Below are 111,858 nucleotides of genomic sequence, written 5' to 3'. Positions count from 1 at the left end.
GCCGATGGCAGCATCGAGACCAAGAAAGCCGTTGCCATCAACGAGCAATTCGAAATTTCCAAGCAATTCTGGGCTTATCAGGTAGCTAATAAGCATCTGGGCGCGCCGCAGACCTTCATCAACAACGTGCCGCACATGGCCTTTGTGTGGGGTGACGACAATATTGCCTTTTTGAAGAAGCGTTATGCTGCGCTGCAAAAGGAAAACTTGTTCAAAGGCATGCTGTTCTCGGAAGACCAGGCGCAGATCGAGCAATGGGCGCCGCTGGTCATGCAAGGCCGCGACAAGGGCCAGAAAGTGGCCGCGACGCGCATGGAAATCGGTACCGACGTCAATTTCGGCAACCTCACGCGCGGCCTCGTGAAATACCTGACGGACAGCCACGGCATGGTCCTGCACCTGCGCCACCAGGTGGAAGACATCCAGCGCGGCGCCGACGGCGTATGGAACGTGACGGTGAAAGACCTGGCTGCCGGCAAGGAAAAAACCATGCGCGCCAAGTTCGTCTTCATCGGCGCCGGCGGCGGTTCGCTGCCGCTGCTGGAAAAATCGGGCATTCCTGAAGCCAAGGGCTACGGCGGCGTGCCGGTGGGCGGTCAATGGCTGGTGACGACCAACCCGGAACTGGTGGCGGCGCATGCGGCCAAGGTCTACGGCAAGGCGTCCGTCGGTTCGCCGCCGATGTCCGTGCCGCATCTGGACACGCGCATCATCGATGGCAAGAAAGCCCTGCTGTTTGGTCCGTTTGCCACCTTCTCGACGAAGTTCCTGAAAAACGGCTCGTGGATCGACTTGCCTGCCTCGATCGGCACGGGCAATGTGAAACCGATGCTGCAAGCCGGTTACGACAATATTCCACTGACGAAATACCTGGTGGAACAGGTCATGAACACGCCGGAAGACCGCTTGAAGACCCTGCGCGAATACTTGCCGAACGCCAAGATGGAAGACTGGACCCTGCAAAACGCCGGCCAGCGCGTGCAGATCGTCAAGGATGACCCCGTCAAAGGCGGCTTGCTGCAGTTCGGCACGGAAGTCGTCGGCGCCGCCGATGGCAGCATCGTTGCCTTGCTGGGTGCCTCGCCAGGCGCCTCGACCGCGCCGCCGATCATGATCAAGGTGCTGCAAACGGCATTCAAGAGCCGTCTGGCCACGCCGGAATGGCAAGCGAAGATGGTGGAAATGGTGCCGTCGTACGGTCAAAAGCTGAACAATGACCCGGCCCTGGCCAACAAGATCCGCCACTACAGCAGCAATATCCTGGGCTTGAAGGCGATTACGCTCGACGTGCCAAGCGCTGCGCCAGCGCCGGCAGCAAACTAAGTCAGCCTGACCGGCAGGGGAGTTTCTTGCCGGCATGAAAAAAGGGGCAGCCTGTTCAGGCTGCCCCTTTTGCGTGGGAGCGTGCGTTCATTGCGGCGGACTACCCCTTGCCCGGCAAGATCAGCTCCGGCGTACACCCTTCGGCGGCAATGCCGTCGCAAGGCTTGGCCAGTGCCGCACCGTCCTGTGCCCGTGGCGCATGGGGCTGGCGCAGGTAGCGCGACGTGTGGCGGTGCGCTTGCTGTGCGTTGCCATGCACGGGCCAGGTCAGGAAGCGGGACAGCTCCTGCAAGGCGCGCTGGTACACATCGCGTTTAAATTCAATGACGACATCGAGCGGGACCCAGTATTCATGCCAGCGCCAGGCGTCGAACTCGGGATGGTCGGTCAGGCGCAGATTGACGTCGTTGTCGCGCGCGCACATTCTCAGCAGAAACCAAATCTGCTTCTGGCCACGGTAATGGCCGCGAATCTCGCGCTTGATGAAGTGGTCTGGCACTTCATAGCGCAGCCAGTCGCGGGTGCGGCCGACAATTTTGACGTGTTCCTGTCTGAGTCCGATTTCCTCTTCAAGTTCGCGAAACATGGCTTGTTCCGGTGTTTCGCCATATTTGATACCGCCTTGCGGAAACTGCCATGAGTGCTCGCGCACCCGCTTGCCCCACCACACCTCGTTCTGGGCGTTTAGCAGGATGATGCCGACGTTGGGCCGAAACCCTTCACGGTCGAGCATAATGCACCTCAAACTTTCTGCGACAGTGCGTCCTTTTTTACATAATTACCCACAACTTCGCAAGCCGGTGACCTTTTCGGGGTGCGAAAAGCGCCGGAATCGCACCAATTGAGCGCATTTGTGTAAAGTATGGACGCATCAGCCAGCTAATCCTTTAAAATTAGGTTGATTATAACCCTCTCTTTTTAAAAAGAATTCACCGTTATGCGCGCCTCCCGTTTTTTTATTTCCACACTTAAAGATGCACCTTCTGACGCGGAAATCGTCAGCCACCAATTGATGATGCGTGCAGGCATGATCAAACGCCTCGGTTCCGGCATCTATACCTACATGCCGATGGGCTTGCGCGTGATCCGCAAGGTGGAAGCCATCATCCGTGACGAGATGAACAAAGCCGCCGCCATCGAACTGCTGATGCCGCTCGTGCAGCCGGCCGAGCTGTGGCAGGAAACGGGCCGCTGGACCAAGATGGGCGACGAACTGATGCGCGTGAAAGACCGCCACGGCCGCGAATACGCGATCCAGCCCACGTCGGAAGAAGTCATCACGGACGTCGTGCGCACGGAAATCAAGTCCTACCGCCAGCTGCCGTTGAACTTTTATCACATCCAGACCAAGTTCCGCGACGAGCGCCGCCCCCGCTTCGGCCTGATGCGCGGCCGCGAATTCACCATGAAGGACGCGTATTCGTTCGACCGCGACCTGGCCGGCATGCAGGCGTCGTACAAGGTCATGTTTGACGCCTACACGCGTATCTTCACGCGTTTCGGCCTGAAATTCCGTTCCGTGGCTGCCGACAACGGCGCCATCGGCGGCTCCGGTTCGCATGAATTCCACGTCATCGCCCACACGGGCGAAGACGCACTCGTGTACTGCCCGACCTCCGACTACGCCGCCAACATGGAAGCGGCCGAAGCGCTGCCGCCAGCGGGCGAGCGCCCGGCCGCCAGCCAGGCGCTGACCAAAACGGCCACGCCGGACACCGTCAAGTGCGAAACCGTGGCCGCCTTGCTGGGCATCGAGCTGTCGCGCACCGTGAAAACCATCGCCCTGACGGTGGAAACGACGGGCAAGGACGACAAAGTCACGAAACAGCACTTCATGCTGCTGCTGCGCGGCGACCATGAATTGAACGAGATCAAGGTGGGCAAGGTTGCCGGCCTGGCCGGTCACCGTTTCTCGACGGAAGCGGAAATCCTGGAAGTCTACGGCACCATTCCTGGCTACCTGGGCCCGATCGGCACCAAAGCGCCCGTCACCGTGGTGGCGGACCGCACGGTCGCCCACATGAGCGACTTCGTCTGCGGCGCGAATGACGCCGGTTTCCACTACACGGGCGCCAACTGGGGCCGTGACGTGGCCGAGCCTGCCATCGTGGCCGACTTGCGCAATGTCGTCGCCGGCGACGCTTCGCCGGACGGCCAGGGCGCGCTGGCCATCGAGCGCGGCATCGAAGTGGGCCACGTGTTCCAGCTGGGTACGGCGTACTCGGAAAGCATGAAAGCCACCTTCCTCGACGAAAACGGCAAGCCTGCGCCACTGCAGATGGGCTGCTACGGTATCGGCGTGACGCGCATCCTGGGCGCCGCCATCGAACAGAACTTCGACGACAAGGGCATCATCTGGCCTGCGTCGATCGCACCGTTCGAAGTCGTGCTGTGCCCGATGGGCATGGACCGCAGCGAACTGGTCAAGGAAGAGACGGAGAAGCTGTACGCGGCCCTGCAAGGCGCTGGCGTGGACGTCATCGTCGACGACCGCGGCCTGCGCCCAGGCGCGATGTTTGCTGACTGGGAACTGATTGGCGTGCCGCACCGCATCGTCATCGGCGAGCGTGGCCTGAAAGAAGGCAAGCTGGAATACCAGGGCCGCCGCGATGCGGAAGCCACTGGCGTTGCGCCGGACGAGATCATCGCCTTCATCCAGGGCCAAATGGCGCAGTGAAGCGCCTATCGGTAAGCAAGGCGGCTGGCGCGCTCGCGCTGGCCGCTGGCCTGGCCTGCGTCTCTCCGGCGCAGGCCGGCAACCAGAAAGAGGAGGCGCTGGCCGACTCCGTCCGCCTGGCCCTGTCGCATGCGATCCGCGACGAGCGTCCGCCGCAGCCCAAATTTGCCACACCCGCCGACTTGCAGCGCTACCAGCAATGGCTGGCGCAGATGTCGCAGCGCCTGCAGCGCAAGCTGCCGGACGCCCAGTTGCGCACGGAATTCCTGGAAACCGTCTGGTACGAAGCGCGCCGCGCGGGCCTGGAACCGGCCCTGGTGCTGGGCCTGATCCAGGTGGAGTCGGCCTACCGCAAATATGCCGTTTCTCTGGCCGGCGCGCGCGGCTACATGCAGGTGATGCCGTTCTGGACGGGCGTCATCGGCGACAGCGACCGCAGCAAGCTGTTCCACATGCAGACGAATCTGCGCTACGGTTGCGCGATTTTGCGCATGTACCTGGATATGGAGAAGGGCGATTTGTACCTGGCGCTGGGGCGCTACAACGGCAGCCGGGGCAAGGCCGAGTATCCGAACGCGGTAAGGGCGGCTTGGAAGCAGTGGGAGTTCAGATGAAGGCTGGGGTCAGACCCGAAGGGGGAGTGCGCCCCAGTGGGGCGAATTCCGATCCCGGCAGGGACTGATCCCAAAAAAATGCCCCGCTCGCAGTCATGCGGCGGGGCACTCACACGGCGTAAAACGCCCTGTGCGTATCTGATTATTTCAAATGATCGGAGATCAGTTTCGTCATTTCAAACATGGAGACTTGGGCTTTGCCGCCGAAAACTGCTTTCAGCTTGTCGTCCGCATTGATCATGCGGCGGTTGGCCGGATCTTGCAGATCGAGTTTTTTGATGTAATCCCATACCTTTTTGGTCACTTCCGTGCGCGGCAGTGGTGCTACGCCAACAACGGCGGCCAGATCTTTCGATGGCGTCATTGCTTTCATGAATGCTGCGTTTGGCTTGCGTGGTGTTGCCGGTGCTGCCGCTTTCTTCGCCGCTGCTGGTTTAGCTGCTGCTTTGGCTGCGGGTGCTGCTTTCTTGGCGGCTGCAGGCTTGGCTGCTGCTGCTTTGGCTGGCGCTGCTACTGGGGTTTTTTTGGCTGTTGCCATCTTCGAGCCTCCTTAACAAACACATGGGAAATTGCGCAATTAATCGCACGGCTAATATTGGTGTGGATTTACCTTGTATGCAAGTGTTTTTCACGTTTTCACGAGGAAAAAGCAGGGAAATGGCAATGCTGTCGCCCGGGCGCACCGCTTGGGAGCGCAGAACGGCGTTTTTGCCCGTAAATGGCATGGTTGCTGGCTATGCGGGGAGGGGCGCTGCGGAGGGAGGGAAGAGTGATGCCGGACACATGAAAATGCAATCCGGCATTATTTTATAACGGTGTTTCTTGACTTGAACTACGCCTCACGCGGCGTAAAAAAGGCCTTCAAAATCACAGCGAGCGGGGATGATTTGTGGCCGAGAAGCGCAAGCGCACTCTGGTGCGCTGAGCATCGCCGGCCGCAAGGCGCCCCGCGCAGCGGATTTTGAAGCCTTCCACTACCTCATCCCAGGCATCATGCCCTTCATGGAACGCATCATCTTCATCATGCCGCCGCCCGACAATTTCTTCATCATCGTCTGCATTTGCTCGAATTGCGTCAGCATGCGGTTCACTTCCTGCACCTGCACGCCGGCGCCGGCGGCGATGCGGCGCTTGCGCGTGGCCTTGATCAGTTCAGGTTTGGCGCGTTCCTGCGGCGTCATCGAGTCGATGATGCCGCACATGCGGCGCACCTGTTTATCGGCTTGATCCATGTTCTTGCCGCCTGCCGCCTGCTGGAACTGGGCTGGCAGCTTGTCCATCAGGTTGGCCATTCCGCCCATTTTCTTCATTTGCCCCAGTTGCGCCTTGAAGTCGTTCATGTCGAACTTGCCGCCCACCTTGATCTTTTGCGCCAGGTCGGCTGCCGCCTTGCTGTCGACGCCCTTGCGCGCCTCTTCCACCAGCGCCAGGATGTCGCCCATGCCCAGGATGCGGTTGGCCATGCGGGTCGGGTCGAACGCTTCCAGGCCGTCGAGTTTTTCCGATACGCCGGCAAACTTGATCGGCTTGCCCGTGATGTGGCGCACGGACAGGGCCGCACCGCCGCGCGCGTCGCCATCGAGCTTGGTCAGCACGATACCGGTCAGCGGCAGCGCATCGTTGAAGGCCTTGGCCGTGTTGATGGCGTCCTGGCCCAGCATGGCGTCGACGACAAACAGGGTTTCGATCGGCTTCACGGCGCCGTGGACGGCGGCAATTTCGCGCATCATCTCTTCGTCGATACCGAGACGGCCCGCCGTATCGATGATCAGCACGTCGTGGTAATGCTTTTTCGCCCAGTCCAGCGCGGCCAGGGCGATATCGACCGGCTTGTCCGTGCTGGTGGACGGGAAGAAGTCGGCGCCTACCTGCGCGGTGACCGATTGCAGCTGGGCGATCGCGGCAGGGCGGTACACGTCGGCCGAGACGGTCAGCACTTTCTTCTTCTTTTCTTCCTTCAGGTACTTCGCCAGCTTGCCGACGGTGGTGGTTTTACCCACACCCTGCAGACCGGCCATCAGGATGATGGCGGGCGGCTGCTGCGCAAAGCTGATCTGCGACGCTTCCGGTCCCAGGTCGGCGCCCATCAGGGCGGCCAGCTCGCGCTGCACCACGCCCACCAGGGCCTGTCCTGGCGTCAGCGAGGAAATGACATCCTCGCCCATGGCTTTTTCTTTGACTTTGGCGATGAATTCGCGCACGGCGGGCAGGGCGACGTCGGCTTCGAGCAGCGCCAGGCGCACTTCGCGCAGCATGTCGGCGGTGTTCGCTTCGGTCAGGCGCGCCTCGCCGCGCATGGTCTTGACGACTTTGGCAAGCCGTTGGGTGAGATTATCTAGCATGATGAACCTGCAATGAAAAGCTTGGGAGTGGGCGGCGAAAGCCGGACGATGGCCGTCATTTTACCTTATCGCGGGTGGCTGGCGGTCCCGCGCTGCAGCGCCTGGCGGTTGGCCGGCTTTTGAATTAGTTGGTATTTCTGCCAACGCCACGATTGCATGAAAGTCAAAAACACGGTTAAAATGAGAATAATTCTTATTTACATTCGTGGGCGCGCCGCGCCAGACCGGAAAGGGATGCCATGTCGGCCGCCGATTTTGCCCAGCAACAGGACCTGCACGCGCTCTACAGCAGCCATCATGGCTGGCTGCAGGGCTGGCTGCGGCATAAGCTGGGCAATGCGGGCGACGCGGCGGATCTGGCGCAAGACACCTTCATCAGCGTGCTGACGGCCGCTTCCGCGCCGCAGATCCGCGAGGTGCGGCCTTTTCTCGCCACCGTCGCGCGCCGCCTGGTGGCGCACCGCTACCGCCGCCAAGTGCTGGAAGACGCCTACCTGGAAGCGCTCGCTTGCCTGCCGCCCGAGACGGCGCCCGCGCCCGAGGAACGGCTGCTGGCGCTGGAAGCCCTGCAGGAAATCGACCAGGCCCTCGACGGCTTGCCGGTTCCCGTGCGCACGGCGTTCTTGCTGGCGCAGCTCGAAGGTCTCAGCTATGCCGAGATCGCCGCGCGCCTGAACGTATCGGCCAGCTCGGTCAAGCAATACCTGACGCGCGCCAACCGCCAGGTGTTTTTCTCCCTGCCGGCATGAGCAAGCTGGCAGAGCCGGCGGCACCGCCAGCCATCCGCGAGGACGTGCAGCAGCAGGCTGCCGAGTGGCTGACCGTGCTGATGTCCAGCGAGGCCAGCGAAGCGGAACGCGCCGCCTGGCAGCGCTGGCGCGGGGCCGACCCGGAACATGAACGGGCCTGGCAGCATATCGACGCGGTGTCGCGGCGCTTCAACGGCTTGCATCGCGGTGCGGCCGCGCAGGCGCTGGCCGGCACGCAGCAACAAGCCGTCAACGGCAAGCGGCGCCAGTTGCTGGCGTGGCTGGGCGTGGCGGCCGGCGGCGGCATGCTGGCCGCGCAGACGGATGCCTGGGATGGCATGCGCGCCCTGCGTGCCGACTACCGCACGGCCACAGGCGAGCGGCGCGACGTGGTGCTGGACGATGGCAGCGTGCTCAGCCTGAATACGGGATCGGCCGTGAACGTGCGTTTCGACGCCAGCCGCCGCCTGATCGAACTGCTGGCCGGCGAGATCCTCGTGGCCAGCGGCCACGGTGCCGGCAGCGCCGTGCCTTTGGTGGTGGCCACGCGCGAAGGCCTGGTGCGCGCGCTGGGCACGCGCTTTGCCGTGCGCCAGCAAGATGACTATAGCACCGTGGACGTGTTGGAAAGCGCCGTTGAAATCCGCCCCCGCGACGGTGCTGGCGCGCCAATGCTGCTGGCGGCCGGGCGCGGCGTAGCCTTTTCCCGCCATGCGGCGGACGCGCCGCACGCCATCGATGCGTATGCGCACGCCTGGTCGCGCGGGCAGCTGATCGTCGACGACGTGACCCTGGGCGATTTCCTGGCCGACCTGGCCCGCTACCGCCCCGGCGTGATCGACTGTGCGCCGGCAGTGGCCCAGCTGCGCCTGTCGGGCGTGTTCCCGCTGGCCGACACGCAGCGCATTTTGAACATGCTGCCCAACTCGCTGCCGGTGCAGGTACGCAGCCGCACGCGGTACTGGGTCAGCGTCGAACCGGCGCCGTAGCGTTCGATAAAAATATTTTTCCATCCGGCTGCCCGTTTTGCAGTCTTGCGGCACCTACAAGGTAGGACGCCTGTTTTTCACCGTCTCATGACACCACCATCAGGAACTTTCATGTCGCACGCTTTGCCTTTTGTCAGTTTGCCATCATCTCACTCTTCACTGCGTCCGCTGGCGCAAGCGGCCGCGGCCCTGTGCCTGGCCGCCAGCCTGCCGGCGCTGGCGCAGCAGGCGCCAGCCAGTCCCGCGGCCGAGCAAACCATGCTTGGCGTGTCCGTCACGGCGGGGCGCGATGCGACGACCGAAGGCAGCGGTTCCTATACGACGGGCGTGAGCAATACGGCAACCAAGCTGAACTTGTCGCTGCGCGAGACGCCGCAGTCGGTCAGCGTGCTGACGCGCCAGCAGATCGACGACCTGGGCATCACCACCCTGGACGACGCCGTGCAGTCGATCACGGGGCTGGTCATGCAAAAAGGCAACTTTACGGGCGATTCGGGCAGTTTCAGCGCGCGGGGCTTTCCAATCGAAAACATCCTGTTCGATGGCTTGCCTACCAGCCTGGGCGCGAACGGCACTTTCAATGGCGACAATGACGACCTGGCCATCTATGACCGCATCGAAGTGGTGCGCGGCGCCACGGGCTTGATGACGGGCAGCGGCACGCCTAGCGCGGCCATCAACATGGTGCGCAAGCGCCCGACGGCCACGCCGCAGGCGTCATTCTCGGCCAGCATCGGCAGCTGGAGCAACTACCGCCTGGAAGCGGATGCGGCCAACGCGCTCAACGAAGCGAAGACCCTGCGCGGGCGCATGGTCGTCACGGTGCAGGACAAGAAGGATTTTGTCGACGTGCTGCATGGCCGTAATCACCAGCTGTACGGCATCATCGAGGCCGACCTGCGCCCTGACACCACGTTGACCGTGGGCGCGCACTACCGCAAGACCGATAACGACGGCGTCGCGACGGGCGTGGTGACGGCCGCCGACGGCACCTTTTTGAACTTGCCTCGCTCCACCTACCTGGGCACCGACTTCGACGGCTGGCGCCAGACGGATAAAACCATTTTCGCCGAACTGGAACACCGCTTCGGCAATGGCTGGAAAGCCAGGCTGGCGGCCACGCGCAAGACGCCCGAGATCGACACGACGTTTTCCGGCATCAACCGCCGCGGCGGCACCCTGCGCTTCAATTCGCAAAGCTACCGCGCCGAACTGGCCAACACCAGCTATGACGCGTATGCCAGCGGCAGCTACAGCCTGTTCGGCCGCGAGCACGAGCTGACGGTCGGCGCCAGCCACCGCCGTTCGTCGAAAAACAGCTATGGGGGCTGGGCATCGTACACCCGGCAAGATAGCGCGCCGGTGATCGACCCGTTCCACTGGGATGCGGGCAGCGTGGCGCGCCCCGTCATCAACTACGCGCAGTGGGGCACGGCCAGCATCACCGAACAAAGCGGCGTGTATGCAGGCACGCGCCTGCGCCTGGCCGACCCGCTGTCGCTGGTGCTGGGCGGGCGCGTGAGCTGGTACAAGGACGATGCCGGCTACTCGCTGGCGCGCGAATTCACGCCGTACGCCGGTGTCGTGTATGACCTCGACAAGCAGCATTCCGTGTACGCCAGCTGGACCGAGATATTCCAGCCGCAAGCGTCCACCGACGCCAAGGGGCAGCCCTTGAAGCCGGTCAGCGGCACCAACTATGAAGCGGGCGTGAAGGGCGAATACTTCGGCGGCGCCCTCAATGCCAGCGCGGCCGTGTTCCAGATCCGCCAGCAAAACCGCGGCGTGGACGACCTGACCGGCCCGGATCCCTGCCCCGGCAGCACGTGGGGCTATTGCCAGCGAGCGTCGGGCGAAGTGCGCAGCGAAGGCGTGGAGCTGGACGTGGCGGGCGCGCTGACGCCCGACTGGCAGCTGTCGGCCGGTTTTACGTATGTGAAGGCGCAATTTACGCGCGACAGCGATCCGGCCAATATCGGCAAGGATTTCAATAGCCGCTATCCGCGCCAGCAGCTCAAGCTGGCCACCAGCTACCGCCTGTCCGGCGCGGCGCAGGGCTGGCGCGTCGGCGCCTCGGTGTACGGGCAGGGCGCGACGGAATCAACGGACGGTGATGCCCACCTGCGCCAGGGCCGCTACGCGATCCTCGGCTTGAACGCGGCGTGGCAAATCGACAGCCGCGCCGAGCTGCGCCTGAACGTCAACAATGCGCTCGACAAACGCTATTACCAGAGCATCTACTCCGATGTCCTCGGCAACCTGGTGGGCCCGCCGCGCAACCTGATGCTGACCTTGAACTACAAGCTATAACTTAATAACTTTGAATGATCTATCTTGATGAAGGATGCATGGCTTATGGATGTGCAGTTGAACCTGGCCCGCGATGGCGTGACCACGCTGGTGCTAAAGGGAGCGCCGCGATGATGAAATCGGCCCACATGATGTTGTTTTCGCGCGTGCTTGCCGCCGTTTTTGGCGGCTATGCGCTGACGTCCGGCGTGGCCGTGCTGCTGGCGGCCGTGCTGCCGCTGTCGCGCCCCGAAGCCGTGCTGACGGCGACCCTGAGCGCCTTCGTCGTCTACACCTGCGCCGTGATCTGGGTCTTTGCCGTGCAGGACCTGCGCCGCGCCTGGCTCGGCATGCTGCTGCCGGCCATCGTCTGCGGCGGCATCGGCCTGCTGCTGTCGCGAGGTGTGGCATGAATGCCGTCAAGGTAGACAAAGTGGTCAAGACGCCGCAGCAGGGCGGCTTGCGCCAGGCCATGGCCTGGCTGCATACGTGGAGCGGCCTGTGGATTTCCTGGCTGCTGTTCGCCATCTTCCTGACCGGCACCCTGGCCGTCTTCGACGATCCGATCGGCCACTGGATGACGCCCGAACACGCCTTGGAAGAGGCGGCGCATGCGAACGATCCGCCGCTGCCGAAGGTCACGGACCGTGGCCAACGCCTGGAACTGGCGCTCGACTTCATGGCGAAGGAACACCCGAAGGCGGACATGTGGGAAATCTGGCCCGTGCAGCGTCCCGGCCACGGCCTGTCCGCCTACTGGTTCCAGCCCAGCGGCGGCTATGGCTCGGCGGATCTCGATCCGCTGACGGGTGCCGTCATCGAGCATGCGCGCGAGGCAACGGAGCGCGAAACCATCGGCGGCCACCATTTCGTCGATTTTCACTACGAGCTGCACGCGGGACGCATCGGCGTATGGATCGTCGCCATCACCACCATGATCATGCTGGTGGCGCTGGTGAGCGGCGTCATCACGCACAAGCGCATCTTCAAGGATTTTTTCACCTTCCGCCCGGCCAAGGGCCAGCGTTCGTGGCTTGACGCGCACAACGCGGTGGCCGTGCTCACCTTGCCGTTCCAGTTCATGATCGCCTACACGGGCCTGGCATTCTTCAGCGATGACTATGTGCCGGCCCCCGTGGCGGCGCAATACGGCATGGATAATCCCAAGAAGGCCTTCCTGGCCGACTGGAACGATGCGGGCAAACCCGTGAAAACGGGCCAGCCGCTGGCCATTCCCGCGCTGGAATCGTTCGCGCTGCGCGCCGAGCAGGCCATCGGCCAGGAAATCCGCGCCGTGGTGCTGGACAATCCGAACGACGCCTCCATGCGTGTCTGCATGTACGGCTGGAATGAAGAGACGGACACGATGGAACGCCTCAGCGCCAATACGGGCAGGGCTTGCTATGCGCTGGCCACGGGCGAGCAGACCGCCTTGCGCCTGCCCGGCGCATCCGATACGGGCGGCGCGGGCCTGACGCGCTCCGTCATGTCGAACCTGCACATGGTGGGTTTCGGCGGCACGCCCATGCGCTGGCTGTACTTCTTCTGCGGCCTGGCCGGCACGGCCATGATGGGCACGGGCGCCATCCTGTTCATGGTCAAGCGCCGCCAGAAGTCCGGCGGCGAGTTCGGCGCCTACACGCAGCGCGTGTACCGCGTCATCGCCTGCCTGAACGTGGCGGCGATTGCCGGCCTGTCCATCGCCTGCGCGGGCTTCCTGTGGGCCAACCGTTTGATCCCCGTCGGCATCGAGCACCGTGCCGGCTGGGAAGTGCGCGCCTTCTTCGGCGTGTGGTTCCTGATGCTGGTGCACGCCTGCCTGCGCGCGGAAAAGCGCGCGTGGATCGAGCAACTGGGCTTGCTGGCGGCCCTGTGCCTGCTGCTGCCCATCCTGAATGTCCTGAGCACGGGCGACAACCTGGCGGCGCAGGTCGCGCGCGGCGACTGGGAAAGCGCGGGCGTGGAACTGGGCAGCATGGCCTTCGGCCTGCTGGCCGCCTGGGGCGCGTGGAAGGTCCACAAGCGCAAGGAAAAGCCGGTGAAAAAGGCTGCTGCCAAGGAAAGCGCTGCGCCCTCGGCCAGCCTGCAAGTCAATGCGGAGGGACAGTCATGATCAATACCATCCTGTGTGCGCTGGGCCTGTCGTATGCGGGCATGGCCAGCCTCTCGCTGGCGATGGACCGCCACCATGGCCAGGTCTGGGGCCGGGATGCGGCGCCGAACGTGCGGCGCGCGCTGCAACTGGCGGGCGCCATCCTGCTGGCGCTGGCCATCTGGCCCTGCGTGGCCGGCTGGAGCGCCACCGTCGGCGTGGTCGCCTGGCTGGGCTTCATCGGGGCGGGAGCGCTGCTGGTGGCCCTGCTGCTGCCGTATGCCCCCCGCTTGCTGTTTCGTAGTTCCCTGCTGGCAGCCGTCGCCGCGCTGGCAGGTCTTGTGACGTTCCTGCGGTGATGTCCACCGCTATTTTCAAGGATAGACCGATGTATTATTCACGTTTGGCGACACCGATTGACGTTTTGACTTCATCCAAGGCGGCTTCCTGATGGCGGCCCGCCTGCCTTCGCGCCGCGCCCGCATCCTCGGCGGCGTGGTCTTGCTGGCGCTGTTTGGCGCCGGTGCCCTGTGGGCCACGCGCGGCCCTGCCACCGTATTCGACACGGCGCCCGTCAAGCGCGGCAATATCGAGGCCAGCGTCACGGCCATCGGCACCCTGCAGCCGCAAACCTATGTCGACGTGGGCGCGCAGGTGTCGGGCCAGATCACGCGCCTGCACGTGCAGCCGGGCAGCGCCGTGGAAAAAGGCCAGCTGCTGGCCGAGATCGACCCCAGCGTGCAGCAGGCCACGGTCGACGCGGGCCGCGCCGCGCTGGCGGGCTTGCGCGCGCAGCTGGCCGACCAGCAGGCGCAGCACCGCCTGGCGGGCCAGCAGCACGTGCGCCAGAAGCAGATGGCCAAGTTTGACTCGACTCCCTTGGCCGACCTGGAAACGGCCGAAGCCACCTTGGCCTCGGCCGGCGCCAAGATCGACCACCTGAAGGCGCAGATCGACCAGACGCAGGCCAGCCTGAAGGCGGACGAGGCGCGCCTCGGCTATACGCGCATCTACGCGCCCATGGCCGGCAAGGTGGTGGGCCTGGATGCCAAGGAAGGGCAAACCCTGAACGCCACGTACCAGACGCCGAACATCCTGCGCATCGCCGACCTGTCGGCCATGACGGTATGGACGGAAGTGTCGGAAGCGGACGTGCGCCGCGTGCGCCCTGACATGCCCGTGTACTTTACCACCCTGGGCGGCGACCAGCGGCGCTGGAGCGGCAAGGTGCGGCAAGTGCTGCCGGCGCCGCCAGTGCCCGGTGGTTCCGCCGCCGGCACGGCCCTGGCGCCGTCGACCAGCAAGGTGATTTTATATACCGTGCTGTTCGACGTGGATAACGCCGATGGCGAACTGATGCCGCAGATGACGGCGCAAGTGGTGTTTGTCACGGCGGCGGCGAACAATGTGCTGGCCGTGCCCTTGCCGGCGTTGAAACCCTCGATGGAAGAAGGCGCCAAGCCGGGGCAGTTCACGGCCCGCGTGATGGATGCGGACGGCAAGGTCGATACGCGCGCCGTCACCGTCGGCGTGCGCAACCGCCTCAGCGCGGAAGTGCTGCAAGGCTTGCGCGAAGGCGAATTGCTGGTCACGGGCGAACAGCCGGCCAGCAGCGGCGCCAGCAGGTTCCAGCTGTGAGCGCGATGAGCGAGGCCGCTTCTCTGGGACAAGCCGGAGAAGGCGGCCAGCCGGCGCCCCTGATCGAGCTTGCCGGCATCCGCAAGCGCTACGGCGGCCATGACGGCGCGCCGGCCGTGGAAGTGCTGCGCGGTTTGACCCTGTCGATCGGCGCCGGCGAATTCGTCGCCATCGTGGGCGCGTCCGGTTCCGGCAAGTCGACCCTGATGCATCTGCTGGGTTGTCTTGACCGGCCCAGCGACGGCAGCTACCGCTTCGCCGGCCAGGACGTGGCCAGCCTGAATCCCGATGAACTGGCGTGGCTGCGGCGCGAAGCGTTCGGCTTCGTCTTCCAGGGCTATCACCTGATCGCCACGGAATCGGCGCGCGAAAACGTGGAAGTGCCGGCCCTGTACGCGGGCATGCCGGCCGCGGCCCGCCACGCCCGCTCGGAAGCGCTGCTCAAGCGCCTGGGCCTGGGCGAGCGGCTCGACCACCGGCCGAACCAGTTGTCCGGCGGGCAGCAGCAGCGCGTGTCGATCGCGCGCGCCCTGATGAATGGCGGGCGCATCATCCTCGCCGATGAACCGACGGGGGCGTTAGATAGCAGCAGCGGCGCCGAAGTCATGGCCCTCTTGGGCGAACTGGCCGACGCGGGCCACACCATCATCCTCATCACGCATGACCGCAAGGTGGCGGCCCAGGCGCGCCGCGTGATCGAGATCAGCGATGGCGCAATCGTCGCAGACTCGGGCGCCATCGCCATTCCCGCCACGTCGGCGGCCCTGCCGCCGCTGGACATGTCGCGCGCCGCCCACGATACCGGCGCGTCGCTGGGCACGGAATTGCTCGACGCGGCGCGCGCCGCCTGGCGCGTGCTGTGGATCAACCGCTTCCGCACGGGCTTGACCCTGCTCGGCATCGTCATCGGCGTTGCTTCCGTGATCGTCATGCTGGCCATCGGCCTGGGCACGCGCCAGCAAGTGATGGCCCAATTAGGCGCGTTCGGCTCGAATCTGCTGTACATGGCGTCGCGCGGCGAAAGCTCGCGCATCCCCGGGCGCAGCATCACCCTGGCCGACCTCGACGCGCTCAAGGACGTGCCGGGCATTTCCCACGTGCTGCCGAATGTCACGGGCAACAAGGTGATACGCCACGGCAACCTCGACGTGCAGACGTATGTGCGCGGCACGGGGCCGGCCCTGCCGCAGATCCAGACCTGGCCCGTGGCCAAGGGCGGTTTCTTTACCGAGGAAGACGAGCGCGAAATGGCCACTGTGGCCGTGCTGGGCGCGCACCTGGCGGAAAAGCTGATGCCCGACGTGGCCAACCCCGTGGGGCAGAGCATCCTGATCGGCAACGTGCCGTTCCAGGTGATCGGCGTGATGAGCGCGAAGGGCGCGCTGACGGGCGAGAAGGATGAAGACGACGTGCTGCTGCTGCCGTTTTCCACGGCCGGCATCCGCGTCTTCGGCCAGCGCGAGCCGACGTACACGGTGATGGCGGTGGACGACGTCAAGCGCGTGACGGAAGTGGAGGCGGCGGTCGACGCCACCATGTTCGAGCGCCACCGCATCCGCGACTATGGCATCAGCAATGCGGCCGCGTCGATCGCCGCCGAAGCCAAGACGCAGGACAATATGACCATGATGCTCAGCCTGATCGCCGCCGTCTCGCTGGTGGTGGGCGGCATCGGCGTCATGAACGTGATGCTGATGACGGTGCGCGAGCGCACGCGCGAAATCGGCATCCGCATGGCGACGGGCGCGCGCCGGCGCGACATCCTGCGCCAGTTCCTCACCGAAGCCGTGCTGGTGTCGGTGGTGGGCGGCGTGGCCGGCATCGTCGTCGGCGTGACGGTGGCCGGCCTGCTGCTGGTATGGGACGTGCCCGTGATCTTTTCGCTGAGCGCCATCGCCGGCGCGTTTGCCTGCGCCGTGGTGACGGGGCTGGTGTTTGGCTTCATGCCGGCGCGCAAGGCGTCGGGACTCGATCCGGTCGTGGCGCTGGCGGGACAGTAGGTATTGTCACGATGCCGGCAGCGTGGCTGCCGGCAAAAAAATGTTGCCTTGGCTTTAAGTAACCCCCAATAAATTATTGTGATTTCTGACTTCCATAACCGGCGCTGTGCGGTGTTGCCCGCAGCTAGCAGTGCTCGCACTGCGTCGCAGCGGGCGCCTTGCACAGCATCCGGTTCTGTTCGTCATAAATTCACAATAATTTCCCGAGGGTTGCTTAACACACGGTACTATCTCCCCATAATAAGAGCAGTGTTTCGTGTTTTATGCCCTTGCGGGCACATACCAACCACCACAGGAGAACCCGATGCAGCAAAAATCAACCTTGAAGACCGGTATCGCCGCCGCCCTCGTGCTGGCCTTCGGCATGGGCGCTGCCCAGGCGCAGGAAGTCGTGCGCCTGGGTAACTTGAAATTCGCCCATTACGGCGCCGTGTCGTACATCAAGGAAATCGCGCCCAAGTGCGGCATCAAGGTCGAGGAGCATGTCTTCGCCAAGGGCCTCGACGTGATGCAGGCTATTATCGCGGGTGAGCTGGACGTGGGCGCGACGGCGTCCGAAGCGGCCATTTCCGGCCGCGCCGGCGGTGCGCCCATCTACGTGGTGGCCGGCTTTGCCAAGGGCGGCGCGCGCCTGGTGGCGGGCGCCGGGCAAAAGATCGCCAGCGTCAAGGAACTCAAGGGGAAGCGCGTGGGCGTGACGCGCGGCGGCATCCAGGAAGTGCTGTTGCTGGCCGAACTGTCGCAGGCGGGCCTGACGTATTCCGAAACCAAGGGCAAGGATGTGCAGTTGGTGTTCCTCGCCTACGCCGACTTGAACCAGGCGCTGATGGGCAAGAATATCGATGCCATGATGCAGTCGGAGCCGCAATCGTCGCAGGCGATCAACAAGGGCTTCGGCACCGAAGTCATCAAACCGTACGACACGCCGATCGGCGAGCCCGTGCGGACCATGGTGATGACGGAAAAGTTCTACAAAGAACGCCGTCCCGTGGCGGAAAAATTCATGCGCTGCTTCGTCGAAGCGACGAAAACCTTTATCGACAACAAGGCGACGGCGGAAAAGTATGTGCGCGAAGTCGTGTTCCGCGGCCAGATCACGAAGGATGACTTCGACGACGCGATCAGCAATTCGCCGTATTCGTTTGACATCTCGCCCGAGCACATCCAGGTGACCACCGATGTGATGGTGAAAACGGGCGTGGGCCGCATGACGAAGCCGCCCGTGGCCAAGGACTGGGTCAAGACGGACTTGCTGGAGCAGGCGAAAAAGAGCTTGAACGTGAAGTAAATCAGGAAACCATTCAAAAAACCTCCGTGCCAGCGATGGTGCGGAGGTTTTTTGATGGGGAGACGGCCTTAGCGGGCGTTAAAACCCATCCAGCCCTTCTCCGTTTGGCGGAAGCTCAGCGTGTAGATGCGGGTCAGCTCATCGCCTTTCTTGAGCTGGCGGCTGATGATGGCGCCGTAATTGTCTTGCACGATCTGGTCCGACCATTGCAGCAGGTTTTCGAAACGCTCGGCCGTCATCGCCGCCTGGCGGGCCAGCAGCGGCGCGGGGATCGCCTTCTTTTTCTGCTGCTGTACCCAGAAATCGCGGAAAACCTTGTTTTCGCCGCCCATGCCGCGCGCCATCAGGCCCAGGCCCATGCTCATGCCCACGGAGCTGTCCGTCTTCGCCTGTGCCTCGAGCTTGTCGGCCACGTCGGCCAGCAATTCCAGGTAGCCGACCTTGGCGCGCAGGACGGCCGAGCCTTTGATTTCGTACTGTTCGTTTTCTTTCCAGCCATTCAGCTTTTCCAGCTTCGCGATGTCGAAGTAGTCCTTGTACAGGTCATAGCTCTGGATGGACGTACGGAAGTATTCCTCGTACGTGGATTGGGAAGGCGCGTTTTTCATGCAGCCGCTTAATATAGTGCAGGCGGCCAGCAGGAGGCAGGTCCAGGAAATTTTTCGAAAAGACATGGTGGAGGGCGGTGGCGTCAGGTTGGATAAATATTGCTTTGTGGACATAATTATAGGACTGGCTAATCAGGATGGCAACGTGCCTGCGGCGCGCCGGCAGTGCATCGGAGGAAAGATTGCCGAAATCTTGAGGGTGCGCCACCCCGTCGCGGCCGAGGCGCGATATCATGGCAGGCTTGCGGTATCGGCTGGCGGCCAATTGCCTCCAGCCCATACTGTCGCTTGAATCGCGCTTGCCGGCTATGGTGTAAACTTAAACTATGCAGACTTATTTCTTTTTCATCGCCGCCCTGTTGTACGCGGCGTGCGCGGTGCTTCCCTCGTCCCGTGCCCGGCTTATTGCCGGCCTGACCGGCGTCGCCTGGCTGGCGCACGCCGCCACCCTGTGGTTCGACCTGATGGCGCCGGGCACCTTGCGCTTCGGCTTTTCCGCCATGTTGTCGGCCGCGCTGTGGGTTTCCGTGGGCGCCTACTGGATAGAGAACCGCAATTTCAGCCTGGACGGACTGCGCCGCATGGTCATGCCCAGCGCCGTCATCGCCATCGGCCTGGCCTGGGCCTTTCCCGGCAGCCAGGTCAGCTTGGAAGGCAAGTCGGCTGTCTTCGGCTGGCATATTGCCGTGGCCGTGCTCGCCTACAGCACCTTGACGATTGCCGCCTTCCACGCCGTGCTCATGGCGCTGCAGGAATCGCGCCTGCATACGCGTAGCGAAAGCCGCGGCTTCATCGGCAGCGCGCTGGACCAGCTGCCCGCCCTGCTGACGATGGAAAAGCTGCTGTTCCGCATGATCGGCCTGGGCTTTATCCTGCTCAGCCTGACCGTGCTGTCTGGCATCGTGTTTTCCGAGCAATTATTTGGCAAGCCGCTCAACTGGGATCACAAATCCGTCTTTACCATGCTGTCGTGGCTATTGTTTGCCTCGCTGCTGGCAGGCCGCCGCTTCCGCGGCTGGCGCGGCAAGACGGCCCTGAGTTTTACGCTGGCCGGTTTCGCCACCTTGCTGCTGGCCTATGTCGGCAGCCGTTTTGTACTGGAAGTGGTTTTACACCGGGGATTCGCATGACACGTGTTTTATTCTGGCTGGCGCTGGTGTTCCTGGTGCTGTTTGCTATCCGCAGCAAGATCCGGGGCATGCAGCAGCGCGCCCGCGCGCAGCAGCAGCCGAATCCGTTTGCGCCGCCGGGCCGGCCGCAGGAATTGCCCGATGCCGAGCTGATGCTGTGCTGTGCCCATTGCGGCGTGTACTATCCGGCCTCGGAAAACGTGCAAGCCAAGGGTCACGATTACTGCAGCCACGCGCACGCCACCTTGTAAGGGCCGGCCTGCGCCCCGTTGCTCATCCGTATCGTAACGGCCTCCGGCATCCGTCCGGCGTAGCATCTGCAGCAGGCGGTTCGCCACCGCCATTGCAGAAAGGCGCGTGCCATGTCCCGTCCCAGCTTCAGCCCGCATACCACCACCACTGGCAAGCCGGGGGCGCCGCAACTGAGCGGCAACTCGCTGCCCATGCAGGCGCTGCGCGCGCAGATAAGCCGCATCGCCCGCTGTGACGCGCCGGTGGCCATCCGCGGCGAATCGGGCACGGGCAAGGAATTGGCGGCGCGCGCCATCCATGCGCAGGGTGGGCGCGCCGGCTTCCCGTTTATTGCCGTCAACTGCGGTGCCATTCCCGAAGCGTTGATGGAAGCCGAATTCTTCGGCTGCCGCCCGGGCGCCTATACGGGCGCGCTGCACGAGCGCCAGGGATTGTTCCAGGCGGCCCATGGCGGCAGTTTGCTGCTCGATGAAGTCGATGACCTGCCGCTGGCTATGCAGGTAAAACTGCTGCGCGTGCTGCAGGAACGCCGCGTGCGCAAGCTGGGCGGCAGTACTGACGAGGCGATCGACGTGCGCATCCTGTGTGCCAGCCAGCAGGGCCTGGCGCGCGGCGTGGCCGCCGGCACGTTCCGCCAGGATCTGTTTTACCGGCTGAATGTGATCGAACTGGCGCTGCCGCCGCTGCGCGAACGGCGCGGCGATCTGCAGGTATTATGTGAGGTGATCCTCGTGCGCCTGTCGCCACGCCGGGCCGTGAGCCTGGCGCCGCCTGTGCTGGCGGCCCTGGCCGCATATGCGTTTCCCGGCAACGTGCGGGAACTGGAAAACGTGCTGGAGCGGGCGCTGGCCTTTGCCGACGGCGGCGTGATCGCGCTCGACGGGCTGGTCTTGCCGTCCGCGCCGGGCAGCATGCCGTTGCGGGCGGCGCCGGCATTGCCGGCATTGCCGGACTTGCCGGAGCAGCAACTGTGCCTGCCCGGCATGGCGGCATATGGCGTGGGCCCGGTCCTGCCGCTGGACGTGTATTTGCGCCAGGCCGAGCGCGACATGATCATGCAGGCGCTGGTGCAGGCGCGCTACCACCGCGCGCGCGCGGCGCGCCAGCTGGGGCTGAGCGTGCGCCAGTTGCGTTACCGCATGCAGAAATTGACGATACAGGAAGCCCTACTTGATGAGCGCATGGACGATAGATGAAGACGGCTGGTGCGATGGCGCGCTGCGCTATGACTCCCCCTACCACGATGCGCGCCCGGATGGTGCGCAAGTCGACTTGCTGGTGATCCATAACATCAGCTTGCCGGGCGGCCACTTTGGCGGGCCGCATGTGTCGGACTTGTTTACGGGCCGGGTAGATTATAATGCCGATCCTTCTTTCGCCGACCTGCGTGGCTTGCAGGTGTCGGCGCACTTTTTTGTGCGGCGCGATGGTGCGCTGTTGCAATATGTTTCTGCTGATCAACGTGCCTGGCATGCCGGCGCGTCCATGTTCGCAGGGCGCCCGCAATGCAACGGCTATTCCATCGGTATTGAAATGGAAGGTTCGGACTCTGTCCCCTTTCAGCCGCAGCAATACCGCGTGCTGGCGGCGCTGACGGCGGCGCTGGTGGCGCGCTACGGGCTGTCCCAGGTGCGTGGCCACGAGCATATCGCACCGGGGAGGAAGACGGATCCGGGGCCGTTTTTTGACTGGCATTTTTACCAAGTATGCTGGCTGGAAACCCTGCGCGGGCAGCCTGCGTTAGCGCTTACTTCGCGGGGATTGGGCTTTCCATCCATGCCCTGAAAAGTCAACCGAAATCGTATATGAAAATACAAAAAATTACGCCGACGGATGCCGGAAAACTATTGCATCGCCCTTCGATGGGCACTACAATTAGTGCAGAAGTTGGATGTAAAGACTATATGTAGTGCCATCACAGACGTTTTCAGAATTATTGTCAAAGCTACCCGGATTGCTGATAAAGCACTGGAACTGGCGGTTTATCACCCTCGATCGTGTTTCGCGCCAGCCGGGCAGTGCGGTGTGGCGATATGGATTCTGACCCTGTTTTATGCATCATTAATTTACTATTTAGCAACAAATACCTGAAGAAACCCTGACCATCGGGCGTTCTATTCAACAACACACGCGGCAGCAAAACTGCAGGCTGACTTTAGCTGACAACGGGAGCTTCAATGCAATCACCACAAGATATTTCCATCCATCCAACGCCAGTATCGCCAGCGCCAGGCGCGGCCAACAGCGTGGCGAGCACGGGCGCGGCATTGGGCGACTATCGCATCATCCGCCGCAACGGCGCGGTGGTGGCATTTGAGCCTTCGAAGATCGCCATCGCCATGACCAAGGCGTTTTTGGCCGTTAACGGCGGCCAGGGCGCAGCCTCGGCACGCATCCGCGAACTGGTGGAACAATTGACGGACGGCGTCGTCGCCGCGCTGGTGCGCCGCCATCCGGGCGGCGGCACCTTCCATATCGAAGACGTGCAAGACCAGGTGGAACTGTCGCTGATGCGTTCGGGCGAACACGACGTGGCGCGTGCCTACGTACTGTACCGTGCCAAGCACATGGAAGAGCGCCGCCTGCAGAAGGAAGCGCTGGGCGCGTCCGCGCAAGTTTCTGCACCACAATTGAACGTGCTGGATAACGGCGTGCGCCGCCTGCTGGACATGCAGGAAGTGCGCGACCTGATCAACGCCGCCTGCGCCGGCCTGGAAAAGCACGTCGATGCCGACGCCATCCTGGCTGAAACCGTAAAAAACCTGTACGACGGCGTGCCCGTTGAAGAGCTGCACAAGTCGGCCATTCTGGCGGCGCGCGCGCTGATGGAAAAAGACCCGGCCTACAGCCAGGTCACGGCCCGCATCCTGCTGCACACGGTGCGCAAGGAAGTGTTCGGCAAGGAAGTGCCGCAAGCGGCCGCTGCCGCCGAATACCTGACGTATTTCCCGCAATACATCGCCAAGGGCATCGCCGCCGAGCTGCTGAACCCGGTACTCGCCAGTTTCGACCTGGAGCGCCTGGCGAAAGCCATTGTGGCCGACCGCGACTTGCAATTCGGCTACATCGGCCTGCAAACCCTGTACGACCGCTACTTCCTGCACATCCAGGACGTACGCATCGAAATGCCGCAGGCGTTCTACATGCGCGTGGCCATGGGCCTGGCGCTGAACGAGGCGGACCGCGAAGCGCGCGCCATCGAGTTCTACAGCCTGCTGTCCTCGTTCGACTTCATGAGCTCGACCCCGACCCTGTTCAATTCGGGCACCCTGCGCTCGCAGCTGTCGTCGTGCTATCTGAGCACCGTCTCCGATGACCTGGAAGGCATCTACGACGCCATCAAGGATAACGCGCTGCTGGCCAAGTTCGCCGGCGGCCTGGGTAACGACTGGACGCCGGTGCGCGCCCTGGGCGCCCACATCAAGGGCACCAACGGCAAGTCGCAAGGCGTGGTGCCGTTCCTGAAAGTGGTCAACGACACGGCCGTGGCAGTCAACCAGGGCGGCAAGCGCAAGGGCGCCGTCTGCGCCTACCTGGAAACCTGGCACATGGACATCGAGGAATTCCTCGACCTGCGCAAAAATACGGGCGACGACCGCCGCCGCACGCACGACATGAACACGGCGAACTGGATTCCCGACATGTTCATGAAGCGCGTCATGGAAAAAGGCGATTGGACCCTGTTCTCGCCATCGGACACGCCAGACCTGCACGACAAGGTCGGCAAGGCTTTTGAGCAGGCTTACCTGGGCTACGAAGCCAAGGCCGCCGCCGGCGAAATCCGCGTCTTCAAGAAGATCGCGGCACTGGATCTGTGGCGCAAGATGCTGTCGATGCTGTTTGAAACGGGCCATCCATGGATCACGTTCAAGGATCCGTGCAACATCCGCAGCCCGCAGTCGCACGTCGGCGTCGTCCACAGCTCGAACCTGTGCACGGAAATCACGCTGAACACGGGCCCTGACGAAATCGCCGTCTGCAACCTCGGTTCCGTCAACATGCCGGCGCACATGAAGGAAGGCAAGCTCGATCACGTCAAGCTGGCCAAGACCATCCGCACCGCCATGCGCATGCTCGACAACGTCATCGACATCAACTACTACGCCGTCGACAAGGCGCGCAATTCGAACATGCGCCACCGTCCGGTCGGCATGGGCATCATGGGCTTCCAGGACTGCCTGCACATGATGCGCGTGCCGTTCGCCTCGGACGCCGCCGTGTCGTTTGCCGACACCTCGATGGAAGCCGTCTGCTACTACGCCTACCTGGCGTCGACGGAACTGGCCGAAGAGCGCGGCCGCTATGAATCGTACGCCGGTTCGCTGTGGGACCGCGGCATCCTGCCGCAGGACTCGGTCAAACTGCTGGCCGAAGAGCGCGGCGGCTACCTGGAAGTCGATTCCTCGTCGGCCATGGACTGGACGCCGGTGCGCGAACGCATCGCCAAGTTCGGCATGCGCAATTCGAACTGCGTGGCGATCGCCCCGACGGCGACGATTTCGAACATCATCGGCGTCTCGGCCTGTATCGAGCCGACATTCCAGAACCTGTACGTGAAATCGAACCTGTCGGGCGAATTCACCGAGATCAACGGCTACCTGGTGCGCGACCTGAAGGCGCGCGACCTGTGGGATGAAGTCATGATCTCCGACCTGAAGTACTTCGACGGCTCGCTGGTGAAGATCGACCGCATCCCGCAAGACCTGCGCGATATCTACGCCACGGCCTTTGAAGTGTCGCCAAGCTGGCTGGTGGAAGCGGCTTCGCGTCGCCAGAAGTGGATCGACCAGGCCCAGTCGCTGAATATCTACATGGCTGGCGCCTCGGGCAAGAAACTGGACGAGACCTACAAGCTGGCATGGCTGCGTGGCCTGAAAACCACCTACTACCTGCGTACCATCGCCGCTACCCACATGGAGAAATCGACCTCCAAGACGGGCGCGCTGAACGCCGTGGCAGTCGACGGCGGCATGTCGGCCAGCGCACAGAGCGCCCAGGCAGCCGTCGTGGCGGCAGCAGTGGCCGTGGCGCCGGTAGTGGCAGCGGCAGCGGATGACGCCGATGGCGAAGCCTGCTACCTGCGTCCCGGTGATGACGGCTTTGAAGAGTGCGAAGCCTGCCAGTAAGATTTTAGTTGTCAGCCCAGAACTTCTGGGCTGATTCAATGTTGTCAATGTCCGCATTGTCCGATTCAACGGGCCTGTTGCGGATCGCCGGCTCGCCGGCATGGAAAGGAAGAAGAATATGTCGTTGTCTTGGGATGATGAAACCACGTCGGCAGCTGTGCCGCGTCCGGCGCAGCAAGCGCCACTGGGAAATACCGAATTGAACCTGCCGGCCGGCGCCGAGCCGTCCGAAGCGAACGCCGAGCAAGTGGCGCGCCGCGTGAATGCTGACGACAAGCGCATCATCAACGGCAAGACGGACGTCAACCAGCTGGTGCCGTTCAAGTACAAGTGGGCGTGGGACAAATACCTGGCCGGCTGCGCCAACCACTGGATGCCGCAGGAAGTGAACATGCAGCGCGATATCGAGCTGTGGAAAAACCCGAACGGCCTGACGGACGACGAGCGCCGCCTGGTCAAGCGCAACCTGGGCTTCTTTGTTACCGCCGACTCGCTGGCCGCCAACAACATCGTGTTGGGCACCTACCGCCACATCACGGCGCCCGAGTGCCGCCAGTACCTGCTGCGCCAGGCGTTCGAGGAAGCGATCCACACGCACGCCTACCAGTACATCGTCGAATCGCTGGGCCTGGACGAAGGCGAGATCTTCAACGCCTACAACGAAGTCAAGTCGATCCGCGACAAGGATGAATTCCTGATCCCGTTCATCAACACCCTGACCGACCCGGCCTTCGTCACCGGCACGGTGGAAAACGACCAGAAGCTGCTGAAGTCCCTGATCGTCTTCGCCTGCCTGATGGAAGGTTTGTTCTTCTACGTCGGCTTCACGCAGATCCTGGCGCTGGGCCGCCAGAACAAGATGATGGGTGCGGCCGAGCAGTACCAGTACATCCTGCGCGACGAATCGATGCACTGCAACTTCGGCATCGACTTGATCAACACGATCAAGATGGAAAATCCGCAGCTGTGGACGGCCGCCTTCCGCGAAGAGATCAAGGATCTGTTCATGAAGGCCGTGGAACTGGAATACGCGTACGCAGAAGACACCATGCCGCGCGGCGTGCTGGGTCTGAACGCGCCGATGTTCAAGGGCTATTTGCGCTTCATCGCCAATCGCCGCGCGCAGCAGATCGGCATCGAGCCGCTGTTCGCGCAGGAAGAAAATCCATTCCCGTGGATGAGCGAAATGATCGACATGAAGAAGGAACGCAACTTCTTCGAAACCCGCGTGACCGAGTACCAAACGGGCGGTGCGCTGAACTGGGAGTAATTCTTTTTCAGGCTACGCCAACAAGCGCCGTCATCGTGACGGCGCTTTTTTTTTGCGTGTGTGGCGGCGGAAAAATGCGCGCATCATCGGTGCATGCGACGAGGCCTGCGCCAGGATTTCCGGATGCCGCGCATGGCCGCATCGCACACCCGAAAAAGCATTTCCGGAGACGCTGGCGGCGGCATTTGCCGCGCGATTGTGCGATAGCACGCGTAACGTGCAAAAAAGCGGGCGAAAACGTGTCGTGCCGGTTGCGCATTGACAAGGTTTTCGTGTACTTTATGAGATTGCAAATGCGAGCGTTAGAATGCGGGGTTTTTTAACCAGCGCGGTAGCGAAAAAACCTCGCAAAACAGGGATACAGATTTACACGGATATGCACAAAACCACACCGTTTTCGTCTGCCGCCGTGCCCGAATTTTTTCAGGCATGGCGGTTTTTTATTTGACGCATGGGTGTTGTGGCGAGCGCGATGCGAGGAGCGAAAAAACGCACGGCATCGAAAACGAATGACCGAATTCAGACTTTGCCACCAGCTGCGAGATAAAGCAGGGTGGCACCGACGATGGCTGAAGTGCTGCAAACGTGAGGAGTTGCAGCAGTTCAGCTGGTGCCGAATTCATTAGCGCAAACGACCGTTTGTGCCGATGAATAATTCGCCTGGCCTATCCCAGTGGTGGGCCGGACGGGTTTAAATCTTGTAGCTTAAATTTCTCATCTCAGATGAAGGAGAGACAAATGGCAACAGCCGCTAAGAAATCAGAAGTAAAGAAACCAGCCGCCAAGGCTGCTCCTGCCGCGAAGAAGCCGGCAGCCGCAGCGAAGACGGTTGCCGCTAAACCAGCTGCCAAAGCCGCAGCGAAACCAGCAGCAAAACCAGCCGCCAAAGCCGCAGCCAAGCCTGCAGCAAAAGTGGCTGCCAAGCCAGTAGCGAAAGCCGCAGCGAAACCAGCGGCCAAGGCAGCAGCAAAACCGGCAGCCAAGCCGGCAGCCAAGGCAGCCGCCAAGCCGGCAGCGAAAGTGGCAGCGAAACCTGTCGCCAAGGCAGCCGCCAAGCCAGCGGCGAAAAAAGCCGTTGCCAAGCCGGCGGCAAAAGCCGCAGCGAAACCTGCCGCCAAGGCAGCCGCCAAGCCAGCAGTGAAAAAAGCCGCAGCGAAACCTGCAGCCAAGGCAGCAGCCAAGCCAGCAGCGAAAAAAGTCGTCGCCAAGGCAGCAGCCAAGCCAGCCGCCAAAGCAGCCGCAAAGCCAGCAGCCAAAGCTGCAGCCAAGCCAGCAGCCAAGGTAGCAGCGAAGCCGGTAGCGAAAAAAGCCGCAGCGAAACCTGCAGCCAAGGCAGCAGCCAAGCCGGCCGCCAAAGCGGCAGCCAAGCCAGCAGCGAAAAAAGTCGTCGCCAAGGCAGCAGCGAAGCCGGCCGCCAAAGCAGCAGCCAAGCCAGCAGCAAAAGCTGCAGCGAAGCCAGCGGCCAAGGTAGCAGCGAAGCCAGCAGCCAAGGTAGCAGCGAAGCCAGCAGCCAAGGTAGCAGCGAAGCCGGCAGCCAAGGCCGCAGCCAAGGCCGCAGCCAAGCCAGCGGCCAAGGCAGCAGCGAAGCCGGCAGCGAAAGCGGCAGCCAAGCCAGCGGCCAAGGTCGCAGCGAAGCCAGCCGCCAAAGCAGCAGCGAACCCGGTAGCCAAGCCAGCGGCCAAGGTAGCAGCGAAGCCGGCAGCAAAAGCTGCAGCCAAGCCAGCGGCCAAGCCGGCAGCGAAAGCAGCAGCGAAACCTGCCGCCAAGCCAGCCGCCGCGCCAGTCATGGCAGCAGCGCCGGCAGCAGCTCCAGCGGCGCCAGCCGCCGTGGCCGCCAAGCCAGCCGCCAAGAAGGCCGCGCCTAAAAAGGCCGCACCGAAGAAGGCAGCGCCTGTCGCCAAGCCATCGGCGCCTATCGCACCTGTAGCAAAAACCGTGTTGGCACCGGCTGCAGCCTGGCCATTCCCAACCAGCACCCGCCCATCGTAATTCCTGCGATACGGGTGCCTGGATGAGGCAACACGCCGCTGTGTGACTCAATCACACAGCGGTTTTTTTTTGGAGAATTAGTCGTGCTGATCGTTATCCTTACATTGATCGTTGATACCATCGCCACCTTGCTGGGCGGCGTGTTGCTGCTGCGCTTCTGGATGCAGGCGGTGCGCGTGCGGCCGCCCTCGTCGGTGGCGCAATTCACGTTTCAATTGTCCGACTGGCTGGTGCGCCCCCTGCGCCGCGTGGTGCCGGGCGTGGGCGGGTATGACTGGGCCAGCCTGATCGGCGCCTTCCTGATCGTGCTGCTGGCCAGCTCGGTGCTGTTTATTTCCGGGGCTCCCGTCGAGGTGGTGCTGCTCAAGTCGCTGCAACGCTTCCTGCAATGGATACTCTACGGTTTCATGGCCTTGCTGATCATCGAAGCCATCTTCAGCTGGGTCAACCCGCATGCGCCGCTGGCGCCGTTCGTACGGGCCCTGAACGAGCCGCTGCTGCGTCCGATCCGCAAGGTGGTGCCGCTGGTGGGCAGTCTGGATTTGTCGCTGCTGGTGGCGTTGATCCTGCTGCAGATCGCGCAGGTGCTGGTGGGGATGATTATTGTGCTGCGATGATGGTGATGTGAGGGGTAGGTCGGCTTAGCGTAGCGTAAGCCGACATCCCCACTTGCCATGCCAGCGATGTTGTCGGATTACGCGCGGTTTTACCGCGCTAACCCGACCTACATATTAATAGCGGTAACCAAACGCCGCTTCGAACTGGTCGGCAATGCTCTCTGGCGTAAACACGTGGTTTTGCGCACCCTGGGTGGCGATCTTGATGGCGCCCAGCAGGCTGGCCAGGCGGCCGCTGGTTTCCCAGCCCAGGTCGTTGGTGATGCCGAACAGCAAGCCGGCACGGTAGGCGTCGCCGCAGCCGGTCGGATCCAGCACTTCCTTGGCGGTCACGACAGGAATGTCGATGCGCTTGCCGTCCGTATAGATTTCCGAACCCTTTTCACCACGCGTGACGATCAGCGCTTCCAGGCGGCTGGCGATGTCCGGCAGGGTCAAGCCCGTGCGTTCCATCAACATTTCCATTTCATAGTCGTTGGCCGATACATACGTGGCTTTGTTGATGAAGTCGATCAACTGTTCTCCATTGAAACGCGGCAACTGCTGGCCCGGGTCGAACATGAAGGGAATGCCCAGCTCGGCCAGGTCGGCGGCGTGCTTGAGCATGCCCTGGTCGCCGTCCGGCGAAATGATGGCGACCTTGGCCGGGCCGGCATTGGCGATGGGGTTTTCATGCGCGAACGACATGGCGCCAGGGTGGAAGGCATTGATCTGGTTATTGTCCGCATCGGCCGTGACGAAGCACTGCGCGTTGTAGCTATCGGCCTTGATCAGGATGTTGGCGGTGGAAATGCCCAGCTTTTGCAGGCGTTCCAGATAGGCGGCGCTATCTTGCCCCATCACGCCGACGATGCGCGGGTCACCGCCCAGCATTTTCAGGCTGTAGGCGATGTTACCCGAGCAGCCGCCAAACTCCGTGCGCATGGTAGGTACGAGGAAGGAGACGTTCACCTTGTGCAACTGGTCGGCCAGCAGGGATTCGCCGAAGCGGCCGGGGAATTGCATGATGGTGTCGGTGGCAAGCGAGCCGCAGATCAGCGATGTTTTGGTCATGATAGTGTCTGTTAGGGGTAAAAGATGGCGATATGATAGCCAGACGCCGTGAGCTGGTCTAATGCAAAGTACAGTTTGATGGTTTGTTCCGAACGCGGCGCAAAACCCTGGCGCACGTCGATAGCGGCTGGCAGGTAGTCGCGCGGCGCGATGACGCGGCGCAAGACCGGCTTGTCGTTGGCGTCGTTGAGGGTCAGTTCGATGCTGGGCCAGGCTTGCACGCTGCGGCTCTGGTTGCGCAGCAGCGACACATATGAAAAGGTCTGTTCCTTCAAGGTTTGCAGCTCGCCCTGCTCGATGGACAGCGCCTCGATCTGCGCCGGCAAGTCGACCTGGCAGCCGCTGAGCTTGCACAGCGCGACCAAGGTCGGCTTCCATTGCGGAAATTGTGCCGCCAGCGGATTGCGGAAGGTGGTCATTACTTGCAGGAATAACAAAAGTAGCAGCGCCACGGAGCCGGCGGCCATGGCCACGCGCAAGGCTTTGCTGCTCTGTTCGCGGCGCCGGCCCTGGGTGACGAAGGCCGGTTCCTCGTCGGCCGGCGGCAGGACGGATTCTTCCTGCTCTTCGGCTGGCGCCGGTGCAACGGGGGCGGCGGGCAGCGCTTCGAACGAGTGGTCTGCCAGCGTGGGTTCCCGGCGCGCGGTCGCAGGCTTGTCCAGGCTGACTTTTTCGGCCGCAGGCAGCACCGGTGCGGCGCCAGCTTCCAGGTTCGGTTCGCGGCGGCTATCGCGCAAATACGTGGCGAAGGCGGGCGCGTCATCCACCTGGCGGCGCTTGAAGGGCGCCATCGGCTGGGGCAACGGTGGTTCTGGCGGTTCTGGCAGTGTTTCTGCCGGTGTTGCTTCAGGTTCAGGTATGTCGAGCGGTGCGGCGGCCGGCGCGTCGGCCAGCGCCTCGTCGGGCAGGACCACGTCGAGGTCCAGCTCGATGTGTTCGCCATCGTCTGCGTCATCCTTGAGTTGCGCCGTTTCCGGCAAGATGCCGAACGGGTCGAACGAGGTGTCGAAGTCGAGGGAATAAATGGGTTCGTCGTCCATGGCGGACGCCAGACTGTTGTCGGCTAGGTAACTGGCCGACGGCGGGGCGGCCGTGCCGGGGGCGGATGTTAAAAACGGCGATGCCGCGGCTGGATCGACCAGCGCGGCATTGCCGTCAAACACTTCCCTGCATGTGCCACAGCGCACGATGCCCCCACGTAACTTCAACTGGTCAGCAGCGACCCGAAATATCGTGTTGCAATGGGGGCATTTGGTGGCGAGGGCCATTGCTGTGCTTATGCACCTTCCGCGCGAGGCGCAGGCGCTTGCGTGGCGCCCAGGCGGCCATGCAGGGCCACCCAGCCGTCTTGCTCTGCCCACACACCCAGCTGGATGAAGGGGGCGTAGGCAGCAGCCACTTCTTCCGCCTGGCGTGCCAGCACGCCGGACAGGATCAGGGCGCCGCCGTCGGCAACGCGGCCCGACAGCATCGGCGCCATCAGTTTCAACGGGCTCGACAGGATATTCGCAACGACGATGTCAAACTTGGCCGTGGCGTGTGCCGAAGTGGCAAACGTGTCTGGCAAGAAATATTCGATGTCGCACTGGTTGCGCTCGGCATTGTCGCGCGCCGATTCGATCGCTTGCGGGTCGATATCGACGCCAGCCACCGTTTGCGCGCCGAGTTTCTTGGCAACCATGGCCAGGATGCCGGAACCGCAACCGTAGTCGAGCACGGTCTTGCCTGGGGCCGGATGGGCTTCCAGCCATTCCATGCATAAACGCGTGGTCGGGTGGCTGCCCGTGCCGAAGGCCAGGCCCGGGTCCAGTTCCAGGATCAGGCCGCTTGGGTCCGGTGCCTCGTGCCAGCTGGGCACGACCCAGATGTTCTTGCCGATGTGAATCGGTGCGAATTGCGACTGGGTCAGGCGCACCCAGTCCTGCTCTTCCACGGGGCGCACGGTAAAGGCGGGCGCTTCCGCCATGCCCACCGCTTGCGCGGCAGCGGCCACGATGGCGGCCTGGTCGGCGTCGACGTCCGTCAGCGCCACCACGCGGCTGCGTTCCCACGCCGCTTCCTTCGGTTCCATGCCCGGCTCGCCAAACAGCGGCTGCTCGGCTTCCGTGCCTTCGTCGGCGTCTTCCACCGACACCGACAGGGCGCCCGCTTCCATCAGCGCGTCGGACATGGCCTCGGCGTTGTCGCGGGCGATTTCAATGACGATTTCCGTCCAGCTCATGCGCCCGCCTTGATTTCGGATTTCTTGGCGATGCTGGGGCTGCCGCTATTGAGGTTCTTGCCCAGGTCCGGCATGTCGGCCAGCTTCTGTTCCAGATAGTGAATGTTGGTGCCGCCTTCGATGAAGCGCGCATCGATCATCAGCTCGCGGTGCAGGGCGATATTCGTGTTGATCCCTTCGACCACCATTTCGGACAGGGCGATCTGCATGCGGCGGATCGCTTGCTCGCGCGTGGCGCCGTAAGCGATCACTTTGCCGATCATCGAGTCGTAGTGCGGCGGTACGTAGTAGCCGGCATAGGCATGCGAGTCGACGCGGATGCCAGGGCCGCCCGGTGCATGCCAGGAGACGATCTTGCCTGGCGATGGCGTGAACTTGAACGGGTCTTCCGCATTGATGCGGCACTCGACGGCGTGGCCCGACAGCAAGACGTCGCGCTGGCGGAAACGCAGTTTTTCGCCGGCGGCGATGCGGATCTGTTCTTGCACGATGTCGATGCCGGTGATCATCTCGGTGACGGGATGCTCCACCTGCACGCGGGTATTCATTTCAATGAAATAAAACTCGCCGTTTTCGTACAGGAATTCAAACGTGCCGGCGCCGCGGTAGCCGATCTTGCGGCACGCTTCAGCGCAACGGTCGCCGATTTTCTCGATAAGTTTGCGCGGGATGCCCGGCGCTGGTGCTTCTTCGATCACTTTCTGGTGGCGGCGCTGCATGGAGCAGTCGCGCTCGCCCAGCCAGACGGCGTTCTTGTGTTCGTCGGCGAGGATCTGGATTTCCACGTGGCGCGGATTTTCCAGATACTTCTCCATGTACACTTCAGGGTTGCCGAATGCGGTGCCCGCTTCCGTCTTGGTCATCGCCACGGCGTTGATCAGGGCCGCTTCCGTGTGCACCACGCGCATGCCGCGTCCGCCACCGCCGCCGGCGGCCTTGATGATGACTGGGTAGCCGATCTTGCGGGCAATTTGCACGATCGCTTTCGGATCGTCCGGCAACGCGCCTTCCGAGCCCGGTACGCACGGTACGCCAGCCTTGATCATGGTTTGCTTGGCCGATACTTTATCGCCCATCAAACGGATCGATTCGGAACGGGGGCCGATGAAGACGAAGCCCGATTTCTCGACGCGTTCGGCAAAGTCGGCATTTTCCGACAAGAAGCCATAGCCTGGGTGAATCGCTTGCGCATCCGTCACTTCAGCGGCGCTGATAATGGCGGGCATGTTCAGGTAGCTCAGGGTCGACTGTGCCGGGCCGATACAAACGGATTCGTCGGCCAGCTTGACGTATTTCGCGTCCTTGTCGGCTTCGGAGTGGACTACAACCGTTTTAATGCCCATTTCGCGGCAGGCGCGCTGAATACGGAGGGCAATTTCACCACGGTTGGCAATCAGGATTTTTTCAAACATGGTAGGTTCGCGTATGTCTGTGAGAGCCGGCGAGCCGGCGAAACAACAAGTGTGAGGGGCTAAAACTGCAAACGGCCGTTGCCGGCCGTGTGGACTGGGTTTTAGCCGATCACAAACAAGGGTTGACCGAATTCGACCGGTTGGCCGTTTTCGACCAGGATCTGGGTCACGACACCGGCTTTATCGGAGTCGATTTCATTCAGGAGCTTCATCGCTTCGATGATGCACAGGGTATCACCTTCCTTGACGGTCGAGCCCACTTCAACATAGGCGGCGCTGCCAGGAGCGGAGGAACGATAGAAGGTGCCGACCATCGGCGACTTGACCACATAGCCCGTTGGCTCGGCGGCGACCACGACGGCAGGTGCCGCAGCGGGAGCGGCGGCTGGCGCGGCTGGCTGGTATTGCGCTTGCATGCCTTGCGGCTGCATCATGACCATCTGGTTTTGCGGCATGGCCGACGATTTGACGATGCGAACCTTGCTTTCGCCTTCGGTAACTTCCAGCTCTGCGATATCCGATTCGGCGACCAGGTCGATCAAGGTCTTGAGTTTTCGTAGATCCATGTAAAACCCCTAGGAATGTAGTTTGTTTTATGAGTGATGCGGTGATGTCCAAGAACCTATCGCCGCGCTAAATGCGTGCAGATCGCGTAGATTAACGTTTTTTAAGCGCAAAGTCGATGGCAAACCGATATCCATCGATACCTAGCCCGCAGATCGTCCCCTGCGCGATCGCGCTGAGAAATGAGTGATGTCGAAACGTTTCGCGTTGATAAATATTCGAGATATGGACTTCCACGAACGGGATGGCGACCCCGGCCAGCGCATCGCGCAAGGCAACGCTGGTATGGGTCAGGCCGCCCGGATTGATGACGATAGCATCGATCCCTTCCGCTCGCGCGGCATGGATACGGTCGATCAGCGCGCCTTCGTGGTTGCTTTGAAAGCAGACCAGGTCGGCACCGGCCGCCATGGCTTGCGCCATTGCTGCCTGCTCGATATCGGCCAAGGTGCTGGCGCCGTAGACCTCAGGCTCGCGCGTTCCCAGCAAATTCAGGTTGGGACCGTTGAGCAGAAGGAGGTTTTTTGCCATGTATGGAAGACCGTTTTAGCGAAAGTTCCGCATTTTGCCGCCAAAGATACGCATTGGCAAGAGAAAAAAGCACGCTCCGAATTTACAATTTATCCAGATCGGCGCGCAACTGATCAAATTTCAAGCGGCCCAGATAGGTCTTTTTGACTTCGCCATCGGCGCCGATCAGCACCGTAAAGGGCAAACCGCCCGTGGCATTGCCAAAATGACGCGACAGGTCGGTACCGCTCATGCCGGACACGTACACGGGATAGGCGATCTTGACCTTGCTGGCAAAAGTGGCAATATTGCTGGCCGAATCGATGCCGATGCCGATCACCTGCAGGTTTTTCGCCCCGTAGTGGCCTTGTACTTCGGATAACTCCGGCATTTCTTCCACGCAAGGAGGGCACCACGGCGCCCAGAAATTGACCAGCAAGTTCTTGCCTTTCCATTGCGACAAGGCTTGCGTGGCGCCTGCCGCGTCCGGCAGGGACAGCGCATACAGTTCATTCACCGGCCCCGTCGCGCCTGGCGCGATGGCGGTCGTCTGCGGTCCCGCTGCTTTCGCTTTTTCCTTGCTCAAACCGACATAGGCGCCCATGCCGCCAAACATCAGCGCGACGATGGCGCAGGCGATCCAATTCTTTTTTGTCATAACTTTATCTATATCAATGTTAGTCGGCCGCCGGCACGCCATCGGCGAGGCTGGCGGCCAGCAGGCTGCGCAGCCCGGCGATGTCGGTGCGCAGCACCTTGCCGTCGGCCTTGGCTTTCAGCGCGCCGCGCATATCGTCGAGCTCATACATGGCTGCGTGCACGCCTTCATTTTTCCACAGGAAACTGGCTGTCTCGACCGCATCATAACGCGCTCCCTTGAAATGCGGGCTTTCCGACATGTCGAGCACGACATTTTTATTCAGCAGGAAGATGTGGATTTCCTTGGCGCTCTCGGCAAACAGTTGCAGATAGATCTCGTCGTGGGGGCCGGCCGTGCCGTTGAGCACGGGGCCGCTGAGCAGGGGATGAAATTGTTGCAACGCTTCCATGACCTGCAGCGCAATCGTGCGCAGCTGGAACAGCCGTGCCGGCTGGCTGTCGGCCAGGAACAGGGCATTGTATTGCCGCACCTGTTCCTCGATCATCTCGTTGTCGGGAAGTATATTCGGCAGGTTCGGCGCGTCGCCCAGGACTTGCCGCGCCGCCTTGCGCTTGGCGCTGCCATAGTCGGCGCCATCCTGCGCCACGAGGCGCGCGGCAGCGGCGGCGATTTCCAGGCGCAACTGCGCGTTATCGTCAAATGCATCGTTCGTCATGAGCGAGATGATACTCCGAAGCGGAAAAAGTCATGGCGTCAGGTAAAATCCTGCACTTGCTGTTTTTTATCTCACCGCCTTACTTACTTAAGCGTGCACCTTTCGCACTGATCACATGCATATTCATATTCTCGGCATTTGCGGTACCTTCATGGGCGGCCTGGCTGTCCTGGCCAAGGAAGCCGGCCATAAAGTCACCGGTTGCGATGCCAATGTCTATCCGCCGATGAGCACCCAGCTGGAATCGCAGGGAATCGAACTGATTCAAGGCTTTGATCCGGAACAAACCAAGTTGAACCCGGATTTGTATGTGATTGGCAATGTGGTCTCGCGCGGCAACCCGCTGGTGGAAGAAATCCTCAACCGCAGCCTGCCGTACGTGTCCGGCCCGCAGTGGATCGGCGAACACATCTTGCGCAATCGATGGGTGCTGGCCGTGGCCGGCACGCATGGCAAGACGACAACATCAGCCATGCTGGCCTGGATACTCGAAGACGCGGGCTACGCGCCGGGCTTCCTGATCGGCGGCGTGCCGATGAACTTTGGCATTTCCGCCCGCCTCAGCGGCAAGATCGATGGCAAGAGCGCCGAGTCCGACTTCTTCGTCATCGAAGCCGATGAATACGATACGGCCTTCTTCGACAAGCGCAGCAAGTTCGTGCATTACCACGCGAAGACGGCCGTCATGAATAACCTGGAATACGATCACGCCGACATCTTCCCCGATCTGCACGCGATTGAGACGCAATTCCACCACCTGGTGCGCACCGTGCCCGGTATCGGCCGCCTCGTGTACAACGGCGACGAGGCGTCGCTGCAGCGCGTGCTGGCGCGTGGTTGCTGGAGTGAACAGGAAAGTTTTGGTCAAGATGCCAACTGGCAACTGCAAGAGCAGGCCGACGGCAGCTTCGACGTGTATTTCAATGGCCAGCAGGAAGGCCACGTGGCGTGGGCGCTCACGGGCAAGCACAACCGCAGTAATGCGCTGGCCGCCATCGCCGCCGCGCGCCACGTGGGCGTGCCCATTGCCCAGGCGTGCGCGTCGCTGGCCACCTTCGAGAGCGTCAAGCGCCGCATGGAAGTGCGCGGCGTGGTCAACGGCATTACCGTGTACGACGATTTCGCGCATCACCCGACGGCCATTGCCACCACCGTGGGCGGCTTGCGCCAGAAGATTGGCAACAGCGGCCGCATCCTGGCCGTGCTGGAACCGCGTTCGAACACCATGAAGCTGGGCGCCATGAAAGATGCGCTGCCCGGCAGCCTGAAGGATGCCGACCTGGTCTTCGGTTTCGGCAGCCATGCCGCGCTGGGCTGGAGCCTGGGCGACGCGCTGGCGCCGCTGGGCAAGATTGCCAGCGCCTACGAAGACATCGATACCCTGGTGGCGGCCGTGGCCGCCAGCGCCCGTCCCGGCGACCAGATCGTGGTCATGAGCAACGGCGGCTTTGGCGGCGTGCACCAGAAATTGCTGGAGGCGCTGGGCCGATGATTCTGTACCTGCATGGATTCCGCTCGTCGCCCCTGTCGATGAAGTCGCGCCTGCTGGCCGCGCAGATGCAGGCGCTGGGCCGCGAGGCAGAGTGGCTATGCCCGCAATTGCCGGCCTCGCCCAAGCTGGCCATCGAACTGGCCTTGTCCTTGGTCAAGGACGTGGCGCCGGCCGACCTGACCATCATCGGCTCCTCGCTGGGCGGCTATTACGCCACCTGGCTGGCCGAGCGGCTCGGCTGCCGCGCCGTGCTGCTCAATCCTGCGATTGTTCCCCTGATTGACCTGGAGCAACATGTGGGCGTGACGACGGAGTTCCATTCTGACAAGCCATTCGAGTTCAAGCGCGAATACATCGATGAGCTGCGCACGTTTGCCGTAGAGAAAATTACTGAGCCGCAACGCTATTTCCTGATTGCCGCCACCGGCGATGAAGTGCTCGACTACCGCGACATGGTGGCGCATTATCAGGGGGCGCAGCAGTGCGTCATCGACGGCAGCGACCATGGCATCAGCGAATTTGCCGCCTACCTGGCGCCCGTGCTGGCATTTTGCGGCATCCCGACGGACGCGGCCCAGTGAGGCCGGGTTCGCTGCGGCAGGCGCAATGGCATGCGCACGTCAACGCCGTCAATGCGCCGCCCGCCTTGCGCCACTGGCTGACGGGCGGCGGTTCGCTGACGGCCAAGCTGAAAGCGCATAGTCAGGCGTTCCGCGTGCAATGTTTGCATCAGGAAACGGCACGCTGCTTGAGCGACGAGGCCGCGATCATTGGTTTGCACCGCGCGGGGCGGGTATGGGAACGCGAAGTGCTGTTGCGTTGTGATAACAGGCCGGCCGTGTTTGGCCATACCGTCGTGCCCATGCAGGCGACGGCCACGGACTGGCCCCTGTTTTCCGCGCTGGGCGAGCGCTCGCTGGGCACGACCCTGTTTGGCGACCGCATGGTACGCCGCGGCGACCTTGAATTTGCCCGCTTGCGCGCCGGCCACCCGCTGGTGCAGCGGGCGCAGGCAGCGCTGGCATTGGAAGGGCGGCGCTTTGACGCCAAGTCGCTGTTTTTTGCCCGCCGCTGCCTGTATCAGCGTCACCAGGGCTTGCTGCTGGTAACCGAAGTATTTTTGCCGGCGGTGCTGGAGTTGACGTCCGTCACTCGCACCGTTGCAACCGACACATTAATAAACAAAGCATAACAATGAATCTATTTTTTGAAGAATCCGGCGATTTCAAGGTCGGCACGGTCCTGTCGCAAGCGGGTGAAGCGTACCAGGTCGAAATGGCCAGCGGCAAGCGCACCAAGGTCAAGGTCAAGGACGTGCTGCTGCAATATGAAAAGCCGGCCCCGGCCGAGCTGCTGGAACAAGCCAAGGCCGTTGCTGCCGAGATCGATCTCGATTTCCTGTGGGAAGTGGCGGGCGAAGACGAGTTCGGCTTTGCCGAGCTGGGCGCCGAGTATTTCGGCCATGCGCCATTGCCGCCGGAAGCGGCCGGCCTGATCCTTGCCCTGCATTCGGCGCCCGTGTATTTCTACAAGAAGGGCCGTGGCCGCTATAAGGCGGCGCCGGAAGCGTCGCTGAAGGCGGCCCTGGCCGGCATCGAAAAGAAAAAGCAGCAGGCGCTGGTGCAGGCAGGCTATGTGGAAGAGCTGAAACAGAACCGTTTGCCTGCCTCGATGCAACCCATGGTGCTGCAACTGCTGTTCAAGCCGGACAAGAACACCATCGAATACAAGGCGCTGGAAGCGGCGTGCACGGAATTGCACACGACGCCGCCGCGTTTGATGCTGGCGGTCGGCGGCATTGCTTCGCCGAAAGATTTGCACCTGTCGAAGTTTCTTTTCGAGAATTTCCCTAAAGGCGCCGGTTTCCCCAACGTGCCCGTGCCCGCCGTGACGGCCAAGCTGCCGCTGGCCGACGTGGCCGCCTTCTCGATCGACGACGTGACCACGACCGAGATCGACGATGCCTTCTCCGTGCAACCGTTGCCGGATGGCACCGTGAAAGTGGGCATTCACATCGCCGCGCCGGGTCTGGGCATCCGCCCGGAAGACGTGATCGACAAGATGGCGCGCCAGCGCATGTCCACCGTCTACATGCCGGGCGACAAGATCACCATGCTGCCCGACGAAATCGTGAATGCGTTCACGCTCGCGGAAGGCACGACGTGCCCGGCCCTGTCGCTGTATGCCACGCTGGACCCGAAAGCGGACTGGGCCGTGGTCAGCACGCAGACGCGCGCCGAGCTGGTGCCGATCGCCAGCAATTTGCGCCATAACCAGCTGGACGACGTGGTCAATGAGGAAACCCTGGCCAGCGGCGAGGGAGAATACCCGCACAAGGCCGATTTTGCCGTGCTGTGGCAATGGGCGCAGCAGCTGGAACAGGGCCGCATGAAGAAGCGCGAAGCGTTTGGTCTGAAGCCGGAACAGAACAACCGCGTCGATTTCAACTTCTATGTAGAAAACGACATCGTCACCGTGGCGCGCCGCAAGCGTGGCGCGCCGCTGGACAAGATCGTTGCCGAATTGATGATTTTTGCCAATAGTACCTGGGGCAAGATGCTGCACGACCATGGCGTGCCCGGTATCTACCGCAGCCAGGGCGGCGGCAGCGGCAATAGCTGGGCGGCAAAGATGCAGGTGCGCATGGTCACCCATGCGGCGCCGCACCAGGGTCTTGGCGTGGATCAATACGCGTGGAGCACTTCGCCCCTGCGCCGCTATACGGACCTGGTGAACCAGTGGCAAATCATCGCCTGCGCCGAGCATGGCGTGACGGCGCCGCTGGTGGCACCGTTCAAGCCGCGCGACGCAAACCTGTTCGCCATCGTTTCGGCCTTCGACGCCGCGTATGCCGCGTATGGCGATTTCCAGTCGAACATGGAACGCTACTGGTGCTTGCGCTGGCTGCACCAGGAAAACGCGCGCCAGGTCGATGCCGTGGTGCTGAAAGACGAAATCCTGCGCCTGGTCGACATTCCGCTGGTCATCAAGCTGCCGGGCATGCCATCGGTGGCGCGCGGTGCGCAGGTCAAGCTGGATCTCTTGCGCTGGGATGAAGTCGACCTGAGCATCGAAGCGCGCCTGCTGGAAATCGCCGCCGTGCCCGACGCGGCGGCCGGTGCCGAGCTGGACTACGAGGAAGAATCGGGCGACGAAGGCGCGGAAGAGGGCGAAGTGGCGCCGGAAACCTCGCCGGAAGCGGCGAACCAGGTCAGCGACGCCGATGCGGAAGTGGCGGAACTGGCCAGCGAAGACGTGGTCAGCGAACCCGAGGTCAAGTAAGGCCGCGGGGCGGCGTGAAAAACGGGACTAAAACTGTTTTCCGCGCCGCCCTTTGACGTAGAATTCAGCCATCTTGTATCTTGTGTTGTAAGGAACTGGGTTGCGCGTGAAGTCTTTCCGAGAGAATCGTTTTCTGATGATTGCCGTGGCGGTATCGCTGCTGGCGCATGGCGCCTTGCTGGCGATGCATTTTGTCGCCCCGGCCCCGCAGCGGGCCGTGGCCACGGATCCCGGCCTGGAAGTGATACTGGTCAACGCCAAGCATGCGAACAAGCCGCTGAAGGCCGATGCCCTGGCGCAAGCCAACCTCGATGGCGGTGGCCAGGCCGACAAGGGCCGCGCCAAGTCGCCCTTGCCCGACATGCGCAAGGTGGAAGAGGGCGACAGCGTCAAGGCCAGCGCCCGGCGCATCGCCGAGCTGGAGCAGAAGCAGCAGGAATTGCTGACGCAGGCGGCCAGGGCGACGCCCTACAGCGCCGCGCCCGTTACGGAAAAGGACAAACCGAATCCCCTCGCTTCCGGTTCGGACTTGATGGAAAGCAGCAAGGCCATCGCGCGCATGGCGGCCGAGATCAGCCAGACCGTGGAAGACCAGAATAAACGTCCGCGCAAGACTTTTATTACGCCCAGCACGCAGGAGGTCGGCTATGCCATGTATTACAAGACCCTGCAAAAGCGCATCGAGGAAATCGGCACCCTGAATTTCCCGCAAAAGAATGGCCGCAAGATGTATGGCGAGCTGGTCGTGTACATCCCCATCTTCCAGGACGGCACGATTTACCAGAAAGAGGGCGGCGCCCGCGTGGAAAAAAGCTCGGGCAATCCCGCGCTGGATGCGGCGGCCCTGGCCATCGTGCGCCGCGCGGCGCCGTTCGGCCGATTCCCACCGAATATGTTGTCGAGCGACAAAGATGACCTGTGGGTCGTCATCACCCGTTTCAAATTTACCCGCGAAGAAAAAATGGAAGCTAACCTGACTGGCGGCAGCAATTGAACAAGCAAGAGATGAATCCTGATCAATATTGCGTCTTCGGCAATCCCATCGCCCACAGCAAGTCCCCCCTGATCCACGCCGCGTTTGCCCAGCAGACGGGCGAGCCCATCGTCTATGAGCGCCGGCTGGCGCCGCTCGACGGTTTTGCCCTGGCGGCCCGCACGTTTTCCGCCGAGGGTGGCAAGGGCGCGAACGTGACGGTGCCTTTCAAGCTCGACGCGTGCGCGCTGGCCACCGTCCTGACACCGCGGGCCAGGGCCGCCGGCGCCGTCAATACCCTGCGTTTTGATGGAGACACCATTCTTGGCGACAATACCGATGGCGCGGGCCTGGTGGCCGACATCATGCGCAACGCGGGCGTGGCCATCGCCGGCAAGCGCGTCCTGCTGCTGGGCGCGGGCGGGGCGGCGCGCGGCGTCGTGCTGCCCTTGCTGGAACAGGGACCGCAGGAAGTTTTTATTGCCAACCGTACCGTGGCCACGGCCGAGGCACTGGTGGCGCAGTTTGCCGATGCGCTGAGTCACCCGGAGCAGCTGCGCGCCGGCGGCTTCACGCAGCCCGATGGCGTTTTCGATATCGTCATCAATGCCACCTCAGCCAGCCTGGCGGGCGACTTGCCGCCCGTGCCGCCGGGTATCTTCGGCAGCCACACGCTGGCGCTGGACATGATGTATGGCGCCCAGCCCACCGTCTTCATGGACTTTGCTGCCCAGCACGGCGCGCAGGTGCGCGACGGCCTGGGCATGCTGGTGGAGCAGGCAGCCGAAGCGTTTTACGTGTGGCGCGGCGTGCGGCCGCAGACGCAAGACTTGCTGGCGCAATTGCGCGGTGCCCTGTGAGCGGCGGCAAGAAGGGGGCCCGCAAGAGCGGCAGCCGCTACGGCTGGATCAAGTGGCTGTTCATCGTGCCCGTGCTGGCCTTTATCGTCGTGCAGCTGTATTTTTTCCTGCAAATCTGGTGGTGGGTCGACCATAACCCGTCCAGCACGGCTTTCATGCGCGAACAGTTGTCTGTCTTGCAGGAAAAGAATCCGAATGCCACGATCAAGCAGACGTGGGTGCCGTACAACCGCATCTCGAACAACCTGAAACGGGCCATCATCGCCTCGGAAGACGCGAATTTTTCCGAGCACGAAGGCGTGGACTGGGAAGCCTTGCAAAAGGCATATGAAAAGAACAGCAAGAAGCAGAAAGTCGTGGCGGGCGGCTCCACCATCACCCAGCAGTTGGCGAAGAACCTGTTCCTGTCCGGTTCGCGCAGCTATGTGCGCAAGGGCCAGGAACTGATCATCACGTATATGCTGGAAAACCTGATGGAAAAGCAGCGCATTTTCGAGATTTATCTGAACGTGGTGGAATTTGGCACGGGCACCTTTGGCGCCGAAGCGGCCGCGCGCCACTATTACAAGGTCAGCGCGGCGGGCCTGAGCGCGGGACAGGCGGCGAAACTGGCCGTGATGCTGCCGAATCCCCGCTTTTACGACCGCCACCGCGATACGGGTTACCTGAACCGGCGCACGGGCGTCATCCTGCACCGCATGGGAGCGGCGGAACTGCCTTGATGGCAACGGGCTTTCTTTGCATAACATTAAAGCTGTTTGATTGGCACTATTGCGGTGCAGCATCTTAATCGGCCCCGGTTGGTGCAACGCCGCACTTTTTCCGTGAAAAAGCCGTGCCGGGGGTGGTCGTGAAAAGGCCTTTGCGGGTACACTTGCGCTGTTTTCATTTTTGGCGCCAGCGCCAGTACATCACGATAACCCAACATCCGGCTGAGAGCGCGCATGATCAATGTCTTTGTATTACAGAATGGCCGGCTCAACCAGGTGCCGATCGACAGCCGCGCAGACCTCGAAAATGCCGAACCGGTGTGGGTCGACCTGACCGACCCCACCGATGATGAACGGGCCTGGGTCAAGGCCATCTACAACGTCACCCTGCCGGGCGAAGACGAAGTCAAGGATATTGAAGCGTCGGCCCGCTATTACGAAGCGGAAAACGGCGACTTGCACCTGCGCACGGATTTCTTGCGCGAAGAAGACGACGGCCCGTCGCGCGTCATCACCGTGGCCTTCATCCTGGCCCGCAAGATTTTGTTTTCCATGCATACGGACGACTTGCCCGTGTTCCGCCTGGTGCGCATGCGCGCCCGCTCGCGGCCAGGCTCGATTGCCGACTACATGGACGTGCTGCTCGACCTGTACGCCACCGATGCCGAATATTCGGCCGACGTGCTCGAAGGCATCTACCAGAACCTGGAAGAAGTCAGCACGCGCGTGCTGCAAAAGGAATTTACCGATGCGCACGCGGCCGAAGCGCTGAATGCCATTGCCCACGAGGAAGATTTGAATGGCCGTATCCGCCGCAACATGATGGATACGCGCCGCGCCGTGAGTTTCCTGATGCGCGGCCGCTTGCTCAATTCCGAGCAGTTCGAGGAAGCGCGGCAGATCTTGCGCGACATCGAATCGCTGGACGGTCACACGTCTTTCCTGTTTGATAAGATCAACTTCCTGATGGATGCCACCGTCGGTTTCATCAACATCAACCAGAACAAGATCATCAAGATCTTCTCGGTGGCCAGCGTGGCCTTCCTGCCGCCCACCCTGATCGCCAGCGTGTACGGCATGAACTTCAAGCTGATGCCGGAGCTGGAATGGTCGTTCGGCTATCCATGGGCCTGGGGCCTGATGATCACCAGCGCCATCGCGCCCTTCCTGTATTTCCGCCACCGCGGCTGGCTGAAATAAACGGTCTCGCCGGGGCGCTCCTGCGTCCCGGTTTCAAGGCGAGCGCAGCAATTTCAAAAATCAGCGATAATCATTGGTATTGCGTGGTATTGAATTGGTATTTGCGCTTAGGCGCTTGCCTGGCGCCCGATTCTTTTCCCCGTAGTCTGCCTTTTGCAGAATAGTATCGTCATTCAGACGTTTTCTGCGTGGCAGCGTCCGCCTGTTCCACCTATGATCGTTGCGATGCCAGCCTTGCCGGCTGGCCGCCGCATTTCCTGCCACCGTTGTTCTTCTGGAGAATCCATGCCTGATACCGCTACCGCCCCACCGCGCTTTACCCATTTGATCAGCGACTGCGATGGCGTACTGATCGACAGCGAAGCCGTGGCCCTGCAAGCGCTGCTGGAATTGCTGGGGCCGCGCCTGCCGAACCTGCCCGAGGGCGTCACCGTGCAAGGCTTGATCGAGCCGCGCCTGGGGCAGCGACTGGTGCCGCTGATGCAGGATATCTACAAGGAACTGGGCTTGCCGCAATTGCCGGCTGACGAGATCATGGCCATTGGCAACGCCGTCGATGCGGCTTGCGACGCGCAATTGCGCGCCGTGCCCGGCGTGGCGCAGGCGCTGGCCGCCATTGCGCTGCCCAAGGCCGTGGCCTCAAACAGCGTCAGCGCGCGCGTGCTGTCGGCGCTTGAGCGCACTGGCATGGCGCCGCTATTCGACAAGCGCGTGTTTACGCCGGATCTGGTGGGCCACGCCAAGCCGCATCCGGGCGTCTACCTGGCGGCAGCAAGCGCGTTTGGCGTGCCGCCAAGCCAGTGCCTGGTGCTGGAAGACAGCGTCACGGGCGTGACGGCCGCCGTGGCGGCGGGCATGACGGTATTGGGATTCATCGGCGGCGGGCATATCGCCGCCGGCCAGGAAGATAGGTTGAAAGCGGCCGGCGCGCATGTCGTGTTCAACGACATGGCCAGTTTGCCGGCGCTGGTGGCCGTGGTGATGGACACCGCGGCAGTGTAAAACGTTTAAGCGAGGGTGGCGAACACCTTGCGCGCGGCAGCGATGGTGGCGTCGATGACGGCATCGTCGTGCTGCGCCGAGACGAAGCCCGCCTCGAAAGCGGCTGGCGCGAAATACACGCCTTCGTCCAGCATGGCGTGGAAAAAGGCGTTGAACTTGCTGCGGTCGCCCGCCATCATTTCCGCGTAGCTGGTCGGCGGCGTTGCGCTGAAGTAGATGCCGAACATGCCGCCGATGTAGTCGGCGCAGAAGACCACGCCGGCCTCCTTGGCGGCGGCGGTCAAGCCTTCGGCCAGGCGCTTGGCCGTGGCGCCCAGCTGCTCATAGAAGCCGGGCTGCTGGATCAGTTTCAAGGTGGCCATGCCGGCCGCCACGGCGACCGGGTTGCCCGACAAGGTGCCGGCCTGGTAGACGGCGCCCAGCGGCGCCATATGGTGCATCAGCGCCGCGCTGCCGCCGAAGGCCGCCACCGGCATGCCGCCGCCAATCACCTTGCCGAGCGCGGTGAGGTCGGGCTGGATGCCGTACAGCGCCTGCGCGCCGCCCAGGGCCACGCGCAAGCCGCACATGACTTCATCGAAAATGAGCAGGGCGCCGTGTTGCGTGCACAGCTCGCGCATCGCCTGCAGGAATGCCGGCGTGGCTTTCACCAGGTTCATGTTGCCGGCCACCGGTTCGACGATGACGCAGGCGATTTCCGCGCCGAAGCTGTCGAAGGCGTCCTTCAGCTGCTCCACATTGTTATAGTCGAGCACCAGGGTGTGCTTTACAAAATCTTCCGGCACGCCGGCCGAGGTCGGGTTGCCGAAGGTGAGCAGGCCGCTGCCCGCTTTCACCAGCAGCGAATCGGCGTGGCCGTGGTAGCAGCCTTCGAACTTGACGATTTTGTCGCGTCCCGTGGCGCCGCGCGCCAGGCGCAGGGCGCTCATGGTCGCTTCCGTGCCCGACGACACCAGGCGCACCTGCTCGATCGACGGCACCAGGTGCGTGATTTCCTCGGCCATCAGCACTTCGCCTTCGGTCGGCGCGCCGAACGACAGGCCCAGCGCGGCCGCATCCTGCACCGCTTTCACCACTTCCGGGTGGGCGTGGCCGACGATGGCCGGGCCCCAGGAGCCGATGTAGTCGATATAGCGCTTGCCGTCCGCATCCCAGAAATACGGGCCTTCGGCGCGCGTGATGAAGCGCGGCGTGCCGCCCACTGAGCGGAAGGCGCGCACGGGCGAATTGACGCCGCCTGGCGTGGTTTTTTGTGCGCGGGCAAACAGGATGTCGTTCTGGGAAGTCGTCGTCATGATAATCGTGCCTTGAAAGTGGATCGTTGTCTGTGTCGTCTGTGTTTGTCTGGACGGGATTATTGGGCGCCGCGCTGGCGCTGCTGCCGGAACAGCCGGTTCGGCACCAGCTTGCCCATGCCGTGGCGCTGCGCGTGGGCCAGCGCACCGGTAGTAAATTCCTGCGCCGCCACGACCACCTGCGGCACATCGTCTTCGTTTTCCGCCAGGGCCAGCAGGGCTGTGGCCGCCGCCGACAGGGTGCTGCCGGCGCCGTTGAAGATGCCCGGCAGGTGCTGCCATTCGTCGTGGCGCACCACGCCATCCTCGCCGAACAGGGTATTGGCGCGCAACTTGCCTTCGCCCGTGCCGGACTTGCTGGCGTCGGCCGGCATGCCGGTGACGAGCACGTACTCGCAGCCCAGCGCCACCAGGTAGTCGACGTCGTTTTGCAGGGTGTCGTCCGGATCGGCGTCGCGCCAGGTCTCGGCCAGGCGTTCCAGCTCCACCGGCGAGAGCACCAGCAGTGTCGTTTGCGGGATCAGCAGCTGGCGCACGGCGGTGAGGATGTCCTCGTCGTCCATGCCCTGTTCCGGCAGCGCCGAGATGAAGGGGTCGAGGATCAGCGGCACGTTCGGATAGTCGGAGACGATTTCGGCGATGGCCGTGACGTTTTCCACGCTGCCCAGCGCGCCGATCTTGATGGCGGCGACGGACATGTCTTCCAGTAGCACGCGCGCCTGGTCGGAGACCCAGTCCGGGTCGACCGCCTGCACGTCTTCGACGCGCGCCGTATCGCTGATCAGCAGGCCCGTGGTGACGGACAGGCCGTGGCAGCCGAAGGCTGAAAACGTGGCCAGGTCGGCCTGAATGCCGATCGCGCCGACCGGATCGGACACGCCGAAGCTTAATATGAGGGGAGAAGTTTGGTTTTGCACGGCGGGTAGATTAAGATACCTAATTCAGCATTTTACTTGATTGAAGGGTGGCAGAACGTGAGTAGCAACGAAACAACGCAGCAATTCCAAACGTGGATGTGTCTTATTTGCGGCTGGGTTTATGATGAAGCGGCCGGCCTGCCCGACGAAGACATCGCTCCGGGCACGCGTTGGGCCGATGTTCCGATGAACTGGACCTGTCCTGAATGCGGTGCGCGCAAGGATGATTTCGAGATGGTGGCGCTGTAATCAATCCGATCCACCGGATGCCGCTGCCGCACGCTGGTATCGCGGCCGCCTGTGCTATGGTATGAAAGATTGTCGAATAATCACATGACGCGACCTTTCCCGCCCGAGGCGCCGTCCGATGCCGTGTGCGCCAGCGCCACGATACTCGTCATCGACGACAGTGCGACGATACGCAGCGCGGCCGCGAAGATACTGCGCGAGGCCGGTTATTGCGTGGTGGTGGCGGAAAACGGCTTCGAGGCCCTGGCCAAGATCGCCGACTGCCAGCCGGCGCTGATCGTGTGCGACATCGTGATGCCGCGCCTGGACGGCTACCGCACCTGTGCCCTGATCAAGGCCAGCGCGGCATATCACGCCACGCCGGTGCTGATGCTGTCGTCGAAGGAAGGCTTGTTCGACCGCGCGCGCGGCGCCATGGCGGGCGCCAGCGCCTGCCTGGCCAAGCCGCTGGCGCGCGAGGCGCTGCTGGCGGCCGTGCGGCTGCACCTGGCAGGGCATTTTGAGTAAGTGTTTTTATTGATTGACAACGCAGCAAGGAAGCAGATGGCCATACACACAATTCTGATCGTCGATGACTCGCCGACAGAACGCTACTACCTGAGCGAGATGCTGGTGCGCGCCGGTTATGCCGTCCTCACGGCGCAGGACGGCGCCGACGCGCTGGCGCAACTCAAAGAGGCCAGGCCCGACCTGATCCTGATGGACGTGGTGATGCCCGGTGCGAATGGCTTCCAGATCACGCGCGCCATCGCGCGCGATCCCGAACTGCAGGACGTGCCGGTGATTATCTGCTCCAGCAAGAGCCAGGAAACGGACCGCATCTGGGGCTTGCGCCAGGGCGCGCGCGATTACCTGGTCAAGCCGGTGGTCGAAGCCGAGCTGCTGGCCAAGATCGCCGCGCTCTCCTGAGAATGCACACGATGCCAGGTCACGGCGTGTCCACAGCGGTCTTTCCACCTGCCGCTGCCGCCATGCCATCCTTCGAAACGGGCGCGCGGCAGGGGCGCTTGCGCCAGTATCAGCTGCAATTGATCGAGCGGATACAGGCAGCACGCAGCGGCGCGCTGGCGGCGCGCAAGGAACTGGGCGTGATGCTCGGCGGCCGCCCCTGCCTGCTCGACCTGACGCAGCTCGGTGAAATCGTCATTGCCGCCGGCGTGCAGATCCAGGGCGTGCCGCTGGCACAGGACTGGTACCTGGGCCTGGCGGCCATGCGCGGACGCCTGACGGGGGTCGTCGACCTGGCCCGCTACATGGGCGAACCGGCTTGCGCGCCAGGCAATCACTGCCGCATCATCACGTTTTCTCCACGCCTGGGTCTGAACTGCGCATTGCTGGTCGAGCGCGTGCTGGGCTTGCGCCAGCTGCGCGCGATGCAGTCCGTCTCCTTGCCGGATGCACCGCCGTCCTGGGCGGCGCAGGCCCTGCGCGACAGCGAAGGACAGCAGTGGCTGCGCCTGGACCTGGCGCAGCTGGCGCAAGCGGAACGCTTCCTCGATGCCGGCTTTGGCGGCCCGGCCCTCCACAAGGACATTTGCTGATGGGCGCCCATTCTCCTATCCTGGCGGCCGGCATGCCCGAAGCGCAGCACCTGCCCGGCGAGCCGGCATCGGCAGCCGACCTGCCGCTGCGCCTGCGCGACGCGCTGGGACGGCGCAAGTCGCTGGCCAGCGCGCCGGCCGGGGACTGGAAGCTGCCGCTGATCGGCCATTTTCCACTGCAAAAGCAGCTGAGCATCCTGTCGACGGTGATGGCCCTGAGCCTGGCCGCCAGTCTGCTGTTCGTCGGCCTCAATACGCGCAGCGGCAATATCGCCTCGGCGCAGACGCAGCTGGCCAGCGATGCGCTGATGCATTCGCAGCGCCTCGGCAAGGCCGCGCCGAACGCCGTGCAAGGCAATCCGGAAGCGTTCCGCCAGCTCGAGGAAAGCCGCAATGAACTGAATCAGGATTTCCGCCTGATGCTGCGCGGCGGGACGTATCACGGGCGCGATATCGGCGAGTCGCGTTCCGCCCTGCTGGCGGCCGTGGCCGACGCGCGCAAGAAGTGGGCCAGCAGCGACCGCGCGGCCAGCACCATCCTGCGCCTGAAAACGGAGCTGGGCGAATTCGACAAGACCTTGCAGCAGTTGAACGCGTTGTCGCCGGCGCTGCTGGCGCAGACCGAGGAAATCGCGGCGCTGAAGGTGCAGCGCGGCGGCAATGCGCGCGACCTGGCCGTCATCGGCCGCCTGATGATGCTGAGCCAGCGCATGAGCCGCAGCGCCAGCGAATTCCTGTCGTCAGGCAGCATCAGCTCGGAAACGGCGTTTTCGCTGGGGCGCGACACGACGTATTTCCGCACCGCGGTCGAAGGCCTGTTGAATGGCAGCGTGTCGCTGCAACTGGCGCCCACGCGCGACGCCGAACTGCGTGACCGGCTGGTGGCGCTGAAAGCCACTTTTGATAGTTACCAGAAGCTGGTGTCGTCGATACTCGACCGGCTCGACAAGTTCAGTTCGGCGAAAAGTGCCGAACAGCTGATCTTCAACGAGAACGAAGACCTGCGCCAGCGCTTGACCCTGCTGCAGCAGATGTACCACGTGAACCAGGAAACCCTGGGCGTCGCCTTCTGGCTGATGGTCGGCGGCGTCTTGCTGACCCTGATCGCGGCGGCCGGCATCGGCCGCGTGCTGCTGCAGGACTCCGTCAACCGCACGCGCGACGCCGAGCGGCGGCGCCAGGAAGCGGAAATCCAGCGCCTGCTGTCGCAGGAAAAGGAGGAGCAGGCCAAGGCCAAGAATGAGCAGAACCAGGCGGCCATCCTGCGCCTGATGAACGAATTGCAGAAGGTCGCCGACGGCGACCTGACGGTGCAGGCAACCGTGTCGGAAGACATCACGGGCGCCATCGCCGATTCCGTCAACTACACGGTCGAGGAGTTGCGCGGCCTGGTGGGGAGGGTGACGGCGACGGCCGAACAGGTCAACCGCGCCTCGACGCAGGCGCAAAGCATCTCCAGCAAGCTGCTGATCGCGTCGCAGCAGCAGTCGCGCGAAATCCAGGGCGTCAGCGCTACCGTCGTCAAGATGGCCAATGCGATTACCGACGTGTCGAAGTCGGCCAGCGTTTCGGCCGACGTGGCGCGCCAGTCGGTGGCGGCGGCGCAGCAGGGCTCGACGGCGGTGGAAAACGCCATCAAGGGCATGCATGAAATCCGCGAGCAGATCCAGGATACGTCCAAGCGCATCAAGCGCCTGGGCGAGTCGTCGCAGGAAATCGGCGAAATCACCGAGCTCATTTCCGACATCACCGAGCAGACCAACGTGCTGGCGCTGAACGCCGCCATCCAGGCCGCATCGGCCGGCGAGGCGGGGCGCGGCTTTTCCGTCGTCGCCGAGGAAGTGCAGCGCCTGGCCGAACGTTCGGCCGCCGCCGCCAAGCAGATCGGCGCGCTGGTGCGCACCATCCAGGCCGATACCCAGGACGCCACCCGCGCGATGGAAAAGTCCACGCAGGGCGTGGTCGAGGGTGCGCACCTGTCCGATGCGGCCGGTGCGGCCTTGAACGACATCAGCCAGGTGTCGAAACACCTGGCCGAACTGATCCAGGGCATCTCGTTCGCCACCGGCACGCAGGCCGGTTCGGCCAGCGGCGTGGCCTTGAATATCCAGCATATCCTGAGCGTGACGGAGCAGACCCAGGATGGCACGCAGCAAACGGCGCAATCGATCCATAAACTGTCGATGCTGGCGCAGGAACTGAAAAATTCGGTGTCGCGCTTCCGCGTCGCCGCCTGAACGCCGCGCCAGTCCAGGGCGATTTCCTTACCGAGGCATGCATGAGCACACCAGATAGTCCACAGCAGTCCAAGCCGTTCGACAGCGAACCTTTGTCGTGGGTGATGGTGGAAATCCGCGAAGCCCTGGGCCGCTCCAAAACAGCCCTGTTCGAGGCAGGCGGCCGCGAGCGCGAGGAACGCGCCACGGCCCTGCAGCACGCGCGCTCGCACCTGCACCAGGCGCATGGCGCGCTGGTGATGGTGGACGTGGCCGGCGCCAGCCTGCTGACGGACGGCGCGGAACAGGCGCTGGCGCGCTTTCGCGACGGCAGCCTGGAATACACGCTGGACCATGCACAGATCGTCGCCGGGCTGTATCAGGCATTAACCGAATACCTGGAAGACCTGGTGGCCGGCACGCCGCCGCAGCCGGCGCGCTTGTTCCCCTATTACCGTGACCTGCAAATCCTGCTGGGCGCCGAGCGCATCCACCCGGCCGACCTGTTTTTCCCGCCCTCCGCCATGCTGGAAGGTCAGGCCATCGCGCTGGCCGACACGCCGCCCGTGGCGGACTATCCTGCCTGGCGTGGACGCTTTGAAAAATCCCTGCTGCCTTTCCTGAAGGCGCAGGATGATGCGGCGCGGCGCCAGCACGCGGGCGAGCTGCACGCCACCTTGACCCTGGTGGCCGACGCGCAGCAGGAAGGGCCGGCGCGCACCTTCTGGTTCGCCATGCAGGCGTTCGCGGGGCTGGCGGCCAGCGGAGAGGGCATGGGCACGCTCAACGTCAAGCAACTGTTCGGCCTGATCAACCTGCAATTGCGCCGCCTGGCGCAGGGGACGGCCGGCCTGCCCGAAGCGATGCTGCGCGACGCCCTGTTCTTCATCGCCGCCGCACGCGAGCCGACGCCGGAGGCATGCCAGCTGCGCGCCGCCTTCGCGCTGGACGGCATGCTGCCCGCCGACGTGGAAACGCGGCGCTACGGCCAGGTTGACCAGGATGCCTTGCAAGGCGCGCGCACGGCCCTGGCGCAGGCGCGCGCCAGCTGGAGCCGTCTGGCGCAAGCCGACCTCGATCCTGCCCTGGGCGACGCATTCGAACAGTCCTTGCAGCAGGTGGCGGCACAGACCGACATTCTGCGGCAGCCGGCCCTGGCCAGCCTGCTGCGCGAATGCGCGGCCGTGGCGCGGCAAGCCGTTGCCAGCGGGCGCAGCGCGGCCCTGGAAAATGAAATCGGCATGGCGCTGCTGTTTGCCGACACGGGCCTGGAGCAGCTGCGCCGCCTGCCCGACGATTTCGCCGGCAATGCGGAAACCATCGCCGCGCGCCTGCAGGCGCTGCTGGCTGGTGATGCGCCGCCGCCCGTCACGGCGGGCGAGCTGTCGCGCCAGATCGAGCAGGGGCAGACCGTGGCCGCGCTGGCCGAGGACATGAAGACGGGACTGCGCCAGGTGGAAAAGGTGCTCAACGCCTATTACGCGGATGCAGCGGGTGCGGGGAGGGCGGGGGCACTCGATGGCGTCGCGCCCGTGCTGGAGCAGTTGCAGCGGCAGCTGGCCGGGCTGGGACAGGACGACGCGCGCGCCGCCGTGCTGCAGGTCGATGCGGCCGTGCGGCAGCTGGCCGGTGGCGATGCCAATGCAGACGCCAAGGCGGAGTCACACGCCGAGGCGCTCGACGAGATCGCGCAGAATGTCAGTGCGCTGGGTTTTTTTGTCGATATGCTGGGCCGCAACGCGCAAGCGGCCAGCGGGCGTTTTCATTTCGATGCGGCCGCCGGTACTTTCCGCGCCCTGCCCTTTGAAAAAGTCGCCGCTGCCGGCGCCGTGCCTGTGCCCTTGCTCGACCAGGCCCTGGCGCCCGCCGCACCCGCCGGCATGGATGCCGTGCCGGCAGTGACCGACGTCGACGCGGAAATGCTCGACATCTTCATCGCCGAAGCGCGCGAAGTGCTGGCCTTTGTCGACACCACCTTGGCCTTGCCGCGCGAGCAGGCCGCCAGCGGCGACCATCTGGCCATGCTGCGCCGCTCGTTCCACACCCTGAAAGGCAGCGGCCGCATGATCGGCCTGGCGCAGTTTGCCGAAGCGGCCGGCGCCATCGAGCGCGTCATGAATACCTGGCTGGCCGAAGCGCGCCCCGTCAGCGACGATCTGTTTACCTTGCTCAATTACGGCTGGTACCAGCTCAGCGAATGGGTGGCCGAACTGGAAGGCGGCGCGGGGCGCGAGCGCGAGGCCGGCATGCTGCTGGCGGCGGCAGAGCGCGTGCGCGAAGGCGGGCCGTTCGAACTGCGCAAGCCGCGTCCGGCCACGTCGCTGGCTGGCAATGGCAATGTGATCGGACTTCCGTTGGCCACGGCGCCCGCGCTGCACGAAGCGCCTGACGATCACCTCAAGCACGTGGGCGAACTGCGCATCAGCCTTCCCTTGTACAACATCTACCTGGCCGAGACGGATGAATTGCTGCGCGTGCTCACGCGCGACTTCGGCGAATGGCGCCATGAACAGCGCGCCGTCAGCGCGGAGGCGCTGCAAGCCGTGCACACCCTGGCGGGGACGTCGGGCACGGTCGGCTTCCAGTCCCTGCGCGACCTGGCGCACGCGCTGGAAACGGTGATCGAAACGGTGGTGCCGCCGCTGGCCGGCCTGCGCGCTGAACAGCACGACGTGCTGGAGCAGGCCACGCAGCGCATTGGACAAATGCTGCAGGCGTTCGCGCTGGGCGACCTGGCGCCAACGCAGCCGGACATGATCGAAGCGCTCAACACCCTGTGGCGCACCTTGACGGCGCCGCCCGGCGAGAGCCGGGAAGAGCGGCTCGACGCCCTGTTTGCGGCCGCTTACGCCAGCATCGTCGGCGCGCCCGCGCAGCCGTCCGAATTGCTCTCCGAGCTCCCTGTGCCGCAGCTCGAAACCCTGTTCGAGGCGACGTATGCAAGCATCGTCGCCGATGCGCTGCAGCAGCAGGAGGCTGCCGAAGTGCCGGCGTCGCAACCGGCGCAGGACAGCGGCGCCAGTGACGACCTGTTCGATGCCGGCTTCGAGCACGCGCCGCCATTGGAGTACGCGGCGCCGGAAGCGCCGGCGCCCGCCATCATGCCGGCCGATGCGGCCGCGCTGCTGGCCGCGAGCGCCGGCATCAGCGATGAACTCGACCTCGATTTATTGTCCGTCTTCCTGGAAGAGGGCGCCGACCTGCTGCCGCAGATCGGCGAAGCGCTGCGCAGCTGGCAGCAGCAGCCGCACGACAGCGGCCAGGCGCAGATGCTGCTGCGTACCCTGCACACCGTCAAGGGCAGCGCACGCATGGCCGGCGCCATGCGCCTGGGCCAGCATGCGCATGAAATCGAGACGCATATCGAAAACATGTTGCACGCGGGCACCGCCACGCCGCAAGCTTTCGAGGAATTGCTGGCCCATTACGACCATGCGCTGCACCTGTTCGAGCAGCTGCAGCAACCGTTGCTGCCCTTGCCGGGCATGGAAGACACGCCGGTGGCCGAACCGAAGGCGGCGCTGGTGCGCGTGCGCGCCGATATCCTCGACCGTCTGGTGAACCAGGCCGGCGAAGTGTCGATCACGCGCTCGAAGATGGAAAATGAAGTCGGCGTGCTGGGCGCTTCGCTGTCTGAATTTTCCGACAACCTGGCGCGCCTGCGGCGCCAGCTGCGCGAAGTGGAAATGCAGGCCGAATCGCAGATCGCCTCGCGCATGGCCGTCGGCAGCGAGCGCGAATTCGACCCGCTCGAATTCGACCGTTTTACGCGCCTGCAGGAACTTACGCGCATGATGGCTGAAAGCGTCAACGACGTGGCCTCGTTCCACGAAAACCTCAGCCACAGCGTCGATGCGGTGACGGACGACCTGGTGCTGCAGGCGCGGCTGACGCGCGAGCTGCAGCGCGACCTGATGCAGATCCGCATGGTGCCGTTTGCCAGCATCGCCGAACGCCTGTTCCGCGTGGCGCGGCAAAGCGCCAAGGAAGTCGACAAGCGCGTCAACCTCGACATCCGCGGCGGCGGCGTGGAAATCGACCGCAGCGTGCTCGAACGCATGGCGGCGCCCTTCGAACACCTGCTGCGCAACGCCATCGTGCACGGCGTCGAGCCGCGCGATACGCGCCTGGCCGCCGGCAAGAGCGAGACGGGCGAGCTGCTGGTGCAGGTCAGCCAGCAGGGCAATGAAGTGGCGATCGCCTTTTCCGACGATGGCGCGGGGCTGGACCTGGAACGCATTCGCGCCAAGGCGCACGGCGCCGGCCTGGTGGCGACGGACGCGCCATTGTCCGACGCGCAGGCGGCCGAACTGATTTTTACGCCCGGTTTTTCCACCGCCGACAGCCTGACGGAACTGGCCGGACGTGGTGTTGGCATGGACATCGTGCGCTCCGAAGCGCTGGCCCTGGGCGGGCGCGTGGAAACGCTGACGCAGGCGGGCCTGGGCATGCGCTTCACCATCCACCTGCCGCTGACCCTGGCCGTCACGCAGGTGGTGCTGCTGGCGGCCAGCGGCAAGACGTATGCCTTGCCATCGGTGCTGGTGGAGCAGGTGCTGCACCTGAAAGGCGAACAGCTGGAGCAGGTGCGGGCGGCCGGATGCATCGAGTCGCACGGGCAGCCGCTGGCGCTGCACCACCTGTCGGCCATGCTGGGCGAGACGCCGGCGGCGCAGGCCACGCAGCGCCATGCGCCCGTGCTGCTGCTCAGGAATGGCAATGACAGGCTGGCCTTGCAGGTCGATGACGTGGTGGGCAATCGCGAGGTCGTGGTCAAGCATGTGGGGCCGCAGCTGGCGCGCATGCCGGGCATCGCCGGCGCCACGGTGCTGGGCACGGGCGACATCGTGCTGATCCTGAACCCCGTGGCGCTGGCGCAGCACCTGGAACACAATCCGGAACTGCTGTCGCAGTATGCGCTGGCCAGCAGCGAGCAGCATGCGGCCACCAGCGCGCTGGCCGCGCCTGCCGTGCGCGTGATGGTGGTCGACGATTCGCTGACGGTGCGCCGCGTGATGCAGCGTTTGTTCGAGCGCGAAGGCTACCAGGTGCTGCTGGCCAAGGATGGCCTCGACGCGCTGGAGCAATTGCACGCGCTGGAAGCGGCTGCCATGCCGGCCCTGCTGCTGGTCGACGTGGAAATGCCGCGCATGGACGGTTTTGATTTGACGCGCAATGTGCGCAGCGACGACAAGACGCGTACCATTCCCGTCATCATGATCACCTCGCGCAGCGCCGACAAGCACCGCGCGCATGCCTTTGAACTGGGCGTGAATGCGTATTTCGGCAAGCCGTTCCAGGAAGAGGAATTGCTGGCGGAGGTGGGGCGCTTGCTGGCGGGCGCCTGATCTACGCTACCGCCTTGACTACTGCATAGCGTTCCAGCGTCTCCTTGCGCGCCTCGTCGTGCTGCACCAGCGGCTCCGGATAGTCGCGCCCTAGCACGATGTTTTTTTGCTCGAGCAGCATGCGCGGCACCAGCCAGGGCGCGTGGATTTCCTTGTCGCCCAGCGCCTTGAGCTGCGGCAGGTAGCGGCGGATGAAGCGCCCGCCCGCATCGAATTTTTCCGATTGCGTGATGGGATTGAAGATGCGGAAGTAGGGCTGGGCATCGCAGCCGGACGACGAAGCCCACTGCCAGCCGCCGTTGTTCGACGCCAGGTCGAAGTCGTTCAGGTGCAGCGCGAAATACGCTTCGCCGCGGCGCCAGTCGATGCCCAGATCCTTGATCAGGAAGCAGGCCGTGACCATGCGCAGGCGGTTGTGCATATAGCCCGTCTGGTTCAGCTGCGCCATGGCCGCGTCCACCAGCGGATAGCCGGTGCGCCCTTCGCACCAGGCGGCAAAGGCGGCATCGGCCTCGGGACCCGTTTCCCAGGTGATGGCGTCGTAGGCCGGTTTGAAGGCGCCGCCTTCCACGTGCGGGTTCTGGTACAGGATCATGGCGTAGAAATCGCGCCAGATCAGTTCGGCCAGCCACACGGGCGCGCCATCGCCGCCGCCGCCCCGGTCCATCAGGTCGACCACGGTGCGCACCAGATAGCGCAGCGACACGGTGCCGAAACGCAGATGCATGGACAGATACGACGGCCCCTTCAAGGCGGGAAAATCGCGCGCCACGTCATAGCGGGCCACGCGCGGCAAAAAGTCCTCGAACAGCGTGCTGGCGCCCGACATGCCGGTGGGAATGGCCAGTGCGGCCAGGTTGCTGGCCTCGAACCCCAGCTCGCCCAAGCTGGGCAGGGGCGCCGGCGTGCCATTGCGCGGCGGCGCCAGGCTGGCCGCGTGCGGTTCGATATCGAACGGCGCCAGGCAGCCGGGTTCGGCGCGCATTTTCTTCAGCCAGGCATTCTTGTACGGCGTGTAGACAGTGTAGGGTTTTTGCGAGAGGGTCAGCACCTCGTCCTTTTCAAAGATTACCTGGTCCTTGAAGCTGAACCACAGGCGCGCGTCGCGCGTGAGCGCGGCGGCCACCGTGGCGTCGCGGGCGATCGCTTGCGGCTCGTAGTCATGGTTGGCAAAGACGGCGTCGGCGTTCAATTCGGCGGCCAGGCGCGGGATTGCCTCGGCTGCGTCCGCGTGCAGCACGATCAGGTCGCCACCCAGTTGGCGCAGCTCATGAGCCAGCTCGGCCACGCTGGCATGGATGAAGTCGACCCGCCGGTCGCGGTGCGGCAGCGTTGCCAGGATGGCGGTGTCGTACACGAAGACGCAATGCACGGCCTGGCTCTGGCGCAGGGCGTGATGCAGTGCAGCATGGTCAAACGCGCGCAGATCGCGCCGGAACCACACCAGGGAAGTCTTGATTGTCATTATTTCGCGTGTTCAGGGTCAAAGATAGGCGATTTTTTGCCGCCAACAGGGCTTTATGGCCGCTCGCGTCGTGCCTTTGGCGTCGCTGCGGTGGCAATTCAGTGTAAACTACCGGGTATGTTCGTGGTGCTTTATGTGCGACAGCGGTTTTGCAATCAATTTTACAATTGGCATTGAAACGCACCCGCAGGCATGGCGAATTGACCATTAATTTACAACATAACAAGAATAACGCTTGGCAACACGGTGCGCGCCGCCCAGGATGTGCGGTCGCTTGCGCCAGGCGTACGATAGCGGGGTAAGCGAGACTTGCCAGCAAGCCCACAGAGAGAGCATCGCGTATGAAAAAGAGTAAAATCGACCAGACTCTACCAGGACATCGTCTGATGCAGGGGATGGGAGAACCGGCCGCAACCGGTTCCTCCACCCTGAATCTGGCCAACCATTTCCTGATTGCGATGCCGGCCATGCAAGATCCGATCTTCGGCGGCACGGTCGTGTACGTGTGCGAACACAATGAAAACGGCGTGCTGGGCGTCGTCATCAACAAACCCACCGACATGACCATGGAAGTGCTGTTCGACCGCATCGACCTGAAACTGGCGGCCGGCAGCGACACGCCCATCATCAACGAGCCGATCATGTTTGGCGGCCCGGTGCAGGACGACCGCGGCTTCGTGCTGCATACCCCGGGCGCGCGCTATTCCTCGTCGCTGACGGTGACCGATGAAGTGGCATTTACCACCTCGATCGACGTGCTCGAAGCCGTCGCCAAGGGCGATGGTCCCGAGCGCATGCTCGTCTCGATCGGCTACTCGGGCTGGAGCCCGGGCCAGCTGGAAGACGAGATCGGCCGCAACGGCTGGCTGACGGTGGGCGCCTCGGCCGACATCCTGTTCGATTTCCCCATCGAGCAGCGTTACGTGGCGGCCATCAAGTTACTGGGCATCGATCCCCTCATGCTGGCGAGCGAGGCTGGCCACGCATGAGCGGTGACGCCATCGACACCATCCTCGCCTTCGATTTTGGCTTGAAACGCATTGGCGTGGCCATCGGCAATAGCATGATTTGCCAGGCCAAGCCGCTCAGCGTGATCACGGAGACGGCGAACGAGCCGAAGTTCGCCGCCATCGCCAGCCTGATCAAGGAGTGGGGCGCCAGCCGCATCGTGGTGGGCTTGCCCAGCCACCCGGACGGCACGGAGCACGAGATGAGCGCGCGCTGCCGGCGTTTCGCCAACCAGGTGCATGGCCGCTTCAACCTGCCCGTGGAACTGGTCGACGAGCGCTATTCCTCGGCCGTCATCGCCGCCAGGCGCGGCGAAGTGATCGACGACCGCGCCGCCGCCATCATCCTGCAACAGTATTTCGACGCGAATTATTAATCTGACCCTAGACTCCATCCCTGAATGATTAAGAACTCTATGCCGCATCCTGCGAATCCTTCCCAACTCGACGCCGAGGCCCTGTATGCAGATTTGCTGCAGCAGGTGCGCAGCGGCCTGGCGGGCATCCCCAACGTCGCCATCGTCGGCATCCATTCGGGCGGCGCCTGGCTGGCGGAACGCCTGGCGCGCGACCTGAACCTGCTCGACCGCCTGGGCGTGCTCGACGTCTCGTTCTACCGCGACGACTTCGCCCAGAAGGGCCTGCATGCCGACGTCAAGCCGACGCAAATCAGCTTCGACGTGGCCGGCGCCACCATCCTGCTGGTCGACGACGTGCTGTACACGGGCCGCACCACGCGCGCGGCCATCAACGAATTGTTCGACTATGGCCGCCCGGCCAAGATCATGCTGGCGGCCCTGGTCGACCGCGGCGAACGCCAGCTGCCGGTGGCCGCCGATTTCGTGGCCGCCTTCACAGCCGTGCCGCCGGGCCAGGCCCTGGTCCTGAAGCAAGCCGACGATGGAAAATTCACGCTCACCATAGATACCCACCATGCTTAATCCGCAACTGAATAAACACGGCGAACTGCAACATCTGTTGACGATTGAAGGCTTGCCGAAGTCTATCGTCAACCACATCCTCGACACGGCTTCCTCGTTCGTCGGCATTTCCGACCGCGACGTGAAAAAGGTGCCGCTGATGCGCGGCAAGAGCGTTTTCAACCTGTTCTTTGAAAACTCCACGCGCACCCGCACCACCTTCGAAATCGCCTCGAAGCGTTTGTCGGCCGACGTCATCAACCTGAACATCCAGGCTTCGTCGGCCAGCAAGGGCGAGTCCCTGCTCGACACCATCGACAACCTGTCGGCCATGCATGCCGACATGTTCGTCGTGCGTCACGCGCAGTCGGGCGCGCCCTACCTGATTGCCAAGCACCTGATCGACACCAAGCAGCCGCACGTCCACGTGGTCAACGCGGGCGACGGACGCCACGCGCACCCCACCCAGGGCTTGCTCGACATGTACACGATCCGCCACTACAAGAAGGATTTCACGAACCTGACGGTGGCCATCGTGGGCGACATCCTGCACAGCCGCGTGGCCCGCTCCGACATCCACGCGCTGACCACCCTGGGCGTACCTGAAGTGCGCGCCATCGGCCCGCACACCCTGCTGCCGGGCGGCCTGGAACAGATGGGCGTGCGCACCTTCACCAACATGGATGAAGGCTTGAAAGGCGTGGACGTGATCATCATGCTGCGCCTGCAGAATGAACGCATGAGCGGCGCGCTGTTGCCGTCGGCGCAGGAATACTTCAAGAGCTATGGCCTCACGCCCGAGCGCCTGGCGCTGGCGAAACCGGACGCCATCGTCATGCATCCGGGCCCGATGAACCGCGGCGTGGAAATCGACTCGGCCGTGGCCGACGGTCCGCAGGCGGTGATCCTGCCGCAGGTGACCTTCGGTATCGCCGTGCGCATGGCGGTGATGAGTATTTTGGCTGGTAATCAGGGCTGATAGCCCAAGGACGAGTAAGCGAGCATGACGACACTACATATCAAGAACGGCCACCTGATCGACCCTGCCAACGGCATCGATGGCTTGCAAGACCTGTTTATCGCCGACGGCAAGGTGCTGGCCGTGGGCAGCGCCCCGCCCGGCTTCAAGGCCGACACCACCTTTGACGCGGCCGGCCTGGTGGTTTCCCCCGGCCTGGTCGACCTGTCCGCGCGCCTGCGCGAGCCGGGCTACGAATACAAGGCAACCCTGGAATCGGAACTGCAGGCGGCGCTGCAAGGCGGCGTCACGAGCCTGGTGTGTCCGCCCGACACCGATCCCGTGCTCGATGAGCCGGGCCTGGTAGAAATGCTGAAATACCGCGCCAAGACGCAGAACAAGGCGCACGTGCATCCGCTGGGCGCGCTGACCATGGGCTTGAAGGGCAAGTCGCTGACGGAAATGGCGGAACTGACGGAAGCTGGCTGCATCGGCTTTGCGCAAGCCGAAGAGCCGATCGAGGACACCACCGTGCTGCTGCGCGCCATGCAGTATGCGAACACCTTCGGTTACACCGTCTGGCTGCGCCCGCAAGACCCGCACATCGGCCGTGGCGGCATCGCCCACAGCGGTCCGCTGGCCTCGCGCCTGGGCTTGTCCGGCGTACCCGTGATGTCCGAAACCATCGCCCTGCACACGATCTTTGAATTGATGCGCGCCAGCCGCGCGCGCGTGCACCTGTGCCGCATCTCGTCGGCGGCAGGCCTGGAACTGATCCGCGCGGCCAAGGCCGAAGGCTTGCCCGTCACCTGCGACGTGGGCGTGCACCATGTGCACCTGACGGACGCCGACATCGGCTTCTTCGACCCGAACGCGCGCGTTACGCCGCCGTTCCGCAGCCAGCGCGACCGCGACGCGATCCGCGCCGGCCTGCTCGATGGCACGGTCGACGCCATGTGCTCGGACCACACGCCCGTCGACGACGATGAAAAACTGCTGCCGTTCGGCGAAGCGTCGCCAGGTGCCACGGGCCTGGAACTGCTGCTGTCTTTGGCCCTGAAATGGGCCGACGACTATGCGCTGGGCCAGCCGCAAGCGGGCGAGCGTCCGCTGGCGCGCGCCGTGGCCAAGGTCACTTCCGATGCGGCCCGTGTCGCCGGCATCCCGGCCGGCAGCCTGGCCGTGGGCGAAGCGGCCGACATCTGCGTCTTCGATCCCGCCGCGCGCTGGACCGTGTCGTCGGCCTCGCTGGCCAGCCAGGGCAAGCACACGCCTTTCCTCGGCTATGAGCTGAGCGGCATTGTCAAGGCGACCATCGTGGCTGGACAGGTGGCGTTTCAGCGTTAAAAATCAGATCCGTGGACCGGGGCACACTGCCCCGGCATCCCTTGTCTGCTCCCGGATTTCGGCTCTGGTTTATTTGTTGGTGTGATTTGAAACTTCTGCTTACCTACCGCCTTGCGCGCATCGCCATTCACCTGGGCTGCGGCATGGCCAAGAGCGCCGTGCTTTTTCCCTGGCTGGACCTGGAGGGGCGTAACCGGCGCATCCGCCGCTGGTCGACGCAGCTGCTCGACATCTGCGGCGTGCATGTGGCGCAGCCGGCAGACAGCTTGCCGGCCCTTGACCACGCGATGGTGGTGGCGAACCACGTGTCGTGGCTCGACATCTTCGTCATCAACGCCGTCCACCCCTGCCGTTTCGTCGCCAAGGCGGAAATCCGCGCCTGGCCGATCCTGGGCTGGCTGGCGGGACGCGCCGGCACCATCTTCATTTCGCGCGGCAGCAAGCGCGACCTGCGCCTGATTTTCCAGGGTCTGGTGGATAAATTGACGGCGGGCGAGCGCATCGCGTTCTTTCCCGAAGGCACGACCGCCGCGCAAGGGCAGATCCTGCCGTTTCACGCCAACTTGTTCGAGGCGGCCATCGATGCGCAAGTGCCGGTGCAGCCGTTCGCGCTCGTGTATGTGGATGACAAGGGAGCATTGCATCACGCCGTCGATTTCATAGGCGAGATGAGTTTTGCCCAAAGCATGGTGGCGATCTTGAGCGGTCCGCCGATCACGGCGCGCCTGACCTGCCTGGCGCCAGTGGCGACGCTCGACGCGCACCGCCGTGAACTGGCAGCGGCAACGCAGGCGACTATCGCCGCCACGCTGCCGCTGGACAAGGCGGCTTAGTTCTTCACGTGCAGCCAGCGCGCATGTGCGGCGCGGGCCAGGTAGTCGAGGATGAAACCTAACATCCCGATCAGCACGATGGCGGCCATCAGTTCCGAATACGCGAGGCGGTCGCGCGTGTCGAGGATGAAGTAGCCGAGGCCTGCCGATACGCCCAGCATTTCCGCTGGCACCAGCACGATCCAGATGATGCCAATGGCCAGGCGCACGCCCGTCAGGATATCGGCCGTGATGCCCGGCAAAATCACTTTAAACACGATCTCGCTGCGCGTGGCCGACAGGCTGCGCGCCAGCAGCAGCCAGTTCGGATCGAGCCGCGCCACGCCGGCCGCCGTATTGAGCAAAATCGGCCAGACGGCCGCAAACGCCAGCAGGAAGTACACGGGCGCATCACCGACGCCGAGCACCATCACGGCGATCGGCATCCACGACAGCGGCGAAATCATGCGCAGCAGCTGGAACAGCGGCATGGCCGCGCCGGAAAAACTCTTCGACATGGCCACCAGCACGCCCAGCGGCACGCCGATGACGATCGCCAGCCCCAGGCCCACGGCCACCCTTTGCAGGCTCAATACCACGTGCAGCCAGATATCCGAACCGCTCAGCATCTCCTGGAACGCCAGCGCCGTGGGCAAGGGCGCAAAGGCGGTGGCGATCGGCGTGGATTTCTCCAGCGCCGTCACGCCCACGGACCACAATAGCAAGGCACAGGCCAGCCCCACCAGGGGCAGGCCGAACTTCGTCAACAACTTGCTTGCCATCGTCAGACCGCCACGGTTTCGCTGCGCAGCAGGTTGGCCGGCAAGCCGAAGGCGGCCGGGCCGCCGACTGCCGTGATGGCCTTGCGCACGAAGCGGTCATCGACCAGGTCGCGCGCGGCGAACTTCGGATCGAGGTTGGCCAGGAAGCGCGTATCGCCTTCGACCTTGGTGCGGCCGATGGCGCGCACCAGTTCTTCCGTGTACGAGGCGAACGGGTACGGCTGGAAGTCGATGCGGCGCTGCTGCCAGTTCTTGTGCACGATCAGGCCCTGCTTTTCATAGCCGGCGTAATCGGTGGTGGCCAGCACCTTGGTCAGTACTTGCAGCGGATGCGGCGTGTAGCGGTGCTCGCCCACGTTCGACAGCAGCTTGGCCGTGTCGACCTGGTTCGAACGCGTCCACAGCTGCGCCTTGACGATGGCGTTGGTGACCTTTTGTGCCCATTCGGGACGCGTGTTGATGTCGCGCTCGGACAGGAAGGTGACGCAGCACGCATGGTTTTTCCACACGTCGCCCGAGAAGCGCAGGATCTTGCCGATGCCGGCGTTTTCCGCCGCCGCATTGAACGGTTCGGCCACGATGTAGCCGGCGATGGACTTGCTGGCCAGCGCGGACACCATTTCAGCCGGCGCCAGCACGATCAGGTTGACTTCATTCGGTTTGATGGCCGCGTTGCGCGCGCGCGTGACGGGCGTCAGGCCATTCGAGGACAGGATTTGCTGCAGCAGGATGTTGTGGATCGAGTACCAGAAGGGGATGGCGACCGTGCGCCCGCCCAGGTCGGAAACCTTGTTGATCTCGTTGGCCACCGTCAGCGCGGAGCCGTTGACGTGGTTCCAGGCGACGACCTTGGCCGGGAACTTGGCGCCGTAGCGCACCCACAGGGTAGCCGGCGACAGCAGGTGGATAACGTTGACCTGGCCGGCGACGAAGGCTTCGATGATTTGCGCCCAGCTGCGGAACAGGCGCGGCGTTTCCGCCTGCAAGCCTTCCGCTTCGAACAGCTTGCGGGCGTGGGCGACGAGCAGGGGGGTGGCGTCCGTGATGGGCAGGTAGCCGATCTTGACGGGCTGGTCGTCGCCTTTCGGGCCTTGCTGGGCCATGGCGTCGCCGGCGAACAGCAGGGGCGAGGCGACGCTGGCCGTGGCCAGGGCCGACATGCGCAGGAAGTCGCGCCGCGTCAGGCCGCAGTCGCAATCGGACGAGGCGCAGATGTGCAGGGGTTTGTTTTGGTCTTCGAATGTCATGGGAAAGTTCCGGTCGATTAATTGGGAGCAAAGGCGGGCGTTTGATCCTGCTTTTGCAGCGCCTGCAGGGCGTCGAGGATATCCATCTTGAGGGCGATGACGTCGGCGCTGTGGCCGATGCGCGGCTGGGCGATGGCGACGGGCCATTCGCGCACGATGTTGCCGGGCTTGCCGCCCATAAGCAGGATGCGGTCGGCCACCAGGATCGCTTCATCGATATCGTGCGTGACGAGCAGCACGGCCGTGTGCCAGCGGTGCACCACGTCGACCAGCAGCGACTGCATTTCGGCGCGCGTGATGGCGTCGAGGGCCGAAAACGGTTCGTCGGCGAACAGCAGTTCCGGTTCGCGTGCCAGCGCACGGGCCAGCGCCACGCGCTGCGCCATGCCGCCCGACAGCGCGGATGGATACAGCTTCTCGCGGCCCTTCAGTCCCACCGCTTCGATGGCCTGCGCCACGCGCGTCTGGTGCGCTTCACGTGTCAGCTGCGGCTGGTGCTTGAAGTCCAGGCCGAAGCCGGCGTTGCCCGTGACGTTCAGCCAGGGCAACAGGCTCGCCTGCTGGAACACGAGGGCGCTGCGCGGGTCCGGTTCGCGCATGGGCGCATCGAGGAATTGAATGGCGCCCGTCGATGGCGGCTGCAAGCCGGCCAGCACGCGCAGCAGGCTTGACTTGCCGCAGCCGCTGCCGCCCAGCAGGCAGACGATTTCGCGCTTGCGCACGCCCAGCGAGACGTGCTGGAACACGGGCGCCGTGCCCGCATAGGCGTAGCTCAGGTCCTGCGCCTGCAGCGCCCAGTCTTGCGTTTCCACTACTGCCGTCATGCCGGCGCTCCCGCTGCCGCCTGCTGGCTGTCGAACAGCTGCAGCGCCGCCTGTAACTGCGTCAGGCTGGGGGTGACGATGGGGATGAACGACGATTCCCTCCAGCGGCGGGCAAAGCCCTGCTGTTCGGCGTTCAGGTAGGCGCGCCCGCCCATGGCCTGCAGTTCCAGCATCAAGGCCTGTTGCAGCACGTCGGCCAGCTGTATGCGCAGGCGGAACATGGCCGGCGCCTCTTTCTTGAAACGGCCATCGTGCACGCCGGCCAGCAGGGTAGCGACAGCCGACTCCAGCGTCGCTTGCAGCGCTTCGATGCGCGGCGTGAGCGCGTTGCGCGAACCGGCCGAAATCTGCGTCGCTTTGGCCAGGCTGGCGCGTGCCAGGCCGATCGACAGGCCGCACTGCATGCCGAGGAAGGAAGGGCGTACCTGCGGCAGCCAGGCCGGTGCATTGTCGCTGATGATGTCCGCGGCGGGGATGTGCACCTGCGCCAGTTTGACGGAGGCCGTATTGCTGCCGCGCAGGGCGATCAGGTCCAGGTCGTCGCTGCGCTTGACGCCCGCCGTGCCGCTGTCGAAGGCGACGATGACGGGTGGCGCGCCGTCGTTGGGCGCCACGGCGGCTGCCGCGACAAAGCCCGCCTTGCGCAAGTTCGTTACCCAGGCCAGGCCGCCGTCGACCAGCAAGCCGTCGCCGTGGCGCGCGCCCGTGATTTGCAGCTGCTCGATGCCGGACAAGAATTTCATGGCGTTCGACAGGCCGCTGGCGCCCGCCTGCGTGCCTGCCAGCAGGCCGGGCAAGCGGCGCTCGGCCAGCGCGCGGTTTTCGCTTTGCAGCAGGAATTCGATGAAGCAGCGCTGGCCCCAGAAGACAAAGGCCGCCGTCACCGATTGTTCGGCTACCTTGGCGATGGCGTCGATGGCATCGCGCACGTCACCGCCCGCGCCGCCGTGCTCCTGCGGCACGCCGATGCCCAGCAGCTGGTCGCCGGCCAGCGTCGGTAATACGGTTTCAGCCAGGTCCGATGATTGGTCGAGCTGGTCGGCATGCATGTGCAGCCAGTGATTGAGATGCGCCATATCAGACGGCGCCAGGCAGGTAGGGCGTCAGTTGCGGATTGACGGGCGTGCCGGCCAGGCTGTTGGAGAAATTGCACAAGGTGGCCAGGCTGATGCCCAGTACCACTTCCAGCGCCTGCTGTTCCTTGTAGCCGGCGGCCAGGAAGGTTTGATATTCGGCGTCGCTGACGGCGCCGCGCGTGGCGATGACGGCCGTGGCGAAGGCGGCGACGGCATCGAGCTTCGCATCCCCTGTGGGCTGGCCGTACTGCAGGGCGCGCACCGTGTCGGGCGTCTGGCCCGCTTTTTTCAGCGAAATGGCGCTATGGCCGGCGATGCAGAAATCGCAGCCATGGATGCGCGCAGCCGTGATTTGCACCACTTCGCGTTCCATCAACGTCAGGCTGGCGCGCGCATTGATGCCGGAGACGGTCAGATAGGTTTCCAGTGCCAGCGGGGCATTGGCCAGCACGCCGATCAGGTTGGGCAGGAAGCCGTTGTTGGCGATGGCCTTTTCCACGAAGGGGCGGCTGTCGGCCGGGGCGGTATCGAGAGTGTGCAGCGTCAGACGGGACATGGGGTACCTTGCTAAGTTAGTAAGTCACCCGGGCATTATATCGGCCATGCCGTGCACGCAACAGACGTCAGCGTCGTCCTTTTGTGCTCGTTCGTCTGTGATTGTGTGATTCTTGATTTCAGCTGGCCAGTTGACGCTGGCGCTGGTCGCGCCGGTAGGCGCCCGGCTGCTCGCCCGTGACCCGCTTGAAGGCGCGTGTAAACGCGGCGTGCGAGCGGTAGCCCACCAGTTCGGCGGCGCGTTCGACGGAGACGCCGTCGTGCAGCCGGCGCGCCGCGATCTTCATGCGCAGCAGGAGCAGGAACTGGGCCGGCGAGTGGCCGCTGGCGCTGGCGAAATGCTTGCAGAAGCTGGCGCGCGACATGCACGCCGCCTTGGCCATGTTCTCGATCGACCAGTCGTCGGCAGGGGCGTCGAGCATGCGTTCGAGCAGCGGCGAAAATGCGGGCTGGTGCAGCAGCGACAGCAGGCCGGCCGCCACCTGCTCGCCCTGCGCCACGTGGCGGATCAGGTAAAAGAACAGCAGCTCGACCAGGCGCGCGATGAGCGGCGATGGTTGTTCCGGGTCGCCGCCCGCCTCCGCCAGGATCAGGTCGAACAGCGCGGCGGCGGCGCTGAAGGCGGGCGCGTCGCCGCGTATCAGCAGATACGGCGGAAACGAGTCGACGATCAGCGCGGAGAGGGCGCCGCGAAATTGAAAGAAGCCGCAGGCCAGCGCCGTCGCCGGGCCGTCCGTGGACGCCTGCAGCGGCAGCATGGCTTGCGCGCTCACCGCCTGCAGCGGATCGCTGTGGGGACTGAGGAAGTGCGGCAAGTCGCGCAGCAGGAAGACGCCATCGCGCGGGCCGAGCACAATCGGCGCGGCCCCGTCGAGGTGCAAATAGCAGTGGCCATCGAGCACCAGGTGGAAGCTGCCCAGTTCCCGGCCCGCCGTGGAAGCGCGCCAGCGGCCGCAGTACTGGCCCACATGCAGGACGGCGGTGTCGAGTTCCAGGCTGCCGAGCAGCCAGCGCGCCAGTCTGTCGGTATCAGGATGCATGGGATCGCAATGGCAAAAGCGCCATCATACGGGCCACGCGCGGCAAGACCAACGACCGATTTCGACTAAGCATATGCGCGATGCGGCTTAGCGCTTGCCGCCATGCTGCTGGAAGGCGGGACAGTCGACTTGCAGCAGCGAGCGGTCTTCCAGGCACACGGCCGACAGTTTTCCGCCCCACACGCAGCCGCTATCGAGGCCGATCAAGTGCTCGCGCAATTGCAGTCCCAGCGCCGACCAGTGGCCGAAGACGATGGTGTCGCCGGCGCTGCGCCGGCCCGGCACGTCGAACCATGGCAGCAGGCCGGAGCCAAGCGGCGGGCTACCGCTTTCCTTCATCTTGAAGTCCATCACGCCGTCCGGCGTGCAAAAGCGCAGCCGTGTCATGGCGTTGACGATGCAGCGCAGCCGGTCGGCGCCCTGCAGGTCGTCGCGCCAGGCGGCCGGTTCGTTGCCGTACATGGTGCGCAGGAACGCCACCCAGCCGTCGCTGCGCAGCATGGCGGACACTTCCCCGCTCAGGGATAGGGCCTGGGCCGCGCTCCATTGCGGCAGCAAGCCCGCATGCACGAGCACATGGCCGTCGTGTTCCAGTGCCAGTGGCCGCCGGCGCAGCCAGTCGAGCAACTCATCGCGGTCGGGCGCGTCGAGGATTTCGGCGAGGGTGTCGGACGCGTGCTCGGGCCGGATGCCGTTGGCCACGGCCAGAAAATGCAAGTCGTGGTTGCCCAGGACACTGTCGGCCAGGCCCTGCCGGGCCAGCGCGTGCACGTGGCGCAGGGTGGCCAGCGAGGCCGGGCCGCGGTTGATCAAGTCGCCCGCGAACAGCAGGCGGTACGGGCCTTTCGCCACCGCCTGTATCCGTTCGATCAATTCGACGGTTTGTGCATGGCAGCCTTGCAGATCGCCGATAAAATAAGTTTTCATATGTGCCGGGTAAAGTGAACTACGCGCATGCATTATAAGCATGCCTGCCCTTTGGCGTCGGGGGTATTCCTGGCAGGTGCCTGATTAGGCTTTTGCCAGCGGGAAGGAAAAGCGGATGCCGATTATGCTGCATGGGGATTTAATTGGACTTCTCCCGCTGTCATATATCGATACATAATCCGCCGGCCTGCCGCCCTGGCATGCCATTTCATCGATGTTCATGCATTTCCCCTGCGCGCTTCCGGCATATTCTTCATTTAATCTTAATGTTGGCCCGCTAAATAATCAGTGGGCCGTGATTCAATTGGCGACGGATTATGCAGCGGTGCGCAAATGTTTATGCAATGTAGTATATTCCACGTGATTTTATTATTTAAATTAATATAAAGGATGTACCAATGGATCTGTCGACGATGACGATGCAGGAATTGCGCAAGCTGGAAGATAATGTCAAACAGGAGTTGAACAGCCGCGAACGTGAAGATTTGAACAAGGCGCGCGAACAGATCATGGCCATCGCGCAGCAGGCGGGCATTCCGCTGAAACAACTGATACTCGATGGTTTGCACCCGCGCACGGGCAAGGTCGCGGTGCGCTACCGCCATCCTGACAATGCGGCCGAGCAATGGACAGGCCGTGGCCGCCAGCCGCTGTGGGTCAGGCAATGGGTGGAATCGGGCAAGTCCATCGATCTGCTGCGCGTATAATTCGGTATACTCTTGGCGCAGTGGCAAGCGGTCCGCCGCGCGCTGCACCTTGCCAGGCACCTTATTTAGCCCCTATTTATTCTTATATATCGCCCACACCATGCTTCCATTGTCCAGAACGATCTTCAAGGCCTACGATATTCGCGGCATCATCGCTAAAACCCTCGATGCCAGCGTGGCCCACAAGATCGGTCAGGCCTTTGGCCAGGCCGCCCTGGCCAAGGGCGAGCAGCGGGTCGTGATCGGCCGCGATGGCCGCCTGTCGGGACCTGAATTGACGGCGGCGCTGGCGCAGGGATTGCAAGCGGCAGGCGTCGACGTGATCGACCTGGGCGTGGTGGCCACGCCGATGGTCTACTTCGGCACGAATGTGCTCGACACGCGCTCCGGCATCATGGTCACGGGCAGCCACAATCCGCCCGACTACAACGGCTTCAAGATGGTGCTGGCCGGTGAAGCCATTCATGGCGAAGCGATCCAGGCGCTGTACCACAGCATCGTCGCGCACGACGGCAGTGCCAGCGCCAAGCAGGGCAGCTACGCCACGCATGATATCCGCGCCGCCTACCTGCAGCGCATCCTGGGCGACGTCAAGCTGGCGCGCCCGATCAAGATCGCCGTCGATTGCGGCAATGGCGTAGCCGGCGCCTTCGCGGGTGACCTGTTCCGCGGCATGGGCTGCGAAGTCATCGAATTGTTCTGCGACGTCGATGGCAATTTCCCGAACCACCATCCGGACCCTGCGCATCCGGAAAACCTGCAAGACCTGATCCGCTGCCTGGCCGAAACGGATGCCGAAATCGGCATCGCCTTCGACGGCGACGGCGACCGCCTGGGCGTGGTCACCAAGGATGGCCAGATCATCTACCCTGACCGCCAGATGATGCTGTTCGCAGCCGACGTGCTGACCCGCCATCCTGGCGCGCAAATCCTGTACGACGTGAAGTGCACGCGCCACCTGGCGCCGTGGATCAGCAAGCATGGCGGCGTGCCCCTGATGTACAAGACGGGCCACTCGCTGGTGAAAGCCAAGCTGCGCGAGACGGGTGCGCCGCTGGGCGGCGAAATGAGCGGCCATATCTTCTTCAAGGACCGCTGGTACGGTTTCGACGACGGCCTGTACTCGGCCGCGCGCCTGCTGGAAATCCTCACGCGCGAAGCCGATCCTTCTGCCTTGCTGAACTCCCTGCCGCAGTCCGACAGCACGCCGGAACTGCACCTGGAACTGAAGGAAGGCGAGAACGTCGCGCTGATGGACATGCTGCGCCGCGACGCCGTCTTCCCCGGCAATGAACAGATCATCACCATCGACGGCCTGCGCGTGGAATACGCGGACGGTTTCGGCCTGGCCCGTTCGTCGAACACCACGCCGGTGATCGTCATGCGCTTCGAAGCGGAAACGCCGGCAGCCCTGGCGCGCATCCAGGGACAGTTCAAGAGCGTGATCCTGGCCGCCAAGCCTGACGCCGTCCTGCCGTTCTGACAGCATGGCCGGTCAACCTAGCGCACAGGCGCCCTTGAAAATCCTGCTGGTGCGGGTATCTTCGCTGGGCGACGTGCTGCATAACCTGCCGATGGTGGCGGACATCGCCCGCCATTTCCCGAACGCGACCATCGACTGGGTGGTCGAGGAAGGCTACACCAGCCTGGTGCGCCTGAACCCGCGCGTGAACACCATCTTCCCGTTCGCGCTGCGGCGCTGGCGCAAGAGCCTGGGCAAGAAGGAGACGCGCGCGGAAATCGCCGCCTTCTTCCGCAGCCTGCGCCAGACGCGCTACGATTATGTGTTCGATACCCAGGGCTTGCTGAAGACGGGCATCATCATGGGCGCCGCGCGCCTGGCGCCGGGCGGACAGAAGGTCGGCCTGGCCAACGGCAGCGAAGGCTCCGGCTACGAAGGCATTTCGCGCCTGTTCCACACCAAAAGCATTCCGCTCGACCCGCGCACGCATGCGGTAGCGCGCGGCCGCCTGGTGGCTGCCGCCGCACTTGGCTACGCGGTCGACACGCTGGCCGATTTCGGCTTGCCGGAAGTCTCCGGCAGCGAGCCGCGCCCGGACTGGATGGGCGCGGTGCCCTACTGCGTGTATTTCCACGGCACCGCGCGCGACGCCAAGAAATGGGCACCGCAGAACTGGATCGCCCTGGGCCATGCGCTCGCGCCCATGCCGATTTTGCTGCCGTGGGGTTCGCCCAAGGAAAAGGCGGAAGCCGAACAACTGGCGGCCGGCCTGCCGAACGCCCGCGTGCTGCCGAAACTGTCGATGGGCGACGCCACCTTGCTGGCGCGCCACGCGGCGCTGGTGATCGGCGTCGACACGGGCCTGACGCATATCGCGGCCGCCTTTGTGCGTCCGACGGTGGAAATCTATGCCGATTCGCCGCTGTGGAAAACGGAAGGCAACTGGTCGCCGAAAATCATCAACCTGGGCGACAAGGGCGCGCCGCCCGGCGTGCCGGAAGTGCTGGCCGCGGCGCAGCGCCTGCTGGCCGACTATCCTCCCGCCTGACTTCAACATCAAACAATCATGCGACTTCTTTATACCCTTGCCTGGTGGCTGGCTTTGCCCCTGGTGCTGGCGCGGCTGTGGCTGCGCGGACGCCAGGAACCTGGCTACCGCCAGCACTGGGGCGAGCGCCTGGGGTTTTACGGCCGCCAGCCGGAACCCGCTGCGGACACCATCTGGCTGCACGCCGTCTCCGTCGGCGAGACGCGCGCGGCCGAGCCGCTGATCGATGCGCTGCTGGCGGCCTGGCCCGCATGCCGCATCGTCCTCACGCACATGACGCCGACGGGGCGCGCCACGGGCAAGGCGCTGTTCGCCAAGCACGGCGCGCGCCTGGTGCAAAGCTATCTGCCGTACGACACGGGCGCCATGCCGGCCCGTTTCATCCGCCATTTTGCGCCGCGCATCTGCATCCTGATGGAGACGGAAGTGTGGCCGAATCTGATCCACCAATGCAATCGCTACAAAGTGCCCGTGGTGCTGGCCAACGCGCGCCTGTCGCAGCGTTCGCTGGGCAAGGCGCAGCGCCTGGGTCAACTCATTGCCGACGCTGCGTGCGGCATCAGCCTGGTGGCGGCGCAGACGCAGGACGATGCCGATCGCGTGCGCCAGCTGGGCGTGCGGGACGTGGTCGTCACGGGCAGTATCAAGTTCGACGTCGTCGTGCCCGAGGCGGCCCTGGAGACAGGCGCCTGGCTGCGCGGCGCTATCGGCCGGCGCCCCGTCCTGCTGTGCGCCAGCACGCGCGAAGGAGAAGAGCAGCTGATCCTCGATGCGTATACCCGCGCCAGCTTCCCAGATGATGCGCTGCTGCTGATCGTGCCGCGCCACCCGCAGCGCTTTGACGAGGTGGAAAAACTGATTGCGGCGCATGGCCTGGCCGTGCAGCGCAGGTCCGGCCTGGCGCAGGACGATGTTGTGGCGGCGGGCACGCAGGTGCTGCTGGGCGATACCATGGGCGAGATGTTTGCGTATTACGCGGCATGCGATTGCGCCTTCGTCGGCGGCAGCCTGCTGCCGCTGGGCGGACAGAACCTGATCGAGCCGGCAGCGCTGGGCAAGCCCGTGCTGATCGGCCCGCACACCTTCAATTTTGCCCTGGTGACCGAGCAGGCGATTGCCGCCGGCGGCGCCGCGCTGGTGGCGGATGCCGACGCGCTGATGGCGCAGGCGGCGACCTTGCTGCAGGATCCGGCGCGTTTATCTTCCATGGGAGAGCGGGCGCTGGCGTTTGCCAACCAGCACCGGGGCGCCACGCCGCGCACCATCGCGGCCATCCAACCTTTATTGTTGGTTTAATTCCGGGGTCAGACCCCAGCTTTGCGCCGTTTGGTGGGAGTACCGTTAAAACAACACCGGCAGTTCTTGCGAGCGCTTCCTTAATGCCTGCTTGGCCCCGTCGTAATCGGGATAGATCGATTCCACGGTGGCCCAGAAGCGGGGGCTGTGGTTCATTTCCAGCAGGTGCGACAGCTCGTGCGCCACCACGTAGTCGATCAGCGGCAGGGCGAAGTGGATCAGGCGCCAGTTCAGGCGGATCTTGCGCTCGATGGTGCAGCTGCCCCAGCGCGTGCCGGCCGACGACAGCGACAGCGAATCGTAGCTTACGCCCAGCTTGTCCGCATACAGATCCAGGCGCGCCTCAAACAGCTGGCGCGCCTCGTGCTGGAACCAGCCCTTCACTTTTTCCTTCAACTGCTGCTCGCTGCCCGTGGGCGTGACCCACACGTGCAGCTCATTCGTCTCGCGCTGGAAGCTGGCGCGGTGGCGCGGCGCCTGGTGCAATCGCAAGGTGATCTCTCCGCCCAGATACGGCAGCACGGCGCCGTCGATCCAGGCCACGGGCGGGCGCTGCTGGCGCTGCACCTTGCGTTCGCCCCGTTCCTGCAGTTTCGAGACGATCCAGCCTTGCTTGGCGCGGATGGCGTTGTCGATTTCGGCCAGGGTGACGCGCTTGGGCGCCGTCACGCGCAAGCCGTTATCGTCGATCATGAAGCCGATGGAGCGGCGCGTGGAACGGCGCAGGGCGAATTCGACGAGGTGGCTGCCCAGTTGCAGCTGGCGCAGCGGCGGGCCATCGGCGGTGCGTGGCGGGGAAGGCAGGGGGGGCGGGGCAGGGCGAACGATGGGGGGCGCGGGCGCCACTACCGGTGGCGCCACGGGCGGCGCTGGCGGTGCCGTGGGGCGCACCGCCGGGGGCGTGCTGGTCGAGACGTCATGCGCGAACAAATCCAGTTGCTGGTCGCCGACCTTGATGGTCTTCATCTGCTGGCGCAGGGTCGGCTCCTGGATGACCGCGCTGATGCCGTCTAGCCAGCGTTGTAGGCGTGAGGCGAAATGACGCGCATTTCTGATTCTATCCAATTTTCCACCTGTTGCATCATGCTGTCCGGGGTTTGCCCTTCCGGCGAAATCGGTTTGCCTATCGAGACGGTGATCAGTCCCGGGCGTTTGAGGAATGACTGCTTGGGCCAGCACTCGCCTGAATTATGCGCAATCGGCACCACCACGGCGCCCGTCGCGATGGCCAGACGCGTGCCGCCGCTCTTGTACTTGCCCGCCTGGCCCACGGGAATGCGGGTGCCTTCAGGGAACATGATAATCCATTGGCCGTCGGCCAGGCGGCGCTTGCCATGCGCGACCACGCTCTTGAACGCATGTTTGCCCTGTTTGCGGTCGATGGGGATCATGCGCAGCAGCGCCATGGCCCAGCCGAAGAACGGGATGTACAAAATCTCCTTCTTGAACACGTACACGAGCGGGCGTGGCAGGCTGGGAAGCAAGAAGATGGTTTCCCAGGCCGACTGGTGCTTCGACAGCACGATGGCCGGCGCATCGGGGAAGTTCTCGGCCCCCTTGACTTCATAGCGGATGCCGCAAATGACCTTGGCACACCACAGGATAAACACGTTCCAGCGCGAAGTGACCCAATAGCGCTTGTTGTAGCTCAATGGCGCGGCAAAAAAGCACACGCAGGCCCAGACGATGGTGGCCACGATCATGATGATCATGAACAGCAGGGATCGCAGGAACAGGGAAATATTACGCAATGCGGTTCTCCGAAGATTAGATACTGAATGCCACTGTGGGCGCCGGTGCGGCTGGCGCCTTGAGCAGGTGGCCGACGACGGCGGCCAGGTCGGGGAAGACTTGGGTGCCAGGCGGCAGGCCACCCGTTTCGTTGGTTTTCTCGCCCTTGCCCGTCAGGACCAGGTAGGGCGCGCAGCCGCTGATGAAACCGGCCTGCAGGTCGCGCAGCGAATCGCCGACCGTGGGCACGCCTTTCAGGCTGGTGTTGTAGCGCTGCGAGATTTCATGGAACATGCCCGGTTTCGGCTTGCGGCAGTCGCAATTGTCCGCGCCCGCGTGCGGGCAAAAGAAGATGGCGTCGATATCGGCGCCCACCTGCTGCGCCAGGGTGTGCATCTTCTGGTGGATCGCGTTGAGCACCGTCATGTCGAAGTATTCGCGCGCGATGCCCGACTGGTTCGAGGCGACGACCACGCGATAGCCGGCCTGGTTCAGGCGGGCGATCGCTTCGAGCGAGCCGGGGATCGGCAGCCATTCGGCCGGCGACTTGATGAAGTCCGGCGAGTCATGATTAATGACGCCGTCGCGGTCGAGAATAATCAGTTTCAGCGCCGGAGTCCCCATTATGCCGCCAGCTTGGAAATGTCGGCCACGCGGTTCATCATGCCGTGCAGGGACGACAGCAGTGCCAGGCGGTTGTTGCGCAGGGCGACATCCTCGGCCATCACCATCACGTCGTTGAAGAAGCCATCGACGTCATCGCGCAGCTGCGCCAGGGTTTGCAGGGTGCTGGTGAAATCGCCCTTGGCGAAGGCCGCGTCGACTTCCGGCTGCACGCGCGAGACGGCGGCGGCGAGTTTTTTCTCCGCCTCGTCCTGCAGCAGCGCCACGTTCACGCCGCCGGCAGCGACCTGGCTCACGGCTTCCTCGTTCTTTTTCAGGATGTTCGTGATGCGCTTGTTGGCGGCCGCCAGCGAAGCGCTTTCCGGCAAGGCGGCAAACGCCTGCACGGCTTCCAGGCGCTGCACGATGTCGTCCAGGCGGTCGGGATTCTGCGCCACGACGGCTTCGATCTCGTTCGGCGAGAAACCGCGCTCGCGCAGGATGCCGCGCAGGCGGTCCAGCATGAAGGTGGTGACATCCGTGACCGGGTCCTTGAAGCCGGGCACCGCTGCGAACTGCGCGGCCGCATCGGCCAGCAAGCCCTGGATCGACAATGGCAGGCGTTTTTCCAGCAGCATGCGCAGCACGCCCAGGGCGTGGCGGCGCAGCGCGAACGGATCCTTGTCGCCCGTGGGCGCCAGGCCGATGGCCCAGATGCCGACCAGGGTTTCGAGCTTGTCGGCCAGAGCCACGGCGGTGCCGGTGGCGGTCGACGGCAGGCTGTCGCCGGCAAAGCGCGGCTGGTAGTGCTCGGAGGCGGCCAGCGCCACTTCTTCCGGCTCGCCGTCATGGCGCGCGTAATACGTGCCCATGATGCCTTGCAGTTCGGGGAATTCGCCCACCATGTCGGTCAGCAGATCGGCCTTGGCCAGCAGGGCGCCGCGTTCGGCCAGCGCCACGTCATATTGCAGCTTGGCGGCGATGGCGCCGGCCAGCGACTTGACGCGCTCTGTGCGGGCCGCTTGCGTGCCCAGCTTGTTGTGGTAGACGACGTTGGCCAGCAGCGGCAGGCGCGATGCCAGGGTCTTCTTCTTGTCTTGCTCGAAGAAGAACTTGGCGTCGGACAGGCGCGGGCGCACGACGCGCTCGTTGCCGCCGATGATGTGCTCGGGCGTGTTCGTCTCGATGTTCGAGACGATCAAAAAGCGCGAGCGCAGCTTGCCTTCGCTGTCGGTCAGGGCGAAGTATTTCTGGTTCGTCTGCATGGTGAGGATCAGGCATTCCTGCGGCACGGCCAGGAATTCTTCCTCGAAGTGGCATTCATACACGACCGGCCATTCGACCAGGGCCGTGACTTCATCGAGCAGCGCCTCTGGCATCAGTACCTGGTCGGCGCCGGCCTTGTCCAGCAGCTGGGCGCGGATGCGTTCCTTGCGTTCCTCGTTGCTGGCAATGACGCTGGCGTTGAGAATCAGCGACGGCGCATAGTTTTCCGCGTGCGCGATGGTGATCGGTTCGCCGTCGGTGAGGAAGCGGTGGCCCAGCGTGGTGCGGCCGGCGCTCAAGCCCAGCAGGGTCAGGGGCAGGATGTTGATGCCGTGCAGGGCGATCAGGCTGTGGGCCGGGCGCACGAATTGCACGGTGGTGCCGTCCGGGCGCTGGTAGCTCATCAGTTTTGGAATCGGCAGCTTGGCGCAGGACTCTGTCAAGGCGGCTTGCGCGCCCGTTTCCAGTTTGCTGCCGGGCGCCGTGTAGGTATAGAAGAAGCTTTCAGCCTTGCCGTCGGCGGCGCGTTCCAGCTCGGCCACCGTCAGATCGGGAAAACCCAGCGCGGCCAGTTTCTTGGCCAGCGGCGGCGTGCCGTTGCCGTTCGCGTCCAGCGCCACGGAGACGGGCAAGACTTTTTCGCGGATCGATTTATCGGGCGAGACTTCGCGCACGTTGGTGATGGAGACGGCCAGGCGGCGCGGCGAGGCGTAGCTGGTGGCGACGCTGTCGGCTTCCAGGAAGTCGCGCGATTTCAGGCCGTTGACGATGCCGGCCGTGAAGGCGGCGCCCAGTTTGGCCAGCGCTTTCGGCGGCAGTTCTTCGGTCAGCAGTTCGATGAGCAGTGTTTGGTTCATGGTGTTCTTGTCAGGTACGGCGGTGTAGAGGCTCGAATTAGGCGGCGGCTTGGTCTGCGGCGGGCAGCATCGGGAAACCGAGGCGCTCGCGCGAGTCGTAATACGCTTGCGCCACCAGGCGCGACAGGGTGCGCACGCGGCCGATGTAGGCGGCGCGTTCCGTCACCGAGATGGCGCCACGCGCATCGAGCATATTGAAGCTGTGCGAGGCCTTCATGATCTTTTCGTAGGCGGGCAGGGTCAGTTGCAGCTCGATCAAACGCTTCGCTTCCGCTTCGTAGTTGCCGAACTGTTCGAACAGCAGGTCCGTATTCGCGTGCTCGAAGTTGTAGGTCGATTGCTCCACCTCATTCTGGTGGAAGACGTCGCCGTAGGTCAGTTTTTTTGTGACTCCATTTTCTTCCCACTCGGTCCACACCAGGTCATACACGTTTTCCACGCCCTGCAGATACATGGCCAGGCGTTCGATGCCGTAGGTGATCTCGCCCAGCACGGGCTTGCAATCGAGGCCGCCCACTTGCTGGAAGTAGGTAAATTGGGTCACTTCCATGCCGTTCAGCCAGACTTCCCAGCCCAGGCCCCAGGCACCCAGGGTCGGGCTTTCCCAGTCGTCTTCGACGAAGCGCACGTCATTCTGCTTCAGGTCCAGGCCCAGCGCGGCCAGCGAACCCAGATACAGGTCGAGGATGTTTTCCGGCGCCGGCTTCAAGACCACCTGGTACTGGTAGTAGTGCTGCATGCGGTTCGGGTTTTCGCCATAGCGGCCATCTTTCGGGCGGCGCGACGGCTGCACATACGCGGCGCGCCAGGGTTCCGGGCCGATCGCGCGCAAGAAGGTGCCGGTGTGGAAGGTGCCGGCGCCGACTTCCATGTCGTAAGGCTGGAGCAGGGCGCAACCTTGCTTGTCCCAATAGGTTTGCAAGGTCAGGATAATTTGTTGAAATGTGAGCATCGTATGAGTTCGCCGCGCGGGAGGCTGCGCTTTGTTAAGGTTTGCTTGAAGCCCGCACGCTGCTAACAAGCGCGTCCGGGCCGGGGTTTTGCTAATTTTAGCGGTTTTTGCGGGCCCACTGTGACTCTTCGGGCAATATCGGCCGCTTATTGCTGCGCGGCGCGGCCACGGCGCGCGGCGCGCGACAGCAGGAAGGCCGTCAGCAGGGCCAGCGCGGCCAGGGCCAGCACCAGTTTATTGCCGTACAGAATGTATGGCGTCATGCCGCCCATGCCCTGCACCTTGGCCGCCAGCGTGGCTTGCTGTTCCGGCGGCAGCAGGCTTTGCACCACGCCCTTGCCGTCGATGACGGCCGTGGCGCCCGTGTTCGTCGAACGCAGCATGGGGCGGCCCGTTTCCAGGCTGCGCATCTGCGAAATCTGCAGATGCTGGGGGATGGCGATCGAGTCGCCGAACCAGGCCAGGTTCGAGATATTCAGCAGCACCGAGGCCGACTGCTTGCCTTGGCGGTGGGCGCTGGCCAGCTGTCCTGCGATTTCTTCGCCAAACAGATCTTCGTAGCAGATATTCGGCAGCACCAGCTGGTCGCGTACCTGCAGCGGGGCCTGCACCTCGGCACCACGGCCCATGTCGCCCAGCGGGATGGCCATCATGGCGACGAACCAGTGCAGGCCGGGCGGCACGAATTCGCCGAACGGCACCAGATGGTGCTTGCGGTACTGGTAGTAGGGACCGCCCGTGCCGTTGGGGGAAATCCCCAGGGCCGCATTGTAGAAGCGCTGTTGTTCGTCGAGCACGGGCATGCCGAGCAAAATCGTGCTGCCCGTCTGCTGCGAATACGTCGCCAGGCTATCCAGATAGCCGGGCGGCAGCTGGTGCGGCAGCACGGTGACGGCCGTTTCCGGCGTGGCGATCAGGTCGGCCGGCGCGCTGGTGATGGCGCGCTGGTACATCTGCAGGGCGCCCAGCACGAAGCCGGGGTCGAATTTCTGCTGTTGCGGCACGTTCCCCTGCAACAGGCGCACCGTGATGGGGCGCCCGACCGGATGGGTCCAGTTCACATATTGCAGGCCAACGCCGGCCGCGTACAGGGCGATGACGCCGCCCAGCGCGCTCCAGCGCGTGCGGTGCAGGGGGTGGACTAGCAGCAGCAGGGCGCCGGCGGACAGCGCCGCCAGCCAGCCCAGGCCATACGCGCCTACGATGGGGGCAAAGCCGCCCAGCGGGCTGGCATTGTGGGCGTAACCGGTAGCCAGCCACGGGAAACCCGTAAACAGCCAGCCGCGCGTCCATTCGAACAGGGTCCACATGGCCGGCAGCACCAGCAGGGTCATGGCGGGCAGGGACAGCACCCAGCGCTGGCGCAGCCAGGCGGCCGCGCCCATGGCCAGGGCCACGTAAATGGCCATCAAGAGGGCCAGCAGGGCCACGGCGATGGCCGCGATCGGCGCGGCCATGTCGCCATAGCGGTGCATCGAGATGTACAGCCAGTGCGTACCGGCCGCGCACCAGCCAAAGCCATAGGCCCAGCCGATCAGCGCGCCGGCCTTGACGTTCGCCGCGCGCAGTACCTGGTAGAACAGCACGCCCAGGCTGAGGATTTGCAAAGGCCAGTAGCCGAAAGGGGCGAACGCCAGCACGGCGACGGCGCCGGCAACAAAGGCAGTCAGCATGCGCGCCCACGTGCTGCGGGGCGGTTTGGCGGGGGCGTTGGGATCTAAGCGTCTGAAACGCATTTACAGCACGCGCATGTCAGAGTTCCAGTTCCGGCACGTTGGGCAGGCGCTCGACGAGCAGCACGTGCACCTGGCGCGCATCGGCGCGCAGCACCTCGAAACGCAGATTGCCCAGGTCGAAGATGTCGCCCTTGTGCGCCATGCGGCCCAGGTACTTCGAGACCAGGCCGCCGATGGTGTCGACGTCGTCGTCGACCAGGTGGCTGCCCACTTCTTCGTTGAACTGTTCGATCTCGGTCAGCGCCTTGACTCTCCAGCGGGGGCCGAACTGGCCTTCCTTGAGCGAGAGGATGTTGTCCTCGGCTTCGTCGAAGTCGTATTCGTCCTCGATGTCGCCGACGATCTGTTCCAGCACGTCTTCGATGGTGATCAGGCCGGCGACGCCGCTGTATTCATCGACGACGATGGCCATGTGATTGTGGTTGGCGCGGAAATCGCGCAGCAGCACATTCAGGCGTTTCGATTCGGGGATGAAGATGGCGGGGCGCAGCATGTCGCGCACGTCGAAAGTTTCTTCTGCGTAATAACGCAGCAAGTCTTTCGCCAGCAGGATGCCGATGACCTTGTCGCGCTCGCCTTCGATCGCGGGGAAGCGCGAGTGGGCGGTGGACAGGACTTCCGGCATCCATTCCTCGATCGGCTTGCTGATGTCGATGACATCCATTTGCGAGCGGGGAATCATGATGTCGCGCGCACAGAGATCCGACACCTGGAACACGCCTTCGATCATCGACAGGGCGTCGGCGTCGATCAGCTTGCGTTCATGCGCATCGTGTAGAACTTCGAGCAATTCTGCACGGTTCTCTGGCTCGGGGGAAATGAGTGCGGTCAGGCGTTCAAACAGTGACCGGTGGGGCTTGACGTCAGTTCTGACGCCACTAGGGTGCTCGGGCATAGGAGGCGTGAGCCGTTGTTGCGAAGGGATATAGGATACACCAAAAGTGGGAGAATACCGGATTTCCCCGCTTTTGATGTAAATTTAATACGTTGAAGTGCGCCGTTGCGCGATCTTTTACGCCGCTTCCGGGCCCAGCACGCGCGCGCGCAAGTGCGCCACGTCGGCTTGCCAGTCGGCGAAATGCTCGCTGTCCTGCCACAGCTGGTGCAGTTCCGAGGTCTCGGCGGCGATCTTGTCGAAGGCCAGGCGCGCCTTTTCCAGCAGCGGCGGCGTGACCTTCTTCTTGCAGGCGGCCACCCATTCATCCACCTCGGCCGTGGCCGGGTCGTCCTCGCCCGGCTTGCCCAGCAGGCGCGCGATCACTTCCAGCGCGGCCAGCGCCTCGGCGGCGAACGGCGCTTCGAGCTCCGCTTCCTGGCTGTCGATGACGTTGTCGAGCGTGGTCTCGACCAGTTCCAGGGTTTTATATTCGTGCAAGTCCTGCGCCCAGTCCATGGCGTAGTCGTTGCCGAAGGCGTCAAGTGCCCAGGTTCCCATGTGCTTACTCCTTGTACGGATCGGTAATGCCGAGTTTGGCGAGGATCTCCGTTTCCAGGCCCTCCATCTCGGCCGCTTCCTCGTCGTCCATGTGGTCGTAGCCTTGCGCATGCAGCACGCCGTGGACGATCAGGTGGGCCGTGTGCTCTTCCACGCTCTTCTTTTGCTCGGCCGCTTCCTTTTCCAGCACGTCCGTGCACAGGATGATGTCGGCGCGCGTCGGCTCGTCTTCGGCCAGCTCTTCGCCTTCGTTGTAGGCGAAGGTCAGCACGTTGGTGGCGTAATCCTTTTCGCGGTAATCGCGGTTCAAGGTACGGCCTTCCTCCGCGTCGACGAAGCGGATGGTGAATTCGGCCGGGGCGAACAGGGCCGCCTTGACCCAGCGGCGCACGTTCGGGCGCGTGATCAGGGTTGCCAGGCGGGCATCCGGGTATTGCACGGACAAGGACAGTTTATTTTTTTCGGACATTTTTGGCGGCAGCTGGTTTCAATAAGGGAAGTAACTGGGCGGCGTCGGCATTGGCCGCCTGCGCCGTTTCGTAGGCGTCGACGATGCGCGCGACGAGCGGATGGCGCACCACGTCGGTGCTGTTAAATTGCGTGAAGCCGATGCCGCGCACATCCTTGAGCACGTGCACGGCGTCGATCAGGCCGCTCGTCTGGCTCTTGTGCAGGTCGACTTGCGTCACGTCGCCCGTCACCACGGCCTTGCTGCCAAAGCCGATGCGCGTCAAAAACATCTTCATCTGTTCGACGGTGGTGTTTTGCGCTTCATCAAGGATGACAAACGCGTGGTTCAGGGTGCGCCCGCGCATGTAGGCCAGCGGGGCGATCTCGATCACCTGTTTTTCAAACAGTTTTTGCGTGCGGTCAAAGCCCAGCAAATCATACAGCGCATCGTAGAGGGGACGCAGGTAGGGGTCAACTTTTTGCGCCAGGTCGCCCGGCAGGAAGCCCAGGCGTTCGCCCGCTTCGACGGCGGGGCGCGTCAAGATGATGCGCTTGACGGCGTCGCGTTCGAGCGCATCGACGGCGCAGGCGACGGCCAGATAGGTTTTACCCGTGCCGGCCGGTCCCACGCCGAAGCTGATGTCGTGCTCGAGGATGTCGCGCAAGTAGGCGATCTGGTGCGGCGTGCGCCCGCGCAGGTCGGCGCGCCGCGTTTTCAGCACGGGGCTGGCGATGTCCGGCTCGACGAAGGTGCTGATGGGCGTATTGGCGTGGTGTTCCGAGGCGGCGGACAGGCCGGCGCGCTGTTCCACCAGGGCCAGCTGCACTTCTTCCAGCGGCACGACCTTGTTGGCGATGGCGTAGAACTGCTCGAGGATTTCCACGGCCCGTTCGGCATTGCTGCCGCCGACGATGAATTTCTCGCCGCGGCGGAAGATCGTCACGTCGAGGGCGGCGGAAATCTGGCGCAGGTTTTCATCGAGCGGTCCGCACAGGTGCGCCAGGCGCGTGTTGTCGAGCGGCTCGGGGATGAAGTAATGCGGCTGTATCGGGGCTTTGGTTTTCAACTGGCTCTTTTCAATGCGGGGGCGCTGGCGACGAGTTCGCCGCGCAGGGTGTAGGAATGGCTTTCGGTGATGCGCACGTCGACCAGCTGTCCGACCAGGTGCAAACCGTCCGGGCCGGCGTCGAAATTGACCACGCGGTTGTTTTCCGTGCGGCCTTGCAGTTCGCGGTCAATCGTGTCCTTCTTCGAGCGGCCTTCGACGAGGATGGTTTGCACGCTGCCGACCATGGCCAGGCTGTATTTGCGCGTGTTGGCGTCGATGGCCGCCTGCAGTTGCTGCAGCCGGGCCAGCTTGACGTCATGCGGCGTGTCGTCTTCCAGGCTGGCGGCCGGCGTGCCGGGGCGCTTGCTGAAGATGAAGCTGTAGCTGTTGTCGAAGCCGACGTCCGCGATCAGTTTCATCATGGCATCGAAGTCGGCCTGGGTTTCGCCGGGGAAACCGACGATGAAGTCCGAGGAAATGGCCATGTTCGGGCGCACGGCGCGGATGCGGCGGATGATGGACTTGTATTCGAGGCCCGTGTAGCCGCGCTTCATGGCGCCGAGCACCTTGTCGGAACCGTGCTGCGCCGGCAGGTACAGGTGGTCGACCAGTTGCGGAATCTTGGCGTAGGCGTCGATCAGGCGCTGCGTGAATTCCTTCGGGTGGCTGGTGACGAAGCGCATGCGCTCGATGCCGGGAATGTCGGCCACGTATTCGAGCAGCAGGGCGAAGTCGGCGATCTCGCCGCCTTCCATCGCGCCGCGGTAGGCGTTCACGTTTTGCCCCAGCAGGGTGATTTCCTTGACGCCCTGGGCGGCCAGGCCCGCCACTTCCGTCAGCACGTCCTCGAAGCGGCGCGACACTTCCTCGCCGCGCGTGTAGGGTACGACGCAGTAGCTGCAATATTTGCTGCAGCCTTCCATGATGGAAACAAACGCCGAAGCGCCTTCCACCTTGGCTGGCGGCATGTGGTCGAATTTTTCGATTTCCGGGAAGCTGATGTCCACTTGCGCATCGCCGCTGGCGCGGCGCAGCTCGATCATCTGCGGCAGGCGGTGCAGCGTTTGCGGGCCGAAGACCATGTCGACATACGGCGCGCGCTTGACGATGGCGTCGCCTTCCTGCGAGGCCACGCAGCCGCCGACGCCGATCAAGAGGTGCGGCTTGGCCAGTTTCAGCTCGCGCAGACGGCCCAGGTCGGAAAACACTTTTTCCTGCGCCTTTTCGCGCACGGAGCAAGTGTTGAGCAGGATCACATCGGCATCTTCCGGCGTGTCGGTGCGCACCAGGCCATCGGAGGCGCCCAGCACGTCGGCCATCTTGTCCGAGTCGTACTCGTTCATCTGGCAGCCGAAGGTTTTAATGAATACTTTTTTCTGCATGGAGTCGGATGCTTATCGGTAAATGTGGCGGCAAATAAGTGGGACAACTAAGTGTGGCGGCAAATCAGCTGGGCAGGGGGCTTGCGCCGTGCGCCGCTCGGGGCGGGAGACGGTGGATGACCGGCCGGGCGCCTCTGGCTGCCCGGTGGCAGGCTCGCTGCAAGTTCAGGCCATAGTTTAGCGTAAATCGCCGGGACGGGCCATGTCGTGCTGACCTTGCCGACAAGGTTGCGGTGTGAGCAAGGCGCCCGGAACGACGATGCTGCAAAGCATTTATTGCCGTACGACACCATTGATTTGTAACAAGTTGCTGCAAAGCCTTGTGTGCGCCCGCTGGCATCCTAATGTGTTGAAATAGCATCGTTGCCAAGCCAACCAGCAGTTTGATTGATATTTAACAATCAGGAAGTTTGCGCGAGGCGCAGATGCTGCGTGTTTGGACTAGTATATTGTCTTATATGCAATTCATTTCAACGGATTGCACGTGCTTTTACTCACGCGGCAAGCTGTGCATGTTGGCTGGGCGTGGCAGTGCGAGTCCTGTGCAGGCAGTGCGACAAGGAGGGACGGCGGAGGGGAGGCTGACACTGATGGAAGGCGTTTATTTAAACACTCTAAGCCAGCCTTAAGTTCGTATCGGCATTATTTTCTACATTCACCAGACGAGGAAAAATCATGGCACATCATGCATTAGCATCGCAAGAGAGTTACAACCCGAATCACCTGCTGGATATTCTGCTGAGCAAGATGCAGCTGAAAAACGACGCAGCCCTGTCGCGCCTGCTCGAAGTGGCGCCACCCGTCATCAGCAAGATCCGTCACCACCGCTTGCCGGTCGGCGCCTCGCTGCTGATCCGCATGCACGAAGTGACGGGCATGAGCATCCGCGACCTGCGCGACCTGATGGGCGACCGCCGCACCAAGTATCGTCTGTCCGACGCCCAGGGCCGTCCAAAAGCGGAAGACCGCGGCGATGCGCAAGAATCGAATTACGCGCACTGAGGTGGCGGTTGTACGCTGACTGTGCCGCTTGCGTAGCTGCTGGCGGCAACAGGCTGGCGTGGACCGGGCAAGGTGGAATGATGGCAGTACCCATAACGGCTTTCGCCCCCAGGCGAGGGCCGTTTGCGTTTGCGGCTTTGCCTGCCGAGTCAGTTTAACAAGGCCGTCGTGATTTCGTCGTAGCGCAGCTCCGTTTCGCGGAACAGTTGCAGATACGCATCTTCGCCCAGGCCCAGCGCATCCCAGGCGACGGGCGAGACGCGCGGCACCATGTCGTCGCCCGCCTGCGCCAGGTCGAGCGCGCAGACGACGGCATTGGCCACGTGGATCAGCGATGCCAGGAAGCCCGCCCCCGGCGTTTCCGGCTGCAGGTAGTTGGCCAGCGCCAGGCGCATGGTATCGGAAAAATTCCAGTGTTCGGCCAGTGCCACGCCCGCCTGCACGTGGTCCACGCCCAGCACCGTTTGCTCCGCTGCGAGCAGGCTGCAATCGTGCGCCGCCTGGTGCGCGATGACTTGCGCATACTGAGCGGGAAAACTGCTGACCAGCACCAGGCGGCCGATGTTGTGCAGCAAGCCGGCCGTGAACGCGTAATCCTGGTTGAAGCGGATCTGCCGCGCCAGCACCTTGGCGCAGGCGGCCGTCGCCACCGAATGGCGCCAGAAGGCCTTGTCGTCGAAGCCGGGGCAGCGTCCTTCCGGGAAGCAGCCCGTGATGGCGGCCGACGTGATCAGGCTGCGCGTGGTCTGGAAGCCCAGGTAAGTAATCGCCTGCTGGATGGTGGTGGCCTTCACTTGCAGGCCGTATTGCGACGAATTGGCCAGGCGCAGGGTCTTCGCGGTCAGCGCCTGGTCGTACGAGACTTTTTTCGCCAGCACGGAAATATCCACGTCTTCCTGGTCTATGCTGTTGAGTAATTCCATGACGACGGCGGGCAGCGAAGGCAAGTCATCGAGGTGGGCGACGATATCGTCGAGCGTCAACTGGGTGCTCATGCTGCCTCTCCCGTGCCCAGGCGGTAAGCCGTGACATAGCTGCGCAGCAAGGCGGTGGCCGCATCCTCGGGATTTTCCGGGTCCAGCTTGCGGAACAGGTAAGCCAGCCGTTCGCTGTCGGCCGCCTGCTGCACGGCGATTTCTTCCGGCGACGGGGGTGGTGCCTGGATCGGCAGCATGTCGATGTTGTGACGCGGCATCAGGGCTAGCATGTTTTCCGTCAATACCGCGCCTTGCGGCAACAGCACTTGTCCATGCGCATCGAGCAAGACATCCGACAAGACCATGCCGGGACGAACTTGTTCCAAGGGTAGATGTTGATGCGTGACCGCCATGACGACTCCTTAGATGATTGCGGGATATTACCATTGCCATCACGCAATGTCTCAACCTGCATCAAAGTCCCTATCGAAAGTGGGGATGCTGTAAATCTTGCCAATAAGCATGTCATACCGTACATTTGATTCAGGCTGTTGTCCGCTGACGTCTCTGCGCCCGCGCCGCGGGCCGGCTTGGCCCGGGGAGTGTTGATCGATGGTGAGTATTCAAGTCCGGCTGACCTTGCTTTTTGTCGTGATCGTCACCCTGGTGCTGGGCATTTCGGGCAGCTATACCCAATATACCCTGAGCCAGGAACTTGAATCGGGCAGCGCGCGCCTGCGCAGCGGCGTGCTCACGCGCTTGCAGACCAGCTTGCCTTCGGCCCTGTGGGACCTCGATAAATCCAAGGTCGACAGCATCGTTGCGGCAGAAATGTTGCCGCCGGAACTGGTCGGTATCCGCGTCTATGACGCCTCGGTCGGCCTGTTCGCCGGCGAAGTGCGCGACGCGTCCGGCACCCTGGTGCCGCTGACGGACGACGTGGCCATGGGCGGCACGCCCGTCGAGGCGCCGCTGGTGTTCCGCGACGCCGTGGCGGCGGCCACGGGCGGCAAGCCGGTGATCGTCGGCAAGGTCATCGTCAATTTCAGCCGCGCGCAGATCGATGCGGCCTTGCGCGGCGAAGTGCGGCGCAAGGTGCTGGAAGTGTTGCTACTTGACATCATTTTGGTGGGCGCCCTGGCGCTCAGCCTGCGCATCGTCTTCGAACCGTTGAAACAGTTGCGCGACGGCTTGTTCGACCTGGCCACGCGCGGCAGCGATGACGTTGAAGAGTTGCCGGAAAACCGGCGCGACGAACTCGGCGACGTGATCCGCGGCTTCAATGCCGTGCAGCGCAAGCTCAAGTCCATCATCGAGGGCAGCCGCGAGGCGGAAGACATGGCGCGCCGTTCGCAGCAGGAGACGGCGCAGGCCATGGACGAGCTGCGCCGCGCGCAGGAATCGTTGCTGCAGTCGGAACGCCTGGCCTCGCTGGGCAGCCTGGTGGCCGGCGTGGCGCATGAAATCAATACGCCGGTCGGCATCGCCCTGACCAGCGCCTCGGTGCTGAAGGAAGCCACCGATCACATCAGCGCAGCGGTGGCCGGCGGCAGCGTCAAGAAGACCGATATCGTGCGCTACCTGGAAACGGCCGGCGAAAGTGCGCGCCTGATCATGAACAATGCCTACCGCGCCGCGCACCTGATCCACAGCTTCAAGCAGATCGCCGTCGACCAGGTCAGCGAGGCGCGCCGGCTGTTCGAATTGCGCGACTATATCGGTGAAGTGATCTCGAGCCTGCAGCCGACCCTGAAAAAGACGCGCATCCGCATCGATATCGATTGTCCGCCAGGCATCATGCTCGACAGCTATCCGGGCGCGCTGGCGCAGGTGCTCACCAACCTGGTCCTGAACTGCGTCGAGCACGCCTTTGATGCGGACACGGATGGCCATATCCATATCGGCGTGCACGGCGACAACGACTGGATCGCCATGCAGGTGCGCGACAATGGCCGCGGCATCGCGCCCGACATGCTCGACCGCGTGTTCGACCCGTTTGTCACCACGCGGCGCGGACAGGGCGGCACGGGCCTGGGCTTGAATATCGTATTCAACTTGATTGCCAAGCAGTTTGGCGGCACCATCACGGTCAGCAGCACGCTGGGGCAGGGCGCGACGTTCCTGCTGCGCCTGCCCAAGGTGACGCCGTTGCCGGAAGGCGCAGCCAGCGTTCCTGCCGGCCAGGCATAGGCATAGGCAAAGGGAAACACATGGTACAGCTTGAAAACAGTCAGCAAGTGGCGCTTTTGCGCGGGATCAATGTGGGCCGCGCCAAGCGCGTGGCCATGGCCGACCTGCGCAAGTTGCTGGGCGACCTGGGTTTTGCGCAGGTGCGCACCGTACTCAACAGCGGCAACGTCGTGTATGACGGCGGCAAGGTCGCGCCGGCCGAGGCCGCAGCCCGCATCGAGGAAGCGCTGGTATTGAAACTGGGCGTGGCGGCCAGGGTGACCGTGCTGTCGGCCCAGCAGTTTGCCGAACTGATCGAACAAAACACGCTGGCGCCGGCGGCCGATGCGGCCCGTTTGCTGACCTTGGTGCTGAACATTCCGGCCGACGTGCAGCGCCTGGCGCCGCTCTTGCAGCAGGCGTGGCAGCCGGAAGCGCTGGCGCTGGGGCAATGGGCCGCGTATGCCTGGTGTCCCGATGGCGTGCTGGCCAGCAAGGTGGTGGCGGCGCTGGGCGTGCTGCTGGGCGATGGCGTCACGTCGCGCAACTGGGCCACCATGCAAAAGTTACATGCGCTGCTGAACGGGCCGGAGGCGGCAGCCCCATCCTCACTCACCAAGGAGCACTGATGCCTGCCATTACAGGTACCTTCGACGTCACCATCACCCCCGAAACCTTGTCGGACACGGCCGCGCAGTCGGGGCTGGGACGCTTGTCGCTAGCCAAGCGCTACCACGGCGCCCTCGACGCCAGCGCGCAGGGCGAGATGCTCAGTGCGCGTGCCAGCGTGACCGGTTCGGCAGGCTATGTGGCGCTGGAACGGGTGGAAGGCAGCCTGGACGGGCGTCACGGCAGTTTTTATTTGCAGCACAGCGGCACGATGACGCGCGGTGCGCCCAGTCTGTCGGTGACGGTGGTGCCCGATACGGGGACGGGCCAGTTGCAAGGGCTGTCGGGCAGCCTGGCCATCCGCATCGAAGAGGGCAAGCATTATTATGATTTCACGTATGACATTGCTGAGGCGCAATGAACTGGGATATCGTCAAGGGCATCTTGATCCTGCTGGTCGCCGTCAGCGCCCTGGGCACGGCCTTCGTGCTCATTTCCGCCTCGGGCACGGACAAGGCCGCCTGCATCGCGCGTGCCCTGAAGTCAGGCATTCCTGTGGGGAATATCGAACGGGTGTGCCGCTTGCTGGATAAGTGAGCATTTACCCGCAAGGCCGCCAAAAAAATTCCGCGCAAGGCGGAATTTTTTTAACGCAACGGCATCGGCCGCCGGAGTGGGGTCAGCTATCGAATTTTTCCTGTTTTTCACCGTGCATGCTAAAGGCCAGCAAACCCAAGCCCACCAGCAGCATCGAGACCATGCTCGCTTCGGGCACGGGCGGCGGCACGTTCGTCTGCTGTACCGCAGGGGTGGCTGCGGACGGGGGCAGTGCGCCCTGGCGTGCGCCGGCGTTGCGCCAGCGCGGGGCCGCGTTGAGCGTGTTGCCCTGCGTCAGCAGGCGCGCATACGGCAGGTCCGGTGTTTCCCAGCCGGGATTGTTGCTGATGTTGTTGACGCCGAGACTCTCGTCGCTGACGATCTGATCGCTTGCTGCGCGCGGCTCGCCCGGCGTGCCGGCGCCGGTTGCCGCCGCACCTGCACTGACGGACAGTGCCAGCAAGGCCATGCATAGCGGCTGAAGTATCTTCATCTTTGACTCCCTGGTTCACCGTGCGGCGTGGCCGAAACCGGCCTGCACCTGGACGGACAATGCGCCTGTACGGGGGCGTATCACGATTTTTCTGATGAGGTCTTATTACAGCACAAATCGTGGCAATTTTGCTACGTATATTTGCTTTAAATTACGAATATTTATCATTTTGATAGCGCGAGCGCTATCGTTGCCGCACACTTTGCATGAGCACGCTATCGCCGAAAAACACTGTTGTTTTTTTGTGCGAATCGCCAGCAGGAAAACAATATATTGATTAGTATATTGTTTATCGCATGATGATCAATATGACCGCCTGTGGGAGGGCAAGATGGAGACAGTCGCAACACAACACGCCGAATACAACCTCGACGCCATGCGTGGCTCGGCCTACAAGGCCAGCTCGCTGCTCAAGGCCATGGGCAATGCCGACCGGTTGATGCTGCTGTGCCAGCTATCGCAGGGCGAGCATTGCGTCAGCGACCTCGAGCAAAAAGTGGGCATCGGCCAGCCGACCCTGTCGCAGCAGCTGGGCGTGCTGCGTGAAGAGATGCTGGTGGCCACGCGGCGCGACGGCAAGCAGATCTATTACCGCGTCGCCAGCGCGCCCGTGCTGGCTGTGCTGCAAGTGCTGTACGCGCAATTTTGCGCGCCGCGTCCCCCGTTCAACGACGAAGCCGACTGAGCTTGCCATGACGATAGCCTGGCAACACTTCACGCCATGGGCCTCGCTGGCCGGCGGCATGCTGATCGGCCTGGCGGCGGCGCTATTGATCCTGTTCAATGGCCGCATCGCCGGCATCAGCGGCATTGTCGGCGGCTTGCTGCGCCCGCGCAGTGGCGACCTGGGCTGGCGCATCGCCTTTCTTGCCGGCTTGGCCGGCACGCCCCTGCTGTGGCAGTTGTGGCAAGCCTTGCCGCCCGTGCAGATCGACGCGGGCACGCCTGCCCTGATCGCGGCGGGCCTGCTGGTGGGCGTGGGCGTGCGTTATGGCGCCGGCTGCACCAGCGGCCACGGCGTATGCGGCCTGTCGCGCCTGTCACCCCGTTCGCTGGCGGCCACGTGTGCCTTCATGGCGGCCGGTTTCCTCACCGTGTATCTGTTGCGCCATCTGTGAGCAAGCTTATGAGCAAGCTGATTCTTTCCCTGTTGAGCGGCCTCGTGTTTGGCCTGGGCCTGATCGTTTCCGGCATGAGCAACCCGGCCAAGGTGCTCGGTTTCCTCGACCTGGCCGGCGCCTGGGATCCGTCGCTGGCGCTGGTGATGGGCGGCGCCATCGGCGTGGCCTTGCCCGCGTTCTGGCTGGCGCGGCGGCGCAGCACGGCGCTGCTGGGCGACCCCATGCAATTGCCGGCGTCGCGGCGCCTCGACCGGCGCTTGCTGCTGGGCAGCCTGGCCTTTGGCGCGGGCTGGGGCATCGCCGGTTTTTGTCCCGGTCCCGCCCTCGTGTCGTTGTTGGCGGGACAGCCGAAGGCGTGGATTTTTGTGCTTGCCATGCTGGCTGGCATGGCCATCTTTGAAGAGCTGGAGCGCCGCAAGGCACCCGCGCCGGCCTGAGGCGGTACAATCTGGCGCATCGCCACTCTGGATACTGCTTACATGAAGACCGTGATTTTCCGCGCCGGCGCGCGCGCCGTCCTGCTGTGCGGCGTGCTGGCGCTGGCCGCCTGCGGCAGCTTGCTGAAAAAGGAAGCGCCGCCCCCTCCCGCGCCCGTGGCCGACGCCTTGCCCAATCCGCAAGTGCTGCTGCTTGGCGAAGTGCATGACAATGCGCAAGGCCAGCGTTTGCGCGTCGCGGAATTGCAGCGCCGCCTGGCGACCGGCTGGCGTCCCGTGATCGTCATGGAGCAATTCGACCGTGAAAACCAGGCCTTGCTGACGCGCGCCGCGCGCGATTGCGCCGACCCCGACTGCATCATCCGCGTGATGGAGCAGCCGCGCTGGGACTGGAGCTTGTACCGGCCCGTGCTCGACCTCGTCATCAGCTACCAGCTGAGCCTGGTCGCCGGCAACCTGTCGCCGGCCGACGCCTCGCGCATCGTGCGCGACGGCATCCAGTGGTCCATGCCGCCCGCCATGGCGGCCACTTACCTGGCCGCGCCCGTGCCGGCCGACATACTGGAAGGGCAAAAGAAGGAAGTGCAGGCGGCCCGCTGCAACATGTTGCCCGATATGATGGTGAGCGGTGTCGTCAACGCCCAGGTGGCGCGCGATATCTGGATGGCCAAGCTGATCCGCGACCAGGCGCCGCGCGACGTGGTGCTGATCGCCGGCAACGACCACGTGCGCAAGGATATCGGCGTGCCCCGCTGGCTGAAGCTGGCCGACCCGCAACTGAACCTGCGCAGCATCGGCTACCTGGAGCAGGGTAGCACCGGCTACCAGGGCACGTTTGACCTGACGCAAACCATGCCCGCGCAACCGCGCCCGGACCCGTGCGCGAAGTTTAAACAGTAAGATTCAAGAAGTAACTCCTACTGCTGCACCCGCACCAGGGCACTGACCCGGCTGGCCGTATCGAGCAGTTTCGGCAGGCTGTGCTCCAGCAGATGCGCCACGGACGGCCCCGCCGTCTGGCCGCTGACGTTGATCGCCGCCACCACCTTGCCGGCCCGGTCGAACACGGGCGCGGCCAGGGCGATCAAGCCCTGTTCCAGCTCTTCCTGCACCAGGCACCAGCCCTGGCGCCGCACTTGTGCAATCTCTTCCATCAAGACGTCGATGTCGACCTTGGTCGCCGGCGTGATTTTCAGCAGCGCCATCTTCGACAGCCGTTCGCGCAGCACCTCGGGCGCCAGGCCCGACAGCAATACTCTGCCCATCGAGGTGCAGTAGGCGGGCAGGCGGCTGCCGATGCCCAGGTTGATCGACATGGTGCGGTGCGCGGACAGGCGCACGACGTAGACGATATCGTCGCCGTCGAGCACGGTGGCCGAGCACGACTGGCGCAAGGTCTGCATCAATTCTTCCAGCAACGGCTGTGCCTGCGTCCACACGGGCAAGGACGATAGATACGCGTAGCCGAGGTCCAGCACCTTGGGCGTCAAACGGAACAGCCGTCCGTCCGCTTCCACATAACCGAGATGCAGCAGGGTGTGCAGGATGCGCCGCGCGCCCGCGCGCGTCAGCTGCGCCCGTTCCGCCACTTCGCTCAGGGTCTGTTGCGGCGCCTCCGCGCCAAAGCTGCGCAGCACGGCCAGGCCCCGCGCGAACGATTGCACATAGCTGTCGCCGGGACGGGGCGCGCCGTCGGCGTCCAGGCTGTCTTCGGCGGAAAGGGGCGTGCTGCGGGGTGTGGTCATGGTAATTCCAATTGGTTAAGGTGGCAATTATAGCCATGGCGCCAGCGAAAACGGCAAATTGACAAGCGCTCCGATCAGGCATATTCTCACGGATAAGTTCTAAATACGAATATTTGTTCGATATGCGAACAAATGAATTGTGAGTTTGATTGGGAGGAGACAGGCAATGATCGACAAACTGCGTTCCAGCGTGCTTGATGCGCTGGCCGATATCCACGATGGCGCCACCGTCATGATTGGCGGCTTCGGCGGCGCGGGCCAGCCGGCCGAGCTGATCGACGGCTTGATCGCCCAAGGCGCGCGCGACCTCGTCATCGTCAACAACAATGCGGGCAATGGCGACACGGGCCTGGCCGCCCTGCTGAAAAACGGGCAGGTGCGCAAGATCATCTGCTCGTTCCCCCGTCAGGCCGATTCCCACGTCTTCGATGGGCTGTACCGCGCGGGCAAGCTGGAGCTGGAACTGGTGCCACAGGGCAACCTGGCCGAGCGCATCCGCGCCGCCGGCGCCGGCATCGGCGGCTTTTTCACGCCCACGGGCTATGGCACGGACTTGGCCAAGGGCAAGGAAACGCGCGAGATCGACGGGCGCATGTATGTGTTCGAGTCGCCGATCCACGCCGACTTCGCGCTGATCAAGGCGGAGCAGGGCGACCGCTGGGGCAACCTGACCTACCGCAAGACGGCGCGCAACTTCGGCCCCATCATGGCCATGGCCGCCAAGGTCAGCATTGCCTCCGTGCATGAAGTTGCTGAACTGGGCAGCATCGACCCCGAACACGTCATCACGCCGGGCCTGTTCGTGCAGCGCATCGTGCAAGTGCCGCGCACGGCCACCGGCCCCGCCGGCTTCAAAGCTGCCTGAGGAGTATCAAATGCATAAATGGAATCGAGATCAAATGGCAGCCCGCGTGGCGGCCGACATCCATGAGGGTGCGGTCGTCAACCTGGGCATCGGCTTGCCGACCCTGGTAGCGAATCACTTGCCGGCCGGCGCGGAGATCATTCTGCACAGCGAAAACGGCGTGATCGGCATGGGCCCCGCGCCCGCGCCGGGCGAGGAAGACTACGACCTGATCAACGCGGGCAAGCAGCCCGTCACCTTGTTGCCCGGCGGCAGCTATTTCCACCATGCCGACAGCTTTGCCATGATGCGCGGCGGCCATCTGGATATCTGCGTGCTGGGCGCGTTTCAAGTGTCCGCCACGGGCGACCTGGCCAACTGGCACACGGGCGCGCCCGACGCCATCCCCGCCGTGGGCGGGGCCATGGACCTGGCCATCGGCGCGAAGAAGACGTGGGTCATGATGGAATTGCTTACCAAGGGCGGTGAAAGCAAGCTGGTGCAGGCCTGCACCTATCCGCTGACGGGCATCGGCTGCGTCAGCCGTATCTACAGCGACCTGGCCGTGCTCGACCTGGGGCCAAACGGCGCCACCGTCGTGGAACTGGCCGATGGCTTGAGTTTTGAACAGCTGCAAGCCTTGACGGCCGTGCCGCTGACGGACGGACGTTAATTCACCGCCCCTATTCAATACACTTTCTTGGAGGAAAGAACATGACCCACGCTTATATCTGTGACGCCCAGCGTACGCCCTTCGGCCGCTATGGTGGCGGACTTGCCGGCGTGCGCGCCGACGACCTGGGCGCCGTGCCCATCCGTGCCTTGATGGCGCGCAACCCCAATGTGGATTGGACGGCCGTCACCGACGTGCTGTACGGCTGCGCCAACCAGGCGGGCGAGGACAACCGCAACGTGGCGCGCATGGCCGCCCTGCTGGCGGGATTGCCCGACAGCGTGCCGGGCGCCACCCTGAACCGTTTGTGCGGCTCGGGCCTGGATGCCATCGGCAGCGCCGCGCGCTTCATCAAGAGCGGCGAAGCGGGCTTGCTGATCGCTGGCGGCGTGGAAAGCATGAGCCGCGCACCGTTTGTCATGGGCAAGGCGGACAGCGCCTTTTCGCGCGGCATGAAAATGGAAGACACGACCATCGGCTGGCGCTTCATCAATCCTTTGATGAAGGCGCAGTACGGCGTCGATTCGATGCCGGAAACGGCGGAAAACGTGGCGTCCGACTTCGGCATCAGCCGCGCGGACCAGGATGCGTTCGCCCTGGCCAGCCAGGTGAAAGCGCTGGCGGCGCAGCAGGCGGGCGTGTTCGACAGCGAAATCTGTCCCGTCAGCATTGCACAGAAGAAGGGCGAGCCCATCGTTGTCAGCCGCGACGAGCATCCGCGCGCCACCACCCTGGAAACATTGACGAAACTCAAGCCCGTCGTGCGCGCAGACGGCACGATTACGGCCGGCAACGCGTCCGGCGTCAACGATGGCGCGGCGGCGCTGCTGCTGGCCGACGAGGCGAACGCGGCCCGTTTCGGCCTGACACCGCGCGCCCGCGTGGTGGCCATGGCGACGGCCGGCGTGGCGCCCCGCATCATGGGCATCGGCCCCGCACCCGCCACCCTGAAAGTGCTGGCCATGACGGGTTTGACCCTGGCCGACTTCGACGTCATCGAATTGAACGAAGCGTTTGCCGCCCAAGGCCTGGCCGTGCTGCGCCAGCTGGGCTTGCGCGACGACGATGCGCGCGTGAACCCGAACGGCGGCGCCATCGCCCTCGGCCATCCGCTGGGCGCCTCCGGTGCGCGCCTGGCCATGACGGCCGTCAACCAGCTGCACCGCACGGGCGGGCGCTATGCGCTCTGTACGATGTGCATCGGCGTAGGGCAGGGCATCGCGCTGGTGCTGGAACGGGTCTGATTCCACGCGCCTGCAAGCGAAAAAAAGTTGCCGGCGATACGTATTAACCCGTATGTCGGGCGGCTTTTTGACCTTGATCAAGGGCGTATGATGCAAAACCAGCCCGGGCAACCCGGCTGGCGCTGGCTTTTTTACACGAACAAGAAGATTGATATGACATCCCACGATACTCCGCATGACGTTGCGCAGCTGACTTCCCAGCAGCGCATCAAGGCCATCATTGGCGCCTCTTCCGGTAACCTGGTCGAATGGTTCGACTTCTACATTTACTCGTTCTGCGCGCTGTATTTCTCGCACGCCTTTTTCCCTTCCGGTAACCCCACCACGCAGCTGCTGCAGACGGCCGGCATCTTTGCCGCCGGCTTCCTCATGCGTCCCGTGGGCGGCTGGCTGTTCGGCCGTATCGCCGACAAATACGGCCGCCGCCAGTCGATGATGATTTCCGTGCTGATGATGTGCGGCGGTTCCCTGATGATCGCCGTCATGCCGACGTATGACACCATCGGCGCCTTCGCGCCGTTCCTGCTGCTGGTGGCGCGTCTGTTCCAGGGCCTGTCCGTGGGCGGCGAGTACGGCACCAGCGCCACCTACATGAGCGAAGTGTCGGAATCGGGCAAGCGCGGCTTCTTTGCCTCGTTCCAGTACGTGACCCTGATCGGCGGCCAGCTGCTGGCGCTGCTGGTATTGGTGGTCTTGCAACAACTCTTGACCCTGGAAGAGCTGCGCGCCTGGGGCTGGCGCATCCCGTTCGTCTTTGGCGCCCTGGCGGCCCTCGTCTCGCTGAACCTGCGTAAATCCCTGACGGAAACGACGACCGCCAGCGAACGCAAGGACAAGGACGCGGGCAGCCTGCGCGGCTTGCTCAAGCACAAGCGGGCGTTTATTACCGTGCTGGGCTTTACGGCTGGCGGCTCGCTCGTGTTCTACACGTTCACCACCTACATGCAGAAATACCTGGTCAACACGGCCGGCATGGACACCAAGACGGCCAGCGCCGTCATGACGTGCGCCTTGCTCGTCTACATGATTCTGCAGCCGGTGTTCGGCGCCTTGTCCGACCGCATCGGCCGCCGCACCTCGATGCTGTTCTTCGGCGGCCTGGCCACCCTGTGCGTGTTGCCGATCATGCATGCCTTGAAGGATATTTCCAGCCCGTACGCGGCGTTTGGCCTGATCATCATCGCGCTGGCCATCATCAGCTTCTACACCTCGATCAGCGGCTTGATCAAGGCGGAAATGTTCCCCGTCGAAGTGCGCGCGCTGGGCGTGGGCCTGTCGTATGCGGTCGCCAACGCCATGTTCGGCGGTTCGGCCGAATACGTGGCGCTGCAGTTCAAGGCCTGGCACGTGGAAGAGTATTTCTATTGGTATGTGACCATCATGTGCCTGATTTCCTTCATCGTCGCCATCCGCATGCCGGACCCGAGCCGCTCGGGACTGCTGAAGTAACGTTGTCGTAAAATAGGGGGACACTGCGGTGTCCCTTTTTCATCGCCGCCTTTTTATCGTGCCGATCAGGAGTTTGCATGTCGTATGTCATTCCCGCACCGATTCAGCCCAGCGTTCCCGTCAGCGGCAGCGTTGATACTTTCCCCGTCCACCGCATCTATTGCGTGGGGCGCAACTATGTGGACCACGCCAAGGAAATGGGCCACACGGGCCGCGAGGCGCCGTTTTTCTTCATGAAACCAAACGACGCCGTGCTGCCCGTGCCTGCCGGCACGACGGGAGAATTGCCATACCCGGCGCAGACGCAGGATTTCCAGCACGAGATGGAACTGGTGGTGGCCATCGGCAAGGGCGGCAGCGATATCGGCGTGGCCGATGCGCTGAGCCATGTGTGGGGCTATGCGATCGGCCTGGACATGACGCGCCGCGACGTGCAGGGCGCGGCGAAAAAGCTGGGCCGTCCGTGGGAGACGGGCAAGGCCTTCGAACACTCGGCGCCCATCGGCCCCATCACCCCGGCCGCGCAGGCGGGCGATATCAGCCATGCTGCCATCACTCTGCGCGTGAATGATGATCTGCGTCAAAGCAGCAGCATCGATATGCTGATCTGGAACGTGGCCGAAACCATCGCCGACCTGTCGACCTATTTCACCTTGCAGCCGGGCGACCTCATCTACACGGGCACGCCGGCCGGCGTGGCGGCCGTGCAGCGCGGCGACGAACTGGTGGGCGCCATCGATGGCCTGGGCGAATTGCGCGTGAAAGTGGTCTGAGTGGACAAGGAGAGCGGCATGATGAGCGACAGCTATTCTGTAGCGCAACCGACGCGCGCCGAGATCGACGCGCTGGCGGGCCCGGCCCTGCTGGAGTTCGGCACGGGCTGGTGCGGCCACTGCCGCGCCACTCAGGCGCCGCTGGCCGCCGCGTTGGCGCAATATCCCGGGGTGCCGCACCTGCGCGTGGAAGACGGCCCCGGCCGCGCGCTGGGGCGCTCGTTCCGGGTGAAACTGTGGCCGACCCTGATTTTCTTGAAAGATGGCCAGGAAGTGGCGCGCCTCGTGCGCCCGCTCGACAGCGCGGAGATCGGCAAGGCGTTCGCCCTGATCGAGGTGTAGGCGGTTTGCATCATTTCTTGCCGCACCGCAGCACTGCGCGTATGATAAGCCGCTTACAGCAAGATCAACCGCATCCTTCGTGATGCAGCGCGATCATCGCCGGCCCGCTCCACCCGGAGGGGCCGCAGGCAAGGATTCACCACAAATGACCGATGCCGCGATGCCGACGCGCGGGTCTGGTACGGAATGCCTGGCGATACGCCGGGCCTGATACACGTCGCCCATCCCCTGACGCCTTTCCTGCCGTGCCCCGGGTAACCGGATGGCGCACGACCGTTGTTTCTCTAAATCAGCACTGATCACGGCGCGTTAGCGCGCGTTGGTACACCGTTGTCTGCCGTTAACAACGGCGTGTTGTGGCGTGGAATTTGTTTGCAAATTTCATAGCAAATTCGCAGCAAATACGTCCACGCACAGCTATGATATGTGAACCGCGCGCCTAGACAACGTGCTGTGCTGCTGCCTGAAAAAACATCCAGAGAATGGCCTTTAGACACCCTCCCCAAGGAGCGCAGTAAATGAGTAAGCCCCGGAGCACCCCCCCCAAGAAAAATTCCCCCGGCACGGTGCTGTTCGCCAGCCTGATCGGCACCACCATCGAGTTCTTTGATTTTTATATCTACGCCACCGCCGCCGTGCTGGTGTTCCCGAAACTGTTCTTCCCCGCCGGCGACCCGTCGGCCGCCGTGCTGCAGTCGCTGGCCACGTTCGCCATCGCCTTCTTCGCCCGCCCCATCGGCTCGGCCGTATTCGGCCACTTCGGCGACCGCATCGGCCGCAAGGCGACCCTGGTGGCCGCCTTGCTGACCATGGGTATCTCGACCGTCATCATCGGTTTGCTGCCGACGTATGCCGCCATCGGCACCCTGGCGCCGCTGCTGCTGGCGCTGTGCCGTTTCGGCCAAGGCCTGGGCCTGGGCGGCGAGTGGGGCGGCGCGGTGCTGCTGGCAACCGAGAATGCGCCACCGGGCAAACGCGCCTGGTACGGCATGTTCCCGCAGCTGGGCGCGCCGATCGGCTTCTTCCTGTCGGGCGGCATCTTCCTGCTGCTGAGCGAAACCATGACCGATGAACAGTTCTTCAGCTACGGCTGGCGCATCCCGTTCCTCGCCAGCGCGCTGCTGGTCATCGTCGGCCTGTACGTGCGCCTGAAGATCACGGAAACGCCGGACTTCCAGAAAGTCATCGATAAGAACGAAGTCGTCAAGCTGCCCGTGGCCACCGTGTTCCGCCAGCATGGCCGCATGTTGTTCCTGGGCACCATCATCGCCCTGGCCACCTTCGTGCTGTTCTACCTGATGACGGTGTTCGCACTGAGCTGGGGTACGACCAAGCTGGGCTTCACGCGCAAGGAATTCCTCGTCGTGCAACTGTTTGCCGTACTGTTCTTCGCCCTGACGATTCCGTTTTCGGCCGTGCTGGCCGACCGCCGCGGCCGCCGCGCCACCCTGATCTGGGTTTCCGTCGCCATCGCCATCTTCGGCCTGGTGCTCGCGCCCATGTTCGGCTCGGGCGTGACGTGGGAAGTGACCGTTTTCATGGCCGTCGGCCTGGGCTTGATGGGCATGACCTACGGACCGCTGGGCACGATGTTGTCCGAACTGTTCCCGCCCGAAGTGCGCTACACGGGCGCCTCGCTGACGTTCAACCTGGCCGGCATCCTGGGCGCCTCGCTGGCGCCGTACATCGCCACCTGGCTGGCCACGAACTATGGCTTGCAGTACGTGGGCTATTACCTGTCGCTGGCGGCCGTGCTGACCCTGGGTGCCTTGTTGATGGTGGGCAAGCCACGCGCGGGCAAGGAAGCCTGGCAGTAACACCCCTCTGACCCCACCGGTCCCGAAAGCCGCCAGCTGCAACCAGCTGGCGGCTTTTTTTGTCGGTAAAACGCCACGCCGCACGCCTGCCGAGATTCTTGTTGACAGTCAAAATCGGCTGGTGGTAAGGTGTGCACACGTGTGCAATACAGTGCAAGGCCTTAGAAAGCACATCCCGGGACAGTGACACCGCAAGATAGCGGTGCGGTCTGAAGTACCACAACGATAACGAACTTGGAGTGAGACGATGAAGATGCGCAATGTTGCGATTGCTATAAGCCTGGCCCTGCCGATGACGGCCATGGCCGCCGAGGAACGCCTGTCCGTGCTGTGCTCGGCCGATATGGAATGGTGCCAGCTGATGAAGAACCGCTTCGAGGCGGAAAGCAAGATCAAGGTATCGATGATCAGGAAGAGCGCGGGGGAAGCCTACGCGAAGATCCGCGCCGAAGCGTCGAACCCGAAATCGGACATCTGGTGGGGCGGCACGGGCGACCCGCACCTGCAAGCCGCCGCCGAAGGCTATACGGAAGAATACAAGTCGCCCACCCTGCCCAAGCTGCAGCCGTGGGCGCTCAAGCAGGCCGAGACGGCCAAATACCGCACCGTCGGCATCTATATCGGCATCCTGGGCCTGGCCTACAACGAAAACGTGCTGAAGAAGAAAAACCTGCCGCCGCCCCAATGCTGGAAAGACCTCGTCAAGCCCGCCTACAAGGGCGAGATCGAGATGGCTAACCCGAACTCCTCGGGCGCCGCCTACAATGCGCTGGCCACCGTGGTGCAGCTGTTCGGCGAAGAGGAAGCCTTCGATTTCCTGGCGAAAATGGGCCAGAACGTCAGCAAGTATCCGAACGCGGGCGTGGCGCCGGGCGAGGACGTGGGCCGCGGCGAAGCGGGCGTGGCCATCGGCTTCATGCATGACCTGATGAAACTCACCGTGGCCGGCTTTCCCGTGAAGGTCTTGCCGCCCTGCGAAGGCACGGGCTACGAGATCGGCTCGATGAGCATCGTCAAGGGCGCGAAAAACATGGAACAGGCAAAGAAATTCTATGAATTCGCCCTGCGTCCCGACGTGCAGAGCGAAGCCGTCAAGGCGCTGGCCTTCCAGATCCCGTCCAACGCGGCCGCCACCATTCCCGCCGCCTCGCCGCGCCTGGAAAACATCAAGACCATCAACTACGACTTCGCCAAGTATGGCGCGTCGGACACGCGCAAGCGCTTATTACAACGCTGGACGACACAGATTTATTCTGCCGGCAATTAACGCGCGCCAAAACTTACTGCGCGTCGCGATTTGCAGCCTGCGATGCTCACTGTGCTAGCGCACAGCTGCGCGTCTCGGCCGCAACTCACTGCCGCTCGCTACAGTTTTGGCAGGCGTTAAACCTATATAAATTGTTCAAAACGTCTGGAAACAGAGCGCATCGCGCAACAGAATTTCAGACGTTCATAGTTGGATGAAACTCATGAAAAAGATATTTTACGGCTGGCTGCTGGCCGCTTTGGCAGCGTTGTGCCTGTTGCCCTGGCAGCAGCAGGAAGCGGGCCTGTTCGCCGGCGAATGGCTGCGCGACGGCCAGTTCTTCAGTGAACGTGGCGCACCGGCCGTGCTGCACGTGCTGTCGTTCGGCGCCTGGCCGCTGGGCGTGTTCTTTGCCCTGATCGCCGCCAGCACCGCGCTGGTGGCCGGCAATCCCCACCGCAAGACCCTGGGCCAGGGCCAGATCGCCCTCGGCGGCGCGGGCCTGCTGTGGCTGGCATGGCTGGGCTGGGGGCCGCTGGCCGCCGGCACCGGCCTTGGTTTCGGCGCGCTGCTGCTGGCGCTGTGCCTGCTGTTCCTGCTGACCTCGGGCGCCGCCGCCTGCGGCGTGTGCCGCGGCGACGCCTTCGTGGCCGGCGCCATCGGCCTCATCATTTGCCTCATTTCCCTGTTCGTGCTGTTCCCCGTCGCGCTGATCCTGGTGAGCGCCGGCCAGCCCCTGGACGATGGCGGCACGGGCGCCGCCGCCCTGGCGCGCCGCCTGGCGGATCCCGGCATCTGGAGCCTCAATTGCGTGGCCGGTCCCGGCCGCTGCGGCGTGGCCTGGAATACCCTGGCGCTGGCCTTGCTGACGGGCGTGTCGGCCACCTTCCTCGGTCTCGTCTTCGCCCTGCTGGTGACGCGTACCAATGGCCGCTGGGTACGCCCCATGCGCGCCATCACCATCTTGCCGATCGTCACGCCGCCCTTCGTGCTGGGCCTGGCCCTGATTTTGCTCTTCGGCCGCAACGGCGCCATCACGGGCCTCGTCGGCGAGTTGTTTGGCATCGAGCAAAGCCGCTGGCTGTATGGCATGACGGGCGTGTGGCTGTCGCAGATGCTGGCCTTTGCGCCGATCGCCTTCATGACGTTGATCGGCGTGGTGGAAGGCGTCAGCCCCTCGCTGGAAGAAGCGTCGGGCACCCTGGGCGCCAGCAGCTGGCAAACCTTCGTCAAGGTCTCGCTGCCGCTGATGCGTCCCGGCATCGCCAATGCCTTCTTGCTGTGCTTTATCGAAAGCATGGCCGACTTCGGCAACCCGATGGTCTTGGGCGGCAACTTCCACGTGCTGTCGACGGAAATCTTCTTTTCCGTGGTGGGTGCCTCGAACGATCAGGGCCGCGCGGCGACTTTGGCCATCGTGCTGCTGACGTTTGCCGTGGGTGCCTTCTTCATCCAGAACCTGTGGCTGGGCAAGAAATCGTATGTGACGGTGACGGGCAAGGCCGACCACGGCGGCCACGCCTCGCTCAACCCGCGCCTGAAAACCACCCTGTGGACCATCGCCCTGCCATGGTTCGCCTTCACGGCCCTGATCTACGGCACGGTGGTGGCGGGCGGCTTCGTGAATAACTGGGGCCAGGACAATGCCTTCACCTTGCGCCATTACATCGACGCCTTCGGCATCACGGCGGGCGCTGCCGGCTGGCACTGGACGGGCCAGGCCTGGCCGTCGCTGTTCACCACCTTGACAATTTCGGCCATCGCCGCGCCCTTGACGGCCTTTGTCGGCATCCTGTCGGCCTGGCTGCTGGTGCGCCAGCAATTCGCCCTGAAGAGTGCGTTCGAGTTCGGCACCATGCTCAGCTTTGCCATTCCCGGCACCGTCATCGGCATCAGCTACATCCTGGCGTTCAACTCGGCGCCGATCGAGTTGACGGGCACGGCGACGATTCTGATCCTGTGCTTTGTCTTCCGCAACATGCCGATGGGATTGCGCACGGGCATCGCCGCCATGCGCCAGCTCGACGGCAGCCTGGACGAGGCGTCGATCACCCTGGGCGCCAGCAGCTGGACCACCATGCGCAAGGTCATCCTGCCGCTGCTGCGCCCGGCCATCGCCTCGGCCCTCGTGTATGGCTTCGTGCGTTCGATCACGTCGATCTCGGCCGTCGTCTTCCTCGTCAGCGCCGATTACGACATGGCCACGTCCTACATCATCGGCCTGGTGTCGAACGGCAACTACGGCACGGCGATCGCCTATGCCACGGTGCTGATCGTCATCATCCTGCTGTGCATCCAATTGATCCATTTGCTGGTCGGCAAGCGCCGCCTTCGCCGCGTCAGCGCCGAAAAAACGCTGCCGGCCGCCGTTCCCAACCTGGAAAAGAGCTACGCATGAACCACTTTACTACCCAAGCAACAGAGCTTGCCGCGCTGGAATTCGACGGTGTTACCAAGCGCTACGGCAAGGCCCTGGCCGTGAACGATGTGTCGTTCACGATCGCGCCGCGCACCATGGTCACCCTGCTGGGCCCCAGCGGCTGCGGCAAGACGTCCACCCTGCGCCTGATCGCGGGCCTGGAACGCGTCAGCGCCGGGCGCATCCTGCTGGCCGGCGAGGACGTCACCCTGACCTCCGCCGCCGAGCGCGACGTCAGCATGGTGTTCCAGTCGTATGCGCTGTTCCCGCACATGACGGTGCTCGACAACGTGTGCTACGGCTTGACCGTCTCGGGCGAGACCAAGCCGCGCGCCATCGAACGGGCGCAGGAAAGCCTGCGCCTGGTGGGTCTGGCTGACTTTGCCGCGCGCTTCCCGAACGAGTTGTCGGGCGGCCAGCAGCAAAGGGTAGCCGTGGCCCGTTCGCTGGTGCTGCAGCCCAAGGTCTTGCTGTTGGACGAGCCATTGTCGAACCTCGACACGAAACTGCGCCGCCGCGTGCGCGACGAGATCCGCGACATCCAGGTCAAGCTGGGCTTGACGGCCGTGTACGTCACGCATGACCAGGAAGAGGCGCTGGCCATTTCCGACCAGATTATCGTCATGAACCGCCAGGTGATCGCGCAAAAGGGCACACCGCACGAGCTGTTCGAGTCGCCGGCCGACAAGTTTGTCGCCGACTTCATCTGCAACGCGAACATCGTCGATGGCGTGATCGAATCGGTGGCCGACGGCAAGGCCGTCTGCGTCATGGGCAAGCTGCGGCTGCGTCTGCCATGCCGCAGCCAGCGCAGCGGCGAAGCGAGTTTCGCCGTGCGTCCGGAAGCGATCCTGCTGTCGCCCGCACAGCCCGACAGCGCCATGGTGGTGCGCGTGGCGCGCGCCACTTACCTGGGACGCGAAATGCAATACACGCTCGAGACGCCCGTCGGCGAACTGTTTGCCGTCTCGCACGACTTGAGCCAGGTTTTCACGCAAGGCACATCGGTCGCGATGACCGTACACGAACATGGCGCAGCCATCATTGGAGGACAAGCATGACAGATATGACACAGGCAGCGGTACTGGCCGACGCGGCCACCCTGGAACGCTATGCCTACGCCCGGCACATCATCGGCCAGGCGGGCGAGATTGCGCTGGGCATGTTCCAGCGCCGCACGGAACTGGTGATCGAGGAAAAGGGCTTGCAGGACATGGTCAGTATCGCCGATCGCATGGTGGAAGACTATGTGCGTGCGCAAATCGCCGCGCGTTTTCCTGACGACGCCGTGGTGGGCGAGGAGCGGGGCGGCGGGGCGTCGGACGCGCGCTGCGTGTGGGTCATCGATCCCATCGACGGCACGGCCTGTTTCGTCAACGGCATGCTGGCCTGGTGCGTGTCGATTGGCGTGCTGGTCGACGGCCAGCCCGCCATCGGCGCCGTGTACGACCCGAATGCGGACGAGCTGTTCCACGCCTGCCTGGGGCAAGGCGCGCATGTGACGGCGAAGGCGGGCGAAACGCGGCTGCGCATCAACGACGTGGCCAGCCTGCAGGGCGGCGTGCTGGGCGTGGGCTTTTCGCACCGCGTGGGCACCGATACCTTTTTGCCCTTTCTGCTCGACGTGCTGGAAGAGGGAGGCATGTTCATCCGCAACGGTTCCGGCGCGCTGATGATCGCCTACGTGGCGGCCGGGCGCCTGATCGGCTATTTCGAGCCGCACATCAATTCCTGGGATTGCCTGGCGGGCATCGTGCTCGTCAATGAGGCGGGCGGGCGCTGCAATGATTTCCTGGCCGATAACGGCCTGGAAAAGGGCAACCCCATCCTGGTGGGTGGCCCCCGCCTGTATCCGCAACTGGCGGCGCTGGCCTTGCCGCGTTGTACCTGAACACATTGACTGGAAAGGGAGGGCAGGCGTCCGGCGAGGGGCGCATGTAGTGGCAACACGCTGTCGAGCATCATGAGTAATCCACCACCATAAAAACAAGCAGGAGACAAAAATGAAAAACGGGATGAACACCATGCAGTTGAACAAGATCGCCGCCGTATTGTTGCTGGTCGCACCAGGCTGCGTGCTGGCCGAATCGAGCGTCGTCGTGTACGGCCGCATCCACGCGGGCTTCGACCGTATCGAAACGTCGAGCTCGGCCACGGCGCCGAATGGCGAGTCGGTGTCGCGCGTATCGGACAATTCCTCGAAGATCGGCTTCCGGGGAAGAGAAGACTTGGGCAATGGCAACACGGCCTTCTTCCAGATCGAGGGCAACGCCAAGCTCGACGATGGCACGGGCGCCATCAATAGCAAGGATACCTTTGTCGGGCTGGAAAACCCCGCCTATGGCCGCATCGCGCTGGGCCGCTTCGCCACGCCGATCCGCCAGATCAACGGCTATACCAACCGTTTCGTGGGCGAAGGCATCCAGGATGACGCCAACATTTCGCAGCTGGGCGGCGAAGGCTTCAACCGCCGCAGTTCGAACGCCGTCAGCTACCGCACGCCCGTGGTGCAAGGCTTCAGCGCCACGATTTACCGCGCCAGCGAAAACGAGGCATCGAACGGCGACCGCATCTATTCGGGCATCGTGCAATACGCAAACGGTCCCGTGAAGGGCGCCGTCGGCTATGAAAAGCACAAGGACTTGCGTCCCGGCTTCAGCGAAAAGATGTTCCGCGCCGTGGGCAATTACAACTTCGGCGGCGGCGACGTGGGCGTGGCCTGGAACCGCATGGTGTATGACGTGGCCGGCGGCGACTTGCAGCGCGACTACTTCACCATCACGGGCGCCTACAAGGCGGGCGGCGGTGCCTTCATCGGCCGTTTCGGCGTGGCAGGCGACGTGTCGGGCAGCGCGCCCAACGGCAGCAGCGTGACCATCAAGGCCACCACCCTTGTGCGCGGCGACGACAGCGGCGCCAAGCAGGCGACTTTGGGCTACGAGTATTACTTGTCCAAGCGCAGCACCGTCTACGCCTACTACACGCAAACCAATAACGACAAGAATGCCAACTACACGTTTGGCGGCAATGCCTTCGCCGCCACCAAGAAGGGTGCCAAGCTCAGCGGCGTAATGCTGGGCGTCATCCACCTGTTTTAACTTTTTTAGCCCGGATTTGCACACGTGTGCATTTCCGGGCAGCGTATTACCGACTATCAAGGAGATGGAAATGATTCAAGTGGCATTGTTCGGCGCCGGGCGCATCGGCCGCATTCACGCCGGCAATCTGGTACGCCAGCCCGGCGTGCGCCTGAAATACGTGGTCGACGTGCATGCGGACGCAGCGGCGGAAGTGGCGGCCCTGCACGGCGCCAGCGTGGCCAGCGTGGCCAGCGTGGACACTGTGCTGGCCGACCCGGCAGTCAAGGCCGTGCTGATCGCGTCGAGCACGGATACGCACGCGGACCTGATCGTGCGCGCGGCCGCCGCCGGCAAGGCCATCTTTTGCGAAAAGCCCGTCGACCTGACCCTGGAACGCGCGCGCGCCGCCGCCGCTGCCGTCCAGGACGCGGGCGTGATGTGCATGATCGGCTTCCAGCGCCGCTACGACCCCACGTTTGCCGCCGTCAAGCAGCGCATCGCAGCGGGCGAGATCGGCACGCCGGAGATGCTCATCGTCACCAGCCGCGATCCGGGGCCGCCACCCGTCAGCTACATCCAGGTGTCGGGCGGCATCTTCAAGGATATGCTGATCCACGATTTCGACATCTTCCGCTGGATACTCGATGATGAAGCCGTCAGCGTGCACGCCACGGGCAGCTGCCTCGTCGATCCGGCCATCGGCGCCGCGGGCGACCTCGATTGCACGGCTGTGACCCTCCGCACGGCGAAGGGACGCTTGTGCCAGATCAACACGACGCGCCGCGCCGCCTACGGCTACGACCAGCGTTTCGAAGTGCTGGGCAGCGCCGGCATGCTGCAGGCGGGCAACCACAAGCCGACGGAAGTGACGGCCTATGGCGCCGTGAACGTCAGCGTGGACAAGCCGGAAGACTTTTTCCTGGAACGCTACCGCGCCGCCTACGCCAGCGAAATGGCGCACTTTTTCGACGCCTTTGCCCATGGCGCAGCGCTGCGCACCACCGTCCACGATGGCTTAAAAGCCCTGGAACTGGCCGAAGCGGCCACCGTGTCGTGGCGCGAGCAACGCATCGTGCAACTGTCATAAGGAAACAATGCCATGAAGAATACGACTGAATTTGCCCAGGGCCGCGCGCTCGACGTGATCTGCCTGGGCCGCCTGGCGGTGGACCTGTATGCGCAGCAGATCGGCAGCACCCTGGAAGACGCCACCAGTTTCGCCAAGTACCTGGGCGGCTCGTCGGCGAATATCGCCTTCGGCACGGCCCGGCTGGGCTTGAAGTCCGCCATGCTGTCGAAAGTGGGCGACGACCACATGGGCCGTTTCCTCATCGACACCTTGTCAAAGGAAGGCTGCGACGTCAGCCACGTCGGCATCGACCGCGACAGGCTCACCGCCCTCGTCATGCTGGGCATCAAGGATAAAAACACCTTCCCCCTGATTTTCTACCGTGAAAATTGCGCCGACATGGCCATCGACGCATCCTTGGTGGATGCGGCCTTCATTGCCTCGAGCAAGGCGCTGTTGATCACCGGCACGCATTTTTCGACCGCCGCCATGCACGCCGTCAGCACGCAGGCATTGAAACTGGCCCACGCGAATAACGTGCGCACCGTGCTCGACATCGATTACCGGCCCGTGCTGTGGGGCTTGTCGGGCAAGGCGGACGGCGAAACGCGTTTCGTCTCGAACGAAGGTGTGACGAAACACTTGCAGGCGATCTTGCCGCAGTTCGACCTGATCGCCGGCACGGAAGAGGAATTCATGATCGCCGGCGGCGGCGCGGACATTATGGCGTCCTTGCGTGCCGTGCGCAAGGTAAGCAGTGCAACCCTGGTGGTCAAGCGGGGGCCGCTGGGCTGCGCCGTCATCGAGTCGGCCATTCCGGCCGGTCTCGATCAGGCGTTCAACTATCAGGGCGTGCGCGTGGAGGTCTTGAACGTGCTCGGCGCGGGCGACGCTTTTCTTTCCGGTTTCCTGAAAGGCTGGCTGCGCGGCGAGGATTACGAAGCGTGCTGCCGCTACGCGAACGGCTGCGGCGCTCTGGTCGTGTCGCGCCATGGTTGCGCGCCGGCCATGCCGTCGCCTGTCGAACTCGATTATTTCCTCGCCAACGCGGCGAAACTGTCCCGTCTTGACCAGGACGCCACCCTGGCGCGCCTGCACCGCACAACGGTGGCGCGTAAACAGTGGAATGAGCTGTGCGTGTTCGCTTTTGACCACCGCACGCAATTCTTTGAGCTGGCCCAGCAGGGCGTGAGCGACGAAACGCGGATTTCAAAGCTCAAGCAACTGTTCGTGCAAGCCGTGGGCCAGACGGAGGCGGCACGCGGCTTGCAGGGCGGCACGGGCGTGTTGATCGATGACCGCTATGGCGTCGATGCGCTCAACGACGCGACGGGACGCGGCTGGTGGATAGGCCGTCCCGTCGAGATGCCGGGCTCGAATCCCTTGCAATTCGACTGGGGCCGTTCGCTGGCGTCGCGGTTGACGCAGTGGCCGAAAGAGCACGTCATCAAGTGCCTGGTGCAGCTGCACCCCGACGATACGCCGGAAAACCGCCTGGAGCAGGAAGCGCAAATCAAGGGCTTGTACGACGCCGCGCAAGTCACGGGCCATGAATTGCTGCTGGAAATTATTCCTGCCAAGTCCCTGCCCCAGCATGACGATACCGTGTATCGCGCCGTCAAGCGCCTGTACAACCTCGGCATCTATCCGGAATGGTGGAAGCTGGAAAGCATGTCGGCCAAGCAATGGCAAGCCATCGATGCCCTCGTGCACGAGCGCGATCC

107 protein-coding genes and 1 pseudogene (1 of these 108 only partly in view) are annotated in these 111,858 nt (G+C 63.6%); 68 read left to right on the top strand and 40 right to left on the bottom strand.

All coding sequences use genetic code 11. The features are described from left to right. A protein-coding gene (mqo, locus tag IGS61_RS06855) for a malate dehydrogenase (quinone) (protein WP_230538908.1) crosses the window boundary here: on the top strand, nt 1–1,323 show its 3' portion. Its footprint begins 276 nt before the window's first position; the window shows 1,323 of its 1,599 coding nt (coding positions 277–1,599); its start codon lies off the left edge, out of view; its stop codon occupies nt 1,321–1,323. Between the two features lie 100 nt (nt 1,324–1,423). On the opposite strand, the gene IGS61_RS06850 is transcribed toward mqo, so the two are convergent. Further along, nucleotides 1,424–2,056, bottom strand: coding sequence for an RNA pyrophosphohydrolase (locus tag IGS61_RS06850; RefSeq protein ID WP_076566319.1), 633 nt, complete (start codon nt 2,054–2,056; stop codon nt 1,424–1,426). A gap of 204 nt (nt 2,057–2,260) precedes the next feature. On the opposite strand from IGS61_RS06850, the gene IGS61_RS06845 reads away from it, so the two are divergent. Further along, a complete protein-coding gene (locus IGS61_RS06845; RefSeq protein WP_230538907.1) occupies nt 2,261–4,000 on the top strand; it encodes a proline--tRNA ligase in 1,740 nt (579 codons plus the stop codon). Further along, nucleotides 3,997–4,614 carry a lytic transglycosylase domain-containing protein gene (locus IGS61_RS06840; RefSeq protein ID WP_230538906.1) on the top strand — a complete coding sequence of 206 codons (618 nt, stop codon included), beginning with the start codon at nt 3,997–3,999 and terminating at the stop codon, nt 4,612–4,614. Before IGS61_RS06845 ends, IGS61_RS06840 begins: the two co-directional genes overlap by 4 nt. Nucleotides 4,615–4,756: 142 nt before the next feature. Here the strand turns inward: IGS61_RS06840 and IGS61_RS06835 are convergent, their stop codons facing one another. Further along, nucleotides 4,757–5,152: an SWIB/MDM2 domain-containing protein gene (locus IGS61_RS06835; RefSeq protein ID WP_230538905.1), complete on the bottom strand. Its 396-nt coding sequence runs from the start codon at nt 5,150–5,152 to the stop codon at nt 4,757–4,759. A gap of 436 nt (nt 5,153–5,588) precedes the next feature. Further along, entirely contained in the window at nt 5,589–6,956 is a 1,368-nt protein-coding gene (ffh, locus tag IGS61_RS06830) for a signal recognition particle protein (protein ID WP_034746567.1), read from the bottom strand. Between the two features lie 239 nt (nt 6,957–7,195). Here ffh and IGS61_RS06825 point away from each other — a divergent pair, with 239 nt between their 5' ends. The 9 genes from IGS61_RS06825 (at nt 7,196) to IGS61_RS06785 (ending at nt 18,001) form a co-directional block, all read left to right on the top strand. Continuing rightward, nucleotides 7,196–7,705 carry a sigma-70 family RNA polymerase sigma factor gene (locus tag IGS61_RS06825; RefSeq protein ID WP_230538904.1) on the top strand — a complete coding sequence of 170 codons (510 nt, stop codon included), beginning with the start codon at nt 7,196–7,198 and terminating at the stop codon, nt 7,703–7,705. Next, complete coding sequence (locus tag IGS61_RS06820; protein ID WP_230538903.1) at nt 7,702–8,694, top strand: FecR domain-containing protein; 993 nt, start codon at nt 7,702–7,704, stop codon at nt 8,692–8,694. Before IGS61_RS06825 ends, IGS61_RS06820 begins: the two co-directional genes overlap by 4 nt. 111 nt (nt 8,695–8,805) lie before the next feature. Beyond that, entirely contained in the window at nt 8,806–11,004 is a 2,199-nt protein-coding gene (locus IGS61_RS06815; RefSeq protein ID WP_230538902.1) for a TonB-dependent siderophore receptor, read from the top strand. Between the two features lie 110 nt (nt 11,005–11,114). Continuing rightward, a complete protein-coding gene (locus IGS61_RS06810; RefSeq protein WP_230538901.1) occupies nt 11,115–11,396 on the top strand; it encodes a hypothetical protein in 282 nt (93 codons plus the stop codon). Beyond that, nucleotides 11,393–13,096: a PepSY-associated TM helix domain-containing protein gene (locus tag IGS61_RS06805; protein WP_230538900.1), complete on the top strand. Its 1,704-nt coding sequence runs from the start codon at nt 11,393–11,395 to the stop codon at nt 13,094–13,096. Before IGS61_RS06810 ends, IGS61_RS06805 begins: the two co-directional genes overlap by 4 nt. Continuing rightward, nucleotides 13,093–13,434: a DUF3325 domain-containing protein gene (locus tag IGS61_RS06800; protein WP_096237848.1), complete on the top strand. Its 342-nt coding sequence runs from the start codon at nt 13,093–13,095 to the stop codon at nt 13,432–13,434. The genes IGS61_RS06805 and IGS61_RS06800 overlap by 4 nt, the downstream gene beginning before the upstream one ends. 91 nt (nt 13,435–13,525) lie before the next feature. Further along, nucleotides 13,526–14,713, top strand: a complete 1,188-nt coding sequence (locus tag IGS61_RS06795; RefSeq protein WP_230538899.1) for an efflux RND transporter periplasmic adaptor subunit — start codon at nt 13,526–13,528, stop codon at nt 14,711–14,713. A 5-nt stretch (nt 14,714–14,718) separates the two neighbouring features. Next, nucleotides 14,719–16,713, top strand: coding sequence for a MacB family efflux pump subunit (locus IGS61_RS06790; protein WP_230538898.1), 1,995 nt, complete (start codon nt 14,719–14,721; stop codon nt 16,711–16,713). Between the two features lie 364 nt (nt 16,714–17,077). After that, the gene (locus IGS61_RS06785; RefSeq protein ID WP_230539257.1) at nt 17,078–18,001 is read left to right on the top strand and encodes an ABC transporter substrate-binding protein; all 924 of its coding nucleotides are present in this window, start codon (nt 17,078–17,080) and stop codon (nt 17,999–18,001) included. A 68-nt stretch (nt 18,002–18,069) separates the two neighbouring features. Here IGS61_RS06785 and IGS61_RS06780 read toward each other — a convergent pair whose 3' ends face one another. After that, the gene (locus IGS61_RS06780; RefSeq protein WP_230538897.1) at nt 18,070–18,609 is read right to left on the bottom strand and encodes a hypothetical protein; all 540 of its coding nucleotides are present in this window, start codon (nt 18,607–18,609) and stop codon (nt 18,070–18,072) included. Between the two features lie 326 nt (nt 18,610–18,935). On the opposite strand from IGS61_RS06780, the gene IGS61_RS06775 reads away from it, so the two are divergent. From IGS61_RS06775 to IGS61_RS06750, 6 genes are all read left to right on the top strand, one after another. Next, nucleotides 18,936–19,739, top strand: a complete 804-nt coding sequence (locus IGS61_RS06775; protein WP_230538896.1) for a cytochrome C assembly family protein — start codon at nt 18,936–18,938, stop codon at nt 19,737–19,739. Next, nucleotides 19,736–19,990, top strand: a complete 255-nt coding sequence (locus IGS61_RS06770; RefSeq protein WP_230538895.1) for a PP0621 family protein — start codon at nt 19,736–19,738, stop codon at nt 19,988–19,990. Before IGS61_RS06775 ends, IGS61_RS06770 begins: the two co-directional genes overlap by 4 nt. Before the next feature lie 111 nt (nt 19,991–20,101). After that, nucleotides 20,102–21,187, top strand: a complete 1,086-nt coding sequence (locus IGS61_RS06765; protein ID WP_329958042.1) for a sigma-54 dependent transcriptional regulator — start codon at nt 20,102–20,104, stop codon at nt 21,185–21,187. Continuing rightward, nucleotides 21,165–21,776, top strand: coding sequence for a 1,6-anhydro-N-acetylmuramyl-L-alanine amidase AmpD (gene ampD / locus IGS61_RS06760; protein ID WP_230538894.1), 612 nt, complete (start codon nt 21,165–21,167; stop codon nt 21,774–21,776). Before IGS61_RS06765 ends, ampD begins: the two co-directional genes overlap by 23 nt. A 392-nt stretch (nt 21,777–22,168) precedes the next feature. Continuing rightward, complete coding sequence (locus IGS61_RS06755; RefSeq protein ID WP_230538893.1) at nt 22,169–25,117, top strand: ribonucleoside-diphosphate reductase subunit alpha; 2,949 nt, start codon at nt 22,169–22,171, stop codon at nt 25,115–25,117. Nucleotides 25,118–25,235: 118 nt separating this feature from the next. Beyond that, nucleotides 25,236–26,387 (top strand): ribonucleotide-diphosphate reductase subunit beta, encoded by a 1,152-nt coding sequence (locus IGS61_RS06750; protein ID WP_034780261.1) that lies wholly within the window; start codon nt 25,236–25,238, stop codon nt 26,385–26,387. Between the two features lie 719 nt (nt 26,388–27,106). Here the strand turns inward: IGS61_RS06750 and IGS61_RS06745 are convergent. After that, a complete protein-coding gene (locus IGS61_RS06745) occupies nt 27,107–27,382 on the bottom strand; it encodes a hypothetical protein (RefSeq protein ID WP_230538892.1) in 276 nt (91 codons plus the stop codon). Between the two features lie 25 nt (nt 27,383–27,407). Between IGS61_RS06745 and IGS61_RS06740 the strand changes: the two genes are divergently transcribed. Continuing rightward, nucleotides 27,408–28,376, top strand: coding sequence for a hypothetical protein (locus IGS61_RS06740; RefSeq protein WP_230538891.1), 969 nt, complete (start codon nt 27,408–27,410; stop codon nt 28,374–28,376). An 83-nt stretch (nt 28,377–28,459) separates the two neighbouring features. After that, nucleotides 28,460–28,993, top strand: a complete 534-nt coding sequence (locus tag IGS61_RS06735) for a YggT family protein (protein WP_227742044.1) — start codon at nt 28,460–28,462, stop codon at nt 28,991–28,993. 114 nt (nt 28,994–29,107) lie between these two features. Here IGS61_RS06735 and IGS61_RS06730 read toward each other — a convergent pair whose 3' ends face one another. The 9 genes and pseudogenes from IGS61_RS06730 to IGS61_RS06695 all read right to left on the bottom strand — a co-directional run bounded on the left by IGS61_RS06730 (nt 29,108) and on the right by IGS61_RS06695 (nt 36,069). Continuing rightward, nucleotides 29,108–30,046, bottom strand: a complete 939-nt coding sequence (locus IGS61_RS06730; protein ID WP_034746615.1) for a carbohydrate kinase family protein — start codon at nt 30,044–30,046, stop codon at nt 29,108–29,110. Nucleotides 30,047–30,057: 11 nt separating this feature from the next. Beyond that, nucleotides 30,058–31,086 carry a DUF3426 domain-containing protein gene (locus tag IGS61_RS06725; RefSeq protein WP_442908044.1) on the bottom strand — a complete coding sequence of 343 codons (1,029 nt, stop codon included), beginning with the start codon at nt 31,084–31,086 and terminating at the stop codon, nt 30,058–30,060. Between the two features lie 159 nt (nt 31,087–31,245). Then, nucleotides 31,246–31,314: pseudogene (locus IGS61_RS28000) on the bottom strand (MJ0042-type zinc finger domain-containing protein); the annotation flags it as partial. Between the two features lie 8 nt (nt 31,315–31,322). Further along, on the bottom strand, nt 31,323–32,267 hold the full coding sequence (gene prmA, locus IGS61_RS06720) for a 50S ribosomal protein L11 methyltransferase (RefSeq protein ID WP_230538889.1): 945 nt from the start codon (nt 32,265–32,267) through the stop codon (nt 31,323–31,325). Then, nucleotides 32,264–33,679: an acetyl-CoA carboxylase biotin carboxylase subunit gene (gene accC / locus IGS61_RS06715; protein ID WP_230538888.1), complete on the bottom strand. Its 1,416-nt coding sequence runs from the start codon at nt 33,677–33,679 to the stop codon at nt 32,264–32,266. The genes prmA and accC overlap by 4 nt, the downstream gene beginning before the upstream one ends. Nucleotides 33,680–33,780: 101 nt before the next feature. Continuing rightward, the gene (gene accB / locus IGS61_RS06710; protein WP_070222155.1) at nt 33,781–34,245 is read right to left on the bottom strand and encodes an acetyl-CoA carboxylase biotin carboxyl carrier protein; all 465 of its coding nucleotides are present in this window, start codon (nt 34,243–34,245) and stop codon (nt 33,781–33,783) included. 91 nt (nt 34,246–34,336) lie between these two features. After that, nucleotides 34,337–34,774 carry a type II 3-dehydroquinate dehydratase gene (aroQ, locus tag IGS61_RS06705; protein ID WP_034746628.1) on the bottom strand — a complete coding sequence of 146 codons (438 nt, stop codon included), beginning with the start codon at nt 34,772–34,774 and terminating at the stop codon, nt 34,337–34,339. An 82-nt stretch (nt 34,775–34,856) separates the two neighbouring features. After that, nucleotides 34,857–35,411, bottom strand: a complete 555-nt coding sequence (locus tag IGS61_RS06700; protein WP_230538887.1) for a TlpA family protein disulfide reductase — start codon at nt 35,409–35,411, stop codon at nt 34,857–34,859. Nucleotides 35,412–35,430: 19 nt separating this feature from the next. Beyond that, a complete protein-coding gene (locus IGS61_RS06695) occupies nt 35,431–36,069 on the bottom strand; it encodes a hypothetical protein (protein WP_230538886.1) in 639 nt (212 codons plus the stop codon). 115 nt (nt 36,070–36,184) lie between these two features. Here IGS61_RS06695 and mpl point away from each other — a divergent pair, with 115 nt between their 5' ends. From mpl to IGS61_RS06650, 9 genes are all read left to right on the top strand, one after another. Next, entirely contained in the window at nt 36,185–37,561 is a 1,377-nt protein-coding gene (gene mpl / locus IGS61_RS06690; RefSeq protein ID WP_268993773.1) for a UDP-N-acetylmuramate:L-alanyl-gamma-D-glutamyl-meso-diaminopimelate ligase, read from the top strand. Next, nucleotides 37,558–38,142, top strand: coding sequence for a YqiA/YcfP family alpha/beta fold hydrolase (locus IGS61_RS06685; protein ID WP_230538885.1), 585 nt, complete (start codon nt 37,558–37,560; stop codon nt 38,140–38,142). The genes mpl and IGS61_RS06685 overlap by 4 nt, the downstream gene beginning before the upstream one ends. After that, entirely contained in the window at nt 38,139–38,753 is a 615-nt protein-coding gene (locus IGS61_RS06680) for a chorismate--pyruvate lyase family protein (RefSeq protein WP_230538884.1), read from the top strand. Before IGS61_RS06685 ends, IGS61_RS06680 begins: the two co-directional genes overlap by 4 nt. 2 nt (nt 38,754–38,755) lie before the next feature. Next, entirely contained in the window at nt 38,756–40,843 is a 2,088-nt protein-coding gene (locus IGS61_RS06675; RefSeq protein ID WP_230538883.1) for a ribonuclease catalytic domain-containing protein, read from the top strand. 136 nt (nt 40,844–40,979) lie between these two features. After that, entirely contained in the window at nt 40,980–41,837 is an 858-nt protein-coding gene (locus IGS61_RS06670; protein ID WP_230539255.1) for an energy transducer TonB family protein, read from the top strand. Between the two features lie 11 nt (nt 41,838–41,848). Continuing rightward, nucleotides 41,849–42,676 carry a shikimate dehydrogenase gene (gene aroE, locus IGS61_RS06665; RefSeq protein ID WP_230538882.1) on the top strand — a complete coding sequence of 276 codons (828 nt, stop codon included), beginning with the start codon at nt 41,849–41,851 and terminating at the stop codon, nt 42,674–42,676. Next, nucleotides 42,658–43,398 (top strand): monofunctional biosynthetic peptidoglycan transglycosylase, encoded by a 741-nt coding sequence (gene mtgA / locus IGS61_RS06660; RefSeq protein WP_442908043.1) that lies wholly within the window; start codon nt 42,658–42,660, stop codon nt 43,396–43,398. Before aroE ends, mtgA begins: the two co-directional genes overlap by 19 nt. 222 nt (nt 43,399–43,620) lie before the next feature. Then, entirely contained in the window at nt 43,621–44,586 is a 966-nt protein-coding gene (corA, locus tag IGS61_RS06655) for a magnesium/cobalt transporter CorA (RefSeq protein ID WP_034746658.1), read from the top strand. Nucleotides 44,587–44,871: 285 nt separating this feature from the next. Then, nucleotides 44,872–45,588, top strand: a complete 717-nt coding sequence (locus tag IGS61_RS06650) for an HAD family hydrolase (protein ID WP_230538880.1) — start codon at nt 44,872–44,874, stop codon at nt 45,586–45,588. 5 nt (nt 45,589–45,593) lie between these two features. On the opposite strand, the gene hemL is transcribed toward IGS61_RS06650, so the two are convergent. Both hemL and thiD read right to left on the bottom strand, forming a co-directional pair. Continuing rightward, nucleotides 45,594–46,883 carry a glutamate-1-semialdehyde 2,1-aminomutase gene (gene hemL / locus IGS61_RS06645; protein ID WP_230538879.1) on the bottom strand — a complete coding sequence of 430 codons (1,290 nt, stop codon included), beginning with the start codon at nt 46,881–46,883 and terminating at the stop codon, nt 45,594–45,596. 59 nt (nt 46,884–46,942) lie between these two features. After that, a complete protein-coding gene (gene thiD, locus IGS61_RS06640) occupies nt 46,943–47,800 on the bottom strand; it encodes a bifunctional hydroxymethylpyrimidine kinase/phosphomethylpyrimidine kinase (RefSeq protein WP_354670243.1) in 858 nt (285 codons plus the stop codon). Nucleotides 47,801–47,896: 96 nt separating this feature from the next. Between thiD and IGS61_RS06635 the strand changes: the two genes are divergently transcribed. The 6 genes from IGS61_RS06635 (at nt 47,897) to IGS61_RS06610 (ending at nt 57,154) form a co-directional block, all read left to right on the top strand. Beyond that, entirely contained in the window at nt 47,897–48,049 is a 153-nt protein-coding gene (locus IGS61_RS06635) for a rubredoxin (RefSeq protein WP_010401308.1), read from the top strand. Between the two features lie 84 nt (nt 48,050–48,133). After that, nucleotides 48,134–48,556, top strand: coding sequence for a response regulator (locus IGS61_RS06630; protein WP_230538877.1), 423 nt, complete (start codon nt 48,134–48,136; stop codon nt 48,554–48,556). Between the two features lie 36 nt (nt 48,557–48,592). Next, nucleotides 48,593–48,958: a response regulator transcription factor gene (locus IGS61_RS06625; RefSeq protein ID WP_070222135.1), complete on the top strand. Its 366-nt coding sequence runs from the start codon at nt 48,593–48,595 to the stop codon at nt 48,956–48,958. A 26-nt stretch (nt 48,959–48,984) separates the two neighbouring features. Further along, nucleotides 48,985–49,590, top strand: a complete 606-nt coding sequence (locus tag IGS61_RS06620; protein ID WP_329958041.1) for a chemotaxis protein CheW — start codon at nt 48,985–48,987, stop codon at nt 49,588–49,590. Next, nucleotides 49,590–51,827: a methyl-accepting chemotaxis protein gene (locus tag IGS61_RS06615; RefSeq protein ID WP_230538876.1), complete on the top strand. Its 2,238-nt coding sequence runs from the start codon at nt 49,590–49,592 to the stop codon at nt 51,825–51,827. The genes IGS61_RS06620 and IGS61_RS06615 overlap by 1 nt, the downstream gene beginning before the upstream one ends. A gap of 41 nt (nt 51,828–51,868) precedes the next feature. Beyond that, nucleotides 51,869–57,154, top strand: coding sequence for a hybrid sensor histidine kinase/response regulator (locus IGS61_RS06610; RefSeq protein WP_230538875.1), 5,286 nt, complete (start codon nt 51,869–51,871; stop codon nt 57,152–57,154). 1 nt (nt 57,155) lies between these two features. On the opposite strand, the gene IGS61_RS06605 is transcribed toward IGS61_RS06610, so the two are convergent. Further along, the gene (locus IGS61_RS06605; protein WP_230538874.1) at nt 57,156–58,619 is read right to left on the bottom strand and encodes a cryptochrome/photolyase family protein; all 1,464 of its coding nucleotides are present in this window, start codon (nt 58,617–58,619) and stop codon (nt 57,156–57,158) included. Between the two features lie 386 nt (nt 58,620–59,005). Here IGS61_RS06605 and IGS61_RS06600 point away from each other — a divergent pair, with 386 nt between their 5' ends. The 6 genes from IGS61_RS06600 (at nt 59,006) to IGS61_RS06575 (ending at nt 63,684) form a co-directional block, all read left to right on the top strand. Continuing rightward, on the top strand, nt 59,006–59,608 hold the full coding sequence (locus tag IGS61_RS06600) for a YqgE/AlgH family protein (protein ID WP_077408478.1): 603 nt from the start codon (nt 59,006–59,008) through the stop codon (nt 59,606–59,608). Continuing rightward, nucleotides 59,605–60,003, top strand: coding sequence for a Holliday junction resolvase RuvX (gene ruvX / locus IGS61_RS06595; protein ID WP_230538873.1), 399 nt, complete (start codon nt 59,605–59,607; stop codon nt 60,001–60,003). Before IGS61_RS06600 ends, ruvX begins: the two co-directional genes overlap by 4 nt. 39 nt (nt 60,004–60,042) lie before the next feature. After that, nucleotides 60,043–60,567: a bifunctional pyr operon transcriptional regulator/uracil phosphoribosyltransferase PyrR gene (gene pyrR, locus IGS61_RS06590; RefSeq protein ID WP_230538872.1), complete on the top strand. Its 525-nt coding sequence runs from the start codon at nt 60,043–60,045 to the stop codon at nt 60,565–60,567. Next, nucleotides 60,560–61,525: an aspartate carbamoyltransferase catalytic subunit gene (locus tag IGS61_RS06585; RefSeq protein ID WP_034746695.1), complete on the top strand. Its 966-nt coding sequence runs from the start codon at nt 60,560–60,562 to the stop codon at nt 61,523–61,525. The genes pyrR and IGS61_RS06585 overlap by 8 nt, the downstream gene beginning before the upstream one ends. Before the next feature lie 24 nt (nt 61,526–61,549). After that, nucleotides 61,550–62,851 carry a dihydroorotase gene (locus IGS61_RS06580; protein WP_230538871.1) on the top strand — a complete coding sequence of 434 codons (1,302 nt, stop codon included), beginning with the start codon at nt 61,550–61,552 and terminating at the stop codon, nt 62,849–62,851. Between the two features lie 86 nt (nt 62,852–62,937). After that, nucleotides 62,938–63,684, top strand: a complete 747-nt coding sequence (locus IGS61_RS06575) for a lysophospholipid acyltransferase family protein (protein WP_230538870.1) — start codon at nt 62,938–62,940, stop codon at nt 63,682–63,684. Here IGS61_RS06575 and IGS61_RS06570 read toward each other — a convergent pair. The 8 genes from IGS61_RS06570 to IGS61_RS06535 all read right to left on the bottom strand — a co-directional run bounded on the left by IGS61_RS06570 (nt 63,681) and on the right by IGS61_RS06535 (nt 70,336). Beyond that, nucleotides 63,681–64,445 (bottom strand): ABC transporter permease, encoded by a 765-nt coding sequence (locus tag IGS61_RS06570; RefSeq protein WP_230538869.1) that lies wholly within the window; start codon nt 64,443–64,445, stop codon nt 63,681–63,683. The genes IGS61_RS06575 and IGS61_RS06570 overlap by 4 nt on opposite strands. A 2-nt stretch (nt 64,446–64,447) precedes the next feature. Then, nucleotides 64,448–65,692, bottom strand: a complete 1,245-nt coding sequence (locus tag IGS61_RS06565; protein WP_230538868.1) for an ABC transporter substrate-binding protein — start codon at nt 65,690–65,692, stop codon at nt 64,448–64,450. Between the two features lie 17 nt (nt 65,693–65,709). Next, complete coding sequence (locus tag IGS61_RS06560) at nt 65,710–66,516, bottom strand: ABC transporter ATP-binding protein (protein WP_230538867.1); 807 nt, start codon at nt 66,514–66,516, stop codon at nt 65,710–65,712. Further along, nucleotides 66,513–67,592, bottom strand: coding sequence for an acyl-CoA dehydrogenase family protein (locus IGS61_RS06555; protein ID WP_230538866.1), 1,080 nt, complete (start codon nt 67,590–67,592; stop codon nt 66,513–66,515). Before IGS61_RS06555 ends, IGS61_RS06560 begins: the two co-directional genes overlap by 4 nt. Nucleotide 67,593: 1 nt before the next feature. Continuing rightward, nucleotides 67,594–68,148, bottom strand: a complete 555-nt coding sequence (locus IGS61_RS06550) for a carboxymuconolactone decarboxylase family protein (RefSeq protein ID WP_230538865.1) — start codon at nt 68,146–68,148, stop codon at nt 67,594–67,596. Between the two features lie 118 nt (nt 68,149–68,266). Further along, nucleotides 68,267–69,187 carry an AraC family transcriptional regulator gene (locus IGS61_RS06545; protein ID WP_230538864.1) on the bottom strand — a complete coding sequence of 307 codons (921 nt, stop codon included), beginning with the start codon at nt 69,185–69,187 and terminating at the stop codon, nt 68,267–68,269. Between the two features lie 87 nt (nt 69,188–69,274). Next, on the bottom strand, nt 69,275–70,114 hold the full coding sequence (locus IGS61_RS06540; RefSeq protein ID WP_230538863.1) for a symmetrical bis(5'-nucleosyl)-tetraphosphatase: 840 nt from the start codon (nt 70,112–70,114) through the stop codon (nt 69,275–69,277). Nucleotides 70,115–70,198: 84 nt separating this feature from the next. After that, a complete protein-coding gene (locus IGS61_RS06535) occupies nt 70,199–70,336 on the bottom strand; it encodes a hypothetical protein (RefSeq protein ID WP_230538862.1) in 138 nt (45 codons plus the stop codon). Nucleotides 70,337–70,512: 176 nt separating this feature from the next. Here IGS61_RS06535 and IGS61_RS06530 point away from each other — a divergent pair, with 176 nt between their 5' ends. The 4 genes from IGS61_RS06530 (at nt 70,513) to waaA (ending at nt 74,627) form a co-directional block, all read left to right on the top strand. Beyond that, nucleotides 70,513–70,821, top strand: coding sequence for an H-NS histone family protein (locus tag IGS61_RS06530; protein WP_230538861.1), 309 nt, complete (start codon nt 70,513–70,515; stop codon nt 70,819–70,821). A 100-nt stretch (nt 70,822–70,921) separates the two neighbouring features. Beyond that, complete coding sequence (locus tag IGS61_RS06525; protein WP_230538860.1) at nt 70,922–72,304, top strand: phosphomannomutase/phosphoglucomutase; 1,383 nt, start codon at nt 70,922–70,924, stop codon at nt 72,302–72,304. Nucleotides 72,305–72,308: 4 nt separating this feature from the next. After that, nucleotides 72,309–73,331, top strand: coding sequence for a lipopolysaccharide heptosyltransferase I (gene waaC / locus IGS61_RS06520; protein WP_230538859.1), 1,023 nt, complete (start codon nt 72,309–72,311; stop codon nt 73,329–73,331). Nucleotides 73,332–73,349: 18 nt separating this feature from the next. Then, entirely contained in the window at nt 73,350–74,627 is a 1,278-nt protein-coding gene (waaA, locus tag IGS61_RS06515) for a lipid IV(A) 3-deoxy-D-manno-octulosonic acid transferase (RefSeq protein WP_230538858.1), read from the top strand. A gap of 45 nt (nt 74,628–74,672) precedes the next feature. Here the strand turns inward: waaA and IGS61_RS06510 are convergent, their stop codons facing one another. From IGS61_RS06510 to miaB, 11 genes are all read right to left on the bottom strand, one after another. Next, nucleotides 74,673–75,593: a M48 family metallopeptidase gene (locus tag IGS61_RS06510; RefSeq protein WP_230539253.1), complete on the bottom strand. Its 921-nt coding sequence runs from the start codon at nt 75,591–75,593 to the stop codon at nt 74,673–74,675. Nucleotides 75,594–75,637: 44 nt separating this feature from the next. Continuing rightward, a complete protein-coding gene (locus IGS61_RS06505) occupies nt 75,638–76,378 on the bottom strand; it encodes a lysophospholipid acyltransferase family protein (protein ID WP_034746739.1) in 741 nt (246 codons plus the stop codon). 16 nt (nt 76,379–76,394) lie between these two features. Further along, nucleotides 76,395–76,982 carry a D-glycero-beta-D-manno-heptose 1,7-bisphosphate 7-phosphatase gene (gmhB, locus tag IGS61_RS06500; RefSeq protein WP_230538857.1) on the bottom strand — a complete coding sequence of 196 codons (588 nt, stop codon included), beginning with the start codon at nt 76,980–76,982 and terminating at the stop codon, nt 76,395–76,397. After that, entirely contained in the window at nt 76,982–79,084 is a 2,103-nt protein-coding gene (glyS, locus tag IGS61_RS06495; RefSeq protein ID WP_230538856.1) for a glycine--tRNA ligase subunit beta, read from the bottom strand. The genes gmhB and glyS overlap by 1 nt, the downstream gene beginning before the upstream one ends. A gap of 37 nt (nt 79,085–79,121) precedes the next feature. Further along, nucleotides 79,122–80,036 (bottom strand): glycine--tRNA ligase subunit alpha, encoded by a 915-nt coding sequence (gene glyQ / locus IGS61_RS06490; protein ID WP_152257971.1) that lies wholly within the window; start codon nt 80,034–80,036, stop codon nt 79,122–79,124. 146 nt (nt 80,037–80,182) lie between these two features. After that, on the bottom strand, nt 80,183–81,709 hold the full coding sequence (gene lnt / locus IGS61_RS06485) for an apolipoprotein N-acyltransferase (RefSeq protein ID WP_230538855.1): 1,527 nt from the start codon (nt 81,707–81,709) through the stop codon (nt 80,183–80,185). Nucleotides 81,710–81,788: 79 nt separating this feature from the next. After that, the gene (locus IGS61_RS06480) at nt 81,789–82,667 is read right to left on the bottom strand and encodes an HlyC/CorC family transporter (protein ID WP_034746750.1); all 879 of its coding nucleotides are present in this window, start codon (nt 82,665–82,667) and stop codon (nt 81,789–81,791) included. Between the two features lie 117 nt (nt 82,668–82,784). After that, the gene (locus IGS61_RS06475) at nt 82,785–83,207 is read right to left on the bottom strand and encodes a DUF4259 domain-containing protein (protein WP_230538854.1); all 423 of its coding nucleotides are present in this window, start codon (nt 83,205–83,207) and stop codon (nt 82,785–82,787) included. A gap of 4 nt (nt 83,208–83,211) precedes the next feature. Continuing rightward, nucleotides 83,212–83,676 (bottom strand): rRNA maturation RNase YbeY, encoded by a 465-nt coding sequence (ybeY, locus tag IGS61_RS06470; RefSeq protein WP_230538853.1) that lies wholly within the window; start codon nt 83,674–83,676, stop codon nt 83,212–83,214. Continuing rightward, the gene (locus IGS61_RS06465; protein WP_230538852.1) at nt 83,660–84,724 is read right to left on the bottom strand and encodes a PhoH family protein; all 1,065 of its coding nucleotides are present in this window, start codon (nt 84,722–84,724) and stop codon (nt 83,660–83,662) included. The genes ybeY and IGS61_RS06465 overlap by 17 nt, the downstream gene beginning before the upstream one ends. Continuing rightward, nucleotides 84,721–86,088, bottom strand: coding sequence for a tRNA (N6-isopentenyl adenosine(37)-C2)-methylthiotransferase MiaB (gene miaB, locus IGS61_RS06460; protein ID WP_230538851.1), 1,368 nt, complete (start codon nt 86,086–86,088; stop codon nt 84,721–84,723). Before miaB ends, IGS61_RS06465 begins: the two co-directional genes overlap by 4 nt. A gap of 675 nt (nt 86,089–86,763) precedes the next feature. On the opposite strand from miaB, the gene IGS61_RS06455 reads away from it, so the two are divergent. Further along, on the top strand, nt 86,764–87,090 hold the full coding sequence (locus IGS61_RS06455) for a hypothetical protein (RefSeq protein ID WP_034746769.1): 327 nt from the start codon (nt 86,764–86,766) through the stop codon (nt 87,088–87,090). Nucleotides 87,091–87,239: 149 nt separating this feature from the next. Here the strand turns inward: IGS61_RS06455 and IGS61_RS06450 are convergent, their stop codons facing one another. Both IGS61_RS06450 and IGS61_RS06445 read right to left on the bottom strand, forming a co-directional pair. After that, nucleotides 87,240–88,085, bottom strand: coding sequence for an HDOD domain-containing protein (locus IGS61_RS06450; protein WP_230538850.1), 846 nt, complete (start codon nt 88,083–88,085; stop codon nt 87,240–87,242). After that, the gene (locus IGS61_RS06445) at nt 88,082–88,420 is read right to left on the bottom strand and encodes a hypothetical protein (protein WP_230538849.1); all 339 of its coding nucleotides are present in this window, start codon (nt 88,418–88,420) and stop codon (nt 88,082–88,084) included. Before IGS61_RS06445 ends, IGS61_RS06450 begins: the two co-directional genes overlap by 4 nt. A 199-nt stretch (nt 88,421–88,619) precedes the next feature. On the opposite strand from IGS61_RS06445, the gene IGS61_RS06440 reads away from it, so the two are divergent. Genes IGS61_RS06440 through IGS61_RS06425 form a run of 4 tightly spaced genes read left to right on the top strand, consistent with a single transcriptional unit; the run spans nt 88,620 to nt 91,382 of the window. After that, a complete protein-coding gene (locus tag IGS61_RS06440) occupies nt 88,620–90,197 on the top strand; it encodes a sensor histidine kinase (RefSeq protein WP_230538848.1) in 1,578 nt (525 codons plus the stop codon). A gap of 20 nt (nt 90,198–90,217) precedes the next feature. Then, the gene (locus IGS61_RS06435) at nt 90,218–90,805 is read left to right on the top strand and encodes a DUF1697 domain-containing protein (RefSeq protein ID WP_230538847.1); all 588 of its coding nucleotides are present in this window, start codon (nt 90,218–90,220) and stop codon (nt 90,803–90,805) included. Continuing rightward, entirely contained in the window at nt 90,805–91,206 is a 402-nt protein-coding gene (locus IGS61_RS06430; RefSeq protein ID WP_230538846.1) for a DUF3224 domain-containing protein, read from the top strand. Before IGS61_RS06435 ends, IGS61_RS06430 begins: the two co-directional genes overlap by 1 nt. After that, complete coding sequence (locus tag IGS61_RS06425; RefSeq protein WP_077408453.1) at nt 91,203–91,382, top strand: hypothetical protein; 180 nt, start codon at nt 91,203–91,205, stop codon at nt 91,380–91,382. Before IGS61_RS06430 ends, IGS61_RS06425 begins: the two co-directional genes overlap by 4 nt. Before the next feature lie 82 nt (nt 91,383–91,464). Here the strand turns inward: IGS61_RS06425 and IGS61_RS06420 are convergent, their stop codons facing one another. After that, nucleotides 91,465–91,875: a hypothetical protein gene (locus tag IGS61_RS06420; RefSeq protein ID WP_230538845.1), complete on the bottom strand. Its 411-nt coding sequence runs from the start codon at nt 91,873–91,875 to the stop codon at nt 91,465–91,467. Nucleotides 91,876–92,206: 331 nt separating this feature from the next. On the opposite strand from IGS61_RS06420, the gene IGS61_RS06415 reads away from it, so the two are divergent. From IGS61_RS06415 to IGS61_RS06400, 4 genes are read left to right on the top strand one after another with little or no spacing between them, the layout of a single operon-like run. After that, the gene (locus tag IGS61_RS06415; protein ID WP_070310209.1) at nt 92,207–92,560 is read left to right on the top strand and encodes an ArsR/SmtB family transcription factor; all 354 of its coding nucleotides are present in this window, start codon (nt 92,207–92,209) and stop codon (nt 92,558–92,560) included. Between the two features lie 7 nt (nt 92,561–92,567). Continuing rightward, a complete protein-coding gene (locus IGS61_RS06410; protein WP_230538844.1) occupies nt 92,568–92,993 on the top strand; it encodes a YeeE/YedE family protein in 426 nt (141 codons plus the stop codon). Nucleotides 92,994–93,001: 8 nt separating this feature from the next. Continuing rightward, nucleotides 93,002–93,433, top strand: coding sequence for a DUF6691 family protein (locus IGS61_RS06405; protein WP_230538843.1), 432 nt, complete (start codon nt 93,002–93,004; stop codon nt 93,431–93,433). 42 nt (nt 93,434–93,475) lie between these two features. Further along, the gene (locus tag IGS61_RS06400; RefSeq protein ID WP_230538842.1) at nt 93,476–94,333 is read left to right on the top strand and encodes a ChaN family lipoprotein; all 858 of its coding nucleotides are present in this window, start codon (nt 93,476–93,478) and stop codon (nt 94,331–94,333) included. 17 nt (nt 94,334–94,350) lie between these two features. On the opposite strand, the gene IGS61_RS06395 is transcribed toward IGS61_RS06400, so the two are convergent. After that, on the bottom strand, nt 94,351–95,178 hold the full coding sequence (locus IGS61_RS06395) for an IclR family transcriptional regulator domain-containing protein (protein ID WP_230538841.1): 828 nt from the start codon (nt 95,176–95,178) through the stop codon (nt 94,351–94,353). A gap of 166 nt (nt 95,179–95,344) precedes the next feature. On the opposite strand from IGS61_RS06395, the gene IGS61_RS06390 reads away from it, so the two are divergent. The 14 genes from IGS61_RS06390 to IGS61_RS06325 form a co-directional block, all read left to right on the top strand. Further along, the gene (locus IGS61_RS06390; RefSeq protein WP_230538840.1) at nt 95,345–96,043 is read left to right on the top strand and encodes a 3-oxoacid CoA-transferase subunit A; all 699 of its coding nucleotides are present in this window, start codon (nt 95,345–95,347) and stop codon (nt 96,041–96,043) included. Between the two features lie 10 nt (nt 96,044–96,053). Beyond that, nucleotides 96,054–96,695: a 3-oxoacid CoA-transferase subunit B gene (locus IGS61_RS06385; protein WP_230538839.1), complete on the top strand. Its 642-nt coding sequence runs from the start codon at nt 96,054–96,056 to the stop codon at nt 96,693–96,695. 41 nt (nt 96,696–96,736) lie between these two features. After that, a complete protein-coding gene (gene pcaF / locus IGS61_RS06380) occupies nt 96,737–97,939 on the top strand; it encodes a 3-oxoadipyl-CoA thiolase (protein ID WP_230538838.1) in 1,203 nt (400 codons plus the stop codon). Between the two features lie 153 nt (nt 97,940–98,092). Next, complete coding sequence (locus IGS61_RS06375) at nt 98,093–99,388, top strand: MFS family transporter (protein WP_101484721.1); 1,296 nt, start codon at nt 98,093–98,095, stop codon at nt 99,386–99,388. Between the two features lie 77 nt (nt 99,389–99,465). After that, the gene (locus IGS61_RS06370) at nt 99,466–100,161 is read left to right on the top strand and encodes a fumarylacetoacetate hydrolase family protein (protein ID WP_230538837.1); all 696 of its coding nucleotides are present in this window, start codon (nt 99,466–99,468) and stop codon (nt 100,159–100,161) included. 21 nt (nt 100,162–100,182) lie between these two features. Further along, nucleotides 100,183–100,503, top strand: coding sequence for a thioredoxin family protein (locus IGS61_RS06365; RefSeq protein WP_442908042.1), 321 nt, complete (start codon nt 100,183–100,185; stop codon nt 100,501–100,503). Nucleotides 100,504–101,021: 518 nt separating this feature from the next. After that, complete coding sequence (locus IGS61_RS06360; RefSeq protein WP_230538835.1) at nt 101,022–102,320, top strand: MFS transporter; 1,299 nt, start codon at nt 101,022–101,024, stop codon at nt 102,318–102,320. Between the two features lie 247 nt (nt 102,321–102,567). Further along, the gene (locus tag IGS61_RS06355; RefSeq protein ID WP_099410802.1) at nt 102,568–103,587 is read left to right on the top strand and encodes an ABC transporter substrate-binding protein; all 1,020 of its coding nucleotides are present in this window, start codon (nt 102,568–102,570) and stop codon (nt 103,585–103,587) included. 202 nt (nt 103,588–103,789) lie between these two features. Continuing rightward, nucleotides 103,790–105,964 (top strand): ABC transporter permease, encoded by a 2,175-nt coding sequence (locus IGS61_RS06350; protein ID WP_230538834.1) that lies wholly within the window; start codon nt 103,790–103,792, stop codon nt 105,962–105,964. Next, the gene (locus tag IGS61_RS06345; protein WP_070220974.1) at nt 105,961–107,046 is read left to right on the top strand and encodes an ABC transporter ATP-binding protein; all 1,086 of its coding nucleotides are present in this window, start codon (nt 105,961–105,963) and stop codon (nt 107,044–107,046) included. Before IGS61_RS06350 ends, IGS61_RS06345 begins: the two co-directional genes overlap by 4 nt. Further along, nucleotides 107,043–107,876 carry an inositol monophosphatase family protein gene (locus IGS61_RS06340; protein WP_230538833.1) on the top strand — a complete coding sequence of 278 codons (834 nt, stop codon included), beginning with the start codon at nt 107,043–107,045 and terminating at the stop codon, nt 107,874–107,876. The genes IGS61_RS06345 and IGS61_RS06340 overlap by 4 nt, the downstream gene beginning before the upstream one ends. A 112-nt stretch (nt 107,877–107,988) precedes the next feature. Beyond that, nucleotides 107,989–109,083: a porin gene (locus IGS61_RS06335; protein ID WP_230538832.1), complete on the top strand. Its 1,095-nt coding sequence runs from the start codon at nt 107,989–107,991 to the stop codon at nt 109,081–109,083. Between the two features lie 70 nt (nt 109,084–109,153). Beyond that, a complete protein-coding gene (iolG, locus tag IGS61_RS06330; protein ID WP_230538831.1) occupies nt 109,154–110,152 on the top strand; it encodes an inositol 2-dehydrogenase in 999 nt (332 codons plus the stop codon). Between the two features lie 12 nt (nt 110,153–110,164). Continuing rightward, on the top strand, nt 110,165–111,858 hold a 1,694-nt coding region (locus IGS61_RS06325; RefSeq protein ID WP_230538830.1), incomplete at its 3' end, for a bifunctional 5-dehydro-2-deoxygluconokinase/5-dehydro-2-deoxyphosphogluconate aldolase.

This window comes from Janthinobacterium sp. FW305-129 (assembly GCF_020858115.1).
In the GTDB taxonomy this organism is placed as follows: domain Bacteria; phylum Pseudomonadota; class Gammaproteobacteria; order Burkholderiales; family Burkholderiaceae_D; genus Janthinobacterium.
This window is presented reverse-complemented; position numbering and strand designations above follow the sequence as displayed.

Excerpts from the sequence above, each read along its gene's own strand:
- iolG (WP_230538831.1), top strand. The coding sequence starts at position 109,154 with ATGATTCAAGTGGCATTGTTCGGCGCCGGGCGCATCGGCCGCATTCAC.
- IGS61_RS06445 (WP_230538849.1), bottom strand. The coding sequence starts at position 88,420 with ATGGCGGTCACGCATCAACATCTACCCTTGGAACAAGTTCGTCCCGGC.
- IGS61_RS06775 (WP_230538896.1), top strand. The coding sequence starts at position 18,936 with ATGCAGACTTATTTCTTTTTCATCGCCGCCCTGTTGTACGCGGCGTGC.
- corA (WP_034746658.1), top strand. The coding sequence starts at position 43,621 with ATGATCAATGTCTTTGTATTACAGAATGGCCGGCTCAACCAGGTGCCG.
- IGS61_RS06785 (WP_230539257.1), top strand. The coding sequence starts at position 17,078 with ATGGGCGCTGCCCAGGCGCAGGAAGTCGTGCGCCTGGGTAACTTGAAA.
- IGS61_RS06695 (WP_230538886.1), bottom strand. The coding sequence starts at position 36,069 with ATGACGAACGATGCATTTGACGATAACGCGCAGTTGCGCCTGGAAATC.
- IGS61_RS06480 (WP_034746750.1), bottom strand. The coding sequence starts at position 82,667 with ATGCCCGAGCACCCTAGTGGCGTCAGAACTGACGTCAAGCCCCACCGG.
- IGS61_RS06365 (WP_442908042.1), top strand. The coding sequence starts at position 100,183 with ATGAGCGACAGCTATTCTGTAGCGCAACCGACGCGCGCCGAGATCGAC.
- waaC (WP_230538859.1), top strand. The coding sequence starts at position 72,309 with ATGGCCGGTCAACCTAGCGCACAGGCGCCCTTGAAAATCCTGCTGGTG.
- miaB (WP_230538851.1), bottom strand. The coding sequence starts at position 86,088 with ATGCAGAAAAAAGTATTCATTAAAACCTTCGGCTGCCAGATGAACGAG.
- IGS61_RS06835 (WP_230538905.1), bottom strand. The coding sequence starts at position 5,152 with ATGGCAACAGCCAAAAAAACCCCAGTAGCAGCGCCAGCCAAAGCAGCA.
- IGS61_RS06345 (WP_070220974.1), top strand. The coding sequence starts at position 105,961 with ATGAACCACTTTACTACCCAAGCAACAGAGCTTGCCGCGCTGGAATTC.
- ruvX (WP_230538873.1), top strand. The coding sequence starts at position 59,605 with ATGAGCGGTGACGCCATCGACACCATCCTCGCCTTCGATTTTGGCTTG.
- pcaF (WP_230538838.1), top strand. The coding sequence starts at position 96,737 with ATGACCCACGCTTATATCTGTGACGCCCAGCGTACGCCCTTCGGCCGC.
- IGS61_RS06650 (WP_230538880.1), top strand. The coding sequence starts at position 44,872 with ATGCCTGATACCGCTACCGCCCCACCGCGCTTTACCCATTTGATCAGC.
- aroE (WP_230538882.1), top strand. The coding sequence starts at position 41,849 with ATGAATCCTGATCAATATTGCGTCTTCGGCAATCCCATCGCCCACAGC.
- pyrR (WP_230538872.1), top strand. The coding sequence starts at position 60,043 with ATGCCGCATCCTGCGAATCCTTCCCAACTCGACGCCGAGGCCCTGTAT.
- IGS61_RS06450 (WP_230538850.1), bottom strand. The coding sequence starts at position 88,085 with ATGAGCACCCAGTTGACGCTCGACGATATCGTCGCCCACCTCGATGAC.
- IGS61_RS06635 (WP_010401308.1), top strand. The coding sequence starts at position 47,897 with ATGTGTCTTATTTGCGGCTGGGTTTATGATGAAGCGGCCGGCCTGCCC.
- IGS61_RS06765 (WP_329958042.1), top strand. The coding sequence starts at position 20,102 with ATGTCCCGTCCCAGCTTCAGCCCGCATACCACCACCACTGGCAAGCCG.
- IGS61_RS06410 (WP_230538844.1), top strand. The coding sequence starts at position 92,568 with ATGACGATAGCCTGGCAACACTTCACGCCATGGGCCTCGCTGGCCGGC.
- IGS61_RS06805 (WP_230538900.1), top strand. The coding sequence starts at position 11,393 with ATGAATGCCGTCAAGGTAGACAAAGTGGTCAAGACGCCGCAGCAGGGC.
- IGS61_RS06795 (WP_230538899.1), top strand. The coding sequence starts at position 13,526 with ATGGCGGCCCGCCTGCCTTCGCGCCGCGCCCGCATCCTCGGCGGCGTG.
- IGS61_RS06420 (WP_230538845.1), bottom strand. The coding sequence starts at position 91,875 with ATGAAGATACTTCAGCCGCTATGCATGGCCTTGCTGGCACTGTCCGTC.
- IGS61_RS06545 (WP_230538864.1), bottom strand. The coding sequence starts at position 69,187 with ATGCATCCTGATACCGACAGACTGGCGCGCTGGCTGCTCGGCAGCCTG.
- IGS61_RS06580 (WP_230538871.1), top strand. The coding sequence starts at position 61,550 with ATGACGACACTACATATCAAGAACGGCCACCTGATCGACCCTGCCAAC.
- glyS (WP_230538856.1), bottom strand. The coding sequence starts at position 79,084 with ATGAACCAAACACTGCTCATCGAACTGCTGACCGAAGAACTGCCGCCG.
- IGS61_RS06850 (WP_076566319.1), bottom strand. The coding sequence starts at position 2,056 with ATGCTCGACCGTGAAGGGTTTCGGCCCAACGTCGGCATCATCCTGCTA.
- accB (WP_070222155.1), bottom strand. The coding sequence starts at position 34,245 with ATGGATCTACGAAAACTCAAGACCTTGATCGACCTGGTCGCCGAATCG.
- IGS61_RS06425 (WP_077408453.1), top strand. The coding sequence starts at position 91,203 with ATGAACTGGGATATCGTCAAGGGCATCTTGATCCTGCTGGTCGCCGTC.
- hemL (WP_230538879.1), bottom strand. The coding sequence starts at position 46,883 with ATGACGACGACTTCCCAGAACGACATCCTGTTTGCCCGCGCACAAAAA.
- IGS61_RS06625 (WP_070222135.1), top strand. The coding sequence starts at position 48,593 with ATGGCCATACACACAATTCTGATCGTCGATGACTCGCCGACAGAACGC.
- IGS61_RS06340 (WP_230538833.1), top strand. The coding sequence starts at position 107,043 with ATGACAGATATGACACAGGCAGCGGTACTGGCCGACGCGGCCACCCTG.
- lnt (WP_230538855.1), bottom strand. The coding sequence starts at position 81,709 with ATGCTGACTGCCTTTGTTGCCGGCGCCGTCGCCGTGCTGGCGTTCGCC.
- IGS61_RS06750 (WP_034780261.1), top strand. The coding sequence starts at position 25,236 with ATGTCGTTGTCTTGGGATGATGAAACCACGTCGGCAGCTGTGCCGCGT.
- glyQ (WP_152257971.1), bottom strand. The coding sequence starts at position 80,036 with ATGCTCACATTTCAACAAATTATCCTGACCTTGCAAACCTATTGGGAC.
- IGS61_RS06800 (WP_096237848.1), top strand. The coding sequence starts at position 13,093 with ATGATCAATACCATCCTGTGTGCGCTGGGCCTGTCGTATGCGGGCATG.
- IGS61_RS06535 (WP_230538862.1), bottom strand. The coding sequence starts at position 70,336 with ATGAACATCGATGAAATGGCATGCCAGGGCGGCAGGCCGGCGGATTAT.
- IGS61_RS06725 (WP_442908044.1), bottom strand. The coding sequence starts at position 31,086 with ATGGACGACGAACCCATTTATTCCCTCGACTTCGACACCTCGTTCGAC.
- IGS61_RS06530 (WP_230538861.1), top strand. The coding sequence starts at position 70,513 with ATGGATCTGTCGACGATGACGATGCAGGAATTGCGCAAGCTGGAAGAT.
- IGS61_RS06600 (WP_077408478.1), top strand. The coding sequence starts at position 59,006 with ATGCAGGGGATGGGAGAACCGGCCGCAACCGGTTCCTCCACCCTGAAT.
- IGS61_RS06350 (WP_230538834.1), top strand. The coding sequence starts at position 103,790 with ATGAAAAAGATATTTTACGGCTGGCTGCTGGCCGCTTTGGCAGCGTTG.
- IGS61_RS06685 (WP_230538885.1), top strand. The coding sequence starts at position 37,558 with ATGATTCTGTACCTGCATGGATTCCGCTCGTCGCCCCTGTCGATGAAG.
- IGS61_RS06355 (WP_099410802.1), top strand. The coding sequence starts at position 102,568 with ATGAAGATGCGCAATGTTGCGATTGCTATAAGCCTGGCCCTGCCGATG.
- IGS61_RS06755 (WP_230538893.1), top strand. The coding sequence starts at position 22,169 with ATGCAATCACCACAAGATATTTCCATCCATCCAACGCCAGTATCGCCA.
- IGS61_RS06615 (WP_230538876.1), top strand. The coding sequence starts at position 49,590 with ATGGGCGCCCATTCTCCTATCCTGGCGGCCGGCATGCCCGAAGCGCAG.
- IGS61_RS06540 (WP_230538863.1), bottom strand. The coding sequence starts at position 70,114 with ATGAAAACTTATTTTATCGGCGATCTGCAAGGCTGCCATGCACAAACC.
- IGS61_RS06335 (WP_230538832.1), top strand. The coding sequence starts at position 107,989 with ATGAAAAACGGGATGAACACCATGCAGTTGAACAAGATCGCCGCCGTA.
- IGS61_RS06560 (WP_230538867.1), bottom strand. The coding sequence starts at position 66,516 with ATGACGGCAGTAGTGGAAACGCAAGACTGGGCGCTGCAGGCGCAGGAC.
- ffh (WP_034746567.1), bottom strand. The coding sequence starts at position 6,956 with ATGCTAGATAATCTCACCCAACGGCTTGCCAAAGTCGTCAAGACCATG.
- IGS61_RS06525 (WP_230538860.1), top strand. The coding sequence starts at position 70,922 with ATGCTTCCATTGTCCAGAACGATCTTCAAGGCCTACGATATTCGCGGC.
- IGS61_RS06405 (WP_230538843.1), top strand. The coding sequence starts at position 93,002 with ATGAGCAAGCTGATTCTTTCCCTGTTGAGCGGCCTCGTGTTTGGCCTG.
- IGS61_RS06375 (WP_101484721.1), top strand. The coding sequence starts at position 98,093 with ATGACATCCCACGATACTCCGCATGACGTTGCGCAGCTGACTTCCCAG.
- IGS61_RS06845 (WP_230538907.1), top strand. The coding sequence starts at position 2,261 with ATGCGCGCCTCCCGTTTTTTTATTTCCACACTTAAAGATGCACCTTCT.
- IGS61_RS06825 (WP_230538904.1), top strand. The coding sequence starts at position 7,196 with ATGTCGGCCGCCGATTTTGCCCAGCAACAGGACCTGCACGCGCTCTAC.
- mpl (WP_268993773.1), top strand. The coding sequence starts at position 36,185 with ATGCATATTCATATTCTCGGCATTTGCGGTACCTTCATGGGCGGCCTG.
- IGS61_RS06570 (WP_230538869.1), bottom strand. The coding sequence starts at position 64,445 with ATGGCAAGCAAGTTGTTGACGAAGTTCGGCCTGCCCCTGGTGGGGCTG.
- waaA (WP_230538858.1), top strand. The coding sequence starts at position 73,350 with ATGCGACTTCTTTATACCCTTGCCTGGTGGCTGGCTTTGCCCCTGGTG.
- IGS61_RS06510 (WP_230539253.1), bottom strand. The coding sequence starts at position 75,593 with ATGAAGACCATCAAGGTCGGCGACCAGCAACTGGATTTGTTCGCGCAT.
- prmA (WP_230538889.1), bottom strand. The coding sequence starts at position 32,267 with ATGAGCTGGACGGAAATCGTCATTGAAATCGCCCGCGACAACGCCGAG.
- IGS61_RS06770 (WP_230538895.1), top strand. The coding sequence starts at position 19,736 with ATGACACGTGTTTTATTCTGGCTGGCGCTGGTGTTCCTGGTGCTGTTT.
- IGS61_RS06440 (WP_230538848.1), top strand. The coding sequence starts at position 88,620 with ATGGTGAGTATTCAAGTCCGGCTGACCTTGCTTTTTGTCGTGATCGTC.
- IGS61_RS06780 (WP_230538897.1), bottom strand. The coding sequence starts at position 18,609 with ATGAAAAACGCGCCTTCCCAATCCACGTACGAGGAATACTTCCGTACG.
- IGS61_RS06385 (WP_230538839.1), top strand. The coding sequence starts at position 96,054 with ATGCATAAATGGAATCGAGATCAAATGGCAGCCCGCGTGGCGGCCGAC.
- aroQ (WP_034746628.1), bottom strand. The coding sequence starts at position 34,774 with ATGGCAAAAAACCTCCTTCTGCTCAACGGTCCCAACCTGAATTTGCTG.
- IGS61_RS06360 (WP_230538835.1), top strand. The coding sequence starts at position 101,022 with ATGAGTAAGCCCCGGAGCACCCCCCCCAAGAAAAATTCCCCCGGCACG.
- IGS61_RS06370 (WP_230538837.1), top strand. The coding sequence starts at position 99,466 with ATGTCGTATGTCATTCCCGCACCGATTCAGCCCAGCGTTCCCGTCAGC.
- IGS61_RS06610 (WP_230538875.1), top strand. The coding sequence starts at position 51,869 with ATGAGCACACCAGATAGTCCACAGCAGTCCAAGCCGTTCGACAGCGAA.
- IGS61_RS06555 (WP_230538866.1), bottom strand. The coding sequence starts at position 67,592 with ATGGCGCATCTCAATCACTGGCTGCACATGCATGCCGACCAGCTCGAC.
- IGS61_RS06810 (WP_230538901.1), top strand. The coding sequence starts at position 11,115 with ATGATGAAATCGGCCCACATGATGTTGTTTTCGCGCGTGCTTGCCGCC.
- IGS61_RS06585 (WP_034746695.1), top strand. The coding sequence starts at position 60,560 with ATGCTTAATCCGCAACTGAATAAACACGGCGAACTGCAACATCTGTTG.
- IGS61_RS06475 (WP_230538854.1), bottom strand. The coding sequence starts at position 83,207 with ATGGGAACCTGGGCACTTGACGCCTTCGGCAACGACTACGCCATGGAC.
- IGS61_RS06565 (WP_230538868.1), bottom strand. The coding sequence starts at position 65,692 with ATGACATTCGAAGACCAAAACAAACCCCTGCACATCTGCGCCTCGTCC.
- IGS61_RS06670 (WP_230539255.1), top strand. The coding sequence starts at position 40,980 with ATGATTGCCGTGGCGGTATCGCTGCTGGCGCATGGCGCCTTGCTGGCG.
- IGS61_RS06815 (WP_230538902.1), top strand. The coding sequence starts at position 8,806 with ATGTCGCACGCTTTGCCTTTTGTCAGTTTGCCATCATCTCACTCTTCA.
- IGS61_RS06390 (WP_230538840.1), top strand. The coding sequence starts at position 95,345 with ATGATCGACAAACTGCGTTCCAGCGTGCTTGATGCGCTGGCCGATATC.
- IGS61_RS06790 (WP_230538898.1), top strand. The coding sequence starts at position 14,719 with ATGAGCGAGGCCGCTTCTCTGGGACAAGCCGGAGAAGGCGGCCAGCCG.
- IGS61_RS06430 (WP_230538846.1), top strand. The coding sequence starts at position 90,805 with ATGCCTGCCATTACAGGTACCTTCGACGTCACCATCACCCCCGAAACC.
- IGS61_RS06700 (WP_230538887.1), bottom strand. The coding sequence starts at position 35,411 with ATGACAAAAAAGAATTGGATCGCCTGCGCCATCGTCGCGCTGATGTTT.
- IGS61_RS06820 (WP_230538903.1), top strand. The coding sequence starts at position 7,702 with ATGAGCAAGCTGGCAGAGCCGGCGGCACCGCCAGCCATCCGCGAGGAC.
- IGS61_RS06455 (WP_034746769.1), top strand. The coding sequence starts at position 86,764 with ATGGCACATCATGCATTAGCATCGCAAGAGAGTTACAACCCGAATCAC.
- ybeY (WP_230538853.1), bottom strand. The coding sequence starts at position 83,676 with ATGTCCGAAAAAAATAAACTGTCCTTGTCCGTGCAATACCCGGATGCC.
- IGS61_RS06435 (WP_230538847.1), top strand. The coding sequence starts at position 90,218 with ATGGTACAGCTTGAAAACAGTCAGCAAGTGGCGCTTTTGCGCGGGATC.
- ampD (WP_230538894.1), top strand. The coding sequence starts at position 21,165 with ATGAGCGCATGGACGATAGATGAAGACGGCTGGTGCGATGGCGCGCTG.
- IGS61_RS06400 (WP_230538842.1), top strand. The coding sequence starts at position 93,476 with ATGAAGACCGTGATTTTCCGCGCCGGCGCGCGCGCCGTCCTGCTGTGC.
- IGS61_RS06630 (WP_230538877.1), top strand. The coding sequence starts at position 48,134 with ATGACGCGACCTTTCCCGCCCGAGGCGCCGTCCGATGCCGTGTGCGCC.
- IGS61_RS06605 (WP_230538874.1), bottom strand. The coding sequence starts at position 58,619 with ATGACAATCAAGACTTCCCTGGTGTGGTTCCGGCGCGATCTGCGCGCG.
- IGS61_RS06675 (WP_230538883.1), top strand. The coding sequence starts at position 38,756 with ATGAATCTATTTTTTGAAGAATCCGGCGATTTCAAGGTCGGCACGGTC.
- IGS61_RS06395 (WP_230538841.1), bottom strand. The coding sequence starts at position 95,178 with ATGACCACACCCCGCAGCACGCCCCTTTCCGCCGAAGACAGCCTGGAC.
- IGS61_RS06550 (WP_230538865.1), bottom strand. The coding sequence starts at position 68,148 with ATGTCCCGTCTGACGCTGCACACTCTCGATACCGCCCCGGCCGACAGC.
- gmhB (WP_230538857.1), bottom strand. The coding sequence starts at position 76,982 with ATGGGGACTCCGGCGCTGAAACTGATTATTCTCGACCGCGACGGCGTC.
- accC (WP_230538888.1), bottom strand. The coding sequence starts at position 33,679 with ATGTTTGAAAAAATCCTGATTGCCAACCGTGGTGAAATTGCCCTCCGT.
- IGS61_RS06415 (WP_070310209.1), top strand. The coding sequence starts at position 92,207 with ATGGAGACAGTCGCAACACAACACGCCGAATACAACCTCGACGCCATG.
- IGS61_RS06730 (WP_034746615.1), bottom strand. The coding sequence starts at position 30,046 with ATGACCAAAACATCGCTGATCTGCGGCTCGCTTGCCACCGACACCATC.